The organism is Rhizobium sp. ARZ01 (assembly GCF_014851675.1).
In the GTDB taxonomy this organism is placed as follows: Bacteria; Pseudomonadota; Alphaproteobacteria; order Rhizobiales; family Rhizobiaceae; genus Mycoplana.
The window spans coordinates 2,575,790-2,688,895 of sequence record NZ_JACVAE010000001.1 but is presented as its reverse complement, the minus strand read 5'-3'; the positions used below and the strand labels follow the sequence as shown (position 1 = coordinate 2,688,895).

Annotated in this window: 108 protein-coding genes, 1 other RNA gene and 2 pseudogenes (2 of these 111 only partly in view); 58 read left to right on the top strand and 53 right to left on the bottom strand. The window is 61.1% G+C overall.

All coding sequences use genetic code 11. The features are described from left to right. Positions 1-7, bottom strand: the beginning of a protein-coding gene (locus IB238_RS12825) for an outer membrane beta-barrel protein (protein ID WP_192246760.1). Its footprint begins 1,490 nt before the window's first position; only the first 7 of its 1,497 coding nucleotides appear in the window; it begins with the start codon at positions 5-7; its stop codon lies off the left edge, out of view. 140 nt (positions 8-147) lie between these two features. Between IB238_RS12825 and IB238_RS12820 the strand changes: the two genes are divergently transcribed. After that, on the top strand, positions 148-1,143 hold the full coding sequence (locus tag IB238_RS12820; RefSeq protein WP_192246758.1) for a KpsF/GutQ family sugar-phosphate isomerase: 996 nt from the start codon (positions 148-150) through the stop codon (positions 1,141-1,143). 72 nt (positions 1,144-1,215) lie between these two features. Here IB238_RS12820 and IB238_RS12815 read toward each other — a convergent pair whose 3' ends face one another. The 4 genes from IB238_RS12815 to IB238_RS12800 form a co-directional block, all read right to left on the bottom strand. After that, entirely contained in the window at positions 1,216-1,674 is a 459-nt protein-coding gene (locus IB238_RS12815) for an NfeD family protein (RefSeq protein WP_192246756.1), read from the bottom strand. A 3-nt stretch (positions 1,675-1,677) separates the two neighbouring features. Continuing rightward, positions 1,678-2,685, bottom strand: coding sequence for an SPFH domain-containing protein (locus IB238_RS12810; protein WP_192247767.1), 1,008 nt, complete (start codon positions 2,683-2,685; stop codon positions 1,678-1,680). A gap of 186 nt (positions 2,686-2,871) precedes the next feature. After that, entirely contained in the window at positions 2,872-3,903 is a 1,032-nt protein-coding gene (gene hemH, locus IB238_RS12805) for a ferrochelatase (RefSeq protein ID WP_192246754.1), read from the bottom strand. A gap of 129 nt (positions 3,904-4,032) precedes the next feature. Continuing rightward, complete coding sequence (locus IB238_RS12800) at positions 4,033-5,874, bottom strand: 5'-nucleotidase C-terminal domain-containing protein (protein ID WP_192246752.1); 1,842 nt, start codon at positions 5,872-5,874, stop codon at positions 4,033-4,035. A 289-nt stretch (positions 5,875-6,163) separates the two neighbouring features. On the opposite strand from IB238_RS12800, the gene IB238_RS12795 reads away from it, so the two are divergent. Further along, complete coding sequence (locus IB238_RS12795; RefSeq protein WP_348648231.1) at positions 6,164-6,916, top strand: pseudouridine synthase; 753 nt, start codon at positions 6,164-6,166, stop codon at positions 6,914-6,916. A 52-nt stretch (positions 6,917-6,968) separates the two neighbouring features. After that, positions 6,969-7,514, top strand: coding sequence for a GNAT family protein (locus IB238_RS12790; RefSeq protein WP_192246750.1), 546 nt, complete (start codon positions 6,969-6,971; stop codon positions 7,512-7,514). Positions 7,515-7,556: 42 nt separating this feature from the next. Here IB238_RS12790 and IB238_RS12785 read toward each other — a convergent pair whose 3' ends face one another. From IB238_RS12785 to IB238_RS12760, 6 genes are all read right to left on the bottom strand, one after another. Further along, entirely contained in the window at positions 7,557-7,922 is a 366-nt protein-coding gene (locus tag IB238_RS12785) for a hypothetical protein (protein ID WP_192246748.1), read from the bottom strand. Between the two features lie 174 nt (positions 7,923-8,096). Beyond that, positions 8,097-9,548: a homospermidine synthase gene (locus IB238_RS12780; protein ID WP_192246746.1), complete on the bottom strand. Its 1,452-nt coding sequence runs from the start codon at positions 9,546-9,548 to the stop codon at positions 8,097-8,099. A 135-nt stretch (positions 9,549-9,683) separates the two neighbouring features. Then, the gene (locus IB238_RS12775; protein ID WP_192246744.1) at positions 9,684-10,580 is read right to left on the bottom strand and encodes a DUF3445 domain-containing protein; all 897 of its coding nucleotides are present in this window, start codon (positions 10,578-10,580) and stop codon (positions 9,684-9,686) included. After that, positions 10,577-11,227: an aminotransferase class IV family protein gene (locus IB238_RS12770; RefSeq protein WP_192246742.1), complete on the bottom strand. Its 651-nt coding sequence runs from the start codon at positions 11,225-11,227 to the stop codon at positions 10,577-10,579. The genes IB238_RS12775 and IB238_RS12770 overlap by 4 nt, the downstream gene beginning before the upstream one ends. Then, complete coding sequence (locus IB238_RS12765) at positions 11,212-12,369, bottom strand: aminodeoxychorismate synthase component I (protein WP_192246740.1); 1,158 nt, start codon at positions 12,367-12,369, stop codon at positions 11,212-11,214. Before IB238_RS12765 ends, IB238_RS12770 begins: the two co-directional genes overlap by 16 nt. A 23-nt stretch (positions 12,370-12,392) precedes the next feature. After that, the gene (locus IB238_RS12760; RefSeq protein WP_192246738.1) at positions 12,393-14,246 is read right to left on the bottom strand and encodes a M3 family oligoendopeptidase; all 1,854 of its coding nucleotides are present in this window, start codon (positions 14,244-14,246) and stop codon (positions 12,393-12,395) included. Positions 14,247-14,399: 153 nt separating this feature from the next. Here IB238_RS12760 and IB238_RS12755 point away from each other — a divergent pair, with 153 nt between their 5' ends. Both IB238_RS12755 and IB238_RS12750 read left to right on the top strand, forming a co-directional pair. Beyond that, entirely contained in the window at positions 14,400-15,938 is a 1,539-nt protein-coding gene (locus tag IB238_RS12755; protein ID WP_192246736.1) for a sigma-54 dependent transcriptional regulator, read from the top strand. Positions 15,939-16,139: 201 nt separating this feature from the next. Next, complete coding sequence (locus IB238_RS12750) at positions 16,140-17,993, top strand: DUF882 domain-containing protein (RefSeq protein ID WP_192247761.1); 1,854 nt, start codon at positions 16,140-16,142, stop codon at positions 17,991-17,993. 78 nt (positions 17,994-18,071) lie between these two features. Here IB238_RS12750 and IB238_RS12745 read toward each other — a convergent pair whose 3' ends face one another. The 3 genes from IB238_RS12745 to IB238_RS12735 form a co-directional block, all read right to left on the bottom strand. Further along, positions 18,072-18,338 (bottom strand): DUF2312 domain-containing protein, encoded by a 267-nt coding sequence (locus tag IB238_RS12745; RefSeq protein ID WP_117370542.1) that lies wholly within the window; start codon positions 18,336-18,338, stop codon positions 18,072-18,074. Between the two features lie 125 nt (positions 18,339-18,463). Beyond that, entirely contained in the window at positions 18,464-18,769 is a 306-nt protein-coding gene (locus tag IB238_RS12740) for a DUF1244 domain-containing protein (protein WP_192246734.1), read from the bottom strand. A 74-nt stretch (positions 18,770-18,843) separates the two neighbouring features. Then, positions 18,844-19,644: an N-formylglutamate amidohydrolase gene (locus tag IB238_RS12735; RefSeq protein ID WP_192246732.1), complete on the bottom strand. Its 801-nt coding sequence runs from the start codon at positions 19,642-19,644 to the stop codon at positions 18,844-18,846. A 256-nt stretch (positions 19,645-19,900) separates the two neighbouring features. Between IB238_RS12735 and IB238_RS12730 the strand changes: the two genes are divergently transcribed. Both IB238_RS12730 and pyk read left to right on the top strand, forming a co-directional pair. Beyond that, positions 19,901-20,323 (top strand): DUF1036 domain-containing protein, encoded by a 423-nt coding sequence (locus IB238_RS12730; protein WP_192246730.1) that lies wholly within the window; start codon positions 19,901-19,903, stop codon positions 20,321-20,323. Then, positions 20,323-21,762: a pyruvate kinase gene (pyk, locus tag IB238_RS12725; protein WP_192246728.1), complete on the top strand. Its 1,440-nt coding sequence runs from the start codon at positions 20,323-20,325 to the stop codon at positions 21,760-21,762. Before IB238_RS12730 ends, pyk begins: the two co-directional genes overlap by 1 nt. 108 nt (positions 21,763-21,870) lie before the next feature. On the opposite strand, the gene IB238_RS12720 is transcribed toward pyk, so the two are convergent. The 5 genes from IB238_RS12720 to IB238_RS12700 all read right to left on the bottom strand — a co-directional run bounded on the left by IB238_RS12720 (position 21,871) and on the right by IB238_RS12700 (position 24,617). Beyond that, positions 21,871-22,464 (bottom strand): hypothetical protein, encoded by a 594-nt coding sequence (locus tag IB238_RS12720; RefSeq protein WP_192246726.1) that lies wholly within the window; start codon positions 22,462-22,464, stop codon positions 21,871-21,873. Positions 22,465-22,532: 68 nt separating this feature from the next. After that, positions 22,533-22,658 (bottom strand): type B 50S ribosomal protein L36, encoded by a 126-nt coding sequence (gene ykgO / locus IB238_RS12715; protein ID WP_034806120.1) that lies wholly within the window; start codon positions 22,656-22,658, stop codon positions 22,533-22,535. Between the two features lie 186 nt (positions 22,659-22,844). After that, entirely contained in the window at positions 22,845-23,900 is a 1,056-nt protein-coding gene (locus tag IB238_RS12710) for a 5-(carboxyamino)imidazole ribonucleotide synthase (RefSeq protein WP_192246724.1), read from the bottom strand. Continuing rightward, on the bottom strand, positions 23,897-24,364 hold the full coding sequence (gene purE, locus IB238_RS12705; RefSeq protein ID WP_192247757.1) for a 5-(carboxyamino)imidazole ribonucleotide mutase: 468 nt from the start codon (positions 24,362-24,364) through the stop codon (positions 23,897-23,899). The genes IB238_RS12710 and purE overlap by 4 nt, the downstream gene beginning before the upstream one ends. Positions 24,365-24,413: 49 nt before the next feature. Beyond that, a complete protein-coding gene (locus IB238_RS12700; protein ID WP_192246722.1) occupies positions 24,414-24,617 on the bottom strand; it encodes a YdcH family protein in 204 nt (67 codons plus the stop codon). Positions 24,618-24,834: 217 nt separating this feature from the next. Between IB238_RS12700 and IB238_RS12695 the strand changes: the two genes are divergently transcribed. Next, positions 24,835-25,008 (top strand): DUF465 domain-containing protein, encoded by a 174-nt coding sequence (locus IB238_RS12695; RefSeq protein WP_192246720.1) that lies wholly within the window; start codon positions 24,835-24,837, stop codon positions 25,006-25,008. 186 nt (positions 25,009-25,194) lie between these two features. On the opposite strand, the gene IB238_RS12690 is transcribed toward IB238_RS12695, so the two are convergent. Continuing rightward, positions 25,195-25,455, bottom strand: coding sequence for a metalloregulator ArsR/SmtB family transcription factor (locus tag IB238_RS12690; RefSeq protein ID WP_192246718.1), 261 nt, complete (start codon positions 25,453-25,455; stop codon positions 25,195-25,197). Between the two features lie 79 nt (positions 25,456-25,534). Then, a complete protein-coding gene (locus IB238_RS12685; protein ID WP_192246716.1) occupies positions 25,535-26,305 on the bottom strand; it encodes a sulfite exporter TauE/SafE family protein in 771 nt (256 codons plus the stop codon). A gap of 102 nt (positions 26,306-26,407) precedes the next feature. Between IB238_RS12685 and IB238_RS12680 the strand changes: the two genes are divergently transcribed. From IB238_RS12680 to IB238_RS12650, 7 genes are all read left to right on the top strand, one after another. Continuing rightward, complete coding sequence (locus IB238_RS12680) at positions 26,408-27,061, top strand: thiamine phosphate synthase (protein WP_192246714.1); 654 nt, start codon at positions 26,408-26,410, stop codon at positions 27,059-27,061. Between the two features lie 10 nt (positions 27,062-27,071). Next, complete coding sequence (locus IB238_RS12675) at positions 27,072-28,418, top strand: tetratricopeptide repeat protein (RefSeq protein WP_192246712.1); 1,347 nt, start codon at positions 27,072-27,074, stop codon at positions 28,416-28,418. Between the two features lie 143 nt (positions 28,419-28,561). Beyond that, the gene (efp, locus tag IB238_RS12670; protein WP_192246709.1) at positions 28,562-29,125 is read left to right on the top strand and encodes an elongation factor P; all 564 of its coding nucleotides are present in this window, start codon (positions 28,562-28,564) and stop codon (positions 29,123-29,125) included. Between the two features lie 70 nt (positions 29,126-29,195). Continuing rightward, positions 29,196-29,996, top strand: coding sequence for an inositol monophosphatase family protein (locus IB238_RS12665; protein WP_192246707.1), 801 nt, complete (start codon positions 29,196-29,198; stop codon positions 29,994-29,996). Between the two features lie 208 nt (positions 29,997-30,204). Further along, positions 30,205-31,293 carry a MotA/TolQ/ExbB proton channel family protein gene (locus tag IB238_RS12660; RefSeq protein WP_192246705.1) on the top strand — a complete coding sequence of 363 codons (1,089 nt, stop codon included), beginning with the start codon at positions 30,205-30,207 and terminating at the stop codon, positions 31,291-31,293. A gap of 3 nt (positions 31,294-31,296) precedes the next feature. After that, positions 31,297-32,328, top strand: coding sequence for a peptidoglycan -binding protein (locus tag IB238_RS12655; RefSeq protein WP_192246703.1), 1,032 nt, complete (start codon positions 31,297-31,299; stop codon positions 32,326-32,328). A 204-nt stretch (positions 32,329-32,532) separates the two neighbouring features. Further along, positions 32,533-34,176, top strand: coding sequence for an FAD-binding dehydrogenase (locus IB238_RS12650; protein ID WP_192246701.1), 1,644 nt, complete (start codon positions 32,533-32,535; stop codon positions 34,174-34,176). A gap of 7 nt (positions 34,177-34,183) precedes the next feature. Here the strand turns inward: IB238_RS12650 and IB238_RS12645 are convergent, their stop codons facing one another. Beyond that, entirely contained in the window at positions 34,184-35,995 is a 1,812-nt protein-coding gene (locus IB238_RS12645) for an ABC transporter transmembrane domain-containing protein (protein ID WP_192246699.1), read from the bottom strand. A 194-nt stretch (positions 35,996-36,189) separates the two neighbouring features. Here IB238_RS12645 and rpmE point away from each other — a divergent pair, with 194 nt between their 5' ends. Next, positions 36,190-36,411, top strand: a complete 222-nt coding sequence (gene rpmE, locus IB238_RS12640) for a 50S ribosomal protein L31 (RefSeq protein ID WP_192246697.1) — start codon at positions 36,190-36,192, stop codon at positions 36,409-36,411. A gap of 146 nt (positions 36,412-36,557) precedes the next feature. On the opposite strand, the gene IB238_RS12635 is transcribed toward rpmE, so the two are convergent. From IB238_RS12635 to IB238_RS12625, 3 genes are all read right to left on the bottom strand, one after another. Then, entirely contained in the window at positions 36,558-37,076 is a 519-nt protein-coding gene (locus IB238_RS12635; RefSeq protein WP_192246695.1) for a DUF1465 family protein, read from the bottom strand. A 325-nt stretch (positions 37,077-37,401) separates the two neighbouring features. Beyond that, complete coding sequence (locus IB238_RS12630; protein ID WP_192246693.1) at positions 37,402-37,590, bottom strand: DUF1192 domain-containing protein; 189 nt, start codon at positions 37,588-37,590, stop codon at positions 37,402-37,404. After that, positions 37,587-38,861, bottom strand: coding sequence for an MFS transporter (locus IB238_RS12625; RefSeq protein ID WP_192246691.1), 1,275 nt, complete (start codon positions 38,859-38,861; stop codon positions 37,587-37,589). Before IB238_RS12625 ends, IB238_RS12630 begins: the two co-directional genes overlap by 4 nt. A gap of 167 nt (positions 38,862-39,028) precedes the next feature. Here IB238_RS12625 and IB238_RS12620 point away from each other — a divergent pair, with 167 nt between their 5' ends. Then, a complete protein-coding gene (locus IB238_RS12620) occupies positions 39,029-39,184 on the top strand; it encodes a hypothetical protein (protein ID WP_192246689.1) in 156 nt (51 codons plus the stop codon). 433 nt (positions 39,185-39,617) lie between these two features. Continuing rightward, positions 39,618-40,295 carry a peroxiredoxin-like family protein gene (locus IB238_RS12615; protein WP_192247754.1) on the top strand — a complete coding sequence of 226 codons (678 nt, stop codon included), beginning with the start codon at positions 39,618-39,620 and terminating at the stop codon, positions 40,293-40,295. Between the two features lie 53 nt (positions 40,296-40,348). Here IB238_RS12615 and IB238_RS24580 read toward each other — a convergent pair. Then, positions 40,349-40,565 (bottom strand): annotated as a pseudogene (locus tag IB238_RS24580) (1,4-butanediol diacrylate esterase); the annotation flags it as partial. 326 nt (positions 40,566-40,891) lie between these two features. Here IB238_RS24580 and IB238_RS12610 point away from each other — a divergent pair. Together IB238_RS12610 and IB238_RS12605 are read left to right on the top strand one after the other, a co-directional pair. Then, entirely contained in the window at positions 40,892-41,761 is an 870-nt protein-coding gene (locus tag IB238_RS12610) for an alpha/beta hydrolase (protein WP_210333486.1), read from the top strand. A gap of 138 nt (positions 41,762-41,899) precedes the next feature. Continuing rightward, positions 41,900-42,709: a class I SAM-dependent methyltransferase gene (locus tag IB238_RS12605; protein WP_192247748.1), complete on the top strand. Its 810-nt coding sequence runs from the start codon at positions 41,900-41,902 to the stop codon at positions 42,707-42,709. Positions 42,710-43,025: 316 nt separating this feature from the next. On the opposite strand, the gene IB238_RS12600 is transcribed toward IB238_RS12605, so the two are convergent. From IB238_RS12600 to tkt, 4 genes are all read right to left on the bottom strand, one after another. After that, positions 43,026-44,051, bottom strand: coding sequence for a class I fructose-bisphosphate aldolase (locus IB238_RS12600; RefSeq protein ID WP_192246687.1), 1,026 nt, complete (start codon positions 44,049-44,051; stop codon positions 43,026-43,028). A gap of 386 nt (positions 44,052-44,437) precedes the next feature. Continuing rightward, the gene (locus IB238_RS12595) at positions 44,438-45,634 is read right to left on the bottom strand and encodes a phosphoglycerate kinase (protein WP_192246685.1); all 1,197 of its coding nucleotides are present in this window, start codon (positions 45,632-45,634) and stop codon (positions 44,438-44,440) included. Between the two features lie 202 nt (positions 45,635-45,836). Beyond that, positions 45,837-46,838 carry a type I glyceraldehyde-3-phosphate dehydrogenase gene (gap, locus tag IB238_RS12590; protein WP_192246683.1) on the bottom strand — a complete coding sequence of 334 codons (1,002 nt, stop codon included), beginning with the start codon at positions 46,836-46,838 and terminating at the stop codon, positions 45,837-45,839. Between the two features lie 71 nt (positions 46,839-46,909). Continuing rightward, entirely contained in the window at positions 46,910-48,892 is a 1,983-nt protein-coding gene (gene tkt, locus IB238_RS12585) for a transketolase (RefSeq protein ID WP_192246681.1), read from the bottom strand. A 333-nt stretch (positions 48,893-49,225) separates the two neighbouring features. On the opposite strand from tkt, the gene IB238_RS12580 reads away from it, so the two are divergent. From IB238_RS12580 to IB238_RS12565, 4 genes are all read left to right on the top strand, one after another. Continuing rightward, a complete protein-coding gene (locus IB238_RS12580) occupies positions 49,226-49,498 on the top strand; it encodes a DUF4164 domain-containing protein (protein WP_192246679.1) in 273 nt (90 codons plus the stop codon). A gap of 43 nt (positions 49,499-49,541) precedes the next feature. Beyond that, positions 49,542-49,913 (top strand): cell division protein ZapA, encoded by a 372-nt coding sequence (locus tag IB238_RS12575; RefSeq protein ID WP_192246677.1) that lies wholly within the window; start codon positions 49,542-49,544, stop codon positions 49,911-49,913. Positions 49,914-50,111: 198 nt separating this feature from the next. Next, positions 50,112-50,271: non-coding RNA, 6S RNA (gene ssrS, locus IB238_RS12570), on the top strand. Between the two features lie 89 nt (positions 50,272-50,360). After that, positions 50,361-52,244, top strand: a complete 1,884-nt coding sequence (locus IB238_RS12565) for a site-specific integrase (RefSeq protein ID WP_192246675.1) — start codon at positions 50,361-50,363, stop codon at positions 52,242-52,244. A gap of 58 nt (positions 52,245-52,302) precedes the next feature. Here IB238_RS12565 and IB238_RS12560 read toward each other — a convergent pair whose 3' ends face one another. From IB238_RS12560 to IB238_RS12550, 3 genes are all read right to left on the bottom strand, one after another. Then, positions 52,303-53,379 (bottom strand): XRE family transcriptional regulator, encoded by a 1,077-nt coding sequence (locus IB238_RS12560; protein ID WP_192246673.1) that lies wholly within the window; start codon positions 53,377-53,379, stop codon positions 52,303-52,305. 1 nt (position 53,380) lies between these two features. Beyond that, entirely contained in the window at positions 53,381-54,076 is a 696-nt protein-coding gene (locus IB238_RS12555; RefSeq protein WP_192246670.1) for a hypothetical protein, read from the bottom strand. Between the two features lie 99 nt (positions 54,077-54,175). Then, entirely contained in the window at positions 54,176-55,018 is an 843-nt protein-coding gene (locus IB238_RS12550; RefSeq protein ID WP_192246668.1) for a hypothetical protein, read from the bottom strand. A gap of 274 nt (positions 55,019-55,292) precedes the next feature. On the opposite strand from IB238_RS12550, the gene IB238_RS12545 reads away from it, so the two are divergent. After that, positions 55,293-55,916, top strand: a complete 624-nt coding sequence (locus IB238_RS12545; RefSeq protein WP_192246666.1) for a hypothetical protein — start codon at positions 55,293-55,295, stop codon at positions 55,914-55,916. Between the two features lie 5 nt (positions 55,917-55,921). Here the strand turns inward: IB238_RS12545 and IB238_RS12540 are convergent, their stop codons facing one another. Then, the gene (locus IB238_RS12540; RefSeq protein WP_192246664.1) at positions 55,922-56,233 is read right to left on the bottom strand and encodes a succinoglycan biosynthesis protein exoi; all 312 of its coding nucleotides are present in this window, start codon (positions 56,231-56,233) and stop codon (positions 55,922-55,924) included. Positions 56,234-56,541: 308 nt separating this feature from the next. On the opposite strand from IB238_RS12540, the gene IB238_RS12535 reads away from it, so the two are divergent. Then, the gene (locus tag IB238_RS12535) at positions 56,542-57,777 is read left to right on the top strand and encodes a hypothetical protein (protein ID WP_192246662.1); all 1,236 of its coding nucleotides are present in this window, start codon (positions 56,542-56,544) and stop codon (positions 57,775-57,777) included. A 566-nt stretch (positions 57,778-58,343) separates the two neighbouring features. On the opposite strand, the gene IB238_RS12530 is transcribed toward IB238_RS12535, so the two are convergent. Next, a complete protein-coding gene (locus IB238_RS12530) occupies positions 58,344-58,973 on the bottom strand; it encodes a recombinase family protein (RefSeq protein ID WP_192246660.1) in 630 nt (209 codons plus the stop codon). A 1,092-nt stretch (positions 58,974-60,065) separates the two neighbouring features. On the opposite strand from IB238_RS12530, the gene IB238_RS12525 reads away from it, so the two are divergent. Further along, a complete protein-coding gene (locus IB238_RS12525) occupies positions 60,066-62,402 on the top strand; it encodes a hypothetical protein (RefSeq protein ID WP_192246658.1) in 2,337 nt (778 codons plus the stop codon). A gap of 152 nt (positions 62,403-62,554) precedes the next feature. Next, the gene (locus IB238_RS12520; RefSeq protein WP_192246656.1) at positions 62,555-62,764 is read left to right on the top strand and encodes a hypothetical protein; all 210 of its coding nucleotides are present in this window, start codon (positions 62,555-62,557) and stop codon (positions 62,762-62,764) included. Positions 62,765-63,107: 343 nt separating this feature from the next. On the opposite strand, the gene IB238_RS12515 is transcribed toward IB238_RS12520, so the two are convergent. Both IB238_RS12515 and tal read right to left on the bottom strand, forming a co-directional pair. Beyond that, complete coding sequence (locus IB238_RS12515) at positions 63,108-63,521, bottom strand: hypothetical protein (RefSeq protein WP_192246654.1); 414 nt, start codon at positions 63,519-63,521, stop codon at positions 63,108-63,110. Between the two features lie 163 nt (positions 63,522-63,684). Next, positions 63,685-64,647 (bottom strand): transaldolase, encoded by a 963-nt coding sequence (gene tal, locus IB238_RS12510; protein ID WP_192246652.1) that lies wholly within the window; start codon positions 64,645-64,647, stop codon positions 63,685-63,687. A 255-nt stretch (positions 64,648-64,902) separates the two neighbouring features. On the opposite strand from tal, the gene IB238_RS12505 reads away from it, so the two are divergent. Continuing rightward, entirely contained in the window at positions 64,903-65,886 is a 984-nt protein-coding gene (locus tag IB238_RS12505; protein WP_192247745.1) for a sugar-binding transcriptional regulator, read from the top strand. Positions 65,887-65,898: 12 nt separating this feature from the next. Here IB238_RS12505 and IB238_RS12500 read toward each other — a convergent pair whose 3' ends face one another. Further along, the gene (locus IB238_RS12500) at positions 65,899-66,138 is read right to left on the bottom strand and encodes a transcriptional regulator (protein WP_246723539.1); all 240 of its coding nucleotides are present in this window, start codon (positions 66,136-66,138) and stop codon (positions 65,899-65,901) included. 297 nt (positions 66,139-66,435) lie between these two features. On the opposite strand from IB238_RS12500, the gene IB238_RS12495 reads away from it, so the two are divergent. Beyond that, positions 66,436-67,029, top strand: a complete 594-nt coding sequence (locus IB238_RS12495; RefSeq protein WP_192246650.1) for a 5-formyltetrahydrofolate cyclo-ligase — start codon at positions 66,436-66,438, stop codon at positions 67,027-67,029. Next, the gene (locus IB238_RS12490; RefSeq protein ID WP_192246648.1) at positions 67,029-67,853 is read left to right on the top strand and encodes a YmdB family metallophosphoesterase; all 825 of its coding nucleotides are present in this window, start codon (positions 67,029-67,031) and stop codon (positions 67,851-67,853) included. Before IB238_RS12495 ends, IB238_RS12490 begins: the two co-directional genes overlap by 1 nt. Before the next feature lie 33 nt (positions 67,854-67,886). Here the strand turns inward: IB238_RS12490 and IB238_RS12485 are convergent, their stop codons facing one another. Continuing rightward, complete coding sequence (locus IB238_RS12485; RefSeq protein WP_192246646.1) at positions 67,887-68,423, bottom strand: pyridoxamine 5'-phosphate oxidase family protein; 537 nt, start codon at positions 68,421-68,423, stop codon at positions 67,887-67,889. Between the two features lie 214 nt (positions 68,424-68,637). On the opposite strand from IB238_RS12485, the gene IB238_RS12480 reads away from it, so the two are divergent. Both IB238_RS12480 and IB238_RS12475 read left to right on the top strand, forming a co-directional pair. Then, a complete protein-coding gene (locus IB238_RS12480; protein ID WP_246723652.1) occupies positions 68,638-69,426 on the top strand; it encodes an MBL fold metallo-hydrolase in 789 nt (262 codons plus the stop codon). 207 nt (positions 69,427-69,633) lie between these two features. Continuing rightward, complete coding sequence (locus tag IB238_RS12475; protein WP_192246642.1) at positions 69,634-70,380, top strand: YebC/PmpR family DNA-binding transcriptional regulator; 747 nt, start codon at positions 69,634-69,636, stop codon at positions 70,378-70,380. A gap of 66 nt (positions 70,381-70,446) precedes the next feature. Here the strand turns inward: IB238_RS12475 and IB238_RS12470 are convergent, their stop codons facing one another. After that, positions 70,447-71,448: an LLM class flavin-dependent oxidoreductase gene (locus IB238_RS12470; protein ID WP_192246640.1), complete on the bottom strand. Its 1,002-nt coding sequence runs from the start codon at positions 71,446-71,448 to the stop codon at positions 70,447-70,449. 157 nt (positions 71,449-71,605) lie between these two features. Here IB238_RS12470 and ruvC point away from each other — a divergent pair, with 157 nt between their 5' ends. The 6 genes from ruvC (at position 71,606) to IB238_RS12440 (ending at position 75,614) form a co-directional block, all read left to right on the top strand. Next, positions 71,606-72,118: a crossover junction endodeoxyribonuclease RuvC gene (gene ruvC / locus IB238_RS12465; RefSeq protein ID WP_192246638.1), complete on the top strand. Its 513-nt coding sequence runs from the start codon at positions 71,606-71,608 to the stop codon at positions 72,116-72,118. A gap of 57 nt (positions 72,119-72,175) precedes the next feature. Then, positions 72,176-72,442, top strand: coding sequence for an AbrB/MazE/SpoVT family DNA-binding domain-containing protein (locus IB238_RS12460; RefSeq protein ID WP_192246636.1), 267 nt, complete (start codon positions 72,176-72,178; stop codon positions 72,440-72,442). Next, positions 72,420-72,839: a type II toxin-antitoxin system VapC family toxin gene (locus IB238_RS12455; RefSeq protein WP_192246634.1), complete on the top strand. Its 420-nt coding sequence runs from the start codon at positions 72,420-72,422 to the stop codon at positions 72,837-72,839. Before IB238_RS12460 ends, IB238_RS12455 begins: the two co-directional genes overlap by 23 nt. Before the next feature lie 43 nt (positions 72,840-72,882). After that, complete coding sequence (ruvA, locus tag IB238_RS12450) at positions 72,883-73,500, top strand: Holliday junction branch migration protein RuvA (RefSeq protein WP_192246632.1); 618 nt, start codon at positions 72,883-72,885, stop codon at positions 73,498-73,500. A 172-nt stretch (positions 73,501-73,672) separates the two neighbouring features. Further along, on the top strand, positions 73,673-74,713 hold the full coding sequence (gene ruvB / locus IB238_RS12445; protein WP_192246630.1) for a Holliday junction branch migration DNA helicase RuvB: 1,041 nt from the start codon (positions 73,673-73,675) through the stop codon (positions 74,711-74,713). 1 nt (position 74,714) lies between these two features. Further along, positions 74,715-75,614, top strand: a complete 900-nt coding sequence (locus tag IB238_RS12440) for a metallophosphoesterase (protein WP_192246628.1) — start codon at positions 74,715-74,717, stop codon at positions 75,612-75,614. A gap of 220 nt (positions 75,615-75,834) precedes the next feature. Here the strand turns inward: IB238_RS12440 and IB238_RS12435 are convergent, their stop codons facing one another. From IB238_RS12435 to IB238_RS12425, 3 genes are read right to left on the bottom strand one after another with little or no spacing between them, the layout of a single operon-like run. Then, positions 75,835-76,737, bottom strand: coding sequence for an NAD(P)-dependent oxidoreductase (locus IB238_RS12435; RefSeq protein ID WP_192246627.1), 903 nt, complete (start codon positions 76,735-76,737; stop codon positions 75,835-75,837). Then, positions 76,734-77,615: a glycosyltransferase gene (locus IB238_RS12430; protein WP_246723651.1), complete on the bottom strand. Its 882-nt coding sequence runs from the start codon at positions 77,613-77,615 to the stop codon at positions 76,734-76,736. The genes IB238_RS12435 and IB238_RS12430 overlap by 4 nt, the downstream gene beginning before the upstream one ends. 8 nt (positions 77,616-77,623) lie before the next feature. Next, positions 77,624-78,844, bottom strand: a complete 1,221-nt coding sequence (locus IB238_RS12425) for an NAD-dependent epimerase/dehydratase family protein (RefSeq protein ID WP_192247740.1) — start codon at positions 78,842-78,844, stop codon at positions 77,624-77,626. A gap of 137 nt (positions 78,845-78,981) precedes the next feature. Between IB238_RS12425 and ybgC the strand changes: the two genes are divergently transcribed. Beyond that, the gene (gene ybgC, locus IB238_RS12420; RefSeq protein ID WP_192246623.1) at positions 78,982-79,446 is read left to right on the top strand and encodes a tol-pal system-associated acyl-CoA thioesterase; all 465 of its coding nucleotides are present in this window, start codon (positions 78,982-78,984) and stop codon (positions 79,444-79,446) included. 32 nt (positions 79,447-79,478) lie between these two features. On the opposite strand, the pseudogene ligD reads toward ybgC, so the two are convergent. Beyond that, positions 79,479-82,084 (bottom strand): annotated as a pseudogene (ligD, locus tag IB238_RS12415) (DNA ligase D). A 7-nt stretch (positions 82,085-82,091) separates the two neighbouring features. Next, complete coding sequence (locus tag IB238_RS12410; protein ID WP_192246621.1) at positions 82,092-82,934, bottom strand: Ku protein; 843 nt, start codon at positions 82,932-82,934, stop codon at positions 82,092-82,094. 33 nt (positions 82,935-82,967) lie between these two features. Between IB238_RS12410 and IB238_RS12405 the strand changes: the two genes are divergently transcribed. The 10 genes from IB238_RS12405 (at position 82,968) to glmM (ending at position 94,119) form a co-directional block, all read left to right on the top strand. Then, a complete protein-coding gene (locus tag IB238_RS12405; RefSeq protein WP_192246619.1) occupies positions 82,968-83,174 on the top strand; it encodes a hypothetical protein in 207 nt (68 codons plus the stop codon). 314 nt (positions 83,175-83,488) lie between these two features. Continuing rightward, positions 83,489-84,205, top strand: a complete 717-nt coding sequence (gene tolQ / locus IB238_RS12400) for a protein TolQ (protein WP_192246617.1) — start codon at positions 83,489-83,491, stop codon at positions 84,203-84,205. A gap of 29 nt (positions 84,206-84,234) precedes the next feature. Further along, positions 84,235-84,684 (top strand): protein TolR, encoded by a 450-nt coding sequence (tolR, locus tag IB238_RS12395; protein ID WP_192246615.1) that lies wholly within the window; start codon positions 84,235-84,237, stop codon positions 84,682-84,684. Positions 84,685-84,694: 10 nt separating this feature from the next. Continuing rightward, the gene (gene tolA / locus IB238_RS12390; protein WP_192246613.1) at positions 84,695-85,759 is read left to right on the top strand and encodes a cell envelope integrity protein TolA; all 1,065 of its coding nucleotides are present in this window, start codon (positions 84,695-84,697) and stop codon (positions 85,757-85,759) included. A 37-nt stretch (positions 85,760-85,796) separates the two neighbouring features. Beyond that, the gene (gene tolB, locus IB238_RS12385; protein WP_192246611.1) at positions 85,797-87,098 is read left to right on the top strand and encodes a Tol-Pal system beta propeller repeat protein TolB; all 1,302 of its coding nucleotides are present in this window, start codon (positions 85,797-85,799) and stop codon (positions 87,096-87,098) included. A gap of 233 nt (positions 87,099-87,331) precedes the next feature. After that, positions 87,332-87,856 carry a peptidoglycan-associated lipoprotein Pal gene (gene pal, locus IB238_RS12380; RefSeq protein WP_192246609.1) on the top strand — a complete coding sequence of 175 codons (525 nt, stop codon included), beginning with the start codon at positions 87,332-87,334 and terminating at the stop codon, positions 87,854-87,856. 213 nt (positions 87,857-88,069) lie between these two features. Further along, positions 88,070-89,047 carry a tol-pal system protein YbgF gene (gene ybgF, locus IB238_RS12375; RefSeq protein ID WP_192246607.1) on the top strand — a complete coding sequence of 326 codons (978 nt, stop codon included), beginning with the start codon at positions 88,070-88,072 and terminating at the stop codon, positions 89,045-89,047. A gap of 17 nt (positions 89,048-89,064) precedes the next feature. Further along, complete coding sequence (gene tilS / locus IB238_RS12370; protein ID WP_348648230.1) at positions 89,065-90,396, top strand: tRNA lysidine(34) synthetase TilS; 1,332 nt, start codon at positions 89,065-89,067, stop codon at positions 90,394-90,396. Between the two features lie 228 nt (positions 90,397-90,624). Beyond that, a complete protein-coding gene (ftsH, locus tag IB238_RS12365) occupies positions 90,625-92,547 on the top strand; it encodes an ATP-dependent zinc metalloprotease FtsH (protein ID WP_192246605.1) in 1,923 nt (640 codons plus the stop codon). A 219-nt stretch (positions 92,548-92,766) separates the two neighbouring features. Then, the gene (gene glmM / locus IB238_RS12360) at positions 92,767-94,119 is read left to right on the top strand and encodes a phosphoglucosamine mutase (RefSeq protein WP_192246603.1); all 1,353 of its coding nucleotides are present in this window, start codon (positions 92,767-92,769) and stop codon (positions 94,117-94,119) included. 171 nt (positions 94,120-94,290) lie between these two features. On the opposite strand, the gene IB238_RS12355 is transcribed toward glmM, so the two are convergent. Beyond that, complete coding sequence (locus IB238_RS12355) at positions 94,291-95,004, bottom strand: hypothetical protein (RefSeq protein WP_192246601.1); 714 nt, start codon at positions 95,002-95,004, stop codon at positions 94,291-94,293. A gap of 605 nt (positions 95,005-95,609) precedes the next feature. Here IB238_RS12355 and IB238_RS12350 point away from each other — a divergent pair. The 4 genes from IB238_RS12350 (at position 95,610) to serA (ending at position 100,586) form a co-directional block, all read left to right on the top strand. Continuing rightward, complete coding sequence (locus IB238_RS12350; protein WP_192246599.1) at positions 95,610-96,455, top strand: outer membrane protein; 846 nt, start codon at positions 95,610-95,612, stop codon at positions 96,453-96,455. A gap of 290 nt (positions 96,456-96,745) precedes the next feature. Continuing rightward, the gene (locus IB238_RS12345) at positions 96,746-97,555 is read left to right on the top strand and encodes an outer membrane protein (protein ID WP_192246597.1); all 810 of its coding nucleotides are present in this window, start codon (positions 96,746-96,748) and stop codon (positions 97,553-97,555) included. Between the two features lie 177 nt (positions 97,556-97,732). Further along, positions 97,733-98,914 (top strand): phosphoserine transaminase, encoded by a 1,182-nt coding sequence (locus IB238_RS12340; RefSeq protein ID WP_192246595.1) that lies wholly within the window; start codon positions 97,733-97,735, stop codon positions 98,912-98,914. Positions 98,915-98,990: 76 nt separating this feature from the next. After that, positions 98,991-100,586 carry a phosphoglycerate dehydrogenase gene (gene serA, locus IB238_RS12335; protein WP_192246593.1) on the top strand — a complete coding sequence of 532 codons (1,596 nt, stop codon included), beginning with the start codon at positions 98,991-98,993 and terminating at the stop codon, positions 100,584-100,586. A 101-nt stretch (positions 100,587-100,687) separates the two neighbouring features. Here serA and IB238_RS12330 read toward each other — a convergent pair whose 3' ends face one another. From IB238_RS12330 to IB238_RS12315, 4 genes are all read right to left on the bottom strand, one after another. After that, a complete protein-coding gene (locus tag IB238_RS12330) occupies positions 100,688-101,638 on the bottom strand; it encodes an ELM1/GtrOC1 family putative glycosyltransferase (protein ID WP_192246591.1) in 951 nt (316 codons plus the stop codon). A 147-nt stretch (positions 101,639-101,785) separates the two neighbouring features. Further along, entirely contained in the window at positions 101,786-103,603 is a 1,818-nt protein-coding gene (locus IB238_RS12325; protein WP_192246589.1) for a methyl-accepting chemotaxis protein, read from the bottom strand. 280 nt (positions 103,604-103,883) lie between these two features. Continuing rightward, the gene (locus IB238_RS12320; RefSeq protein WP_192246587.1) at positions 103,884-104,303 is read right to left on the bottom strand and encodes a heme-binding protein; all 420 of its coding nucleotides are present in this window, start codon (positions 104,301-104,303) and stop codon (positions 103,884-103,886) included. Positions 104,304-104,434: 131 nt separating this feature from the next. Beyond that, complete coding sequence (locus IB238_RS12315) at positions 104,435-105,322, bottom strand: DMT family transporter (protein ID WP_192246585.1); 888 nt, start codon at positions 105,320-105,322, stop codon at positions 104,435-104,437. A gap of 194 nt (positions 105,323-105,516) precedes the next feature. Here IB238_RS12315 and IB238_RS12310 point away from each other — a divergent pair, with 194 nt between their 5' ends. Further along, positions 105,517-106,821, top strand: a complete 1,305-nt coding sequence (locus IB238_RS12310; protein WP_192246583.1) for an adenylosuccinate synthase — start codon at positions 105,517-105,519, stop codon at positions 106,819-106,821. Positions 106,822-106,890: 69 nt separating this feature from the next. Next, entirely contained in the window at positions 106,891-109,101 is a 2,211-nt protein-coding gene (locus IB238_RS12305) for a hypothetical protein (protein WP_192246581.1), read from the top strand. Between the two features lie 73 nt (positions 109,102-109,174). Here the strand turns inward: IB238_RS12305 and rpoH are convergent, their stop codons facing one another. After that, positions 109,175-110,080: an RNA polymerase sigma factor RpoH gene (gene rpoH / locus IB238_RS12300; RefSeq protein ID WP_192246579.1), complete on the bottom strand. Its 906-nt coding sequence runs from the start codon at positions 110,078-110,080 to the stop codon at positions 109,175-109,177. A gap of 269 nt (positions 110,081-110,349) precedes the next feature. Beyond that, the gene (locus IB238_RS12295) at positions 110,350-111,378 is read right to left on the bottom strand and encodes an RluA family pseudouridine synthase (protein ID WP_192246577.1); all 1,029 of its coding nucleotides are present in this window, start codon (positions 111,376-111,378) and stop codon (positions 110,350-110,352) included. Between the two features lie 37 nt (positions 111,379-111,415). Between IB238_RS12295 and IB238_RS12290 the strand changes: the two genes are divergently transcribed. Continuing rightward, the gene (locus IB238_RS12290) at positions 111,416-111,802 is read left to right on the top strand and encodes a hypothetical protein (RefSeq protein ID WP_192246575.1); all 387 of its coding nucleotides are present in this window, start codon (positions 111,416-111,418) and stop codon (positions 111,800-111,802) included. 36 nt (positions 111,803-111,838) lie between these two features. Beyond that, the gene (locus tag IB238_RS12285) at positions 111,839-112,639 is read left to right on the top strand and encodes an RNA methyltransferase (RefSeq protein WP_192247734.1); all 801 of its coding nucleotides are present in this window, start codon (positions 111,839-111,841) and stop codon (positions 112,637-112,639) included. A gap of 24 nt (positions 112,640-112,663) precedes the next feature. Here IB238_RS12285 and IB238_RS12280 read toward each other — a convergent pair whose 3' ends face one another. Further along, positions 112,664-113,106: the 3' portion of a hypothetical protein gene (locus IB238_RS12280; RefSeq protein WP_192246573.1), read on the bottom strand. The gene runs 721 nt beyond the window's last position; only the last 443 of its 1,164 coding nucleotides appear in the window; its start codon lies off the right edge, out of view — the gene reads right to left on this strand; it ends in the stop codon at positions 112,664-112,666.

Below are 113,106 nucleotides of genomic sequence, written 5' to 3'. Positions count from 1 at the left end.
GTGGCATGACTTTCGCAGCATTCGTCGAATTCCTAACTGAACGTAAAGTCTCGTGGTTAACGTTTGGTTTCCGGCGCGGCAGCTAATTTACCGGGGCGGTTGTGACGGTGCATGGACATGGAAAAATAAAAGCGCTAACGAGACGCGATGAACAGAAAGCTAGCACTCGTTGAAAGCAGCGGCGCAATCGCGTCTGCAATTCGCACCGTTGAAACCGAACGCGCCGGCCTGGATGCCTTGTCGCGTGCGCTTTCCGGCCCATTGCACGACCCGTTTTGCGATGCCGTGCGTCTGGTCGGCGGCATTAAGGGGCGCGTGATCGTCACAGGCATTGGCAAGTCCGGACACATCGGTTCCAAGCTTGCAGCTTCCTTTGCGTCCACCGGAACGCCGGCCTTCTTCGTCCATCCTGTCGAAGCCAATCATGGCGATCTCGGCATGATCTCCTCGGACGACGTGGTTCTCGCCATGTCCTGGAGCGGTGAAAGTTCGGAATTGCAGGGGATCGTCTCCTACACCCGCCGTTTCTCGATCCCGCTTGTTTCGATTACGTCCGGCGAGCGATCCGCGCTGGCGCGCGAATCCGATATTGTCCTTTTGCTCCCCAAGGAGCAGGAAGCCTGCCCGCACGGGCTCGCTCCCACCACCTCGACGCTGATGCAACTCGCGATCGGCGATGCGCTTGCGGTGGCACTCCTGGAAGCGCGCGGCTTCACCGCCACCGACTTCAAAACCTTCCATCCGGGCGGCAAGCTGGGAGCCAGCCTCACCCATGTCGGCGACATCATGCACAGCGGCGAGAACATGCCGCTCGTACCGCTCGGCACATCCATGCCGGCTGCCGTGCTTTTGCTTTCGCAGAAGCACTACGGTTGCGTGGGCGTTGTCAACGATGACGGCAAGCTTGTCGGTATCGTTACCGACGGCGACATCGCCCGTAACCTGTCGCGCAATCTCGCCGAGCTGAACGTGGACGAGGTCATGACGCGCACGCCCAAGACGGTGCGCCCGACGACGCTGGCGACCGCTGCGCTTGGTCTATTGAATCAGCACAATATCTCGGCGCTGATCGTCACGGATGAGACGTCTGAGCCGGTAGGCATCGTCCACTTCCACGACTTGCTTCGTATCGGGGTGGCCTGAGCACGACGTATTCGGCGCTTCGACGTTGCTTCCTGATCCCGCCCGGCACGGGCCGCGGCGCGACTTTTTTGCCTATACCGGCTCGACGGTCAGGTCCCTTCCCGAACTCGCCACCACCCGCACGCGCGTCCCGATCGGGAGGTCCGGCCCCTGGACACTCCACATCGTATCGTCGAGGCGAATGCGTCCGCGCCCCTCCGAGATCGGCTGTTCGAGCGTGGCGGTGCGCCCGACGAGGCCCTGGGCGCGCTGATTGAGGAAAGGCTCATCGGTTCGTTGCGCATTCGAGAGCACGAGGCGCCGGCCGACGAGAACGGCCGCGACCGACAGTGCGGCAAAGACAAGCCACTGCACCTGCCAGGTCCACCAGCTGGCCTCCCACAACAGAAGTGAGAGCGCGCCGGTGATGACGGCTGCAACACCGATCCAGACGAGAAATACGCCAGGCATCAGCACTTCGAGGATCAGGAGCACGATGCCGAGCACCCACCAGGCCCAGGGTCCCAGTTCTGCTGCGATGCGGGCGATCATGGCTCAGCTTTCCCGCTGTGTCGTGTCGAACGGGTTGCGGGCGGTGCCGCCTGCAGCCGGCGTCGACTGGCGCGCTCGGGCCGGCGCCGGCGTCGGGCCATCGCCGAATACTTCCCGGGCGATCGCGCCGATGCCGCCGAGCGAGCCGATCAGTGAGGACGCCTCCATCGGCATCAGCACGACCTTTGAATTTGGAGCCGTACCGACACTCGCCAACGCTTCGGTATATTTCTGCGCGACGAAGTAGTTGACCGCCTGCACGTTTCCAGCGGCGATCGCCTCGGACACCATTTTCGTTGCCTTGGCCTCTGCCTCGGCAAGGCGTTCGCGCGCCTCGGCCTCGCGGAAGGCAGCCTCGCGCTGCCCCTCTGCCTGCAGGATCGCCGATTGCTTGGCGCCCTCGGCGCGGAGAATCTGGGCGTTGCGGGAGCCCTCGGCCTCCAGTACTTGCGCGCGCTTTTCGCGCTCCGCCTTCATCTGCCGCGCCATGGCGTCGACCAGGTCCTTGGGCGGGGCGATGTCCTTGATCTCCACGCGCGTAATCTTCACGCCCCACGGGCTTGCGGCTTCATCGACGACGTGCAGGAGCCTCTCGTTGATCTTGTCGCGATTGGATAGCAACTCGTCGAGGTCCATCGAGCCCATGACGGAGCGGATGTTGGTCATCGTCAGGTTCATGATCGCGTGTTCAAGCTGGGCGACCTGATAGGCTGCCTGGGCGGCGTTGAGCACCTGGTAGAAGGCGACGGCATCGGAGGCGACGCTGGCATTGTCGCGCGTGATCACCTCCTGCGTCGGCACTTCGAGCACCTGTTCCATCACATTCATTTTTGCGCCGATCTTGTCGAAGAACGGAATAATGAAATTGAGACCCGGCTCCAGCGTTCCGGTGTAGCGGCCGAAGCGCTCCACCGTGTAGCGATAGCCCTGCGGCACCGTCTTGATCCCGGCAAATATCAGCCAGATGACCAGGATCACCAGTGCGATTACGGCAACGTCCAACCCATCCAACGGCATGCAGCCCTCCACTCGCGGAAAATCCCGCCGAAGCGATTCTCCAGTCAGATCATCCGCAGATTCAATGTTTTATGGCGTCACTCTACGCAATCCGCCGGGCAAGGCCAGCGCAATTTGAGGCGCCCGGAAAGATTGTGCTGGCATCTCGCCGCACGCGACGCAGCCAGACCCGCCGACGGATCAGATCCAGCCGCCAAGCTCGCGGCGAACGACCTTCTCCAGCACCGCCATCCCTTCTGGGCTGTCGTTGAGGCAGGGGATGTGGGTGAATTTCTCACCGCCGTTGTGGAGGAAACTCTCCGCCGCCTCACCGGCAATTTCCTCGAGCGTTTCCAGACAGTCCGATACGAACCCCGGATTGATCACGGCGATGCGCTTCACGCCATCCTGCGCCAGCTTTTCGACCGTCTTGTCGGTGTAGGGCTGCAGCCATTCCTCCGGGCCGAAGCGTGACTGGAATGTAACCTGCAGCTTTTCCTTCGACCAGCCAAGCCTGTCGCGCAGGAGGCGCGCGGTCTTCTGGCACTGGCAGTAGTAGGGGTCGCCCTTGTCGAAGTAGCTCTTGGGAATGCCGTGGAAGGAGGTCAGAACCACCTCCGGCTCCCAGTCGAGGCCGGCGAGATGCCGGGTGATCGAGGTCGCGAGGGCTTCGATGTAGGCCGGATCGTCGTGATAGGGCGGTACCGTGCGAATGGCCGGCTGCCAGCGCATCTTCAGGAGCGCCTCGAAGGCCTTGTCGTTGACGGTGGCGGTCGTGGCTGCGGCGTACTGCGGATAGAGCGGGAAGACGAGGATGCGCTCACACCCCTCCTTCTGCAGATGCTCCATGCGCGAGGCGACGGAGGGCTGACCGTACCGCATGGCCCAATCCACAACGATCTGCGGATGATCGGCGAGGGACTGCGCCATGAGTTCAGCCTGATTGCGCGTGTAGGTACGCAGAAAACTCTCGTTCTTCTCCTTGTTCCAGATCAGCTCATAGGCCTTGCCGACCTTGCCGGGGCGGGTGTTGAGCACGATGCCGAACAGGATGGGATACCAGGCAATCTTCGGCCATTCGATCACGCGTTTGTCCGTCAAGAACTCCTTCAGGTAGCGCCGCATCGAGCGGTAGTCGGTTCCATCGGGGGTCCCGAGATTGACGAGCAGGACGCCAACTTTTCCGTGCTTTACGAACGGGTGGTCGGCGGGCTTTTCGGCGGCGGTTTGCATGTTCGGTCCTGTTCGGGCTCATTATCCGGATGGCCAAAATTGTCGACCATCAACTCTGCAAGCGTTCTAAAAAGAAATGCCGGTCCGGGAAAGCCCGAACCGGCGGATATGTGGAGACAAATTGTCCTTTTACTTGGCCGGGACCTGAAGCTCCGAGCCGATCACGAGCGCGCGCGGCTCCGGATTGCCATTGGCCTCGGAAATCTTCTTCCAGAGGTGGCCCTCGCCATAGGCCGACTTGGCGATGTCCCAAAGCGTATCGCCGCGGACGATGACGTGCTTGGTCGAGCCGCCACTCGCGCTGGTTTGGGTGCCGCCTGTGGAGGCGCTTCCGACGCCGGTGGGAGCCTCGGTCGACGCTGCGGTGCTCGCGACCGCTGTAATGCGGCCGTCGATGTAAGGCTTGTAAGGGCGATTGGCCGCGAGATAATCGGCCACGACCTGGTCGAGCGTCGGCCCGTAGTCATAGGCGTTCGACGCTCCGGTCGCGAAGATCTTGTAGCCGTCACCGCCGGCGCGCATGTAGTTGTTGGACGCGAGCGTATAGGTCTTGGCCGGATCGAGCGGTACGAAGGCGTCGCCTTCCTTCATCTCGACGGCGACGACGCGGCTGCCGGCGGGCTTCGACTTGTCGAAGGAGAACTTCATCCCAGCGACCTGCGGGAAGCGGCCGCCGCCCTCCTCGATCTGGCTCAGTCCGTTTTCAAGCGCTGTAACGAGATCAGCGCCCTTGAGTTGGAAGGTGGAGACCGTGTTCTGGAACGGCAGCACCGTCACCACTTCGCCCATTGACACCGGACCGCCATCGATCGACGCGCGCAAGCCACCGCCGTTGGTGATGGCGGCGGTTACGCCCTGGCTCTTCGTGCGATCCAGGAGGGCATCGGCAACGAGGTTGCCCATCTGGCATTCACCGGCGCGGCAGGTCTCGCGCGAACCATCGATCGGGCCGGCCGTCTCGGCGACGATCTTGGCCTTCAGTTCCTCGATCGGCCCCGCAAGCTCCTTGACGCGGGCGACGACCGCTTCGTCCGGCTTGAAGCTGGAATCGAGCAGGATCGGATCGCCCTTGGCTTCCTTGACGACGCCCTTGTCGTCGAACACGATCTTCAGATTGCCGAGATACTTCGTATAGGCGCCGGCCTGAACCACCGGGACCTTGTAGCCGCCCGGATTGTCAACCATCGTCGGGTAGGGCCCTTCGGCCTTCTCGTCGGTGTTGGAAAGAAGGCTGTGCGAGTGACCGCCGACGACCACGTCGACATCCGGGATCTTCGCTATGGCTGCGAGGTCGCGCGGGTAGCCGACATGGGTCAGCGCGATGATCTTGTCGACGCCCTGCTTCTTCACTTCGGCGACCGCCGCCGTGATGTCTGCCACGTCGTTGCCGATCAGCACGTTCGGGCCGGGCGAGGAGATCTCGTCTGTGTCGTTCGCAACCGCGCCGACAATGCCGATTTTCTGGCCGCCGACATCGAGCACGATGAACGGCTTCACCCGGTCGCCGAGCTTGGAGCTTGCGCCGGCTGCGACGTTCGCTGTCACCACAGGGAACTGGACCTTGTCGAGGAACGCGGCAAGCCCGTCCTCGCTGTCGTCGAACTCGTGGTTGCCGACGGTCATTAAGTCGAACTTCATCAGGTTCAGGAATTCTGCCTCGGCCGTGCCCTTGTAGGTCGTGTAGAAGAGTGATCCCTGAAAATTGTCACCGGCGTTCAGCAGCAGCACGTTCTTGCCGGAAAGTGCCTGGCGCTGCGCGTCGATCGCGGTCTTGAGGCGGGCAACGCCGCCGAAGCACTCGTTCTTGCCTTCCTCTTCCGCCGAGCAGGTGGAATCGAACTTGTTGATCGGTTCGATGCGGGAATGCAGGTCGTTGATGTGCAGGATGTCGAGTTCATAGTCTGCGAAAGCGGTTCCCCCGGAAAGGGCAAGCAGGGAAGCGGTCAGCAGACCGATGCGGACTGAATTCATGGACGTGTTCTCCTCGTCAGGCGGAATGACCGCTTCTCAACCCTTCATGGGTGGGCGGACTCGTCTTCTGCGCGAGCGATGCTTCCACTACATCCAGACAACTTCAAGAGGGAAAACCGCAAGCCGCGAAATGGACTTTGAAGACGGTTAAGGCGAGCGGCGGACGCAGCCGCCCGGGCGAGATGGACGGGCAGGGTGCGATCTGCTAGTCCGACGTCCGGCGGTAGCTGTCGCACCTCGTCCTTCGGCGCTGCCGACAGCGCCGATCGTCATAGCTGGAGCGACTGAAGTGCGCGGCAAGAGTCCCCGCAACACCGGAAATGTCACCTTGCAGCGCGCTTTCTCGAAGCTCGGTATCTGCTCGCGCACGCAGGCCGAGGCTTTCATCGCGGCTGGCCGCGCTCGCGTCAACGGGCGCAAGGTGGTTGATCCGAACACCTGGGTCGATCCCGCGCGGGACCGGATCGAGCTGGATGGCGAGGTGCTCGAGGCCAACGACAAGGTTTATCTGGCGCTGAACAAGCCCCGCGGCCTGGTCACGACGCGTACCGATCCGGAAGGGCGCCCGACAGTTTTCGATTGCCTGAAGGATTTGAACTTGCCCTTTGTTTCGCCCGTCGGGCGGCTGGACAAGGCGAGCGAAGGACTGCTTCTCTTTACCAACGATACGGCCTTCGCCCAGCGCCTGCTGGATCCGGACACACATGTTGGCAAGCTCTACCACGTGCAGGTTCGCGGCGCGCCGAGCGATGAGGATTTGCAGCGGATGATGTCCGGCGTGGTCCACGATGGCGAGATGCTGCAGGCATCCGCTGTCCGCGTGCTGCGCTCCGGTGACAAGAACTGCTGGCTGGAGGTGGAACTCGACGAGGGCAAGAACCGCCAGATCCGCCGGATTATCGAGGTGCTCGGTCTGGAAGTCCTGCGTCTGATCCGGGTGGCGATCGGCGATCTGCTCCTCGGTGACCTTCCCAAAGGCAACGCGCGGCATCTTACGGCCGCGGAAGTCCTTGCGTTGCAGTCACAGACCGGGATGAAATAAAGACACATCAACCAGAATAGGCAACGCCACACATTTATTCCTGCGAGGAACAATGACCGTTCTGATCCGCCCCTACGCACCTGGCGATTTCGATGTGATCTGCACCTGGTTCCCGGACGAGGCATCGGCGGTCCAATGGGGCGGGCCTGATGTCCGTTATCCACTCGATCCGGCACAATTCGCCGCGATGCAGCAGGAGACCGAGGGCGACACGCCCGGGCGATGGATGTTTACGGGTGTTGCGGGGGAGGCGGTGGCAGCCCATGCGCAAGTCGTACTCGATTGGCGTCATGGCATTGGACGGCTTGCCCGGGTGGCGGTGAGCCCCGCCTTTCGCGGCAAGGGCTTGGCCCTGCCGTTTCTGCGCCAGGTCGTCGGCCGCGTGTTCGAGCAGGCCGCGATGGAGCGGCTGGAACTGTATGTCTACACGTTCAACGCTGCCGCGATCGCGACTTACAGGCGGCTCGGCTTCGTTGAGGAGGGTGTGCGGCGATCGTCGGTCAAGGTCGGCGCAGAGCGGTGGGATACGGCGATCTTTGCCCTGCTGCGCGAAGAATCTGACGCTCGCGCATTGAACGCGGGCGCCCCGAGCCGTTGAGCATCAAGCGAAACCACGATGCTTCGCTTCATTGGTGGAGGCTCAACCCTGCCGGCTGAGCGTGAACTGGGCACCCGAACCTGAGGTGCAGTTCAGCTGGCGCGGCGTAACGAGCGAGCAGTTCGCCTTCGAGGCCGTCTTGGAAATGTTGGAGTAGAGGCTGATCTCGATCAGGCCGCCGGGCTGGGTAACGTAAGTGCCGGTTGCCATCGTCGTGTTGGTGTCCGTCGTCTTCGTTGCAAACTGGCCGGCGTTGAAGGTTGAAACCAGACCGTTTGTGTCAATCCATGATCCTTCCACGCCCTGCGGCGCTTGAGCCACCGGTGCTGAGGCCGGCGCGCGCGACGACTGGCAGGCGGCGAGCGTCGCAGCCGCTGCCAGAAGGGTAGCAAAGATCAAGGGTTTCATAGAGGTCTCCGTAGCCTTGCCCAATGATACGGCGTTGAAAATATTGCCAGACCATGCCGTGATCGGCCGGTGAATGCAAGAGAAAGGCCCCGCTGGCGAAACGTTATCCGTCCCAAAACGAGACGCCCGCGGCTTGCCGCGGGCGTTCCAGATAGTGGCTTGTTACACTGAGAATCAGCGAAACAGGATGTTGCGGAACTGCCAAGGATCCTTCGTGTCGAGATCCTCGGGGAAGAGGCCCGGGCGGCCGTCGAGCGGGGTCCAGTCGGTGTAGTGACCTTCGATCGGGCCGAGATAGGGGCGCTGGACTTCCAGGCAACGCTGGTAGTCCATCTCGTCGGTTTCGACGATGCCGGCCCTCGGATTCTCAAGCGCCCAGGCCATGCCGGCGAGAACTGCGGAAGTCACCTGCATACCCGTCGCGTTCTGGTAGGGGGCGATGCGGCGGGTTTCCTCCAGCGACAGGCGCGAGCCGTACCAGTAGGCATTCTTGTCGTGGCCGTAGAGCAGCACGCCGAGTTCATCGAGACCGTCAACAAGTTCATCCTCGTCGAGGACGTGGTGCACCGGCTGCGCATTGCCGCCGTTGCCGAACATTTCGTGCAGCGAGAGCACGGCATCGTTGGAGGGGTGGTAGGCGTAGTGGCAGGTCGGACGGTAGACGACTTCGCCGTCCTTGCCGCGAACGGTGAAGAAGTCGGCGATCGAAATCGACTCGTTATGGGTGACGAGGAAACCGTATTGCGGGCCCGGTGTCGGGCACCAGGTGCGCACGCGCGTGTTGGCGCCGGGCTGCTCCAGGTAGATCGCAGCCTTGCAGCCCTTCTTTTGCTTTCTGGCGTTCTTCGGCATCCAGTTCTCGTGGGTGCCCCAGCCGAGTTCGGCCGGCTGGAGGCCTTCGGAGATGAAGCCTTCCACCGACCAGGTGTTCCAGAAAGTGTCCAGCGGCTTCGGCCGCTTGGTACGCTGGGTGTCGCGTTCAGCGATATGGATGCCCTTGACGCCGACCTTCTTCATCAGCTTGGCCCAGCCTTCGCGGTCGTCCTGCGCAGGCACGTCATGCTTGATACCGAGATCGCCTGCGAGGTTGACCAGCGCTTCCTTGACGAACCAGGAGACCATGCCCGGATTGGCGCCGCAGGTGGAGACGGCCGTCGTGCCGCCCGGGTTCTTCGCCTTTTCCTTGCGCAGTGTCTCGCGAAGCGCGTAGTTGGTGCGGTCCGCATTCTTCATGTTCTTGTCGAAGTAGAAGCCGAGCCAGGGCTCAATGACGGTGTCGATGTAGAGCGTGTCGTGCTTGCGGCAGAACCTCATCAGGTCGACCGAACCGGTATCGACCGAGAGGTTGACGACGAAAGCCTGTCCGCCGCCTTCCTTGATCAGCGGCTTCAGCAGTTCCTTGTAGTTGTCCTTCGTCACGAACTCGGTGATATGGCGAACACCATGGCGGGCGTAGATCTCGTCGTCGGCTGCGTCCTTGCGCGGCTCGATGACGATCAGTCGGTTCTTGTCATACTTGAAGTGCCGTTCGATCAGCGGCAGCGTGCCGCGGCCGATAGAGCCGAAACCGATCATGACGATCGGACCTGTAATTTCGCCATGAATCGGGTATGTGGTGTCTGCCATTTTCCTTCGATCTCCTTCGGGAGTGCGCGCGTGATTCGCGAAAAGGAGGGCCAGCGGCCCTGTCTTCAGCATGAAAATGCCTAGAGCACAGAATTCGGTCACAATAAAGTGGGCACGAAGCGTCGCGTTTACTTGTCAACCGGTGCCGATCATCCGGAGCTGGTGTGCGAGTTCAGCGCGCTTGTCGACGAGCCCTTTATATTCGGCCTGAGGATCGGTCAGCTCCTCCAGTTGATCGGCGAAGGTCGCGGCGACCTCGGACGCATTGGGCAGGCTGCGAACCACAGCAAGCGGATCGTTGTAGATGCGGATGGTGAACAGGATGTCGCCGGAGACGGGCAATCGCCGCAGCGTCTGACGCTCGTCGCGGGCAAAGGTTCTTTCCAGCGACAGATCATGACCGGCGGGCAGGGCGCCGTGGGCCTTGGAGGCCGGGTAGTACAAGTCCGCATCCGGATTGATCGACCAGTTGAAGCGGAATACGGGCCTATCGGCCTGCAGGTTGTCGAACATGCGGTTGATCAGGCCTGCATTTCGGGTCCCATCACCGAAACCGGGCACGGGCGCGTGAATATCCTCCATGCGCCGGCCGAATTTCTCCGGCAGCGACCAGGAGGAGGGGAAGGCGACATAGCCCGCAACGAGGTGCCAGCCGCTGTCGCGGCGGCGCATAATGACGAGATCGTCCTGAACAAGCGAACCGGCCGTCAGAAGCGGGGGTTGGTTGGCATCGTCAAGTCGAATCCGGCGTCCTGAAACCGAGACTGTACCGCCATCCTGCTGATAATGCTCAGGGTGCCGTCGCAGGACGAAGTCGGAGACTAGCGCTAGCACCTCGGCCTGCGCCGCCTGCGTATCGCTCTCCGCGACGAAGACGTTGGGGCGATGAAGTCCGAGGACGCGGTCCTTTTCCGTCAGATAGCGCTCGATCTCGCCGTCGGGTTCGATCCAGCGATCCGGGTCGAGTGCGCCAAGACCGATGGTGAAGAGCCGGGCGGAACCGTCATAGGGGGTATAGAGCGGAAGGTTCATGCAAGTCTCGCAGGGATCAGGCCGCGCAGCGAATTGCCGACGTAAAAGGGATGGCGTCGCAAGTCCTCGACCTGCAGAGGTTGCTCCGTGGCGCGGCCGGTTTCGAGCAGTTCCTCGCGTAGCACGCCCGCCAGCAGACCGCAGGCCAGCGGCGGTGTCTTCATGATGCCGGTGCCGTCGTCGAGGAAGATCGAGGTGATCGTGCCTTCACAGGCTTCCCCGCGTTCGTTGAGGAGGACAACTTCGTCGGCATCGACTGCCGGGAACTCGGCGCGCGCGGCTTCGTAGGCGGCGCGGCGCGACGTCTTGTGGCGCAGCAGGGGATCGGTGGACGAAAGGCGTGTCGTCGCAACCTTCACGGTCCAGCGGGCGTCGGCGGCAAGCGGTTTGAACGGCGCTGTCGTCACCTCGATTCGGCCGTCGGCGAAGAGTTCGAGGCGGACGCGCAATGGCGAGGCTTCCACTTCCGGCGAGGGAGTGGGAAGGGGAGGCGCCGTGACCGCTTTCGTCAAAGCCCGTTCAGCCCCACCTGCGCCGACCATGCTCAATGCTTCGGCCGACCGCTGTAAGCGTGCCAGATGCCGGTCCAGCCGGACAAACCCGTCTCCTGGTTCCCAGCGCAGCGTCTCGATCAGCGAGATATCCATTGGTCCCCCACGGCGAAACGGGCCTTCAGCAGGCACTCCTCGTACTCCGCCTCGGCCGTTGAGTCGAAAACGATGCCGCCGCCAACATTGAAGATGGCCTCGCCGCCGTCGAACAGCGACAGCGTGCGGATCGCTACGTTGAATTGCATCGTCCCGTCGGGTGCGATCATGCCGATTGCGCCGCAATAGGCGTCGCGCGGGCCGGCTTCGAGGTCGTGCAGGATCTCCATCGCCCGCATTTTCGGCGCGCCGGTGATCGAGCCGCAGGGGAAGAGGGCGGCAAAGATGTCGCGGATCGAGATGTCCGGCACGAGCTTTGCCCGCACGTGGCTGACCATCTGGTGCACGGTCGGGTAGGTCTCGATGGCAAAGAGCTTCGGTACTTCCAGCGTGCCGACCTCCGTGACCCGCGAGATGTCGTTGCGCAAGAGATCGACGATCATCCGGTTTTCCGCCTGCGACTTGGGATCGGCCAGCATCGCAGCGACGATCTCCGCGTCCTCGGCTGCGTTGGCCCCCCGTGGTGCGGTCCCCTTCATCGGATGTGTCTCGATCCAGCCGTCCTTGTCGACGCGGAAGAACAGCTCCGGCGAGCGCGACAACAGGATCGGCCCGTCGAGCGAGACGAGGGCACCGTACTTGACCGGTTGGCGCTCGATCAGCGACCAGAAGGCGGCGACAGAATCGCCGTTCCAACGAGCACGGATCGGCATCGTCAGGTTCGCCTGGTAGCAGTCGCCTTCGCGCAGGTGGCGATGCAGCCGGTCGAAGCGCCGGCGATAGGCTTCGAGATCCCACTCGGCCCTCGGCTCGGTGACGAAGGGCTCGTTCTCGACGCGTTGCTTCGGCAACGCCAGTGGATGGTTGTCGGCAGGCGCGTCGAAGATGCCGAAGCTCATCAGCGGCGTTTCGCGACCGTCGATCGTATAGGGTGCAAGCTTCGGTTCGAAAAGATGGCCGGCCTCGTAGCTGATGAAGCCGGCGATCCACTTGCCTTGGTCGTGCGCCGCCTGCAGCGCGCGGAACGCCGGCTCGAATTCCGATCGCTGCCGCACGGTGACCATGAGGGAGGGCCTGGCGAAGACCGTCGTCCGGTCCTTGCGGTCGTCCCGAAGGAGCACAAAGCGTTCGCGATCGGTCATCTCATCGGTTCTCGGCAGGTGAATCAGGGCGCCTTATCAAGCGCTTCCAACTCATCGATGAGCCCTTCGATCATCGACAGGCCCTTGCTCCAGAACGACGGATCGGCGGCATTGAGGCCGAACGGCTGCAAGAGGTCGGAATGGTGCTTGGTTCCGCCGGCCTTGAGCATCTCGAAATACTTCTCCTGGAAGCCGCTTTCGGCCTGCTGATAGACGGCATAGAGCGAGTTCACCAGGCAATCGCCAAAGGCATAGGCGTAGACGTAGAAGGGCGAATGGATGAAGTGGGGAATATAGGCCCAATAGGTCTCGTATCCCTCCGAGATGCGGATCGCCGGGCCGAGGCTTGCGGACTGCACCGACAGCCACAGCTCACCGATCTGGTCGGCAGTCAGTTCGCCCTCCTTGCGGGCGGTGTGTACCTTGCGCTCGAACTCGTAGAAGGCGATCTGGCGCACGACCGTGTTGATCATGTCCTCGACCTTCTGGGCCAGCATCGCCTTGCGCTCGCGTTTGTCCTTCGTCTGGTCGAGAAGGCTGCGGAAGGTCAGCATTTCGCCGAAGACCGATGCCGTCTCTGCCAGTGTCAGCGGCGTGGAGGCCATCAGCGCACCCTGGCTGCCGGCCAGCACCTGGTGGACGCCGTGGCCGAGTTCGTGGGCCAGCGTCATCACGTCGCGCGGCTTGCCCATGTAGTTGACCAGCACGTAGGGGTGCGCGGAGGGAACGGTCGGGTGGGCGAATGCGCCGGGTGCCTTACCGGGACGCACCGGTGCGTCGATCCAGTTTTCATCGAAGAAGCGGCCGGCGATCGCCGCCATTTCCGGCGCGAAGGCACGGTAGGCCGAAAGCACGGTGTCCTTCGCGTCGCTCCAGGGGATCAGCGCGTTCGGCGTCTCCGGCAGCGGCGCGTTGCGGTCCCAAAATTCCATCTGTTCCATTCCGAGCCATTTCGCCTTCATGGAGTAGTAGCGGTGCGAAAGGCGCGGATAGGCATCGCGCACTGCCGCGGCCAGTGCGTCGACCACCTCGCGCTCGACGCGATTGGCTAGGTGCCGGCTGTCGGCGATATCCTCGAAACTCCGCCAGCGGTCGGAGATCTCCTTGTCCTTGGCGAGCGTGTTGGTGATCAGCGCGAAAGTGCGGATGTTTTCCTTGAAGGTCTTGGCCAGCGCCATCGCGGCTTTCTTGCGGGTCTCGCCATCCACGTCCTGCAGCAGGTTGAGCGCGACTTCCAGCGGCATTTCCTCGCCGTCGATCGTGTAGCGTAGCGACGCCATTGTCTCATCGAACAGGCGGTTCCAGGCGGCCGCGCCTGTCATGGATTTTTCCAGGAAGAGTTGTTCGGTGCGATCGTCAAGTTGGTGCGGCTTGTCCTTGCGCAGGTCCTCGATCCAGGGGCGGTAATGTGCGGCGAGTGTGTCACGTTCCAGGCTTTCGGCGAGGCGTGCGTCTTCTATCCTGTTCATTTCCAAGGAGAAAAACAGGAGATGGGCGGAGATGTCGGTGATCTTCGCCTGCACGTCGCCGTAGAGCTTGCCGTTTGCCGGGTCGGTCGTGTTGGAGAAGTAGGTCAGGCCGGCGTAGGAAGCGACACGGCCCAGAAGGTCTTCCAGCCCCTCGAATTCCTTCACCGCCGCGCCGATGCCTTCCGCTCCGGTCTTGCCTGCGGCCTGTTCGAGCTTACCCTTCCACCGAGCCTCGAAAGCGATCGCGTCGGTCATGCCCCGTTCCAGGTCGGCGAGGAACTCCTGTGCCGTCGGCGAGGCATAGAGATCGGCCAGGTTCCAGTTCGGCAGGTCGCCGAGGTCACCGGTGATCGCGCCGGCCGTGGCCGTTGCGTGGTGGATTGCGGGCGAAACGTTCAAAGCGGACATCGGAAGCCTCGTCTGTGATTGCAGCGCACTTGCTTGCGTCGCCATTGGTTAAAATGCAAGCCTTTCTCAAAACGGCATGTTCAACCCTTCGTGCGAAGGTCCAACTGTATAGTTGTGCCAACACTGCGCATGACGCGCGGCGAGGAGGTTCCAATGACGGCCCACATTCTTGTTGTCGATGATGATCCTGTCCAGCGCAGGCTTCTAAAGAACATGATCGAGCGCAACGGCCATGTGGCGCACATGGCCGAGAACGGCCGCGTCGGCCTGGAAGTGCTCGACCGCAAGGGCGGCCTGATCAGTGTGATCCTGCTCGACCTGATGATGCCGGAAATGAACGGATCGGCCTTTCTCGACGCGCTCGCTGAACGCGAGAGCACGATTCCGGTGATCGTGCAGACGGGGCAGGGCGGGCTGGAGACCGTCGTAATCGCCATGCGTGCCGGTGCGTTCGATTTCGTCGTCAAGCCGGTCTCGCCTGAGCGCCTCGGTGTCGCGATCGACAACGCGCTGAAGCTGGAGCAGCGGGATCATCGCGGCCGGCCGAGCCGTCGCAATCGCAGCGAAGCCGTCCAGTTCGAGGACATCGTATCGGCAAGCCAGGAAATGCTGCGCGTCATCGACCTCGCCCGCCGGGCCGCGCAGTCCAACATTCCCGTCGTCATCGAAGGTGAGTCCGGTGTCGGCAAGGAAATGGTGGCGCGCGCCATCCAGGCGGCAAGCGACCGCGCGCACAAGCCCTTCGTCACCGTCAACTGCGGAGCGATCCCGCACAATCTCGTCGAAAGCATCCTGTTCGGCCATGAGAAGGGCGCCTTCACCGGCGCGACGGAGCGGCATATCGGCAAATTTGCCGAGGCCGATGGCGGAACGATCTTCCTCGACGAGATCGGCGACCTGCCGCTCGAAGTCCAGGTCAAGCTGTTGCGTGCCGTCCAGCAGGGCGAGATCGAAACGGTGGGCGCCCGCACTCCACAGAAGGTCAATGTCCGGCTGATCTCGGCCACCAACAAGGACCTGATCACGGAGGTGAAGGAAGGGCGGTTCCGCGAGGACCTCTACTATCGCCTGAACGTCTTCCCTATAACCATTCCCGCACTTCGCAAGCGTAAGGAGGACATTCCAGTCCTCGTCCGCTCCTTCGTCGAACGCTTCGCCGGCGAACAGAAGCTTGCCACGCCGCTGACGCTATCTTCGGCCGCCATGGCATTGCTGACCGCCTTCGATTGGCCGGGCAACATACGGCAGTTGGAGAACGCGATTTTCCGCGCGGTTGTCCTGGCACAGGGGCCTGAACTGCAGGCGTCCGATTTCCCGCAGATCGCGACGCAGGTGCCGGGCTACACGCTGACTGAAGCTGGCACCGTGTCCTGGGAGGCCGCAACTGCGCCGATGTCCGTCAAGGCCGTGGAAAGCGAGCTGCCTTCTGTCTATCCCGACTTTCGCCCACGCGAGACGGCCGAATCACTGCCGCCGGCCGCAAGCGAAAACACGATTGCGAGCGTGGATCGCGGCGGGCAGGTGCGCCGGTTGGCCGATGTCGAGGAAGAACTCATCCGTTTTGCCTTGAAGTTTTACCATGGCCAGATGAGTCAGGTTGCTCGGAAACTAGGCATTGGTCGGTCGACGCTTTATCGAAAGCTGAAAGATTATGGTATCGATCCTGAAAACCCATTGAAGGAAGCCGCCTGATTTCGGTTGATTTCTCAGGCTTCTCGTGTTTTTCCCGTTGCCGTTCACCCCTTATTAGTGGATCGTTCACTATGTTTGGGGCGTATTGGAGACTGTGGCGAATTTGCCATGCTGTTACCGCAATTGGTGGTCATCTGAGAATTCAGGGACACACCTATTGTCTGTAAGACGGGGATAGAGTTGGCAGACATTATTGGATCGATGACGCTCCGGGGAGCCAGCGCTCTTGCCATGTGCAAAGCGGCGCTCGCGAAGGCCCCCAGGATTTTGACCATCGCTGCGATGACCGTTTCGCTCGTCGTCCCCGCCATGGTTCCCTCCGCGACAGATGCTGCCTCCGGAACGCGTTCGCTGAAACTCTATTACGTCCACACCAATGAAAAGGCGGAGATCACCTTCAAGCGCAACGGTCGCTATGATCAGAAGGGCCTCCAGCAGCTGAACCGTTTCCTTCGTGACTGGCGCCGCAACGAGCCGACGAAGATGGACCCGCGCCTTTTCGATCTCGTCTGGGAAGTCTACCAGAAGAGTGGTTCGCGCGGTTATATCAACGTCGTCTCCGCCTACCGTTCACCGGCCACCAACTCGATGCTGCGCTCGCGCTCCAAGGGTGTTGCGAAGAAGAGCCAGCACATGCTCGGCAAGGCGATGGACTTCTACATTCCCGACGTGAAGCTGAAGAAAGTGCGCGAGATCGGCATGAAGTTCCAGGTAGGCGGTGTCGGCTACTACCCTAATTCCGGTTCGCCCTTCGTTCACATGGACGTCGGCAGCGTCCGTGCCTGGCCGCGCATGAGCCGGCAGGAACTCGTAGGCCTGTTCCCGGACGGCAAGACCATGCACGTGCCTTCGGACGGCAAGCCGCTGCCTGGCTTCCAGCAGGCGGTCGCCGACTACAAGCGTCGCGTCGGTGCCGATGTGGTGCAGGTTGCGGGCGGCGGATCGCCCGACCAGGCAGGTTCCGGCAAGAAGAGGAACTTCCTGGCGGCTCTCTTTGGCGGAGGCGGCGACGAGGACGAAGAACCCACTGCAATCGCCAGCGCCGAACCGCTGGAAGAGGCCAAGCCTGCCGCGCGCGCCTCGGCAAGCGAGGAAGCCGGCGAGCTGCCCGGTGTTGCCGCCAGCCAGCCGAGCGACGTGACACCTGAAGCAAGACCGGTGATCACGGAAACGGAGATTGCCGAGCTGAACGCGCCAGTACCGCTGGTCCGCCCTGCCTTCAAGGAGAACGGCGCACCGGGCGCAACCGAGCTGGCCCTTGTTTCCCCGGCCGCGAACAATACTGCTGCACTCGACGCGGCGCTTTCGCCGGCGGGCGAACAGCAGAACAATCAGTTCGCCGATCTTGGCGGCTACAAGATCCCCGTGCCGGCGCTTCTGGGTAAGCGCCAGCTCCCCGGTGAAGCTGACGAGGGCTTGATGACGGCTTCCGCCGGTGCGCTCGAAGAAGCAGATTTTGGCCTTGTCCCGGTTCCTGGCTCTCGTCCCGGTGATGACGCGGCGCTCCTGGCCGTTGCCGCGGCAGATGTCGGCATTCCGGATCAGCAAGGGGCTGCCAGCATAGCTGCGGTTGCCGAAGCAGAGCGTGAGGATGGCCTCTCCGCCGAGGCCGCGACAAGGGTGGCACTCGCTGACCCAAGCGAAGAAATGGTTGAAGACGAGCCTGTCGAGCTTGCAGCACTCGTACCGCACCCCGCCAGCGCGAACCGTTCGCAGAATGGGTTGACCGCATTCGACGTCCAGCCGAGCGACGTTCCCACCAAGGGCGGTCGTCCGAAGAAGAAAGACGCCGAAGCGGCCGCACGCGGTGCCATCCGCACCGAGCCCAAGCTGAACGACAATATTATCTCGCAGTGGGCACTGGCGCAGGGACGCGTCGAGACGCTGTCGAAGCCGGTCAAGGCGCCGCGGTTCGTTAGCCGTACGCTGCGGGCGGCTCCGACGACCGTCTACATGGCCGGTTTCCAGCAGGAATCGGCTGCGATCGATCCGGGTCGTTTCAGCGGGAACGCCGTCAATTTCATGGAAGTGCGCAAGTTCTCCGAAACGAACTGACCATTTGGCGTCGGCAGTCAAAAGAAAACCCGCGAAACTTGGTTTCGCGGGTTTTTCGTTAGTAGAATTTGTTGTGCCTTACTCGGCGTCCGGCGGCAGATCGATCATGCCGAGTGCCTGGAGATAGGTGTCCAGGATTGCTTCCTGTTCCATGCGCTCGTCCTTGTCCTGCTTGCGGATCTGGATGACCTTGCGCAGGATCTTGGTGTCGAAGCCGGTACCCTTGGCTTCGCCGTAGACATCCTTGATATCGTCGGCGATCGTCTTCTTTTCTTCTTCCAGGCGCTCGATCCGCTCGATGAAGGCACGAAGCTGGTCGCGGGCGACGCCGTGAGCATCGGACATAGTCTTCTCCTCGTTGGGGGAATGAAATTTAAATAGGTGGCTGTGATCTGCCGCGAAGTTCGGGCGAGATCAAGACCCGCGGGACGTGGGACAGTGATTTTTGCCGCTTATACCAGTTTCCCCCACTATTCCTTCGGCTTGTTGATTTCGAAGGCCGCCATCTGGTCGGCGCTGGCTTCCTTCTGATGCAGCGTGCGCCAGGTGTCGTAGGGCATTCCGTAGACGATTTCCCGCGACTGTTCCTTGTCCATGGCCACGCCGGCCTCGTTTGCGGCATCTCGATACCAGTTGGAAAGGCAGTTGCGGCAGAAGCCGGCGAGGTTCATCAGGTCGATGTTCTGCACGTCGCTGCGCTCGCGCAGATGTGCGACCAGCCGCCGGAAGGCCGCAGCCTCGAAGGCCGTGCGCTGTTCATCGCTCAGTTCCATCATTGTCGTCTCCTCTCCGGCACGCGATGCGTATCGAGACGCAAGTCGGACCGGTCTAATGTGCGCTCTCGTTCCGGTCAGTAAGGTCCGGTGCGGGATGCGAATGTCTGATAGGTGTGCAGGCGGTCGTCGGCGTTCAAGTCGGAAAGGATCGGGGCAAGCCGAGAAGCCCATAGCGCGATGCCGGCCCCGTCTGCGATCTCGTCCTGCCGCACCTCGATCAGCGCATGCGGGATGCCTGCGGTCATGCAATGCCGGTACATCGTGTCGCCGCGCAACGCCCCGTCATAGGGCTCGTTGTCGGCGGTGGCGACACCGGGAATCCCGCCGAGGGCGGAAAGCAGCGGGTGTACCGCGCGGTGGTCGCTGTCCCAAAGCACGGTTATGTGCCACGGGCGCGGCACTCCCTTCCAAGCTGGCGTGAACGAATGCAGCGAGATGACGAGAGGTGCCTTACCCGACGCAGCGGCCACGTTCCCGATCACCTGCGACACCGCGCTGTGATAGGGACGATGATAGGCCTCCAGTCTATGCTGCCATTCATCTTCCGATATCGGATGGTTGCCGGGAATGATTGCCCCGTCGGAGATCCTCATGATGAGCGTCGGGTCGTCCTCGCCGCGATTGGGATCAATCAGCAGGCGCGAGAACCTGCTCATCACTGCAGGCACGCCAAGGTGGGCGGCGAGCTGACGTGTCAGCTCCTCGATGCCGATGTCGTAGGAGATGTGACGGGCAAACGCGCTTTCCGGCAGACCAAGCCGCCCGTATTTCACCGGCAAGCGATTTGTCGCATGATCAGCGAGGAGGACGAGGCCGATGCTCGAATCGCCGGCGATGATTTCAAAGGGGCTGTCGTGCGGCTGCTCGGGCTGCATGCAAACTCGCGGGGCGCGTGGAATGTTCCTGGTTTGATGGCATGCCGGCCAGGCAATCGCAAGACGCCGCGCGCCACAACGCTACCGGGAGCAGGGGAGGACGGGGTTCGGGGCGGTGTAATCGATTAGAGTTGCGTTGACATTCGTTCTCCGCCGTCGCAAGAAAGCGCGTGACCAAATCAACGGAGTTCCATTGGAAGCCGTGTCAATTCAAGCTCGCCCCCATCCCCTTCGCCTGGGATCCGGCCTTTCCTTTTTGGGCCTTCTAGCCGCCGCTGCCTTTTTTTCACTGGCAGCGCCCGGCTCCGCTCGGGCAGACTTCCGCGTGTGCAACGGCACCCAGAACCTCGTCGGCGTCGCGATCGGCTATCGCGCCTCGGAGGGCTGGATCACGGAAGGCTGGTGGCAGGTTCCGGCAACGACTTGCGCCACGCTGATCGAAGGCGAGCTGCAGTCGCGCTACTACTACCTTTATGCCGAGGATGCCGCGCGCGGCGGCCGCTGGACCGGTGAGGTCAACATGTGCGTCGCCGAGAACGAATTCAAGATCACCGGCGTTGACGATTGTTTCGCCCGCGGCTTCCAGCGGATGGGATTCAAGGAGTACGACACCGGCCGTCAGGGAAGCTGGATGGTCCAGCTCTCCGATACACCAGGGACGCAAGAAAGCCAGAATTGATGAAGCGGAATAGAAGAGTAAAGATCCTCGCGACGCTCGGACCGGCTTCCGCCGAGGAAGAGATGATCCAGAAGCTGCATGAGGCCGGGGCAGATCTTTTCCGCATCAACATGAGCCATGCCAGCCACGACCTGATGCGCACACTGATCAGCCGCATTCGCTCCGTGGAAGCGCGTTGCGGCCGTCCTATCGGCATTCTCGCAGATCTCCAGGGCCCGAAGCTGCGCGTCGGTAAGTTCAAGGACGGCAAGGCCGATCTCGTCGCAGGCCAGACCTTCACGCTCGACAGCAACGAGGAGCTTGGCGATAGCAAGCGGGTCTTCCTGCCGCATCCGGAAATCCTCCAGGCCGTCAAGCCGGGCCATCGCCTGCTGATCGACGACGGCAAGCTGCATCTGCGGGCCGAGCAGACGGACGGCAAGAAGATCGTCTGCACGGTGATCGCCGGTACGAAAATCTCCGACCGCAAGGGCGTCAGCCTGCCCGATACGCTGTTGCCTGTCGGTGCCCTGACCGAGAAGGACCGGGCGGACCTCGATGCGGTTCTGTCGACCGGCAGCGTCGACTGGGTGGCGCTCTCCTTCATCCAGCGGCCGGAGGACTTGGCCGAGGTGCGCAAGGTCGCGCGGGGTCGTGTGGGCCTCATGTCGAAGATCGAAAAGCCGCAGGCCATCGAACGCATCGACGAGATCATCGAGCTGTCCGATGCGCTGATGGTCGCCCGCGGTGACCTCGGCGTGGAAATGCCGCTGGAGGCTGTGCCCGGCCTGCAGAAGCAGTTGACCCGTGCCTGCCGGCGCGCCGGCAAGCCGGTGGTCGTTGCCACGCAGATGCTGGAATCGATGATCTCCTCGCCGGTGCCGACCCGTGCGGAGGTGTCCGACGTCGCGACGGCCGTGTTTGAAGGCGCCGACGCCATCATGCTGTCTGCCGAATCCGCGTCGGGCGAGTATCCTGTCGAAGCGGTCTCGACCATGGCGTCCATCGCGAGCAAGGTCGAGCGCGATCCGCACTATCCGGGCATCATCAACGCCCAGCGCACCCCGCCGGAGGCGACGGGCGCGGATGCGATCTCACTCGCCGCGCGACAGATCGCCGAAACGCTGAACCTGTCGGCCATCATCTGCTACACCTCGTCCGGCACCACCGGCTTGCGTGCTGCCCGTGAGCGGCCCGAAGTGCCCGTTCTGGCTCTGTCGCCGATCATCGAGACGGCGCGCCGCCTTTCCGTCGTCTGGGGCCTGCATTGCGTCGTCACCGGCGACGCCACCGATCTCGACGACATGGTCAATCGCGCCTGCCGTGTCACCGTGTCGGAAGGCTTCGGCAAGCCGGGCGACCGCATCATCATATCCGCGGGCGTCCCGCTGGGAACGCCCGGCGCAACAAACATGCTGCGTATTGCCTATATTGGCTCGGACGGCGCCAGCGGCGTCTAAGCAGGGTCGCTCTGTGATGATTTTTTGCTAGGCGGGCTTAGGCCCGCCATTCGATTTTTCCGGCCCCGCACCATTACGCAATATGTTGCGAGACCTTCACACTGCGACTCAGGTGCGGCTTCCCGCCAGCTTCTCGGCGATGTCGCCCAGCGCTTTCTGTGCCCTTCGCTCGGAGGGGTAGATGTCCAGAAAACGCTCCCAGGCCTCGAGCGCCAGCTCGTCGCGGCCATAGCTCGTGAGAATCATCGCCATGCCCGCGATGGCGCCGAAATGGCGCGGTTCGATGGCAAGCACGCGGTTGATGTCAGACATCGACTTCCGGTAGTTGCCGAGCTTGTAGTGCAGTGTGGCGCGCTGGTTCCAGCCTTCGACATAGCCCGGGGAAAGCTGGATGACTTCGTCAAGATAGTCGAATGCGGCGGTGTCCTTGTTGTCCGCCATCGCCTTGTCTGCCTGCTGCATCAGCAGGTTGACTGTAGCGCTGCCGGAATCGCGCCACTCCGCCCTTATGCTGTCGGAGATCAGCTTTGCCTTGTCCGGGTCACCTTCGTGCTTCAATTCGGCAAAAAGCGTGTTCAGCCGCTCCGCAGGGGTCGTGAAAACCGGTTGGTTCTCTGGCGTTGCGACGGCTTGCGAATCCTGGGCGAAGGCCGTGCTGGGCACAAGCATCGACAAGATGGCGTAGAAAACGAAAAAGCGCATGCGGTTATGCTAAACCGCATGCGCTTGAAAGCAAACTGCTATCTTTCGACAGGCAGAAAAGCCTGCGCTCAACCCTGGCGGGCCTTGAAGCGCGGGTTCGACTTGTTGATGATGTAGATGCGGCCCTTGCGGCGAACCAGACGGTTTTCGCGATGACGGGTCTTGAGCGACTTGAGCGAATTCTTGATCTTCATTTCTTTGATCCGCGATGCTGGGGACGAAAAGAATCCGCCCGAAATCTTGTCAATTAAAAACGCGCCATTTAGGGCGCGCTCTCAGGTTGGCGTTCGTGTAACTGCTCATCCGGTTCCTGTCAACCGTTTGGCGGGCGTTTTGGCGTCCGCGCCCCGCGATTTCCACGGCGCGCCGTAGCGTATTTCTCAGCGCAGTTCCGTCACATGGCCCATCTTGCGGCCGGGGCGCGACTCACTCTTGCCGTAGAGGTGCACGAGCACATCCGGTGTCTTGAGCCAGGCCGGTACGTTTGCAATGTCATCGCCAATCAGGTTCTGCATTACGCAGTCTGAATGGCGGCGGCCGTCGCCGAGCGGCAGGCCTGCAACGGCGCGCATGTGCTGTTCGAACTGCGAGATGACGCAGGCTGCTTCCGTCCAGTGACCGGAATTGTGCACCCGCGGCGCCATTTCGTTTGCCACCAGTTGGCCGTCGCCGAGCACGAAGAACTCGACGCCGATGACGCCGGCGTAACCCAGTCGGTCGAGAATGGCGCGCGCGGCCCGCCTTGCCTGATCCGCAGTCGCCTCGTGGATGGCGGCCGGCACCGTGGAGGTGTGCAATATACCGTCGCGATGGACGTTCTCGGCCGGGTCGTAACAAACGATCGTCCCGTCCTGCGCGCGGGCGGCAATGATCGAGATCTCCCGTTCGAAGGCGATCAATCCCTCAAGGATGAGCGGCACGGAACCGAGCGCTTCGAAAGCGCCGCTCCTGTCTTCGACCGGCGAACGGAACATCCGTTGACCCTTGCCGTCATAGCCCAGACGCCGGGTCTTCACGACGCCAATGCCTCCGAAAGAGTCCAGCCCTGTTTCCAGATCCGCCTGGCTGTCGACGGCGGCAAACGGGGCGGTCGCGATCCCGCATTCGTTGAGGAACTGCTTTTCCACTAAGCGGTCCTGCGAAACCTCCAGCGCCTTGGGCGGAGGGAACACCGGCACCGACTGCACCAGTCGCTCGGCGGCGACAACCGGGACGTTTTCAAATTCGTAAGTGACGACGTCGCAGCGCTCCGCCAGCTCCTCGAGCGCAGCCGGATCGTCATAGGCCGCGACGATCTGGGCATTGGCCACTTGCGCCGCCGGGCAATCGGCCTGCGGCTCAAGAATGATGGTGCGGATGCCCAGTCGTGCGGCCGCGATGGCAAGCATGCGGCCAAGCTGTCCGCCGCCGATGATTCCGATCGTACCGACGCTCATAGCGGGCCATCCACCGGGTAGTCGGCCACCGATGCGCTCTGGTTCTCACGCCATTCGTCGAGCCGAAGCGCGAGTTCCGGATCGGAGAGGGCGAGGACGGCTGTCGCAAGCAGAGCGGCGTTGACGGCGCCCGCCTTGCCGATGGCGAGCGTGCCAACTGGGATGCCGGCTGGCATCTGCACGATCGAAAGCAGGCTGTCCTGGCCGGAAAGAGCCTTGGACTGGACGGGGACGCCGAAGACCGGCAGCGACGTCATTGCGGCGATCATGCCCGGCAGATGCGCAGCGCCACCGGCGCCTGCGATGATGACCTTGAAACCCTCCGAGCGAGCGTTCTTGGCAAATTGGTACAGCCGATCCGGGGTGCGGTGGGCGGAGACGATTCGCGCCTCGTAGTCCACTTCCAGTGCATCCAGCGTATCGGCGGCGTTCTTCATCGTCTCCCAGTCGGATTGGCTACCCATGACAATGGCGACGGGGGGCGTTTGCGGTGTCTTCACTGCGCTTTCCGTTTCAGGCGATGATATCGGGAATGATCTGGTCCTCGATCTTGGAGATCCGGTCCTTGATCACGAGCTTCTTCTTCTTCATGCGCTGCACTCGCAAGGCGTCGCAGCCTACCTGGATCATGGCATTGATGGCAGCGTCGTAATCCTCGTGTTCCTGGCGCAGCCGGGCCATTGCCAATCGCAGTTCCGCCTGTTCCTGGTCTGCCATGCTTTCATTCCCCATCCCTAACGATGGCGCGCTATGTCCGCCATTCGCATTCAGTAAGAACGCTGCTCCTATCACGAAATGAGGGTCTACGGGAAGTTATACTCCGCGACGTTTTCACCTTCGACAAATGAAAAATGGCATGGCAAACTCCGCCTGTTGCAGCCTGGACACCAGACGCGAAAGCGTCCGGGTGCGAACAAATGGAAGGAACTGTCACATGTCGATTGAGGCTCACCTTGCCACGCTTGAAAAGAAGCACTTCGCCCTTGAAGAAGAGCTTCACGAAGCGATGACCCGCCCGTCTTCGGAGGACGAGATTATCGCCGACATCAAGCGACGGAAGCTGCGCATCAAGGACGAGATCGAGAGACTGCGCTCGTCAACGAATTGATTGGACAGGAGTTTTTCCAAAGAGCAGTTGAATTGGGGTGCCGCGCCCCGTCGTGGTAAGACATGACAAAGGCGAGCTGAAAGGCTTCCAAAGCCAACTTTATGTCCCGGTTGCCGCGAGGCCACCGGGATATTTTGTTTGATGTGGCTGATGTTGGCTGAGGGCAGTTGGGTTGTGTCGGACTGCTCAGCTCCAAAATTGATCGAGCCAGAAATTGAGCCGGTTGAACCCTGCCGAATTGATCGCGTAGACACGGCGCGTGCCCTTGGAGGTCACGCTGACGAGATTGCAATCCAGGAGGGCCTTCAGGTGTTGTGAAACGGCAGGGCGGCTGATCGGCAAACCCTGCGACAGCTCGTTGACCGTCTTCGGCGCGCGCCGCAATTCCTCCAGCAAAAACCGGCGGTTCGGGTCGGCAATCGCAGCGAAAGGATCCGGGGTCACCATGGAAAAAAGCTACGGCATGGCGGAACGAACGACAAGCGTTTTGTGCGCTGCCGCATGAAATGTGGGCGGTGCACCCGGCCTACACCAGTGACGCAATCCCGTCATAGGCAAGCTTAAGGCCGGCCATGAGCGCCATCGTATACATGAACGGGTAGAACACTTCGGGCTTCATACGCTTGACCAGATAGCCGCCGATTGCGGTGGCCGCCATGGCGAGGGGGGCAAGCGTTGCGGAGATCGTCAGGTTGGTCGTGTCGAGTTGTCCCAGTGCGAAATAAGGGGCGAGCTTGACCGCGTTCAGGATGGCGAAGTAGCGCACCGCCGCCCCGGTATAGTCGCGCGGCGGGAGCTTCAGCGGCAGGGCGTAGACCTGAAACGGCGCGCCGCCGGCATGGGCGACGAAGCTGCCGTACCCGGCAAGCGTGCCGAAAAAGGCTGCCGGGCCGACCCGCTGGTGCTTCGGGGCAGCGACGATGCCGCGCCGGATGCGCCATTGGATGTAGAAGTAACGTAGCGCGAAGAAGATGGTGATTGCGCCGATGATCAGGCGCAGCGCGTCGCGCTGAACATAGGCCGAGGTCGCCCAGCCGAGCGCGATGCCGAGGATGCCGCCGGGCAACAGGAATTGAAGCGTGCGCCGGTCGTTGTGCTTGCGCCAGATCCAGAGCGAGACCACATCGCTTGCCACGAGAATCGGCAACAGTATCGCGGCGGCTTGCACGGGGGGAACCGCCATGGCAAGGATGGGCACGCCCATCAGCGCCAGCGCCTCGCCCAACCCGCCCTTGGTGAGCCCTACTAGGATGACGGCGGGGACAGCGGCGAAGTAGATGCTGGGGTCGATGGACATGCGGGCGATTGATCCGTTTGTGCAACCGGTCTATCGGCTTTGGCAGGACATTGCGAGTGGGCCCACGCCTTCCGCAGAGAATTCAGACGAAATGGAAGTTCGATGACTGGAACCGAGAACCGCTGCCGCCTCATGTTGATCTTGCCTGAGGGCAATGACATCGCCGCGCGCCAGACGATGCTGGAAGATGCGCTGCGCGGCGGGGACGTCGCATCGGTGGTGCTGCCCCAATACGGGCTTGAGGATGGCCTCTTCCAGAAGCATGCCGAAGCGCTGGTGCCGGTGGTCCAGAAAGCCGGTGCCGCAGCCCTGATCGAAGGGGACACGCGTGTCGCCGGACGCGCCAAGGCCGACGGCATTCATATTGCCGGCGGTTTCGATGCGTTGGCGGAGGCGATGGAGAAACATTCGCCGAAGCTCATTGTCGGCGGCGGAAACGCCAAGGACCGACATGGGGCGCTGGGAATGGGCGACCTTGCACCGGACTATATCTTCTTCGGCAAGGTCGGCGGCGACATCAAGCCAGAGGCGCATCCGAAAAACCTCGCGCTGGCCGAATGGTGGGCGTCCATGGTGGAGGTTCCGTGCGTGGTCATGGGCGGCACCGATCCGCAATCCGCGCTCGCCGTGGCGGAAACTGGAGCCGAGTTTGTCGCGCTTTGCCAGGCTGTGTTTGCCGAACCCCAGAATGCCGCGCAGGTGGTCGCCACAGTCAATGCGCTGCTTGACGAAAAAGCGCCACGGTTCGAGGATTAAAGGCGAACGCATGACGAGGGCTTCCGATCTTTGGCCGTTGCGGCTGTCTACATTTCTGTGCTGCGCGCTTTGCGCCGGTGTGCCGCTGGCGCACGCGGAGGAAGCGCCGAAGCAGAACGTTACCCAGCAACTGCCGGCCGGCGCAGCCGAGAACGGCAAGGCCAGCGCATCGGACGCCGATAAGGCAAACGCCACCAGCGGTGAAGCCGACAAGGCGGCGCCGGCCACCCCGCCCGGCGTCACGCCTCAGACCGGATCAGCGCCTGTCGAGGCTCCGAAGGCTTCCGCGCCACCGATGGGCGGTGATGACAACGCTGATGCTCTCGACGAGCCGGCTCCCGATGAACGCACATCCCGTCTCCTTGCGCCGGTCGATGGTGCCAGTTCGGCGAACCGCATCTCCGCCAAGGGCGCAAATGATGCGGGCAAGGAGAAGGGTTTGCAGGCGCCTTCGGAGGGGCTGACCGTTCTCGATCGTATGGGGGCTCCCCTGCCTGATCTGCCTTCGGAAAAGGCTTATACCGGCAAGGTGGATGAAGCCTATGGCGCCTACCAGCGCGGCTTCTATCTGACCGCGATGGAACTCGCTCTGCCGCGTGCGCAGGCCGGCGATGCCGCCGCCCAGACTTTGGTGGCCCAGCTTTTCGACCAGGGACTCGGCGTCAAGCGCGACCGCAAGGAGGCGACTTTCTGGTACGGGGAGGCGGCAAAAGGCGGTGACCCGGCAGGCATGTTCAAGTATGCGCTGTTGTTGATCGAGGGGCGGAGCGTTCCGCGTGACCGCAAGAAGGCCGACGAATACATGAAGAAGGCGGCGGACGCCGGAAACCCTTCGGCACAGTTCAACTACGGCCAGATCCTCGTCGCCGACACGCCCGGCGAGAAGGGGCTTCGCGCCGCGATACCCTACTATGAGAAGGCGGCCGAGCAGGGTATTGCGGATGCGCAATATGCTCTGTCGCAGATCTACACCAATCTCGAGGGCTTGCCGCCGGAGAAGATGAAGCGCGCGCGCGAATGGCTGCTACGTGCAGCACGTGCCGGATATGACACCGCCCAGCTCGATCTTGGCATCTGGCTCGTCAACGGCGTTGCCGGCGAAAAGGACTATGAGGCGGGCTTCAACTGGCTGAAGCGGGCGGCAGACGCGGGCAACGTCGTGGCGCAGAACCGGCTGGCCTATCTCTACATCAATGCGCTCGGAACAAAATCGGACCCCATCGAGGCGGGGAAGTGGTTCGTCCTGTCGCGCCGCGCCGGACTGAACGACGATGGGCTGGAGGACTTTTATCTCGGCCTGACCGACGAGCAGCAGAAGGCGGCTATCGCTGCCGCCAACAAGTTCCGCCGGCACTGACCAGCAGAGCCCTGCGCCCGGCGAATGGCTGGACACCTCTTGCTAGACTTGAACTTTGAAGGGATTTGTGGTCTTGAGGCCGCTCATTCCGGTTCCCGATCCTGTCGATTGCGCGGAGCCGGAAAACTCTCTACGGAACTCTCATGAAAATCAGCGGCAGCGAAATCAAGCCGGGCAATTTGATCGAACACAATGGCGGTCTATGGGCGGCGGTAAAGTGCAACACCGTCAAGCCCGGCAAGGGCGGGGCCTTCAACCAGGTCGAGTTGAAGAACCTGATCGACGGCACCAAGCTCAACGAGCGGTTCCGCTCGTCGGAGACAGTCGAGCGCGTCGAACTCGAGAAGAAGGACTTCCAGTTCCTGTTCGAGCAGGGCGAGGGGCTCGTCTTCATGGATGTCGACACCTATGACCAGCTCGAACTGCAGAAGGAATTCGTCGGCGACCGCGCCGCCTTCCTGCAGGACGGGATGATGGTCACGGTCCAGCTCTACGACGACAAGCCGATCGGCGTCTCATTGCCCGACCAGGTGGTACTTGCGGTCGCTGAAGCCGATCCGGTGGTGAAGGGACAGACGGCGGCGTCGTCCTACAAGCCGGCCATCCTGGAAAACGGCGTACGTGTGCTCGTTCCGCCTTTCATCGAGGCGGGCGAACGCGTTCTCGTCGATACCAACGAAATCACCTATCTTCGCCGCGCCGATTGACACCGATATCCGCCGGTCGAGGCAACCGAGACGTGGTTGCCCGCCGGACATCTGACAAGGACAAGCCCCGATGGCTCGCTCAGCTCTTCTCAACGTGATGGTTCAAGCCGCCTTCAAGGCCGGCAAGTCACTCGCCCGTGATTTTGGCGAGGTGCAGAACCTGCAGGTCTCGCTGAAGGGGCCGGGCGACTATGTTTCCCAGGCGGACCGCAAGGCCGAGAAGCTGATCCGCGAGGAGCTCCTCAAGGCGCGGCCGACTTATGGTTTCCTTGGCGAAGAGAGCGAGGAGATCAAGGGTACCGACGGCGCGCACCGCTGGATCGTGGACCCGCTCGACGGTACGACCAACTTCCTGCACGGTATTCCCTGCTTCGCCTCGTCGATCGCGCTGGAACGCAATGGCGAGATCGTCGCTGCCGTCGTGCTCAATCCGGCGACCGACGAGCTTTATACCGCTGAAAAGGGCGGCGGCGCCTTCCTCAACGACCGTCGCCTGCGCGTGGCTGCGCGCAAGGAGCTGTCGGACTGCGTGATCGGCTGCGGTGTGCCGCACCTGGGGCGCGGCAATCACGGCAAGTTCCTGGTCGAGCTGCGTCACACCATGGGCGAAGCAGCTGGTATCCGACGGATGGGAGCTGCTGCCCTCGATCTCGCCTTTGTCGCCGCCGGCCGCTTCGACGGCTTCTGGGAGCGCGACCTTTCGGCATGGGACATCGCAGCTGGAATTCTCCTGATCCGCGAGGCCGGTGGCTTCGTCAGCGATCTCAATGGCGGCAACGCCATGCTCGAAACGGGCACCGTCGTGGCCGGCAACGAGCACATCCACAGGGCGCTTTCCGAAGTCCTGCACCGTCCGGTCCCGACGCGATAGGGCAAGATCGACCGCCCCCAGCGGGCGGTGCGTTATAGCATTTGCGGTGCCGTTGGCGTGCGGCGCCGCCCGGGTGGCCTCGGGCGGCGGAAACCGCTGCGCCGAGGATTGCTGTGCACTGTGCAGCGTAAGGTGACGGGCAACCTCTTCAATTCGGCGCAATCTTCCTCTAGGCTTTCATCGTCGTGAAGCAGGAGATGCGGGGATTATGGCAAAGCTGGCGCTGTCGGGTTGGGAGGGGCCGGCCGAGATCGGGGAAGACTATCCCCACAAACTGTCGAGTCCGATGCCGTTCTTCTGGACCATGGTGATCTTCCTGATCATCGTCGGTTTCGTGGCGGCAATTCTGTTTCGTCAGGCACATTCCGCCTTTGTCAGCAACCCCGGCCTCAACGGCCTGATAATCGGCGTTTTGCTGATCGGCATCCTGCTCGTTTTCAGTCATGTGCTTTCGCTCCGGCCGGAGGTGCGTTGGTTCAACTCGTTCCGTGCCGCCGGCAGCGCCGAGAAGGTCGGTCGCGATCCCGTCCTGCTTGCGCCGATGCGTGCGCTGATCGGCAAGCATCATTCGGTCGCGATCTCGACGACAGCACTGCGCTCGATCCTTGATTCGATCGCGACTCGCCTGGATGAATCGCGCGACACCTCGCGCTATCTCATCGGTTTGCTGGTCTTCCTCGGCCTGCTCGGCACCTTCTGGGGGCTGCTCGGCACGATCGGCTCGATCAACACCGTCATCCAGTCGCTCGACGCCGGTGCCGGAACGGCAAACGACGTGCTTACCGCCCTGAAAGACGGATTGTCCGCGCCGCTTTCCGGCATGGGGACCGCCTTTTCTACCTCGCTGTTCGGTCTCTCCGGCTCGTTGATTCTCGGCTTCCTAGATCTCCAGGCCGGGCGCGCGCAGAACCGCTTTTACATGGAGCTTGAAAACTGGCTGTCGTCCGTTACGGACGTTTCCTCGGAGCTTTCACCGGTTCTGGCGGTAGACAGCGGCGACGCGGCGGATGTCAAGGCACTCGCCGACCAGATCCTGAAGCTTGCTCAGGATGGTGGGCACAGCCGCTCTACGGCAGCCATGGCGAGCCTTGCGGAAGGTATTCAGGGGCTCGTCAAGAACATGCGCAGCGAACAGCAGATGCTGCGCGACTGGATCGAGGCGCAACAGGACGAGGCCAAGGCCCTGCGCCGTACGCTCGACCGGCTGGCGGCGCGGACAAGCGATCTCAAGGGCGAACGGTCTTCCGACAGGGGGCATGACAAAGAGCGCCTGAACGACCAGGCCGGGGGCGAGTGACCCATGGCGCTTGCACGCAACCGTCGTTCGCACCGGGTCGTCGACTACTGGCCGGGCTTCGTCGATGCGCTTTCGACGCTGCTGCTCGCGATCATGTTCCTGCTTTGCGTCTTCGTGCTCGCGCAATTTTTCCTGAGCCGTGAGATCACTGGCAAGGACGAGGTGCTCGATCGACTGACGAGTCAGGTCAACGAGCTGACACAGCTTCTGGCGCTGGAGAAGAGCGGCAAGCAGGATCTCGAGGATACGCTGGTCAACCTTCAGGCCTCGCTTGCCGAGTCGGAGGGAGAGCGGTCGCGGTTGCAGCAAATGCTGACCCAGGGTGCCGGCGCCTCGGAAGCCGCCAACACACAGATTTCCTCTCTCAACGAATCGCTTGACGCAGAGAAGCAGGTGAGCGCCCGCGCGATGAGCCAGATCGAGCTGCTCAACCAGCAAATTGCGGCCCTTCGAAGCCAGATCGCCGCGGTCGAAGGCGCGCTGCAAGCCTCTGAAGCCAAAGACCAGGCATCGCAGGCCAAGATCACCGATCTCGGTCGGCGTCTCAACGTCGCGCTTGCCCAGCGCGTTCAGGAACTGAACCGCTATCGGTCCGACTTCTTCGGACGCCTGCGGGAAATCCTGTCGGACCGTGAAAACATCCGAATTGTCGGCGACCGCTTCGTGTTCCAGTCGGAAGTACTCTTTCCCTCCGGCAGCAGCGAACTGAACCCCGATGGCCAGACGGAAATGGCCAAGCTTGCGACCGCACTGCTTGATCTCGCCAAGGAGATCCCGCCGGAGATCAACTGGGTGCTGCGGGTCGACGGCCACACCGACAACGTTCCCCTTTCGGGAACGGGGCGATATGCTGATAACTGGGAGCTCTCCTCGGCGCGTGCGACATCCGTCGTCAAGTTTCTGATTTCGCAAGGCGTACCCGCCGATCGCCTCGTCGCCGCCGGCTTCGGCGAATTCCAGCCACTGACCCCGAGCGACAGCGACCAGGCCCGCGCCACGAACAGGCGCATCGAGCTGAAGCTGACGGAGAAGTAACAAGGCGGCTGGGCTGCGGGGGCCAGTTGTTCTTTCGGCCGCACACATTTCTTTGTGCGGCCAACGCCATCTGAAAACGAACCATGACTCCCTTGGGCGGGACAAGCGGGCACCGATGTGATTCCGCCAGCACCGTATTTCCGCATTGCCCTTACGCTGACGTATGCGTAACTTCACGCTGGGGAAGTGCTTGGGAGGGCATGGATGGATTGCGATGTGCTGGTGATCGGCGCGGGGCTGGCAGGCCTCGTTGCCGCGGCGGAGGCGGTGGAACGGGGCCTGCGGGTAACGGTTGTCGATCAGGAGGGAGAGCAGAACCTCGGCGGGCAGGCGTTCTGGTCGCTGGGCGGGCTGTTCTTCGTAGACAGTCCCGAACAGAGGCGCATGCGTATTCGCGACAGCCGCGAGCTTGCTCACCAGGATTGGCACGGGTCGGCCCAATTCGATCGCCCTGAGGACCATTGGCCGCGGCTTTGGGCGGAGGCCTATCTCGATTTCGCTGCCGGTGAAAAGCGCGCCTGGCTGCATGCGCAGGGCATGCGCTGGTTTCCTGTGGTCGGCTGGGCGGAACGCGGCGGCAGCCTTGCATCCGGGCATGGCAATTCCGTTCCGCGGTTCCACGTGACCTGGGGAACCGGACCCGCGGTGCTTGCACCCTTCATCCGCCGGGTGCGGGAGGCGGAGGCCAAGGGTCGGCTTTCCTTCCGCTTTCGCCATCAGGTCGACCGGCTCATGACGAAGAACGGCGCCGTCGTCGGAGCGGAGGGGTCCGTCCTTACGGCGGATCCCGTCGAGCGCGGCCAGAAGAGTTCGCGGGAGGCTGTTGGTTCCTTTTCCATCTCGGCGGATGCCGTCGTCGTGACATCAGGCGGGATCGGCGGCAACCATGAACTGGTGCGACGGAACTGGCCGGTGGAGCGGCTTGGCGTGCCGCCGACCACGATGGTCAGTGGCGTGCCGCATCATGTCGACGGACGGATGCTTGCGATTGCCCAGGAGGCCAACGGCTCGGTCATCAACAGCGACCGCATGTGGCATTACGCCGAAGGCTTGCGCAACTGGGATCCCATCTGGCCGAACCACGGCATCCGCATTCTTCCGGGGCCGTCTTCGCTCTGGTTCGATGCGGATGGCAACCGTTTTGCTGCGCCCGCCATGCCGGGCTTCGACACGCTCGGGACGCTGAAGGCGATCAAGGCGACGGGACACGACTACAGCTGGTTCATCCTGACGAAGGCGATCATCAAGAAGGAGTTCGCGCTGTCAGGCTCGGAACAAAACCCGGATCTGACCGGCAAGAATATCCGCCTGCTCCTGAAGCGGCTCGGCAAGAACCCGCCCGGCCCGGTGCAATCGTTCATGGACAAGGGCGAGGATTTCGTCGTCCGCGACAACCTCGATGATCTGGTGGCGGCCATGAACGGGCTCACGGGAGAAGCGCGGCTCGACGCAGCCCACATTCGCGCCCAGATCGAGGCGCGTGACCGGGAGGTGGAGAACGCCTTCTCCAAGGACGCGCAGGTGACGGCCATTCGCGGAGCGCGCGGCTATCTCGGCGATCGGCTGATGCGTACCGCCAAGCCACACCGCATCCTCGACCCGAAGGCGGGACCGCTGATCGCCGTGCGCCTCAACCTTTTGACGCGCAAGACGCTCGGCGGCTTGCAGACCGATCTGTCTGCGCGCGTGCTGGAAACCTCAGGCAAGCCGGTGCCGGGTCTCTATGCCGCCGGTGAGGTGGCAGGTTTCGGCGGCGGCGGGCTGCACGGCTACAACGCGCTCGAGGGAACCTTCCTCGGCGGCTGCATCTTTTCCGGGCGTGTCGCCGGCCGCAGCGCCTGTGCCTAGAGGCTAGCTACTGCCCGGCAGCGGAAAACTCCTCCGCACCGTGGTCGAACTGCAGCCGCGCAAGCTTGGCATAGAGCCCACCCTGGCGGATGAGCGACTGGTGCGTGCCTTCCTCGACGATGCGGCCGTGATCCATGACCAGGATGCGATCGGCTTTCAGCACGGTCGCGAGCCGGTGGGCGATGACGATTGTGGTGCGATGGCCCATCAGCCCGTCCAGCGCCTTCTGCACGAGCTTCTCGCTTTCGGCGTCGAGCGCCGACGTCGCTTCGTCGAGCAGAAGCAGCGGGGCGTCCTTCAGGATCGCCCGCGCGATCGCGATGCGCTGCCGCTGGCCGCCTGAAAGCGTGATGCCGCGCTCGCCGACCATGGTGTCAAAGCCGTTGTCCAGTCGGTTGATGAACTCTTCCGCCTGTGCAGCCTTTGCGGCGGCGCGTACTTTCTCGGGCGATGCGCCCGGCATGCCGAAGGCGATGTTGTCAGCGACGGTGGAGGCGAAGATCGTCACGTCCTGCGGCACGATGGCGATGCGGCTGCGGATTTCTTCCGGATCGGCCGCGCAGAGATCGACGCCATCCAGCTTCACTACGCCGCTGACCGGATCGTAGAAGCGTAGGATCAGCGACAGGATCGTGCTCTTGCCGGCGCCGGAGGGGCCGACGACGGCGACCGTCTCGCCGGGCTTGATGGAGAACGTCAGGCCATTGAGGCTGCGATAGCCGGGGCGCGAGGGATAGGCGAAATGAACGTCGGAAAAGTCGAGCGCGCCGCGGGCTGGCACGGGGAGGGCAACCGGGTGCGCGGGTGCTGTGATCGCCGGCTTCTCGTCCAGGAGCTCCGTCAGGCGCTCCGCAGCGCCTGCTGCCTGCGACAGCTCGCCCCAGACTTCCGAGAGCGAGCCGAGGCTGCCTGCGGCAAAGACCGAGTAGAGTAGGAACTGGCCGAGCGTGCCGGCCGAGATGTGGCCGGAAAGCACGTCCTGCGCGCCGAACCACAGGACCGCCACGACACTGCCAAACACCATGGCGATGGCAAAGCCGGTCAGCAGCGAGCGGGCGAGGATCGCAGAGCGGGCCGCGCAGAAGGCGGCTTCCACGGCGTTGCCGAAACGGTCGCGTGCGGATTGTTCGGCATTAAAGGCCTGAACGGTGCGCGCTGCTCCGATCGCCTCGCCGGCATAGGCGGAGGCGGAGGCAAGCGTGTCCTGCGCCTGCCGTGAGCGGCGACGCACCGAGCGACCGAAGGCGACGAGGGGGAAGACAATGATCGGGATCGCTGCAAGGACGAGGCTCGAGAGCTTGGGGCTCGTATAGATCATCATCACGATGGCGCCGAGACACAGGATCAGGTTGCGCAGCGCAACCGACGCCGTCGCTCCGACGGCGGATTTAATTTGCGTCGTATCCGCCGTCAGCCGCGAGACGATCTCGCCGGACTGGTTCTGGTCAAAGAACGCCGGGGACAGGCGGGTCACGTGGTCGAACACTTCGCGGCGCAGATCCGAGACGATCCGCTCTCCGAGCGTGATGACGAAGAAATAGCGGAACGCACTGGCAAGGGCGAGGAGGATTGCCAGCGCCGCAAGCATCATGAAATAGGTATCGATGAAGCCGGCGTCGGACTCGGAAAAGCCGTGGTCGATCATGCGGCGCACGGCCATCGGGAGCGCCAGCGTCGTGACCGCTGCTGCGACGAGCGCGACGAGCGCGCCGGCGACGAGGCCGCGATAGCGGGCAAGATAGGGGAGAAGCGCTGCAAGCGGCCGGAGGGACTTGCGTTCGGTCTTGCGCTCCGCGCCGGCTTGGGTCTTTTTGCTCACGTCTACCTCATTTTCCGGTACGTTGCGGCACGAATTATCTTTCGGCTCTTGTTATCCCGCCGGCCTTCATGTATAGGCTCGCCATCGAATTGGGAAGCCGCTGGCCTAATCGGTCGCGGCTTCATTTACGTCTTTGACCCGGTTGCCGCAACCGATTGCGACAAATGGTCTCCGGAACATGCAGGAAGATTGTCATGAAGGCTGATATCCATCCCGACTACCACACCATCAAGGTCGTCATGACCGACGGTACCGAGTACGAGACCCGTTCGACCTGGGGTTCGGAAGGCGCGGTCATGAACCTCGAAATCGACCCGAAGTCGCACCCGGCCTGGACCGGCGGCAACCAGCAGCTCATGGACCGCGCCGGCCGCGTTTCCAAGTTCAAGAAGCGCTTCGAAGGCCTCGGCCTCTAAGCCGATCCGCTGTCGCGATTTTCGAAGCCCGGGCTGTCCCGGGCTTTTTTGTTGCCTGCAAGTGAATCAGAAATTACCGAGACGTGCTTAGCAACAAAAAACCCGGCCTGGGGGCCGGGTCATGATGTGTGCGCCGAAATGTACCTTCAGTTGTTGCCAAAGGCTGTCTGCAGCAAGTTGATCTGTGCTTGGACGCTATTCTGATTGTCCGGCACGAAGGTCTGGACATCCTGCGGGCGATACATTTCGCGGTCGAGCAGGGCGACGCGGTTCTGCAGGCGCAGCGAGCGTTCGATGAGGTCGCGGAAGGATTCCGGCAGCTCGTTCCAGCCGGGGGCTGCACGATCGACGTTGAAGCCGTCGAGGCGCACCTTGCTCTTTTCCGAAAGCACCTGGTCGCGCGTCATCTCGCCATTGTTGACGGCGCGCTGCAGCAGCAGCCAGGAGGCCATCTGCATCAGCCGGGTCGTCAGGCGCATCGATTCGGCGGCGTAGAGGACGGAGGCCATGCGCGGCAGGACCTTGGCGGCCTGGCGGCCCTGGCCGTCTAGATAGCTCGCCGTCTCCTCGACCAGTCCCATGCCCTCTGCGTAGAGGTTCTTGAACTGCGACGACGTTGCGACGTGGCCAGCGAAGCTGACGGTGTTCAATCCTCTTTCCGACATGGCCCCATTTTCCTGTTTAACGCGATCACAATTCTCGTGCAGGCAGAATGATCTGATAGCCCATTCCGCGCAAGAACGATCTTAAGGAAAGGTTAATCTCCACAATTCTGTACAACACCGTGAGGCGGGTGGATAGGAGACAAAAAAAGAGCCGCGGATAGCGGCTCTCAAGGTAAAACAGGGAGAAAATCAGACCCATTCCCCAAGCGGCGAAAATGTCTGAATCCGGAAAAGTCCGGATATGCGATTAATAGCTGATGACGCTTAATGGCCGGTTAACTGTATCGCCGAACTCGTGTCAATTGCTTCAGCCGAAGCAGAATTCTTAACGAAACAGACTCTCTGCCGCCGAGCGGCTGGCGCCTTTTCGGGTCTTTTCCTCCTCCAAGCGTGCGATCTCTTCTTTCAGGAGCGTGATGCGGCTTGCCAGTTCGTCCACCGAAAGCAGCGACAGATCGCAGCCGATCTCGTGTGCCACCTTTCTGATCGGCCTGTCGTCGTCAGAGATGCTCATCTTCCATCCTCCGTCGTCGGGTGCGAACCCGTATCGTGACCGTTATGGCTCGCGCGCGGGGAGAGGCGCAGGCTTTCCGGCGTCGTCAGCGTGCCGGGATTTGTATAGGCCTCGCGCGCGCTGGCGGGAAGGGCGGCGCGGCGGCGGCTGCGGAAAATCGCGTAGAGCGTGATCAAAAGGTGCGCGGCAAAGGTTACGAGGAAGAGGGCATACGGGCCGGTCGTCGACATGACAGGGCCGCCGAGCGTCGGGCCGATGATCGTGCCGATGCCGTAAAGCAGCAGCAGGCCGCCGGAGACTTTGACGAAGTCTTCCGGGCTTGCGAAGTCGTTCGCATGGCTGACGGCGATCGGGTAGAGAGCATTCGCCGCTGCGCCATAAAGGGCGATGACGATCAAAAGCGGAGTGACCGAGGCGGGCTGCAGCAGGAACATGAAAAGCCCGGAGACGGCTGCGACGGCTGAGAGCGCGGCCAGCACGTAGCGGCGGTCGACCCGGTCGGACACTCGGCCGGCCGGCAACTGCATGACGGCGCCGGCAAAGATGGTGACGCTCATCATCAGCGCGATCGTGCTTGCGGTCAGTCCGGCTTCGGCGCCAAAGACGGCACCGAGCGTGCCGAAGGCGCCATTGGCGATCCCGATCAGCACGATACCGACACAGGCCACCGGCGAGGTGCGAAACAGGGCGGGAATGTCGAGCCGGACTTGCTTCAGGGGTTGGGGGGAGGCGGCCGTCGAGAGTGTCGTCGGCAACATGGCCAGGCAATATAGGATGCCCGCGACCATGAAGAGGATGGGGGTTCCGATATCGCCGAGTGGCACCATCATCTGGCCGCCGACGACGCCGAACAGGGTGATGGCGATGTAGAGCGAGAAGATCGCGCCGCGGCTTTCATTCGTCGCCCGCTCGTTCAGCCAACTCTCAATGATCATCGAGGTGCCGGCGATCGAGAAGCCGGTGACGGCGCGCAGCGCCACCCACCAGATCGGATCGACGAGGATGCCGGTCAGAAGCGCGATGATGGCGATCAGTGAGGCAAAGCCGGAAAAGGCCCGTACATGGCCGATTCGCTTGACGACCTTGGGCGCCAGCAGGCAGCCAAGGACGAAGCCGCTCGCCCAGGATGTGCCGAGTAGGCCGAGAAGTGTGGTCGCATAGCCCTCGAGGGCGCCACGTACCGGTAGCAGCAGGCCGTGAAGGCCATTTCCGAGGAAGAGGAACAGGGTGCCGAGGAGAAGCGCGAAGACGGAGAGAAGGTTTTTTCGCATCGAATATCCCTGAAGCCTGCGACCGGAACGACTATGCCGACAAGCGCATGACTTCCAAAGCCAAATCTTGAAAAGAATCAAGTCTGAGCGTCGCGCCGTCGCAATGCCAACCCACGACTTGGAAAAGTGTCCGCGTTGTGACAGGAAGCGACAAAAGGGAACAGATCATGTCGAAAGTTCTTCCGCTCCTTCTCCTGGCTGTCATGGCGCTCCATCTGCTGCGCCCGATCGGGCTGCCCGGCCTGCGCCGCCGCCGGGACTTCTGGAAGATCGCCGTCGGCGCAATCGCGCTGATGATGCTGACAGTGCTGATCCGCCCCTGAGAGACCAGTGGCAATATCAAGGCCATCCGAGGAAGTCCGCCGCGCCATTTCGCCGGACAGGCGATGACGCCGCGGTTGATCTAGGCCCGGACGATGTCGGCGAACCCTTATCGTGGGCAAATGGCCAGGGGACTAACAGTTTCCCTCATCGTCATCGTCGCAAAATCGCAGAAGAGACAGCCGGCGAACAGCGTCGTGTCAACCATCTTTACTGCTTGCTCATAGTCCGACGTGGGTTCATTCTCAGGCTGATCCAGCCAGTGTGCCAAGACGAGAGGTCAGGCACTGCAACGCTCAGTCTCAAGCTCGGCAGCATCGGAAAGGCCGAGCACGATTTGCCCCTGGAACTGGGCATGCCGCCCAACGTAGGCCCGATATCCAAGGACTTGTGCTGCTGCTTTTCCTGACCTCCCTGCAGCGAGGAGGGGTGCCTATGACTGTGCACTATGTCGACCGTCCGCTACGACCGGGTGACCGCGCTCCGAATTTCGTGCTTGATGCGATCTCAAGTGAGGGGAAGATCGCTCTTGATGATTTCCGCGGCCGCAGCCCGCTTCTCATCGGTTTGTTTCGAGGCCTGCACTGTCCATTCTGCCGGCGCTATGTCGCAGCGATGGCGCAGCTCACTCCGACCTTGCGCGAGAAAGGTATCGAGTCGCTGGCTGTGGTAAACACCCCGGTCGAACGCGCGCGACTCTATTTTCGTTACCAGCCGATACCCGAGCTTCTTGCTGCGTCCGATCCGGAGCGGGTTTCGAATCGCGCCTTCGGCCTGCCCATCCTCGAGTTCACACAGGATGAGACCGATTGGCCACATAAGGTCGGAATGGACGTAGTCACGGCAATGCGGGTCGATCGGCCAGAATTGCCCGAACCGATGAACCCGCCCGCGGCAGGTGACTTTCTCAATGAGAAGGACCGCTACGAATTCACAAGCGCCGATCAACAGGTGAGCTTGTCCGGCCACATGCAGCTTGTCGGTCATTTCCTGCTCGATCGCGATGGCGTGGTGCGCTGGAGCTTCACGGAAGCCGACGACCAAGGTCGGAATGTTTGCCGGCCGTTGAGCCCCGAGGAGTTGATGTCGGCAGCGTCCCAAGTCGCACAGTGACAACGAAAGAGCCCCTGACCACTACCGCGTGGGTACCCACCGTGGTCTCGGCCATCACCGAAGGGAAATATCTGCGTTGCCCAGAGCCGCCGATGCCGCACTTCCGATCGACCAGTAGAAGCTGTTGGCGAGGCCGGCCCAGTCGATAGCGCCAGCGGGGCGCCCGGCCGGTGCATCCTCATTGTTCACCATGAACGTATAGCACTAGGACTTCTTCCGGCCGGGGAAGAAATTGGCGTCGTTCGAAAGTGAAGGGATGACGTCCGGAAGCTTCACTTGCTGACGCGGCTGCAACCCGTTCGTCACTCTTCCGCCCCAAGTTTTGGTGTGTCCATCTGATTTCCGAGGCAACGTTTGAGATGACCTGCCCGCTATTCGGCAACCTTTACAGGTTTATCGCCTGATGCTACACGCAGTGAGGGCGCGACCGCGCCTGCGCCAGATTAGGGACCATCTCATGCGTCTGATCCGTTAGCGAAGCTCATCGATGAAGTGATGTGCATCGACACGCCGGCTTACCGGCCGCCTTGTTGCGTCCTTCTCAAATGCAATCGCAACGGAACAAGCGCCGCAAGGCGCAGAGATGGAGTAATCCTATGATGAATTCTTTTGACGCCGGCAAAGCGGAGCGCGGTGCCTTTTCTGTCGACGGCTTCGACCTGCAGTATCGGATCGAGGGCCAAGGTCCGCCGCTGCTCGTGGTTGGCAGCGCGGTTTACTATCCTCGAACCTTTTCGGCCGCTCTGCGCGATCATTTTCGCCTGATCTTCTTCGACCACCGCGGCTTTGCCAGATGCCACCGTGAGGTGACTCCGGCAGACGCCGAACTGTCTCGGATCGTGCAAGATGTCGATCGGTTTCGGGCTTATCTCGGCCTGGATCGGGTCGATATACTCGGGCACTCCGGCCACGGTTACATGGCGCTCGAATATGCGCGCGCCTACCCCGAGAGGGTCGGGCGGACGGTTGCGGTTGCAACCGGGCCGAGCCACGCGCCGCATCACATGGCGGTGGCCGAGCAACTGTGGCAGGAACTGGCCGCGCCCGAACGCAAGCGCATCTTCGATGCCGACATGGCGCAATTGCCTGCAGATATCGCGGCAGATCCGCAGGGACGCTTCATCCACATGTGCATCCGGTTGGGCGCGCGGAGCTGGTTCGATCCGCGGTTCGATGCTCGACCGCTCTGGGAGGGCGTTCACGTCAACATGCCGATCTTCGACAGGTTGTGGGGCGAGACCTTCCGCGATCTGGATACGGAAGCCTTGCTGGCGGGGATCAGTGCACCGGTGCTCCTGGCACTCGGACGCTTCGACTATCTCGTCGCCCCCGCAGAAACATGGAACGCCCATCGGGATTTTGCGCGTGACTTGACGGTGCGGCTCTTCGAAAGAAGCGCGCACACACCGCAACTGGAGGAGAGCACTGAGTTCGATCGGGTGCTCGTGGAATTCCTGGCCCGGTAGCCGGGGATTGCCGTGGCGGGAAATGGTCTCGCCACGGCGCTTTGCTTTGATTTCGATAGAAGCCGCAGCCAGCGCGTGTCGCTTGGCAACGTATCTGGCGTGGCCTACAATCTGAACTTCGCTGGAGACAAGACTGCGATGCCGTCGAGTTTCAACGTCAACAGTGCGGACGGCTATGAGAAGCTGATGGGGCGCTGGAGCAAGAAGCTCGCGCCGCTACTGATTGACTTTGCAGGGTTGGCGGACGGAGAGCGGGTGCTTGATGTTGGCTGCGGGACAGGAAGCCTGACGTTTGCCCTTGCGAAGGCAGCGGACCTCGAGGAGATCGTAGCCGTCGACTACTCGCCGGTCTTCGTCGAAGAGGCGAAACGGCGCAACACGAATTCCCGGATCACCGTTCAGCAGGCAGACGCCTGCGCGCTTCCATTCCCGGATCGGTACTTTGATCGGGCGATGGCGCTGCTTGTTCTTCATTTCGTGCCCGAGGCCGATAGGGCTCTTGCCGAGATGTGCAGGGTCGTGCGGCCGGGCGGGGTGGTGGCTGCGACCGTATGGGATCACTTTGGCGGCATGCCGGGCATGCGGCTGATGTGGGATACGTTGGCAATGCTGGACGAGACGGCGCAACTGTTGCGACGCCAGTATTGCTTTCAGCCGATGATGCGGCCCGGTGAAATGAAACACAGCTTCATCGCGCACGGACTCGCGGACGTGGAGGAAACTTCACTGCTGATCCGGATGGAATATCAGTCTTTCGAAGACTATTGGGACCCTATCGCTGCCGGCGAAGGTCCGCTCGGAAAGTACGTTGCTGCACTCGACGGGGCGCGGCGGACATTGGTTGACGCTGCCGTAAGGGCCGCCTACGAGGCGGGCGAGAGCGACGGCCCGAGGTCATTTTCTGCCGTGGCTTGGGCATGTCGTGGCATCTTACCGGCCACAGCGTGACGCGCCGTCGAGTCGGCGAAATGGTTCAGACTGTCCCACAGGAATCAAAGAGGGCCACCCTTCGGCGGCCCTCCATGAGGTTTGGCCCTGTGATAGGCCCGGACCGATGGGTCCGAGGAAGGTGAGGACTTCAGAACGAGGGCTGCCTCGTTGCTGCCACCACAATTCCCATTGCCGTCACGAGGTCCGAAATCTCATTAGACATTGGATCACCTTCCTTTCTGTTCGTTGACGATAACAGAGATGTAGGTCGAAGAAACAGAAGCGCAAGGGTCGGCTTACGCATCTCGCCAGTTTGACGACGGGCCTGTCGAAATCACGCTGCCTGTTCCAGTTCCTTCTTCCACTCGCCTTTTGCCGCGAGGCTGCACATCTTCGCACGGTGGATGAAGGCGCGCTGCCCGGCGGCGACGTTCTCCGGCTTGCCGCTCCAGGCGGCGAGCGCCTCGGCCTGCAGCGCGCGGCCATAGGAGAAAGTGACGCGCCAGGGCAGGCTGCCGATGGCGTTGATGGCCGAAAGATGCGCGGTCGCCTCTTCCGTCGACTGCCCGCCGGAAAGGAAGGCAATGCCGGGCACGGCGGCGGGGACGGTGCGTTTCAGCACGCGGACGGTTCGCTCCGCGACTTCCTGGACGGACGCCTTGCGAGCCTTCTTGCCGTCGATGACCATGGAGGGCTTCAGGATCATGCCTTCGAGACGGACGCGCTGGTCGGCCAGTTCCTCGAACGTGATGCGCAGGGTTTCCTCGGTCACTTCCTGCGAACGTTCGATCGTATGCGTGCCCGGTTCGCCGTCCATCAGCACCTCCGGCTCGACGATCGGCACGATGCCGGCCTCCTGGCAGAGGGCGGCGTAGCGGGCGAGCGCCTGAGAATTGGCCTTGATCGCGCCGTAGCTCGGCAGCGTATCGGAGATGGCGACGACGGCGCGCCATTTGGCAAAGCGTGCACCAGCCTCATAGTATTTTGCCAGCCGGTCGCGCAGACCATCAAGACCCTCGGTGATCGTTTCCCCGGGGAAGTTCGCCATGGGCTTCGCGCCGGCATCAACCTTGATGCCGGGAACCGCGCCTGCGGCCCTGATAATCTCGACAAGCGGCCGGCCGTCGTCGGTCTTCTGGAACAAGGTTTCCTCGTAGAGGATGACGCCAGAGATGTAGGAACGCATCGCCTCGTCGGCGGTAAACAGCATCTGGCGATAGTCCCGGCGGGAGGTCTCGGTGGATTCCACCCCAATGCTGTCGAGGCGCTTCTTGATGGTGGCGGTGGATTCGTCGGCGGCGAGCAGCCCCTTGCCGGGTGCGACCATGGCGGCGGCAATGTCTTCCAGTCTTTCCTTCATGCCTTCCTCCCGAAGTGTGCGCTTTTTGCTTCTTTTCTCCTCAAGGGCAGCAAGTGCCCTTACTACTGTTTTGGACATTTTCAGGCAGGCAATCGGCCGCGTCAACGACAATGGCCCACTCCATTGGGTGGAGGGGGCAGAGAGAGGTGCTTGTTTAAGGGCGATGCGAGGCAGGCGTTAGCGAGAGGCTTCGGCCTTTCCTCCGTCATGCCGGACGCGATCCGGCATCCAGCGCACTCAAGTCGTTGAGTGCGAAAGAGTCCTTCGCGCCGCAGATGCGGCGCGGGCTGGAACCCGGCTCAAGGCCGGATGACGGAGACAGGAGCTTCCGTCCTCGGGTTTGTTCCGAGGACGGAATGACGGAACTGTTGAGAGCGAGCCGAAACCTACTTCTGCTGCAGGACGTCGACGCCCGGTAGTGGCTTTCCTTCCATCCATTCGAGGAAGGCGCCGCCGGCGGTCGAAACATAGGTGAAGTCGTCGGCAACGCCGGCGTGGTTGAGGGCTGCTACCGTGTCGCCGCCGCCGGCAACCGAGATCAGCACGCCTTCCTTCGTGCGGGCCGCTGCGTGCTTGGCAGCGGCAACTGTCGCCGCGTCGAAGGGGGCGATTTCGAAGGCGCCGAGCGGGCCGTTCCACACGAGCGTCGAGGCGCGCGAAATCCAGGCGTTCACCGCCTCGACCGACTTCGGGCCGACATCCAACACCATGGCGTCGGCGGGGATTGCATCGATCGCAACGGTCTCGTTGTCGGCACCCGCCTTGAACTCCCGAGCGATGACGCCGTCTTCCGGCAGGATGATGGCGCAGCCGGCGGTAGCAGCCTCGATCATGATCTGCTTGGCGGTGTCGGCGAGGTCGTGTTCGCAGAGCGACTTGCCGACATTGGTGCCGCGGGCGGCAAGGAAGGTGTTGGCCATACCGCCGCCGATGACGAGCGCATCGACCTTCTTCACCAGATTCATCAGGAGGTCGATCTTGGTGGAAACCTTGGCGCCGCCGACGATGGCCACAACTGGGCGCTTCGGATTGCCGAGGCCCTTTTCCAGCGCCTCAAGCTCGGCCTGCATGGTGCGGCCGGCATAGGCCGGAAGCAGGTGGGCAAGGCCTTCGGTGGAGGCGTGCGCACGGTGGGCGGCGGAGAAGGCGTCGTTGACGTAGATGTCGCCGTTGGCGGCGAGCGCCTTGGTGAACGCGGGATCGTTCTTTTCCTCACCCTTGTGGAAGCGGGTGTTTTCCAGAAGCAGGATGCCGCCGTCCTTCAGCGCGTCGATGGCAGCCTTCGCCTTGTCGCCGATGCAGTCTACACCGACGGCGACCGGCTGGCCGAGCACGTCCTTGACGGCCGGGACGATCTGGGCGAGCGACTGGTCTGCGACCACTTCACCCTTCGGGCGACCGAAATGGGCGAGCAGGACGACCTTTGCACCCTTCTTCGACAGTTCGAGGATGGTGGGAGCGACGCGCTCGATGCGGGTGGCGTCGGTGACCTTGCCGTCCTTGACGGGAACATTGAGGTCGACGCGGACGAGAACGCGCTTGCCCGTGATGTCGTTGAGGTCGTCTAGGGTCTTGAAGGTCATGGCACCGCTCCTCGAATTCTGGGCCTGAAGCGCCGCGCGCCGAACGCGCAAGGTCTGCGCTCATAAATATGAATTTTGCATATCCTGCCTTCAATCCAAACGGCAGGACATTCGGGGTGACGGGAGGATAGGTTGCGCCTCCGTACCGAGCGTTTTTGTCATCGACACCCGGACATCGCTGCCCGGGTGCCCTTTGTCGTGCCTAGATCAGCTTGCCGAGCGCGACAGCCGTGTCCGACATGCGGTTCGAGAAGCCCCACTCGTTGTCGTACCAGGAGAGGACGCGGACGAGGTTGCCGTCCAGCACCTTGGTCTGGTCGGCGGCGAAGCTCGACGAATGGCTGTCGTGGTTAAAGTCGATCGAGACGAGCGGGCCGGTGACGTAGTCGAGGATGCCCTTCAGCTCGCCTTCGGCGGCGGCCTTGATGGCAGCATTGACTTCGTCAGCCGTGACGTTGCGCTTCGGCACGAACTTCAGGTCGACGACCGAGACGTTCGGGGTCGGCACGCGGATCGCCGAACCGTCGAGCTTGCCTTTCAGTTGCGGCAGTACGAGACCGACGGCCTTGGCCGCACCGGTGGAGGTCGGGATCATCGACAGCGCTGCGGCGCGGGCCCGGTAGAGGTCCTTGTGCATGGTGTCGAGGGTCGGCTGGTCACCCGTGTAGGAATGAACCGTCGTCATGTAGCCCTTCTCGATGCCGAAGGCCTTGTCGAGCACGTAGGCAACCGGCGCCAGGCAGTTCGTCGTGCAGGACGCGTTGGAGATGACCAGATCGTCCTTGGTCAGCGTGTTGTGGTTGACGCCGTAGACGATCGTCTTGTCAGCGTTGTCGCACGGAGCCGAGACGATGACGCGCTTGGAGCCATTGGCAAGGTGAGCGGATGCCTTTTCCTTGGTCGTGAAGAGGCCGGTGCATTCCAGCGCGATGTCCACGTCGCCCCAGGGCAGTTCCTTCGGGTCGCGGATGGCGGTGACGCGGATCGGGCCGCGGCCGACGTTGATGGTGTCGCCATCGACGGTGACGGTGTGTGGGAACTTGCCGTGGACCGAGTCGTAGCGGAGCAGGTGAGCGTTGGTCTCGACCGGGCCGAGGTCGTTCAGCGCGACGACTTCGATGTCGGTGCGGCCGGATTCGATGATGGCGCGAAGCACGTTGCGGCCGATGCGGCCGAAGCCATTGATGGCAACTTTTACGGTCATTTCAGGTCTCTCCCTGTCAAACGTTGGTATGCAAAAAGGCCGGCGCGCAGGTTATGCGCGCCGGCCGAAGATCAGGCCAGCTTGGCTTCCGCTGCGGCGACCACCGCTTCGGGCGTGATGCCGAAATGCTTGTAGAGTTCCTTGTAGGGACCGGAGGCGCCGAAGGTGCTCATGCCGATGAAGGTGCCGTCAGAGCCGATGATGTGGTCCCAGCCCTGGCGGATACCGGCCTCGACGGCGATCTTGACCGGCGAATTGCCGATGATCGCCTTCTGGTACTCTTCCGGCTGCTCGTAGAACAACTCGAAGCAGGGGACGGATACGACCCGGGTGGAGATGCCCTGGGCTGTCAACGTCTCGCAGGCCTTAACGGCGATCTCGACCTCAGAGCCAGTGGCGAAGATCGTCACCTTGGCGTCGGCGGCGGAGATCAGGTCGTAGGCCCCCTTGGCGCAGAGGTTCTGCTCCTCGAACTCGGTGCGCACGGCCATCAGGTTCTGGCGCGTCAGCGCCAGGCCGGACGGACGGTGCTTGTTTTCAAGCGCCAGCTGCCAGCACTCGGCCGTCTCGGTGGCGTCGGCCGGGCGGAACATCAACAGGTTCGGGATGGCGCGAAGTGCTGCCATGTGCTCGACCGGCTGGTGCGTCGGGCCGTCTTCGCCAAGACCGATCGAGTCATGGGTCAGGACGTGGATGACGCGGATGCCCATCAGCGCGGCCAGACGGATCGACGGACGGCAGTAGTCCGAGAAGATCAGGAAGCCGCCGGAATACGGGATCAGGCCGCCGTGCAGCGCCATGCCGTTCATCGCAGCCGCCATGCCGTGCTCGCGCACGCCCCAGTGGATGTAGCGGCCGGAGAAGTCGTCAGGCGTGATCGAGGCGGTCTGGCTGGTCTTGGTGTTGTTGGAACCGGTCAGGTCGGCCGAGCCGCCGATCGTTTCCTTCAAGACGCCGTTGATGACTTCGAGCGCATCCTCGGAGGCCTTGCGAGTTGCTGGCGAAGGCTTGGTTTCGGCCAGCTTCTTCTTATAGTCGAGAATCGCCGAATTCAGGCCGCTTTCGAGCTTGCCGGCGAAGCGGCGGGTGAACTGCGCCTTCTTCTCGGCCTCGGTGCTTTCCAGGCGGGCTTCCCACTCCTTATGCGCCTTGGTGGAGCGCAGGCCGGCGAGACGCCACGCGTCCAGCACGTCGGAGGGAACGACGAAGGCTTCGGATTCCCAGTTCAGCGCCTTACGGGTGGCGGCGATCTCGTCGGCGCCGAGCGGCGAGCCGTGAACCTTGTGGGTGCCGGCCTTGTTGGGCGCGCCGAAACCGATCGTCGTCTTGCAGGCGATCATGGTCGGCTTGTCGGACTTCTGCGCCTGTTCGATGGCGGCCGCGATTGCGTCCGGATCATGGCCGTCGACGGCGATGGTGTTCCAGCCGGAGGCACGGAAGCGGGCGTGCTGGTCGGTGCTGTCGGCGATCGAGATCGGGCCGTCGATCGAGATGTTGTTGTCGTCCCAGAAGACGATGAGCTTGTTCAGCTTCAGGTGACCGGCGAGCGAGATCGCTTCCTGGCTGATGCCTTCCATGAGGCAGCCGTCGCCGGCGAGCACATAGGTGTAGTGCTCCATCAGGTCGGAACCGAATTCGTCACGCAGTTTGCGCTCGGCGATCGCCATGCCGACGGCGTTGGCAATGCCCTGGCCGAGCGGACCGGTCGTCGTCTCGATGCCGGCGGCGTGGCCGTACTCAGGATGGCCGGCGGTCTTGGCGCCCAGCTGACGGAAGTTCTTGATCTCGTCGATCGTGATGTCCTCATAGCCGGTGAGGTAGAGGAGCGAATAGAGCAGCATCGAGCCGTGGCCGGCCGACAGCACGAAACGGTCGCGGTTCGGCCAGGACGGCGCCTTCGGATCGAAGGTCATGAAGCGGGTGAAAAGGACCGTTGCGATGTCCGCAGCACCCATCGGCAGGCCGGGGTGGCCGGAATTTGCCTTCTCCACGGCATCCATGGAGAGGAAGCGAATAGCGTTCGCCATCCGGTCGTGTTTTTCGCGAGAGATCATGACTGTTCCAAATCAATCGGGGTGTCGGGGCCGGCGCCATTTCGGTCACCGGGCAGAGAGCGGCTGACACATAGCAGGTGCGGTGCGGGAGTCAACGAATTGAGCCGCTATCGCCGCCTTTTGCGGCAATTTTGCCGGCAGAAAAGGCAGGGCCGGAAGGCTGGGTCGCGACCGATCTGTTGCATTGCAAAAACCTCATCCACAGCCGAACCTACGCCCCGCTTTGTCGCGCGGTTGACGGTGGCGCTCAGTGTTGAATAGTGTCAAGAACTTGAAGCAGGCGGCATGCACAGCGATTCGCCCCTTACACTTTAACGTGCCGGTGAAGGCGTTATGGCGGCAGGAGAGACAGTCAAAACGGCGATCGAACAGTTGCGTAAGGCTTTGACGAGCCTCGACAACGCGCTGGAGATGCGCTTCGACCGTGAGCGGGATCACGGCGAAATCGAGAACGAGGTTCGCCGCGTCAATACCGACCGCTCCCGTCTGGCTCAGGAACTGGATCAGTCGGAATTCCGGGCGAACCGCCTCGAGGAGGTCAATCGCGAGGTCTCCCGCCGGCTGGTGACTGCTATGGAAACGATCAGGGCGGTGCTCGACCGCTGACGGCCGCGCGCAACGATACCCTCCAGAAATACGGGAATCCCCGATGGCGCAAGTAACGGTATTGATTGACGGCAAGGCCTATCGGATGGCCTGCGAGGAGGGGCAGGAAGATCACCTGACCGACCTTGCCTCGGGCTTCGATCGCTATGTGGGGCATCTCAAGAGCCAGTTCGGCGAGATCGGTGACCTGCGCCTCACCGTCATGGCTGGCATCATGGTGATGGACGAACTCAGTGAAATCACGCGGCGGCTAGGGGCGCTGGAGGTCGAGGCCGAGGAATTGCGGCGAGGCCGGGAAAGCGTCATGGCGGGCGTGTCGCGCGACGAGGAGGCCATCGCCCAGGCGCTCGGCGAACTGACGAACCAGATTCAGGGGATGACGGCGAAGCTTACGGGCCGGCCGGCAGTCAATTAAGCGGGCCGGCCGTAGTGGTTTTGTTGTTCGGGCGCTTCTTGCTTCGCAGTCACGCCAACTGGCGGGTCTGTGTCGCCTCGGGCCGCCGACGCGGAATTCGCAAGGCACCGGCTGCATAGAATGATTATCCAGGCAATATAGCCGCGAACCGATCGAAATCGCGCTGGCGGATGGCCGACTTTCGTCCTATATCTAAGATGCGGTCTGCGCTTCCCGACAGGTAATCACAATCCCCGGGGCCATACACGATCTCAAGGGAGCTGTCCCTGACTGGACCCGTGGGTCTGGATATACGGCGCCCACCTACTTTGTAGGCACCCGGGATCGTACACACGCCATCGGTCGTCGTGGATCGCGCTTCAATTCCTTTGATTTCAATGTTTTCGGCTCGTATCGAAACTTTTGACACCGATTTTCACACCGGTGTCAAAATTGACCGGTCGAGACATGTCAATTCAATACCGCCTTTATCTGCACTCGAACGGCTACTTTTACCACCGGGTTAAAGTCCCCGCTGACATCCGACAATTGTATGGCAGGCAAATTGCGCAAAGGTCGTTGGGCACGCGAGACTTGCGCGAAGCGGTGCGTCGGTTGCCTGCCATCATCGTGGAAGTTGATGGAGTGTTCGCCACGCTCCGGCGAGAGCATGCGGAACGTCTGAAGAATGGCGCAATGACCGCGATGGCGGGCGCAGGGTCAAAGCCGAGCAGGATTGACGTCAAGAGAGTTGCGTCTGAGTTCGCCAAAGACGTTGAGGCGGAAGAGTTCGCGGTGAGGACAGGGGCTTTCAAGGCGGCGCATGCGGACTTGCGGGCTTATCTGCACGGTCTCGACACTTGCGACGTTGACCGCCCGCATCTCGACCGCCTCGCAGCGGAAGGCGATGTGCTGGCGATCCTCGACATTGTCCATCGCCAACGAACCAAGCAACGTCTCGCTGCGATCAGGCTGGCAAGGGCGGTGGGGAATTTCGCAAGCTATGACGCTACCGCCTCACGTCTCGCGCCAGACATCAGCGCTCCAGATCGCGCCGCCTTGATCAAGGTTATGATTGCCGCCGAAATGAAGGCTCTGGAGGCTTGGCAGCAGGAGCCCGCACCTATTCCCTCGCCGAATACGCTTAAGGTCGCGGAGCCCGCTGTGGAGCCTTCTATGGCGGTCGCTCCTGCCGTAGCTCATGGGTTCGGAGTGAATGGTCTGCCTCTCATGTCCAATATCGCCAAAGAGTGTTTTGCCGATGTCGGAAAGGAAAAAGGATGGACAGCCAAAACCGAGATCGCACGCTACGCTCAAATTCGGCAGTTCGTGGAAATCATCGGCGACAAGCCCTTGAACGCCTACTCACAAAGCGACATGCGCTTCCTGAAGCAAACGCTTTCAGCCTTGCCACCGAACGCGCGCGTCAAGAGGGAATTCGAGAACCTGAACAAGGTTGAGATCGCCAAACGGGCTAGATCGATGGGGATGCCGGGGCTCTCGGTTGAGAGCGTCCGCCAAATTATGACCGCCGCGTCCATCGTGTACGAGTGGGCAATAGCCCACTACGATGCGAGCTTGTCAAACGTCGTGCAGCCTTTGATTCCTCCCCCCTCGGCGGGAGGTGATAAGCGATCGAAGAGGCTGAACCTCAACATTGCTGATCTACGGAGGCTGTTTCAGCAGCCCGTATTCACTGGCGTAAAGTGTGAAAACGAATGGCTTAAGCCGGGGCCGGTCGCCATGCACCATACCGGACGCTTTTGGGTGCCGTTATTGGCGATTTTCTCTGGCGCAAGGCTGATGGAAGCAGTCCAGCTTTACCGCGAGGACGTTGGCTGTGAGCGCGACATCTGGTTTATCGACATCAACAATGACAACGAAGAGCGTACTGGCAAACGAGTAAAGAACGAAGCTTCCGTCCGTCGCATTCCGGTTCATCCGAGCCTTATAAGCCTTGGGTTCTTGGAATTTGTCGCGACCGTCGCCGAGCGGGAAAGGCTATTTCCGGACATCGAAATTGGACCTGCCATTCAGCGACATCGGCACGCGTCCAAAATGTTCAACAGGTTGCTGAATGTTGCCGGTATCAAGGGAAAAAAGAAAGTTTGGCACTCACTCAGGCATTCGTTTGAACAAGCTTGCCGCGACAGCCGAGTTGACAGTGCAATCATGGATCAGCTCCAGGGGCATGCGCAAAAGGGAAGTCGTGGTGTGTACGGAGAGGGATACGGACTTTCAGCATTGAACGACGGAATACGGTCCATCCGTTATGAGGGCCTCGATCTCACAACCATTCAGCCTTTCAAGAAATGGCATAAATCAGTCGAGCAGCGCACCCGACAGGATTAGTTATCCATTTAATGTAAACACGGACAGCGACTATGCTATATTGCGTTCACCATCGCGATTACCCTGAAACAAGCTTCAGAGTACTGCGTTGCGTCGGTATGGCAGCCAGCGGTTGGTTGACGATACCAAACACTAGAGTGTCAATCTCCTCAACGGGCACATCTAGTTCTCGTGCAATATCGAACTGTGTGACCTTCTCCGCCCACAGTGATCGCATGACTCTGCGCCACACCACAGATTGTTCTCTTTCAATGCCGTCTGGCTCTGATCGTTTAAATCGGGTTGCGATTTGAATGCAGAAATCCCGATATTTCCAGTCTGAAATATATCCGAGCTTGTGGATTCGATAGCTCAGTGCCGCGACCGACACCTTCCACCTTTTTTTAGCGGTGATAAGCTGGTTCAAGGAAGATATAGTACGCATCCCGTGGGCTAGGAGATCAGCGCGAGGCATGAGGAGCGCCGATGCAAACTGGTTAGCCTCCTCCTCCGCCTTTCGCCCGGTGGTCTTTCCATCCTGATGCAGGACTAGGTGTCCCAGTTCGTGGGCAGCATCAAATCGACTGCTCTCCGCAGTTTTCATCGTATTTAGGAACACATACGGCTTTTCGTCGCGCCACAACGAAAATGCATTCACGCGTGTGGAATTTTCGGCGAGCGAAAACACGCGAACACCATTTGATTCAAGAAGGTGGATCATATTGGAAATTGGTTGTTCCCCGATGGACCACTGCTGGCGTAACATTATCGCGGCAGTTTCGGGGTCCAATGCGGACAGGTCCGGTACGTGAATTTCTGACAGTTCAAATCGTTGATCAACCCAATCTGAAATCAAAAATCCAATAGACCCCGCCGCAAGGGCGGCGTCTCTTACCGCTGCAGTCATCGCCTTTTGGCTTCGGAAACTAACTAACTCTGGGCTGGCAATGCCTAAATCTGCCCCATAGAAAAAGGTTTCGGGAAAACCTAAAGCCTTTGAAAAAGCTGTAATGTTTTCAGCAGTTGGAATAACGGCTCCAAGTTCCCAACGAGTCACGGTTTGTGCCGTAACACCAATCAGGTCCGCGAATCCTTTTTTGTTCAGCAATCGCCTTTGTCGGGCGATGCTAAGCCGAGTGGCATTGAATGGCTTCATCTCATTTTCTCTTGACGGTTATCGGATAGTCCGAACCATCGTCATTGTCGTCTTTCTTTCGACGCACAGGTAGGGGTGGCTCTGCCTCTCCTCCTAGAATAAATATCCGCTCGCTGAAATGCTCAAAATACCCACTGTTCACGGAAGAGGGGCAAGAGAGTTCAGCCCGGATGTCATCACCGTCAGCAAATACGCAAAGATAATAGGTAACGATGGGCGGAGGCGATTTCCGCTTCGACGCTATCGCAACAACATTCTCAGAAACCGACGCTTCCAGAATATCTAGAAAGGAGCCTTGGTTGCCACTGACCGCACGATCTGTTGCTGCCCCTTTTTTTGACCGATTTTGGGGGCCACTGCGTGAAGGATCATCTACGCAAGTACCGTCGTCGGTATTACAGACAATGATCCGAAGACCGATCTCGCGATTTACAATCGATGGGACCTGATCTGCGTCATCCTTCACCCAACCATCCAAGCCGACGTGCATCTCGCGGCATCGACGCGTGCCCATCTGCCAGCCGCGCCATCCTGGCGTTCCATAAGGATCATAGTCTGTGCTATCGGCTCGTGCCGCAACAACGGCGTCAACCACCTCCAAAAGCGCCTCTCTAGAAGTTCGCTTCACTTCCAGTCGGCTTACCATCTCGGGAAAAGTCTTCACAACGACAGCCACGCGAATCGACCCCATGTTCATTTTTCATCCCTCAATTGTGGGAAAAAAAATGAACATGTCAACGGTCGGCATGTAGCGGCGCGAATTTGGAAGAGTTAGTCCACACTCACGTGGCGTGCACTAAAGAGAATGCGCGGGACCCAACGAACCTGGTTTCCGGCACGAGGATAAAATGAATCGCTTGATTACTCCCCTCGCGGAGCGCACGGGCTTCACTTGAAACTCTAGCAGCCCCGGAAGCCTATTGTTGGCGTCATCAAGAGACTTACTAAGCAAAAGTACCGACGATCCGTTTAGTGTCTCTCCTCGCTTAAATGGAATAGTTCTATTTTCTGTTTTGTCGAACATCCTACCGTTGTGGGAAAGAATATTGAAGCGCGTTACGGTCCCGAGTCTGAAAGCCGAAGCTTCATCCTCTTCTCGTGTTTTCACCCAATCCAATGTTTCATGGTCAAAGGTTAATAACGTTGAGCGGGGCCGATCAATAGAAACAGTACCGCCGGACTCTTCGATTGTACGGTGAGCTTCTCTTAGCGGTCCCTCTAAGACATCAGCTAACTCATCGAAAAATGGTTCATCCTTCTCAAGGCGCCGTTTGACGGTGGGGGTTTCTGGTTCGAATACCAAACCCGCTGCACGCCCCAAGGCTATTTTGAGGAAGTCATAAAATGCGTTTGTCACGACGCCAGTACCAACACCAGCCATAAATGTTGGGTCAGAAATCACAGCCTGAATCGGTTCTATGAATGACCCCGCCGCTGGGGGCTGCATATAGATTCTTGCCCCCTTCATTGACGGTGCGGTCTTTGCAATGGACTCTTTCACAAAGGCATGGGTTGCAATCTGTAAGGCTTTAGCGAAGCCAAATATAGAGTCCGCTCCATCATAGAGGTCGAGGCGTCCCTTATCCGCGTCTCCGCCACGATACACAAGCTTCAATGAAATTGAGATTTCTCTCGCCATACAATCGCTCCCCCTAGTACTCAGACCGTATGCCTTCTTAGGTTGAGTTGGTAAAATTTGAGCAAACGCTACGAGTGTTGCCTCTGCCATACGGAAACTCAAAAACGTATGCAATTTGCAAGGATCGACGTCGTGCGCCTGCCAATTGTTGCCGCGCTTCTGGCGTTGCTCGTGACCGGGCTATTCGTCTTTCAGGTCGGATGATGTCCGGTAAGCTCTTCTCATTCGTTCCCGTTCGGATAGAGTGCCGATCTCCTATGCAGCGGGGAGATGTATGGAAACGAAACCGAGTCCAAAAAGCCAATGGATTAGTCCGAACTACACGGCTCAACATTGGCAAAACCTGAACCTCGATCCGGACAAGCCCGATGAAAAGCAATGGACGAAAGCGGCTGACATTCTCAAAGACCGGATTGAAGGGCGCTTTCTGGAACCGGCTAAATCGCTGATAGAGGCAGAAGAAGGCAAATCCCGGCGCACATACGGTTTTGCGATCCTCGCGTTGGATTTCCTTGTGATTGAGACAATTGAAGGATTCCGCAAAGGTCTCCCCGATCACAATGGGGAAAGCAAAAAACTCTTTCGAAGCTTTCTACCCGCATGGAAGCCATTTCAAGACAGCGTGCCGGTAGAGGCTGATAGAGAAGCCCAATCCACCAAGCTTTATGAAAATGGACGGTGCGCCCTGCATCACAGCGGTAGCACAGACTTCATTGCGGTTGGCATTTCCGGCAAGGTGTTGGAATTCTCCGAAGGTCTAATCCGAATCAATCGGAATGCGTTTCATCAAGGGCTTGTCGAAGAGTTCAACCGCTTCATTGATGCTATCAAAACCCCGGGCAATCCGGACCTGCGACGCAACGTCAAAACGAAAATGGACGCCATTTGCCAGAAATGAAGTCCCTAATTCCTCGCCTTCCGCCAGCCGGCAGCAACGGCTTCAGCTTCGGTGCAGAACCACCGTTCCCCGTATTGCAGGCTGATCCTCGTCGCCGCGTAGTCTTCCTGTCCCGGCATATGATAAATGCGTGCGCCGCCATTCAGGCTGATATTGCCCTTGACGTCGCAACCTTTGGCAAGCGCACCAACAGATGACATCATACCGGTGTCAGCCGAATAAACTGCCCCGGCTACAGCAAGCCCACCTAAAACGAATATGCCGGGTGCCTGCCTGATCAATGAACGCTGCTGCTGGCGAAACTTTCGATAGCGCATCGAGCATCCTCCAATTTCGCGCCAAAATAGCGCAATGGTGTTGATACTCGCTTTTGAACATTAGTAGATTTTGATTGAATGACTGATGCGAAAGGACAATCGAAGCGTCCCTTTTCTTTTGTCGAGCAACGGCAACTCAATTTATATTGCCCCTCGCAACACCCTAAAAATCGATGAAAATGGAGGTTTTGAACCTATCGCCTGCATCTCGGCAAACTATGAAGAGTTCAAGCCCGACACGTTTCGCACTTGCTGATAGCTGCATTAATGCTAATGTAGCTATTATTAATAATATGAGGGAGGGTTAGATGCATCCAAGTAGGCTGCAAGCAAAACTATTCGTCCTTATATTCTCCACTTTCTTTTTTAGCTTTCCTGTCATCTCCCATGCGATCTCAATTGGATTAGACAAAGGGACGAAAGAGTTATTGGATCAACTGCCGGAAGATGTTTCAAAGGCTCTTTTGGAAACGCTCAAGCAAGCGCAACCACTTATCGACCAGAGCGTATTATTATATCTCCAAACAGTAAATAAAATATTATCTGATAATATTTCGTCTGGAGCTACAGCGATTCAATGTTCCGCTGTTGGATCAGCCGCTATAATTGGAGAGGAGGTAAAGACAAGCTTATCAAACCTTCTTTATACAGCGGGCAGGTCTGGACTTAATGAAGCCCATATTGGAGACTACACGCAAAATTTTTCGGACTCGATAGACGCAATGCGCGGTAATATTAACACGGAGATAAAATCAACGGATGTACTTGTAGCCTATAGCGATCTGCTAATAAGAGCTGCAATTATAAAATGTGCAGCCAATATCAATCCGCAGCTGACCCAAAATGAAATCGAGGCCCAAATCCGAAGAATTAGCGTACCGAGCATGGAATGGCACCTTTTGGTGGGGGATAGGGACCGCCCATACTGCGAAACGATTCACCAATGCATAGTGAAGAGACGCGAAGAGATCGAAGCATATTTAAAGCAGTCAGACAAAAGAGATGTTGCGAAAGCAGACGCTGAAAATATGTTTAAATCCATCCCCCCAACTCCTCAACTGCCCAACGCTGGCGTCATTTTCGACAGGCGACCTCACATACAGATTCTGGACTACGAATTCGTATTAACGTCGATTAGACAAGTAGAAAGGGCGGTTGAAGCCGCAAAATCTCTTCGCGAGAAAAAGGCGAAAGAACTATTTGATCAAGCAGCGAAAGCAAAAGACGTCGCAATCACATTCGTGGCTGGCAATCAGGGAAATATTAATAGCCCAACCGACAAGTATCAGGACAATAGGAACGCTATAGATCGAACACCAGAAATGAAAAAGCTATCGCAAGACGTGATAAATTTGGCTACCGAGGCAAAACTACTTGACAGCAATTTAGGAAAAGATGCCGATGCCATAATAGCGAGAATGCAAGAAAATATGCAACAAGCGCAGAATATACACGATAGTGCCGTGGCTACTTTAGACGAACTTGAGAAAGAAGGACGGGAGGCAGAACGAATTCAACGGATGATGGATGAAGCGCCAAAATGAAACCGAACACTTTTATAGCTTTATCATCTGGAATTCTGATCGGAACCTCATTGGCTGCGCAAGCATTGGCTGTTGAGACTGTTCCAGTGAAGACATTGGTTTATTTGGGTGAAAATAGAGTCGTCTGGGGAAACCTATGTAGTGGCTTTTACTGCTCCTACGGTGTATGTTTTGACCTAAAAAAAAGAGATGATTCCCCTGCTTCTGCCAAAATATCGAAGAGAGTAACTTGGAGAGGCACAAAGAGCGACAATGCTACCGGGCACTATTGTGTCGATAGTGGAGCAATGACGTTTCTTATGCGCGTCGACGTATTCGTGGAGCCGATAGACTCTGACCTATATGTCACCTACGAGGCATTCAAGGAATGATTGGCATCGACGGTAGGCATTCTTGCGATTGATCTTGCCATTGTGACGTTTTGCACCTCGGCGCTCACACTGCCCCGGAAATTCCACCCAAACAGTGTTGGATTTTTGCAACAGAACAGAACCCGAGCATTGGGCATGAAAAAGGGGCGGCACCTTTCGGCGCTGCCCCGTTGATATGGCTCGATACAGGCAGGTTCAGGCGGCTTCTGTAGCGCGATCCTTCATCCGCTTGGCAATCTTCGCCACGGTCGCCCGGGAAGCCTTCGTAACGTCCTGTATTTGGGTGTAGGACTTGCCTTCCTTCAGCATGTCTTCAATGCCCTTGTTCCGCTTCACGTCTTCCTGCTTACCCTTGTATCGCCCTTCGGCTTTAGCGCGTGCCTGCCCTTGTGCCTGTCGCCGTCTACGGTCATCGTAGTCCTTGCGGGCGACGGCAGCGAGCACGTCAAGAAGCATGCCGTTGATGGCTTTGAACATGCGCCCGGTGAATGCGTCCGTTGGGCTGGCGAGCATCCACGATGTAGGCAGATCGCCAGCGACAATGCGAACTTCCTTGGTCTCGATTTCCGCAAGAAGCTTTTGCCAGTCGGCTTCGGTCAACCTCGACAGGCGGTCAACCTGTTCGATCAGCAGGACATCGCCCGGGCGGCTATCGGACAGAAGGCGGAACAGTTCCGGGCGCTGCAACTTCGCCCCGCTTTCGTTCTCGATATAGGTCGCGACAATCGTCAAGCCGCGTTCGGCTGCAAAGTCTTCAAGTTCCTGTCGTGCTCGCGTTGCGTCCTGTTCGTCGGTCGATGCTCTAAGATACATCCTTGCCAGCATGTGAAATCCCTTTCGGTTTAGTTCAGATCGGTTTACTTGAAATCAGATGTAAACCATCCTTGCTGAACCGTCAATGCTGCTGGAATACCGGGCGATGCCGATTGATGTCGAGTGGTTCAGGGGAAGTGTGCTCATAATGAACCGGCAATCGAGACGCCATAACCGGGCGACATCGAGCGGCAATGACAGGGGACAGGATCGGCAGTGGTTCGATTAGGGATTAACTGCCAATGGTCACAATGCGCTTCGCGCATGGGCTTCGCCCATTTAACTGGATTTAACAAGTTGATTGGATAGACAACGATGACCATTACCGATGGCGGGGCGGCTGGTCTAAGAACAGGATATTTCCCTTGTCACATTACTCTATAAGATTCCTATAGGGAGTCGTGACATCGCAAATTAAAGACGAGAACATCCCGTCTCATACCAGCAGGAAGGGTTGCGATTCGCCAGTTCTCATACCAGCCGACACCGAGTCGAAGACGAAAGGAAGCCTACTCGATGGGCGAAGCCCACTCGCGAAGCGAGGCTTGACCATCCATAACCATGCCGCCGTTGTTCAATCAATCCAGCGGCGATGTCGGCAGACATTTTGCGCCTGACCTCCCGGGATTTGCACCCCTACGCCCCTTTTTGGTTCCACAAATTATCAAGTCACCCGGCAGGTTTTTAGATTTTGCAGAAAGTTTGGGTTCCCGGCTCGCCTTCCATTGAGCACTTGCCACCATGGAATTCGTTTTAATTTCAAGTTATTTTTCAGTAACTTACGCCTCATGTCCATTGACGAAGCCCCGGGGTTCGTCTACAATACGCGCACTCCCGAAAATCGTGATATCCGCCAACGGCAGGCGTTCTCGCGTCTCTAATTGCGTCGAATTGCCTGCCTCGGATGTCGGATTACTAAATACAATTCAAGGAAAAGGAACCGGTTGGACGCTTGGTTTTCTCTTCCAGAAGGTCAAACAACTGGTTCCGTTCCGCTACTTTCTGCCTCGACTAATCGAAAAAGGTCAAAGGTCTTCAGCGCAATGTCCAACCGGTCGCTGAAGACCTTTTTTCGTTTTAGTCACTCAAGAGCAGAAAGGACCAATGTTTTTCAATTCCCCATTCCCCTACCAGCCGACACCCCGCAATTTCTTCTACGCCGACCCTGCCATTGGTGGCGGCAAGACGCATTCGCTGGAACACCATGTAGCGCATCCCTTCAGTGGAAAAAGCATCATCGGAATCCAGTCGATTAAGCTCGCCCAAGAGATTGAAACCAATCTGATCAATAAGGGCATTTCCGTTCTTCGCATCGACACTGATGCCTTCCCATATGACGAAGAAAAGCCGACAGTGACATGCACTTCTATCATGAATGACGCCATTGAATCCGGGAAGTATCAGGTCATCATCGGCAATCAGACGGTTGTCACTCGTGTCACGTCAGAGCGGGTTGGTGAGTACAACCTTTTCATGGATGAAATCCCGACGATTCATGAACGAATTTTCCTTTCCGGGGCGGTCACATCACGCGCTTCTCTCGCCTCGTACATGACATCGCAGCCGACGCCGGTAGACGGCTATCTTCAAATCCGGATCACCGATGAAGGCGAAAAATTCCTTGAAATGCACTATGGCGAAAAGCTCGCACGTCTCAATGAAACGGCTGTTGATGCTATTGATAAAATCAATCGGCATCAGCATTTCGATGTGTTCGCTGAAACCACGATTTACCGCAAATTCAAGGACGAATTTGACCAATCCCTGACCCTGCATGTCATGATGAAGCCTGCCATCTTCGACCGTTTCGCGTCGGTGACGATCCTTGGTGCCAATTTCCTTTCGTCGCTGATGAATCTGATTTGGTCGGGTTTTTATGGCGTTGAATTCTCGCTGCACCGCCAGATTATGACCATCGGTGACGAAGGCATTCGGTATCGCGACCTGAAGCACAAGGCAGCGACGACGACGGTCTATTTCCACACGAACAAGAACTGTTCGAAGACGACCTATAATCAGATTGACTATCAGCCTACGTTTGATGGTTCGTGCGCTGCTGTTGGGAAGCTTCTTGCTGATTTGGGATATGCCGAAGATACCAAGAGTCTTGTGTTTCTGAACAATCCGCCGAAAGGCGTGAAGAAGTTCCAGTGGAACGACCCGAATGCAATGATTCTTTCGTCGGCGGCTCGCGGATGGGATTCCTACAAAGAAGTTGATGTGGCGATTTTCCTTGCCGCCTGCAATGAGCACAAAGAGACGTATACGTTCCTGAAGGCGTTCTTTGGTCTGGATAAGAAGGCAGTTGACCGGGCAACGTGCTTGGAGCGCGCCTATCAGGCTGTTGGGCGTTCGTCGTTCCGCGATATGGATTCAAAGCGCCCGGTACATCTGATCTTCTTCGACTACCGCGCCGCCAAGTTCGTTGCCGATCTGATCCCCGGTTGCAGTGAACCCGTCTTTCTCGACACCGGCATTGATGCCTTGGCACCGAAGCAAGCCAAGACTGCCGCTGAACGAAAGGGTAAGTCCCGTCATGGCGCTGGTGTGAATGCGGTTTCGGAACTGGTTGACTATGAAGGGTTCCGCCGCCGCAAGTGGATGGATCGTTACGACACCAAGAAGCATTGGGATGATGTCCTTAGCTCTTGGGCTGATTGGGTTGCGGACAATCGCGACTTCGCCATGACGGACACCCCGCCCAAGAAGGAACTGTCGGTCTTGTACCGCGAAGGCGTCTATAAGTCGGCGACCGACCACAAGACCAAGGGTAACATTGAAGCGACCAAGGTCATTACCCTTGATTTTGACGATGTGACCCGCGATCCGGCTGAACTATCCGCATGGTTGCCGTTCTCGCACGTCATCACTCATTCATGGAGTTCGAAGCCCGGGGAATGGCGTTTCCGCTTGGATGTGGCTCTTCGTCAGCCGGTGACCGCCTACGGCTATAATCACATTGTTTCGCATCTCCTGAAGGACATTCGCGACCGGTTCGGCGATGCCTTCACTGCCGACAAGACCAAGCTGACCATGATGACGCGCTTTCACATGCCGTCCGTCTCGATCTATGGCTGCGACCTATTCATTGACGGGACGGTAATGTCTGGCGAACAGCCGGTCTTCCTTGATGTCATGGCGTACATGGAGCGTGACCCGATCACCGAAGAGAAGCCCCTGAAGGAACCCCCTCCGGTCGCTGATGTCGTCGGGACCGTAAGCGTTGAATCGATCATGAACCGTTGGGCGGTTCCGGTAGGCTTTGGGAAGGGTTCGATAAACTACACCAATGCTGGCGTCGACCTGTTGTTCAAGGCTGGATTGAGTCCTGAAGAAACAAAAGAAGTCATGCATACCAATCGGCACATGTTCGGAAACGGCGATGATCGTGACGCGGAATACACCGTTGATTGGATTCTGAAGAGCAAAGAGGGAGCGTGAGAGGGAGACGGTACGTCTCTTGCTAAGCGCTGCCCCACAATTTGAAATCATTTGGAATTCTACGCAGAATTTCCTAATGAAAACAAAGGCGAAACAGAGGCAGTTTGTTGGAAGCCCATTTAAACATTGAGAGAACAAGCACCGGCATCCGTGTGGCGATGACGGGAGACCAGATTGAACCCTTCACCGTCGCCACGCAGTATGTCCCGCCTCCGAATATCGGCAAGTATGTGGTCGATACCCTGCTCGATACAGTCTACCTGAAGCGCTACAGGATCATCATTAACGGTGCTGTCGCCTTCGAGAGTTTTGATGCCGAGTGCGACTATGAGGACTTCATAAGGATCATCGAGGACGCGTAGCCAGAGCGGGGTAAGGCGCGATGATCAGCGCGATTTAGCGGTTGAAATTGTGACACCGCTTGCGATACTGCGCGGACCAACAGAGTCGGAAATCAACGAAGTTGTAGGGACAAAAGCGTGCGGCGTTTTCAAAAGAGAGGGTAAATTTCTCTTTTAAAACAACCGTATACCATACACGATCTCAAGGGAGCTGTCCCTGTTCGGACCCGTGGGTTCGGACACACGGCGCCCACCTACTTTGTAGGCACCCGGGATCGTACACACGCCATCGGTCGTCGTGGATCGCGCTTCGTTTTTCAATTTCAATGATCTCGGCTGGGGGCAGCAGCGGACAGGCTCGACCTTATATGCCATTCTGTCGAATTCTCTGGAATATGCCCCTGATGGTTCGTGCCGCCCCCGTGCCGGGCCTCACGTGCATGGTCATGTGAAGGTTCTCGTCGTTCCGGACAAGGAGAAGTTCGAAGCTTTTACCCGCGTAGGTCTTGTTCGTATCGCTCCTCCAGGACCCCGCGCCGCGAGCCAGATCAGGGTTTCCCTGATCGCCTGCCTCTGCTGTCGCCATCCAGCCGTTGTTCGCGTCGATGATCAGTGTTGATCCGGCCTGTTGCACTGAAATCCGACATGTGGGGCATTGCCCCGCATTGGAATGGATCTGCCTCCATTCGCCGGCAAAGCCCAAATCTTCAGCGTACAGGGACCCCGCCGGGAGCAGAACCGCCAGTAGAGCGGCAAGTTGGATGAGGCGGCTGATCATGCGTGCTCCGAAAAAAAATGGCGATCCGCCGCAAGCTACAATCAGTGTTTGCAATTTGCGAGTGTGGTGCGCGCGTTTGGTCGTGCCATCCGGCCGGAAGGTTAAAAAATGAAGCGGCCGCCCGGAGGCGGCCGCTTCGTAAGGTTGGCGAGGAATTGCGGTCCTACGCCGCCGCCTTCATCTCCTTGTTGATCATCGCGCGCAGCGCGCCGAGGTCCTTGGCGAAGGCGCGGATGCCTTCGGAAAGCTTCTCGGTCGCCATGGCGTCCTCGTTCAGCATCCAGCGGAACGTCTTTTCGTCAATCTTGATAGGGGCGACGCGAGTGACAGTTTCCGGCGAGAGCCTACGCTCCAGCTTGCCTTCGGCCTTTTCAAGTTCTTCCAGCAACTGCGGGCTGATCGTCAGGCGGTCGCAGCCGGCCAGTGCCTCTATCTCGCCGGTGTTGCGGAAGGAGGCGCCCATGACGATCGTCTTGATGCCGTTGGACTTGTAGTAGTCGTAGATGGCGCGGACCGAGAGTACGCCCGGATCCTCTTCGGCCGTGAACGTCTTGCCAGCGGCCTTGACATGCCAGTCGAGGATGCGGCCAACGAAGGGTGAGATCAGAAAGGCGCCGGCGTCGGCGCAGGCAATCGCCTGGGCCTTGTTGAACAGCAGCGTCAGATTGCAGTCGATGCCTTCCTTCTGCAACACTTCGGCGGCGCGAATGCCTTCCCAGGTAGAGGCCAGCTTGATCAGGATGTGCTCGCGGCCGATGCCGCGCGCCTCATAGGCCTTGATGATGGCGCGAGCCTTTTCGATCGAAGCCGCCGTGTCGAAGGAAAGGTCGGCGTCCACTTCTGTCGAGACACGACCGGGCACGAGCTCGGCAAGTGCGGCGCCGACGGAAATCGCCAAGCGATCCGCAACTGCGCCAATCACGCCTTCGCGGCTGCCGCCTTGAGACTGGCCCCAGCGCAGCGCCTCGGCGACGGTGTCGGCGAACATCGGAGTTCCGAGCGCCTTGAGGACAATGGTTGGATTGGTCGTGCAGTCGACGGGCTTCAGGCGCGCTACGGCCTCGATGTCGCCGGTGTCCGCCACAACGGTCGTCATCGCACGCAGTTGTTCAAGCTTGGAGGTCATGTTCGAAATCCCGTTTGGTGATGTCCGTATAGTGCGCCGTCCTTACGGGCGAAGCCTCCTTCGCCGCTGCATCAGCGCGCGCATTGCCCGCGAACCTATCAGCGCGCGGAACATGGGGCGACTATCGTCACCGGGTGGCGCCGATGTCAAGCACTTTTGTTTACCTAGATAATCATATGTCGCATTTGTTTGGTTCCGTGCTAAGAGGTATCGCCGTACCCGACGAGGGCAGGGAAATGAGAATGGGGAATGCAAGTGGTCAAACTGCGGCGTGACAAGCACATGGCAATTTCCGAAAGCGCGTCGCTGCGCCTTCGCGCGGCCTGGCTCTATTATAACCAGCGCATGACGCAGAAGGACGTCGCCGAGAAGCTCGGCATTAGTCGCACCACGGTGATCCGCATGCTGGACGAGGCGCTCAAGCGCGGCGAGGTACAGATCTGGATCGACGAGGGCGTCGGCGACTGCGTGGAGTTGGCGACGCGGCTGGAAAAGGAATACGGGCTGGACGAGGCAATCGTCGTTCCCGCGGCGGAAACGGCAGAGGGGACGGCTAAGGGCGTCGGGTTGGCGCTCGGGCAGTTCCTCACCGAAGTCATCCGCGATGATTGCACGGTCGGTGTCGGCTGGGGGCGGACGCTGACGGCCTCGCTCGCGAGCTTTCGTCCCGCCCGGCGCGAGCGCGTGAAAGTGGTGTCGCTGCTCGGCGGCGTGGTCGAGGCGCACCACATCAATCCGATCGAATACAGCTGGCAGATCGCCAGCCAGCTTGGCGCGGAGTGCTATCTCTTTCTGGCACCGCTTCTGGTCGATAGTGCGGATACCAAGCGCCGACTGATCGAGAAATGCGGGCTGAAGCCGCTGTTTGATCTCGCCGAGAACATGGACATCGCCGTCGTTAGTTGCGGCGACATCGGACCTCATTCTACTTCGCTCTCGCGTGGCTTTCTGCCACCGGCGGTGCTGAACGAACTGGTTGCCGCCGGCTGCGTCTGCGACACGATGTGCAATTTCCTTGACGCCGAAGGACGGACGATCGACCATCCGATCCGTGACCGCGTCATGTCGATCGACCTCGACACGGTGAAGAAGGCGAACCACATCGTGCTCGTCTCAGGCGGCGCGCATCGGGCGCCGGCCATTCGGGCGACGATCCACCGTATCGGCTGCAACACGCTGATCACCGACGAGGGGGCGGCAGTTGCGATGCTGCGCCTGGCGGAGGCGCAGGCGGCCTGACGGCCACTGGTACTAGATGAGTTTTAGCAGGGCGGCGCGCGATATGGCGCAGGTGATGTTGCGCGCATCCAGCTTTTCCGTCGCAGCCGTCAGCGCCTCGGCGACACGCGGAAGTGGCAGGTCGGTCTCAAGTACGATTTGTTCCGGCGTCCTCCCCTCGGCGGCGAGAGCCAGGCAACGCAGCTCGATGGCCGAAAGGTCGGTCGTTGCCTGCCAGAGCGGGCCGGAAGATTGCGAATCGAGTGTGGACATGGCGGCGGTGATAGAGAGGCTTTCTCCCCCAGCCCAGCCGAACCTCAGGGAATGCTTTATTAAACCTTATCAAGGATTTGTGCTATTTTGCCGCTTGTTGCCGGGGTTTCAGGCGGTTGACGCTGTCTCGATCGCCGAAACTGGATGTTGCAAAACGAAACACATTCAGAAATTGTATTCATTTTATTTTGCACCTATTTGGTGGTGAGCAAAGAACCGAGTGTCACTGCGAGCGGTTGCGTGCAGGGCCTTTCCGGCGCTATGGGATGAGATCGATCAGGAAACGGGAAAGACCGTGTGACGCCGAAGGAAACGAAAGCAGCGCTCCGCAACGAGAAACTGGCGCTTCGCGACAAGATGCCGGTGGATGAGCGTATCGAGGGCAGCCTTGCCATGGCAGAGCATGCCGGCGAGGTGATAGATTTCGATCCCGGCGCCGTCATCTCAGGTTTTTGGCCGATCCGGTCTGAGGCCGACATCCGCCCGCTGATGTCGCGGCTTGCCGAACGCGGCGCACGGCTATCCCTTCCCGTCGTGCTCGACCGCGAGACGATCGTTTTCCGAGAGCTCGTGCGTGGTGCGCCGCTGGTTCATACCGGCTTCGGCACCACCGGGCCGGGACCCGAGGCGATCCTCCTCGATCCGGACATCCTGCTTGTCCCGCTTTCGGCCTTCGACGCGGGCGGACATCGGATTGGTTACGGTGCCGGCCACTACGACAGGGCGATTGATCGGCTGCGCGCAAAGGGGCGCTCGCCCCGGTTGATCGGCGTGGCGTTCGATTGCCAGGAAGTGGCTTCGGTGCCAGCCGAACCGCACGACGTGGCGCTTGATGCGGTTTTGACCGAGAGCGGTTTTCGCAAATTCAACGGATATGATGGACAGGACTGATGCGCTTTCTCTTTCTGGGCGACATGGTGGGCAAGACCGGCAGGACCGCGGTGTGGGAGCGATTGCCGGGCCTGATCTCCGACCTCAAGCTCGATTTCGTCGTCGTCAACGGTGAGAACGCCGCCGGCGGCTTCGGCATCACCGAAGATATCTTCCAGGAGACGATCAATGCCGGCGCCGACGTGGTGACGACCGGAAACCATGTCTGGGATCAGAAGGAGGCGGTCACCTTTGCCGGCCGGCACGACCAGTTCCTGCGGCCCGCCAATTATCCGGCCGGAACACCCGGTCGCGGATCGAACCTGTTCTTTGCCCGCAACGGTGCCCGCGTGCTCGTCGCCAACATCATGGGCCGCGTCTTCATGCACCCGGAACTGGATGACCCCTTTACGGCCGGCGAGGCGATCCTTGCTTCCTGCCCGCTGGGCGAACAGGCCGATGCGATCATCTTCGATTTCCACGCCGAGGCGACGAGCGAGAAGCAGTGCTTCGGCCATTTCGTCGACGGCCGCGCGAGCCTTGTGGTCGGGACCCATACCCATGTGCCGACCGCAGACTGCCAGATCCTGAACGGAGGGACGGGCTACATGTCGGACGCCGGCATGTGCGGCGACTATGATTCATCGCTCGGCATGGACAAGGAAGAGCCGCTCAATCGCTTTATCTCGAAGATGCCGAAGGGCCGCTTCGAAGCGGCATCGGGCCCTGCCACCATATGCGGCGTCGGGGTGGAGATTTCCGATCGCACGGGGTTGGCCGAAAAGATCGCGCCACTCAGACTGGGGCCGCGCCTTTCGGAGACAATACCGGAGTTTTGGGCTTGATCCGTCCCCTCAAAACGGGGTGTGGCCCGTGCGTCAGCTCAGCCATTGGCGCTGCTCATCCGCTGTTTTTTCAAACACCACATGGGTGCGCACGCCGACGTCCGGTTCTTCGCCGGCACTGAAATTCGCCTTGGCGATCTCCCAGCCGAATTTCAACGTGTTGCCCGTGGAGGCCCAGATTGCGGCGTCGTCCAGACGCATCGCCAGCATGGTCAACGTCGGGTCGTCCTTGCCGTGGTCGAACCAGGCTTCCACGACGGAGTTCCAGTATTCGTCGATCTTGGTGTGGTCCTTGTCCACCGCTATGGGACCGGCAAGGCAGGCGTGGTAGTCGTGGTCCTTGCCAACGACGCAGAAGTGGGCACGGGCGCCTTCGCCGATCGCGTCGGCAAGATCGGTGTCGCTCTTGGTGAAAAACCAGATCGTGTTCGTCTCGCGGTCGAGATGCGGCGCCATCGGCTGCATGTGCATGCGGATGGTCTCGAGGCCGAGCATGCCGGCGTCGATCCTGTCGATTTCGTCGAAGAGCTGTTCCTTGGGATTCTGGCGGGCTTTCGAGAGACTTGCCATCGAGATTTTCCTTTCCTTCTTCGTTCCATGCAGGCCGGAACGTGTCTTGGTTGGCATTGTTCCGGGGATCGTGGCAGCTGCTGACGGGATCGTGATCGCATCGGCAATGGGCTCATCTCGACGTGGCGGGTGAGCATAGGCATAGTTTCCTTGGACCATACTGGGAGCGGCGATGATGTTCTTCCGGCCCATCCTGCACGTCACTGTGCTACTTATGTCGACGTTGATCGTATCGTTTGCGAACACACAGGACGCCACAAAGCCCGCCAGTCAGTGCCAGATGATTGCACAGGCGCCGCTCCGGGCGGTTTTCGCCGGCCTATCGGGAGCGGATACGGCACAGGCGCACATCGAAGGCACGGTGAAGATCACCTATATCGGGCACTCGACCTTTTTTATCGAGACGCCAGGCGGGGTGAGGATCGCCACCGACTTCAACGGCTGGTACGAACCGCCGTCGCTGCCGACTGTTGTGACGATGAACAAGGCCCATTCCAGTCACTACACGCTGTCTCCCGACCCCGATATCGCCCATGTGCTGCACGGTTGGCGAGAAGATGGCGGGCCGGCCGGCCATGATCTGGTCGTCGGCGATACCTATGTCCGCAACGTGTCGACGGACATTCGCGGCTGGGGCGGAGCGATGGAAGAGAATGGCAACTCCATCTTCATCTTCGAGGTTGCGGGGCTCTGCATCGGCCATCTCGGTCACCTGCATCACGAATTGACCGACAAACAGTATGCGGAGATCGGTCGACTCGACGTGCTGATGGTGCCGGTCGACGGCGGGCTGACGATGGGGCCGCAGAGCATGAGCCATGTCGTGGAGCGGCTGCGCTCGGCCCTGATCCTACCGATGCATCGTCGCGGGCCGCCGATTGCCCAGTTCCTGTCCATGTTCGACGATGGCTTCGACGTCTCGCTCTCGGAGGTCGCGTCGGTCGACGTGTCCGTCGCTACCCTACCGCAACGTCCGCTGATCCTGGTGCTGAAGGGGGTCTAAACGGTGGGAAACGCCACGCCGACCCACTGCCTGGCTTCAGGTTTTTGACGCCCCTGCTGGACGGAACGCGCCAATGAAACTATAAGGCGCCATTTTCCAAAATCGGAGCCGCCGGGCCGGACTGGACGCGGATGGGTGCGCTCCCGAACCGAACGCAGCGCATGGTCGCCTCTTCGACGGCCCGCGCCAAACAGCTCAAGGGGTGCCATGGCAGGCCATTCACAGTTCAAGAACATCATGCATCGCAAGGGTCGCCAGGATTCGGTGCGCTCGAAGATGTTCTCCAAGCTCGCACGCGAAATCACCGTTGCTGCAAAGGCGGGCATGCCCGATCCGGCGATGAACCCACGCCTGCGTCTGGCGATCCAGAACGCCAAGGCGCAGTCGATGCCGAAGGACAACATCGAGCGCGCGATCAAGAAGGCTTCCGGCGGGGATGCGGAGAACTACGAGGAAGTCCGTTACGAGGGCTACGGCCCGGGCGGCGTTGCCGTCATCGTCGAGGCGCTGACCGACAACCGCAACCGCACCGCATCGTCCGTCCGCTCGACCTTCACCAAGGCCGGCGGCGCGCTCGGCGAAACCGGCTCGGTCTCCTTCTCCTTCGACCGCGTCGGCGAAATCACCTACAAGCTCTCCGCCGGCGACGCCGACAGGGTGATGGAAGCGGCGATCGAGGCAGGTGCTGACGACGTCGAGACCGACGAGGAAGAGCACACCATTTACTGTGCCTTCGAGAGCATCGGCGACGTCTCCAAGGCGCTCGAAGCGACGCTCGGCGAGGCCGAGACCGTCAAGGCCATCTGGAAAGCACAGAACACCGTGCCGGTCGACGAGGAGAAGGCGCAGTCGCTGATGAAGCTCATCGACACGCTGGAAGACGACGACGACGTGCAGAACGTCTATTCCAACTTCGAGGTTTCCGACGAAGTGCTAGCCAAGCTTTCGGCCTGAGCCCGAACCAGAGTTTCAAATCGACAATGGCCCGGTCTTCACGAAACGAAGGCCGGGCTATTTGATTCAAGCAGCATTGGCCAGCGCCCGCTGCGCTTCGGCAAACAGACGCAGCGACTTTAGCCGCGCGTCCATGTCGAACACCGGCATGGAAATGATCAGTTCATCAGCCTTGGTGAGGTCGAGGAAGCGGGCGATCTGATCGCGGATCGTCTGCGGACCGCCGACGACCGCATATTGCAGCGTGTGCTCGACCATCATCTTTTCCTGCTCGCTCCAAAGGCCGTCCATGCTCTCGACCGGGGGCGGGAAGGTGCTGGGCGCGCCGCGGCGCAAGCGCACGAACGACTGCTGCATGGAGGTGAAGTGGTAAGCTGCTTCGGCATCCGCATCGGCGGCCGTCCCCATAACCCCGACCATCACATGGGGGCTATCCAGGTATTTCGAGGGCGTGAAGCGCTCGCGATAGATCTCCAGGGCCGAGAACAGCATGTCGGGGGCAAAATGCGAGGCAAAGGCGAAGGGCAGGCCAAGCATGCCGGCGAGGTGGGCGGAATAGTGGCTTGAGCCGAGCAGCCAGACGGGAACGTTGCTGTCGGCCCCGGGCACGGCGACGATCTTCTGGTTTGGCTGCACGGGACCCATAAGCCCCATCAGGTCGACCACGTCCTGCGGAAAATTCTCGGCTGATGTTTCCAAATTTCGCCGCAGCGCGTGGGCGGTCAGCATGTCGGTGCCGGGCGCGCGGCCGAGTCCTAAATCGATGCGCCCGGGAAACAGGGCCTCCAGCGTGCCGAACTGTTCGGCTATCACGAGCGGCGAATGGTTGGGCAGCATGATGCCACCGGAGCCGACACGGATGCTGTTCGTGCCCGCCGCCACGTGCTGGATGACCAGGGAGGTTGCGGCGCTGGCGATACCGCGCATGCCGTGATGTTCGGCCAGCCAGAAACGCTTGTAGCCTTCCTCCTCGGCAGCTTGCGCCAGCCGCCTCGAATTGGCGAGCGACTGGGCGACAGTGCCGCCTTCGATGACCGGGGACAGGTCGAGGATCGAGAAAGGGACCATGGCGGGCTCGCTATGAATGGATTTGAAGTTTATCCCATGTAGGTTCAATTTCCTGAAATCCAAGCCGGGCGCGCACGTCTCCCTGAACCCTTGTGGATGTTTTTGTTTTGTTCACATTTCGCTGGCAGGGTCGCGCCATGTTCATTAGGGTTCGACCATGCAGGGCACGATTCGCATCATCGGCATCGATCCGGGGCTTCGCCGCACCGGCTGGGGCATCATCGAGACGCTCGGCAACTCGCTGCGCTTCGTCGCATCGGGCACGGTGACATCGGACGGCGAAATGGATCTCGCCTCCCGGCTCTGCCAACTGCACGACGGGCTGGCGGAGATCGTGCATGCCTACCAGCCCGACGAGGCGGCCGTCGAGCAGACCTTCGTCAACAAGGACGCGACGGCGACGCTGAAGCTGGGGCAGGCGCGCGGGATTGCCATGCTGGTGCCGGCACGCGCCGGCTTGCGGGTGGCTGAATATGCGCCGAACGCGGTGAAGAAGGCGGTCATTGGGGTCGGCCACGGCGAGAAACAGCAGATCCACATGATGCTGAAGGTGCTGATGCCGAAGGCGGAATTCAAGGGCAACGACGCGGCTGACGCGCTCGCCATCGCCATCTGTCACGCCCACAACCGCCAAAGCTTGACCGGCAGGCTGGCGGCGTTGGCGGGATAGGGCATGTTCTTGACTTGTTCTCGGTTTGGCTCTAAGTAATACCTGTGAGGTATTACAATGCGCGTTACTGAAAAAGGTCAGGTTACAATTCCCAAGGAAATACGAGATAGGCTCGGAATTGTGCCAGGTTCCGAAGTCGAGTTCGTGCCTTCGCGCGACGGTGCCTTGCTGGTGCGCGTGGACAGGGCCAAGACGGAAGACGCAATTCGCAGCTTCGAGGATTGGGCCGAAAGAGTTTGTGGCACGTTGGACCTCGGCGGCATGACTACGGACGAATACATGGAATGGCTGCGAGGGCCGCGTGACGATCTCGACCCTCGTTGATACCAACGTATTCGTTGATGTTCTCGGCCCCGCGACGCCTTCGCGAGGATGGTCAGTCCGTGCGCTGAAAAGCTGCATCGGAAATGGCCCCCTCGTTGTCAATCCCATTGTCTGGTCTGAACTGAGTGCTTCGCCGTTGTCCGAACCGGAACTTCTATCGGCACTTTCATGGCTCGAACTGCGGCGAGAGCAACTCCCGTTCGAGGCTGCGCACAAGGCGGGCAAGGCACATAGAGCCTACCGTCTGGCTGGGGGCATGAGAGAGAGGACGCTTCCCGATTTCCTCATCGGCGCTCATGCCGAGTGGCGCAGACACAGGCTGTTGACCCGCGATCCAGCCCGCTATCAATCCTACTTTCCCACCGTCGAACTGATCACCCCGGAGACCCATCCATGACGCGGCCACCCATGACGAGGCCCCCGATAATGAGGAATGCACGATGATCGGCAAGCTGAAGGGGACGATCGATGAGATCGGCGATGACCATGTGGTGCTGGACGTGCACGGGGTCGGCTACGTTGCCTTCTGCTCGGCGCGGACGCTTGCGAAGCTGGGTTCGGCCGGGGAGGCGGCGGTGCTCTTCATCGAGACCTATGTCCGCGAGGATCAGTTGAAGCTGTTCGGCTTCCTGTCCGCTCTGGAACGCGAGTGGTTCCGGCTCTTGCAGAGCGTTCAGGGCGTCGGCTCGAAGGTGGCGCTGGCGGTGCTGTCCACGCTGACGCCGGGCGAGCTTGCCAACGCGATTGCGCTGCAGGACAAGACGTCCGTCTCGCGCGCGCCGGGCGTCGGTCCGAAGGTGGCCGTACGCATCGTCACCGAACTGAAGAACAAGGCGCCCGCCTTCGCTGGCGACGCCGGTCAGGCCATCGGCCTGAAGCAGGAGATTGGCGAGGGCATGGCGCCGGCTCCGGTCACCGATGCGGTCTCGGCGTTGACCAATCTCGGCTATTCGCGCGACCAGGCCGCGAACGCCGTGGCGGCGGCCCTGAAGAATGGCGGTGAGGGAGCCGACAGCGCCAAGCTGATCCGCCTCGGGTTGAAGGAGCTGGCGCGGTGATTCCTTGTTTTGACGACGAGCACAGCGTGGAAGTGGCGCTCGCAGATTTGACACGTTCGAATGCAGGATGCGCGGATGCCGTCGTTGCCCTCCGCAACCGCACAGGCTGTATTGCTATAAGGGTTTCTAATGCCAAGGCGGCAAGGCGCATTCCCGGAATGGAACTTCTGACATGACCGAAGCCGCACGGCTCATTTCTTCCGAACGGCGCGGCGAAGACGTCGACGCCGCGCTGCGCCCGCAGACGCTGGACGACTTTACCGGCCAGGCGGAAGCCCGCGCCAACCTGAAGATCTTCATCGAGGCGGCGAAGAACCGCGGCGAGGCGCTGGACCATGTGCTGTTCGTCGGCCCGCCCGGCCTCGGGAAGACGACGCTGGCGCAGATCATGGCCAAGGAGCTGGGGGTCAATTTCCGCTCCACCTCCGGCCCGGTGATCGCCAAGGCGGGAGACCTCGCAGCCCTTCTGACCAACCTGGAAGAGCGCGACGTGCTCTTCATCGACGAGATCCACCGGCTCAATCCGGCGGTCGAGGAAATCCTCTACCCGGCGATGGAGGATTTCCAGCTCGACCTGATCATTGGCGAGGGGCCCGCGGCGCGCTCGGTGAAGATCGACCTGTCGAAATTTACGCTCGTGGCGGCGACGACGCGGCTCGGGCTTTTGACGACGCCGCTCCGCGACCGCTTCGGCATTCCGGTGCGACTGAATTTCTACACCGTCGAGGAACTGGAATCGATCGTGCGGCGCGGGGCGCGGCTGATGGGACTTGGCATGACCGACGAAGGCGCGCGGGAGATTGCGCGCCGCGCCCGCGGCACGCCGCGTATCGCCGGTCGGCTCTTGCGGCGTGTTCGCGACTTTGCCGAAGTGGCGAAGGCTGAGGCGGTAACGAAGGCAATCGCCGACGAGGCCCTGACCCGGCTCTTGGTCGACAACATGGGGCTCGACCAGCTCGACCGGCGCTATCTCTCGATGATCGCGCATAATTTCGCCGGCGGGCCGGTCGGCATCGAGACGATCGCGGCCGGCTTGTCCGAGCCACGCGACGCGATCGAGGACATCATCGAGCCCTATATGATCCAGCAGGGCTTCATCCAACGCACGCCGCGCGGCCGCGTGCTGACGGCAAACGCCTGGAAACACCTCGGCCTGCAGCCGCCGAAGGATCTGGAGGCCTCGCAGTTCCGGCTGTTTTCCGAGGAGGATTGAGGTGATAACCCGGCGCGGTCTGCTGAAGGCCCTGGGTGGCCTCGTCTTCACCGGTTTCGCAACCAGCAGCTACGCCTTCGGCATCGAGCCGATGCTCAGGCTTCGCACCGCTGAATACCGGCTGCGCCCTGCAAACTGGCCGAAGGGGTTGAAGCGTATCGTCGCGCTCGCCGACATCCACGCCTGCGAGCCATGGATGAGTGCCCGGCGCATCGGTCGGATCTGCGAAGCGGCTAACGCGCTCGAAGGCGAACTGATCGTGCTTCTGGGTGATTACGCCGCCGGCATGAACCTGGTGACCGGCTATGTTCACTCCGAAGACTGGTCGAAGGCGATGTCGATCCTGCGCGCGCCACTCGGTGTCCATGCGATCATGGGCAACCATGACTGGTGGGAGGACCTGACGGCACAGCGAGCCGGGGGTGGTGACACATTCGGCCATCGCGCGCTGAGGGATGTCGGCGTCGAGGTGCATGCAAACGCGGCGAGGCGGTTGGAAAGGGATGGCCATGCCTTCTGGCTGGCCGGACTTGAGGACCAGCTCGCTCTGCGGCCCGGTAAGCGACGGGGCCGCAAATCCTTCGTCGGGCTCGACGACCTTGACGGCACGCTGGCGCAGGTGACGGACGATGCCCCGGTGATCCTGCTCGCGAACGAACCGGACATCTTTCCGCGTGTGCCGTCGCGCGTCTGCCTGACGCTGTCCGGCCATACCCATGGTGGCCAGGTCCGGTTCCTGGGCTATGCACCCGTCGTGCCTTCGGCCCACGGCAACCGCTATGCCTACGGGCACGTGGTTGAGCAGGGGCGCGACATCATCATCTCCGGAGGGCTCGGCTGCTCGATTGCGCCAATCCGCTTCGGCTCGCCGCCGGAACTCACGGTCATCGAGCTCGGCTGAGCCGTTGGCATGTGCCGTCCGGCCACCTCGTGGCAAAGCCGCGAGCTGCCGAGGCCCGTCCGTCAGTCGTGCGCACCCACAGGCAAGGTATCATCCCTGCGGTTGCGGGGCGCGGAGGGCAGGACGCCCGCTAGGCCATACTGCTCACGCTGCCGGGGCGACGCGTTCGCAGCCATCGCACCCTGCTCCAGCAGGAAGTGCAGCTTGGGTAATTCGGCGATCATGAAGCAGCGAGGCCGGTCACAATTGCACGGAGCCGCGCCATGCCGCCGGGTGTCCAGCCGAGCGACCTGATTTTATCGGTCGCCATAGCATTGAAGGTCGTGAGGGGTACCGGCGGCGGCAAGGAGTGCGGACAGGCGGTCGCATCCTGCACGATCGACAGGATGTCGTGCGTGTCGACGAGGACGTCGGAGACGTTGAAGACCTTGCCAGCGACGCGCGCCGGTTCGCCCTCCAGCATCAGCCGGACCGCGCCTGCCACGTCGTCGCCGTGGACCTCGGTTCCGGCGCGAACAACAACGAGACGGCCTGCGCGATAGTCATCGAACAGCGATTGCCACTTGTGTTGACGGCCTGGACCGGCAGGGCCGTAGACACCGGTCACCCGCAGGCTGGCGCCAATGAAGCTGTGGGTACACAACGCCTGCAGGCTTTGCTCGGTGTCGAGTTTCAGCTGGCCGTAGAGCGTGTCCGGTTTCGGTTGCAAATCCTCCGTGTCCTCCGTGAGCTCCGTTCCCGGTGACTGCGCGCCGTAGACGGCGCGGCTGGAAAGAAACACGCAGCGGCGCACGCCGGCGTCCCTTGCCGCCTCGAACAGGCGCACCGAACCATCGATATTGGCGCGCCGGAAGCCCTGCGGATCGTCGCCCTCGCCGCCCCGGTATTTGCCCGGCACATGCGAGAATGCGGCATGGACGAAGTAGTAGACGCTCTCGAAAGCGTCGATCTGGTCGAGGTCAGGATCTAGGGTGAGGGGAACGAAAGGCACGTCCTTCGAGAAGAAGCCGGGCGGCGGTGGGCTCCTTCCGCCGACCGTCACCTTGTAGCCATGCGCGAGCAGATGCTCGACGATGAACCGGCCGACATAGCCGGTGCCGCCGGACACGAGAACCCGCGTCATCCGCCGACCGGGACGGTGACAGACGCCGTCGGAGCGACGGGATTTGGAAAGCTGGCGATATCGGGTATCGTCGCGCCAACGTGAAAGGCATGCCACAGCTCGATCAACGGCTTCAACGCCTCCGCCTTTGGATGGTTTGCCTCCCAGGGCTTTTCGTACTGGTAGTGCAGCACGTGAACGCTCTTCCAGTCCCACAGTTCCGGCAGGGTGAACCAGACATACTGCAGCATGTTCATGAAGACCGGCAGGCCGTGCCAATCCGGGAAGAAAGTCTGCAGGAAGGACTGGTCTGTGCGCGGCCAGAAGGCGTCAGCTACATCAAGACGGGACAGCATCGCGGCAAAGGTCGTCTCACTGGGGCGTGCGACGAACACACCCGAGTTCAGGCGATGGAAGTCGCGCAGGCTCCCATAGACATTCGGCGCGGCGGAGAATTCGGGATAGGCGAACAGCCGGTCGATGTTTCTGAGAACGATCGCATCCGCATCGATGAAGACGCAGGTCTCGTATTCCGTCAGCTGCCACAGGCGCAGCTTCACGAAGTTGTCGAGCGGTGTGTGGAAATCCGGCTTTCGACCCTTCGTGAAGGGCGCGGCGGTGTGCAACGCACGCCGGGCGTGGCGTTCATTGAATTGCTCGGAGAGCGGCAGGAGATCGGCTTCGACCAGGCGACACCCGAAGCCTTCGAGAACCTGACGGTCGACATCGCCCAATGCCGGGGTGTGCAGGACGACGATGTTGGCTTGCGTGCCCGTCCGCCGCAGGGATCGCGTGAGGGCGACGGCACCCTTGGCATAGTCGGCATTCGTCACAAGCGTCACATAGGCTTGGTGCGCGCCGGCCGGAGCGCTTCGCCTGATGCCGCCTTCGTCATGCATTCCTGCCGTCATGAAACCGATTTGAGCCTCCGGCCTTCGGGATCGTGGTTGAGGGTCGCGGCAATGTCGCGCGTCCAGGCGGATACGGCCGGCACGCGCGAGCGGTCGACCCGGTAGGCGAACTTTTTCGCCACATCGACGATCTCCGACAGCAGACCGTTCTCGAGCGTGATCGGTTCGAGGCCGAGGGCGAGAAACTTGGCGTTGTCCACGACGAGATCGTTTTCAGCCGCTTCCTTGCGCGGGTTCGGCAGCCAGGCGATCTCGCTACCGGTGAGGCTCGCCACCATTTGCGCCAGGTCACGCACGCGATGAGTTTCCGTCATCTGGTTGAAGACCTCGACACGCGTGCTGCGGGCGGGCGGGTTCTCCAGTGCGAGTTCGATGCAGCGAACCGAATCCTGGATGTGGATGAAGGCGCGGGTCTGGCCGCCAGTGCCGTGCACCGTCAGCGGATAGCCGATCGCCGCCTGGATGAGGAAGCGGTTCAAGACCGTGCCGTAATCGCCATCATAGTCGAAGCGGTTGACGAGCTGCGGATGTAGCTGCGTCTCTCGGGTGTGGGTGCCCCAGACAATGCCCTGATGCAGGTCGGTGATCCTGAGCCCGTCGTTTTTTGCATAGAACTGGAACAGCAACTGATCCAGGCACTTGGTCATGTGATAGATCGAGCCGGGATTGGATGGGTAGAGGATCTCCTGGCTGACGGTGCGACCGTTCATCGTCTCGATGCCCACCGGCAGGTAGCCTTCCGGAATGGCGGCACCGACGGTGGAATAGCCGTAGACGCCCATGGTACCGAGGTGGACGAGATGGGCATCCACCCCGGTCTCGACAAGCGCGTTGAGGAGGTTGTGCGTGGCGGAGACGTTGTTGTTGACCGTGTAGTTCTTGTGGCGGTCGCTCTTCATCGAATAGGGCGCGGCGCGCTGCTCGGCGAAGTGGATCACGGCGTCCGGCCGCTCTTCACGTAGCCAGTTCTTCAAAAGTTCATAATCACGGGCAAGGTCGATCAGGTGGAAATGGATGCGGCGCCCCGTTTCTGCATGCCAGACACGGGTGCGCTCCTGTATCGAATCCATCGGCGTAAGAGACTGCACACCGAGTTCGGTGTCGATCCAGCGGCGTGAGAGATTGTCGAGAATATGAATCTCGTGACCGGTGTTCGAGAGGTGCAAGGACGTGGGCCAGCCCACGAAACCATCTCCGCCGAGAACCGCAATCTTCATCGCCGATGCCATGGGAATCCCCCTGCGCGTTGAGACTGTCCCGGTCATAGTGACGGAATATGACAGGAGTGCAATCCTTGCTTTTGTCCTCCTCTTCCTCCACAAGACCGTGCAAATCTCCCACTTCGGATTGGACCATGACGAACTTCGATCACGCCCTGTCGGGTGAACTGACCGCCGAAGGGCATCGGCTGGTCCAGCGCGTCTACTATGAAGACACGGATTTTTCCGGCTTCGTCTATCATGCGCGTTACCTGCATTTCATGGAGCGCGCCCGGACCGACTACCTGCGCTGCCTCGGCGTGGAGCAGGGGGCGCTGTCGATCGAGGGCGACACCGAAGGGCTGATGTTCGTCGTTCACCGGATGGAAATCGACTTCAAGGCCCCGGCAAAGATGGACGACATCCTGACGATCCTCACCCGCACGGAGAAGGCGGGCGGCGCGAAAATGGTGCTCCAGCAGGAAGTGCGCCGGGGAGACCAGCCCTTGATCGCGGCGAAGGTGATCATCGCCGTCATCAATGCCAAGGGCCGGCCGCGGCGGCTGCCGGAGGGACTGGCAGTGCAGTTCCTCGAAACTGCAGGCGCCGTCCAAGACTGACCCGAAACCGGTCCGCACTTTCGGGAGACATGCTAACCGACCACTGCAGCGACCATGCGGTCAGTCAGCGCCTGCTTCCACTTGCGCGTTTCCGACCACGGGTCGGGCTCTGTCAGGCGGAGCATTACGACGGGGATCGTGAAGGCGTTCGCGGCTTCGAGAGCGGACAACTCCTCCCAGCTTACGGGGGTGGCCACTGGTCCGCCTTTCCGGGCCCGGGTCGAGTAGGGCGCGACGGCGGTTGCGCCGCGCTCGTTGCGCAGCCAGTCGATGAAGATCTTGCCCTTGCGCTTGGCCTTGGACATGGTGGTGACATAACGCTCGGGTCGCGCATCGGCGAGCCGCTGCGACAGCGCCTTGGCGAAGGTCTTGACGTCGTCCCAGTCCGCCTTTGGTGCAAGCGGTACGATGACGTGCACGCCCTTGCCGCCGGTCACCATCGGAACAGCCTTTAACCCGACCGCATCCAGAACGTCGCGAAGTTCGAACGCGGCGTCTTTGACAGTCTCGAAGCCGAGGCTTTCGTCCGGATCGAGGTCGAAGATCATCCGGTCCGGCTGTTCCAGCTTGTCGGCGGCCGCACCCCAGATGTGGAACTCCATCGTGCCCATCTGCACGGCGGCGGCGAGGCTCTTCCCATCGGTGATCGTCATGTAACTCTCGGTCTCGCCGGATGATTCCCGGATCGGTATCTGTTTGATCTCGTTCGGAAAGCCGTCGCCGGCATGCTTCTGGAAGAAGCAATGAGCAATGTCGCCGCTGGGGCAACGCAGCAGCGAAACCGGATGATCGGCCGCGTACTGCAGCATCCTTGGGGCGACTGCCTCGTAGTATCGGGCCAGATCGAGCTTGGTAATATCGTCCTCCTTGAAGAGGATGCGCTCGGGATGGCTGATCGTGATGCCGGCGACGATATTGCCTTCTTCCCCTGACTTTGACGGCGTACGCGTCTTCGGCGCGGCGCGCCCGGTCGGAGAGGTGGGCTGTTTAGCGTCGTTGTCGGTGCTCTTCTTCGGTTGTTCCAGAACCACGGTTCGTGCCTCCTTGTCCCTGCGCAATCCTTCGAACGATCCGTGCCGGACATGGCCGTCATCTGTGAACTCGGCGAAGTCGATTTCCGCGACGAGATCCGGTTCGAGCCACACCGCGCCTCGGCTGTATTCGACCGGCACCGATGCAAACGGCGAAGCCTTGCGCACCCGCTTTGCAAACAACGCCGCAAGCTCGGCCATTGTTTCGTCGCTGAATCCGGTGCCGACGCGGCCACGGTAGTCGAGGCGGTCGTTCTCGTATGTTCCGAGCAGGATCGAAGCGAAGGGGCGGCCGCGCTTGTCCGATGGCGCGTAGCCGCCGATGACGAACTCCTGCCGGCGCGTGCATTTGATCTTCAGCCAGCTGCCGACCCGGCCCGATCGGTAAGAGGCGTCGGCCAGCTTGGAGACGATGCCCTCCTGTCCTGCGCCGCACATGCTGCGGTAGACCTCTCTCGCATGGCCGCGCACGTGCTCACTGAACTTCAGGATCCGGCCGTCGGAGCCTGCCAGCAGCGACTTCAGCAACGCCTTGCGCTCGATGAGCGGCATCTTGCCGATGTCCTTGCCGTCCAGATGGAGGAGGTCGAAGGCGTAGAACACGGTGTCTCCACCGTGCTTCAAAGCCTTCTGCAAAGCGGAAAACTGGGAGCCCTCACCATTGGCGGCAACGGCCTCGCCGTCGACGAGCGCGCTGTCGCATTCGAGTTCTGAGAGCGCTGCGGCGATACCGGGAAACTTCTCCGTCCAGTCGAGGCCAGTGCGGGTATAGCAGGTGACCAGGCCGCCGCCGATGGAAGCCATCAAGCGGTATCCATCGAACTTCACTTCGTTCAGCCAATCATCACCCTCGGGCGCGGAGGTGCTGAGCGTCGCGAGTTGCGGGGCGCGGAAGGCGGGCTGTCCGGCGGCCTTGGAGTTCAGTTTTTTTTTACGCGGCCGGGCAGGGGGGCGAGCGCTCCCTTGCGAACGTTCTCCGAGACGGGTTCGTCCGAATGCCAGACATGCCGCTTCGTCTCGTCTTTGCCGGCGGCGATTTCCGCCATCGTTCGCCGGGTGACGACGCTTGTGTCGTTTTCCGCCAGCAAGCTCTCACCGTCGTTGGAGGCCTCCGCGTCGCGCTCCTTGATGAGCAGCCAGTTTTCGTGCTTCTCGCCCGGGCGCGGCTTCATGCGGACGAGCGTCCAGCTGCCGGTGAGGCGGCGGCCGTAGAGGCGGAATTTCAGCTTGCCCTCCTTCAAGCCTTCGTCCGGGTCTTCCAGTGGCTCCCAATGGCCGACGTCCCAGAGCATGACCGTGCCGCCACCATACTCGCCCTTTGGGATCGTCCCCTCGAAGTCGCCATAGGCCATCGGATGATCCTCGGTGCGCACGGCGAGGCGCTTGTCCTCCGGATCGAGGCTTGGCCCGCGCGTCACAGCCCAGCTTTTCAGCACGCCGTCCAATTCGAGTCGGAAGTCGTAGTGCAGTCGTGTCGCGGCGTGCTTCTGGATGAGGTAGCTGAGACCGCTCTTCGACCTGCGCGCAACCTCGCCCCTTGGTTCCGTGGTCTTCGAAAAATCGCGCTTGCGGTTGTACTCCTTGAGGCTTTCGTGAGGCGTCGCCATGCCGACCTCACGCCGATTTGGGCGGGCGGCTGGCGGCCGGCTTGGCTTTCTTTGCCGGGCCGCCGCTGCCTTCGAGGCTCTTCTTTAGCGCGGCCATCAGGTCGACGACATTGCCGCCGGTGGCGGCGCGGCGCTCCGCGGCCTCATCCAGGGTGATCGCCTTGCCTTTCATCTTGCGCTGCACAAGTTCCTTGAGCGCATCCTCGTAGTGGTCCTTGAAGGCGGACGGATCGAAGGGAGCGGTCTTGCGTTCGATCAACTGGGTGGCGACATCAAGAAGATCCTTATCGGCTTTCTTCTTCGGTATTCCGGCAAAGAGCGGATCGGATTTCTGCAGTTCGTTGGCGTAGTGGAGCGTTTCGAGCAGCAGGCCGTCCTCGTAGGGGCGAACCGCGACGAGGTATTCCCGTCCGCGCATCGTCAACTGACCGATGCCCGTCTTGCCGGATTTGCGCAGCGCATCGCGCACGACCTGATAGGCGTCGTCGGCGAGATCGTCTGCTGGAATGAGATAATAGGGCTTGTCGAAATACATCGGCCCGATCTCGTCGGCGCCTACGAACTGTACCAGTTCCAGCGTCTTTTTCGTGTCGAGCTTGATTGCGTCGATTTCCTTCGGCTGCAGAAGGACATACTTGCCGTCGTCGAGCTCGTAGCCCTTGACGATGTCGTCCTCCTTCACCGCACCCAGCCCCTCGACCACCTTCTCGTAGTGGATCGGCTTGCCCGTCGGCTTGTGGATCTGCCGGAACGAGGTGCGTCCGCCGGACTTGGTGGCGCTGTAGAGTTCGACGGGGATCGATACAAGCGACAACCGAAGCTGTCCTTTCCACATTGCCCGAGAAACCATGTCGTCGTCTCCTGATGGAGCGGAGGTCGCCGGATGCTGCACCTCCTGCGTGAGGCCAGGCATTTCGAAAAAAACTATAGCCCGAAACTGCATTTCCTCAAACGGTGGGTGATTCGCACCGGTTCATCGCGTGACGTCGACGGACCGGCGGTGAGGGCCACGGCGGGGAAAATGCGCCGGCGAAGGTTAGGTTCCATGCGCATGAAACTGCCGGAGCAAGATTTCGGTTACGCCCGGTAATACTCCCTTAACCATAATGATGTCTTACTCGAAGCACTGGATTTTGTGCACTGCACGTCATCCTTTAACCAAAATTGACGGCAAGAAGGCAGTTGAAGGCGTTAGATCGGCGTGGCAGCCGGTGACATCAACCGGACATTCTTGACGGAAACGCGGAGCGGTTGCGGACACATTCGACCCGCCAGCTCCAAAGGTTTGCGAAGAGCCGGCTCGGCAGATCCGAAACTCCCATCGGATGCCGGCCCGGCAAGGATGAAGACCCGGTGCGATGGCCATGGCCCGTGCCGGGTGTTTGGATTCGGGGACAGAAGTCTATGGAACAGGTAGGTTTGGCAGCAACGGCTGATGTGAGCCTCTGGTCGCTCTTCATGCAGGCCGGCTTTGTCGTGAAACTGGTCATGATCGGGCTGATCGCGGCATCGGTCTGGACCTGGGCGATCGTCGTCGACAAGACGTTGGCGTTCGGCAGAGCCCGCCGGCAGCTCGACAGCTTCGAGCAGGTGTTCTGGTCCGGGCAGTCGCTCGAAGAGCTCTACCGCACTCTTTCCGACCGGCAGACCTCCGGCATGAGCGCGATGTTCGTCGCCGCCATGCGCGAATGGAAGAAGAGCTTCGAGCGCGGAGCGCGTTCGCCGATCGGCCTGCAGATGCGCATCGACCGGGCGATGGACGTGACGCTGGCGCGCGAATCCGAAGCGCTGGAGGCCCGTCTCGGCTCGCTTGCGACCATCGGCTCCGCCGGCCCGTTCATCGGTCTCTTCGGTACGGTCGTCGGCATCATGACCTCGTTCCAGGCGATCGCCGGATCGAAGTCGACGAACCTTGCGGTCGTGGCGCCCGGTATCGCCGAGGCGCTGCTTGCCACCGCGATCGGCCTTCTGGCCGCTATCCCGGCCGTTATCGCCTACAACAAGTTCATGGCCGACGCCGGCAAGCTGACCGGGCGCATGGAAGGTTTCGCCGACGAATTCTCCGCCATCCTTTCGCGCCAGATCGACGAGAAGCTGCAGCCGCGCCAGGCGGCACAGTGATCGACCGAGCCTAAGCAGGAGACGAAGCCATGGGCATGTCAGTCGGTGGAGGAAAGGGCGGCGGTGGACGTCGCAGGCGCGGCGGTCGCAAGGGCGTCATGAGCGAGATCAACGTGACGCCGTTCGTCGACGTCATGCTCGTGCTCCTCATCATCTTCATGGTGGCCGCTCCGATGATGACCGTCGGCGTGCCGCTCGACCTGCCGAAGACGTCTGCCAAGGCGCTCAACGCCGAAACCCAACCCATCACCGTATCGGTGAAGGCTGACGGCGCTGTGTTCCTGCAGGAAACGGCGATCCCGGTCGAGGAGATCGCGGCCAAGCTCGAAGCAGTGGCCACGACCGGCTACACAGAGCGCATCTTCGTTCGCGGTGATGGAGCAGCCCCTTACGGCGTAATCGCGGACGTGATGTCGCGTATCCAGCAGGCGGGCTTCACGAATATCGGCCTCGTCACCGAGCAGAAACCGGATAATTGATCAGACCGCGATGAAGGGCAGCCTCGCCACATCCGCCGCATTGCATGTACTGGTGCTCACCTTGGCACTGGTCTCGATTGGCAGTCCGGAAAGTTTCGACGTCGCAGACGTCGAGGCGATGCCGGTCGACATCGTGCCGATCGAGGAACTGACGCAGATCCAGCAGGGCGACAAGAAGGCGCCTATGGCGGAGAAGTCGGCCCCGGTGCCGACAAAGCGCCAGGATGTCGTCGAAAATGCCGAAAATGCCGGCGACAACGATATCGACATGAAGACGCCGCCGACGCCGGACAAGAAGCCGCAGAACGCCGAGACGGCGGCCGCTCCCCCGAAATCCGAAAAGGCCATTCCGACCCCCGAGCCGGCGAAGGAGCCGGTGGAAGAGGTGCAGAAGACCGAGCCTGCGACGACGCCTGCCACGGAAGTGGCGAAGGCCGAGCCGAAGCAGGATGTGAAGCCCGACGCCAAGCCGGAAGAAAAGCCGACCGAAGAGGCGCCGGCTGAGGTCGCGGAAGCCGAAGCGTTGCCGGAAACCGGCCCCGTTCCCGAAGTGAAGCCGAAGCCCGCTCAAGCGCAGACAGCCAAGACCGAGGATCGCAAGAACGAGGAAAAGAAGAAGGAGCAGAAGAAGTCCGCTTCCGCCAAGGAGAGCGACTTCAACGCCGACGAGGTGGCTGCCCTTCTCAACAAGACCGAAAGCAAGGGCGGCGGCGCGAAGCGCTCGGCGGAAACCGCCGCGCTCGGCGGCAAGAAGACGACCGGCGGCTCGAAGCTGTCGATGAGCGAGATGGATGCGCTGCGCGGCCTGATCCAGAACAACTGGTCGATCATCCCCGGCATGGCGGACGCGACCGAAGTTCGGATCAAGGTGACCATGCAGCTCGATCAGGACGGCAATATCATCGGCGAGCCGGACGTCGTTGCGACCGGCGGTTCGGAACCGGCACGCCGGGCGCTTGCTGGCGGTGCGCGCCGCGCGATCCTAAAGTCGGCACCCTTCGATAAGCTGCCGAAAGACAAATACGATGCCTGGAGCGAAGTCGTGGTGAACTTCGATCCGAGCGAAATGATGTGATGCCGGAAGGCATGAACCCTAGGAAGGCCTAGAAAGCATGTTGAGACGCACTTTTCTCCATTCTGCCGCCGGGTTGACCGGCCTTGCCGCGACCGTGTCGCCGGCCATGGCGCTCGTCGAAATCAATGTCAACAAGGGCAATGTCGAGCCACTGCCGATCGCGGTGACCGATTTTATCGCCGGTGGCGATCTCGGCCAGAAGATCACCGACGTGATCGCGGCCGACCTGAAGCGCTCCGGCCTGTTCGCCCCGGTCAGCAAGCAGGCCTTCATCGAGAAGATCTCCAATCCCGATCAGCCGCCGCGCTTCGAGGACTGGAAGGTCATCAACGCGCAGGCGCTCGTCACGGGCCGTGTGGCGCAGGAAGGCAGCCGCCTTCGCGCCGAGTTCCGCCTGTGGGACACGTTTGCCGGCCAGCAGATGACCGGCCAGCAGTTCTACACCCAGCCGGAGAACTGGCGGCGTGTCGCCCATATCATCGCGGACGCGATCTATGAGCGCATCACCGGTGAGAAGGGCTACTTCGACACCCGCGTCGTCTATGTCGCCGAGAGCGGCCCGAAGAACGCGCGCAAGCGCCAGCTCGCCATCATGGACCAGGACGGCGCCAATGCGCGTGCGCTGACCAACTCCAACGAGCTTGTCCTGACGCCGCGCTTCTCGCCGAGCCGCCAGGAAATCACCTACATGTCCTTCGAGGGCCAGCAGCCGCGGGTCTACCTGCTGCAACTCGAGACCGGGCAGCGCGAAGTCGTCGGTAACTTCCCCGGCATGACCTTTGCCCCGCGCTTTTCGCCGGACGGCCAGCGGGTGATCATGAGCCTCCAGCAGGAGGGCAACGCCAACATCTACACCATGGACCTGCGCTCGCGCACGACCACCCGCCTGACGTCGACGGCTGCGATCGACACCGGCCCCTCCTATTCGCCGGACGGGAACCAGATCGTCTTCGAAAGCGACCGCGGCGGGCGCCAGCAGCTCTATGTGATGAGCGCCGACGGTTCAGGCCAGAACCGAATTTCCTTCGGCGACGGTTCGTACTCGACGCCGGTCTGGTCGCCGCGCGGCGATCTCATCGCCTTCACCAAGCAATCAGGCGGCAAATTCTCGATTGGCGTGATGAAGACCGACGGTTCGGGCGAGCGCATCCTGACATCGGGCTTCCACAACGAAGGCCCGACCTGGGCACCAAACGGCCGCGTGCTGATGTTCTTCCGCCAGAATGCCGGCGGCGGCGGACCGCAGCTCTTTTCGATCGACCTGACCGGCTACAACGAGCAGCAGATCCCGACGAACGGCTTCGCTTCCGACCCTGCCTGGTCGCCGCTTCTGGAGTAGTTGCCCCGAAATTGTGACCGCGCCGCCGCTTTCTCGCCTCAAAGTCCTGTAAACCAGGCATCGAACGGCGAGGGATTCGGCGGCGTCTGTCGTTCTAGGTCGGGGATACGAGGATCATTGCGAAAGCATTTGTTAACCATAGTCGTTGAAAGCCGATTAACCGCGTGCGGTTACAGTCTGGCAACCCTGATTGAAACCCAAGCCTTATCGAACTGATGCAAGGAGACCGGCTCATGAGCCGCATTGAAATCCCGGCCGCTGGCCGCATGCAGAATCTCGCTCGCAACCCCGCTATGCTTGCCCTGTTCATGGGTCTTGCTCTCGCTGGCTGCGCCAACAAGAAGAACCTGCCCAACAGCGCCGGCGACCTCGGCCTGAACAATGCCACCCCCGGCTCAACGCAGGATTTTACCGTCAATGTCGGCGACCGCATCTTCTTCGACACCGACTCCACTTCGGTTCGCGCCGACGCGGCTGCGACCCTCGACAAGCAGGCGCAGTGGCTGCAGAAGTATCCGAACTACGCAATCACGATCGAAGGCCATGCCGACGAACGCGGCACGCGCGAATACAACCTCGCGCTCGGCGCCCGCCGCGCGACGTCTACCAAGCAGTATCTCGTCAGCCGCGGTGTTCCGGCCAACCGGATGAAGACGATCTCCTACGGCAAGGAAAAGCCGGTCGCCGTCTGCGACGACATCTCCTGCTGGTCGCAGAACCGCCGCGCTGTTACCGTTCTCGGCGGCGCCGGAATGTAATCAGCGCAGGTCGGCTGAAGACAGTTACCCGGAAGGCCTGCCAGCGATGGCGGGCCTTCTGCTTTGAAGGGGTGCGGCCGAAAACGAATGATTGCTCCGACGGCCGCAGTTTTTTATCACACTTTGGCCGAACTCCGTTGCTTTTTGGGAGCATTTGGAAAAACCTGCGGCAGCGCGCAAATGCGCGGATTTGGACGAACAGGACAAAGTCATATGAAGAAAATCGTCGCGGCAAGCCTGATTGGCTTGGCAGCCATCGCCGGGCCAGTGGACGCGCTGCACGCGTCTCCGCTCTCGGCGCTGGTGAATGGCCTGACGCCGGGTACCGGCAAGGCGAACAAGGAAGTCGTGCTGGCGCAGGCCAACGAAGCCATGCGCATCGGCGAACTCGAAGAACAGATCCGTTCGCTGAATGGCCGGATCGAAGAGATGAGCTTCCAGTTGCTGCAGATGCAGGAGCAACTGCGCAAGACCCAGGAAGACAACGAATTCCGCTTCCAGGACCTGGAGAGCGGCAAGGGTTCCGGCAAGAGCGGCGCCCTGCAAAAGCCACTCGGCCAGGCTTCCGACACCAGCCAGACGGCAGAAACGCAGCTCCCGGCGGATCCTTCCGCCGCGGGCACGACCGACACGGCCTCCGCCGGCAGTCTGGCCCCGCAGGAGCAGAACCTCGGCTCGATCCGCTTCGACGAGCAGGGCAACCAGATCGGGGCAGACGTGAACGAGAGCGCCTCGATCGGCAGCGGGGCGCTTCCGGACGTCGACAGCGGCCTGCCGACGGCCGGCGGACAGGCAAGTGCTTCGCTCGACAATCCGGACGACATCTACAAGGCTGGTTACGGCCACGTCCTTTCGGGTGATTACGCGCTCGCCGAGAAGGAGTTCCGCGACTATCTCGACATCTTCCCCGAGGGCGACAAGGCAGCGGACGCGAGCTTTTGGCTCGGCGAAGCACAGTATTCGCAGGGAAATTTCAACGAGTCCGCCAAGACGTTCCTGAACGCGCACCAGACCTACAGCAAGTCGAAGAAGGCGCCGGAAATGCTTCTGAAGCTCGGCATGTCGCTTGCCGCGCTCGACAACCGCGAAACCGCCTGCGCGACGCTGCGTGAGGTTGGCAAGCGCTACCCGAACGCCTCTAAGGCCGTGAAGACCAAAGTGACGAGCGAGCAGAGCCGGCTCGGCTGCTGATACGACGGAGCGACGTCGTGAACGGCCCCAATAGCCAGGGCATCGACGAAACGGTCGCCCATTTTCTCAAAAGTTTCCAAAAGCCCGCAAGGTTGCTCGTTGCCGTTTCCGGTGGCGGCGATTCCGTTGGCCTGCTGCTCGCGCTGGACGACGCGCTGAAGACGGGCGGCTTTTCCGGGTTTTCTCTCATTGCCTGTACCGTCGATCATGCGCTGCGCGCAGGGTCCGCCGATGAAGCGCTCTGGGTCGCAGCGCTTTGCGCGCGCCGGGGCATTCTGCATGTGGTGCGTCGCTGGGATGGCCCGAAGCCTGAGGCAGGTATCCAGGCGCGCGCCCGGGAGGCGCGTCATGCGCTGCTGGCAGAAGCCGCGCGTAGCCACGATGCGGATGCGATCGTCACAGCGCACAATCTCGACGACCAGCGCGAGACAATCGCGATGCGCAAGGCGCGCCGGAGCGATGGCGTGGGCCTTGCCGGCATCGCGCCCGCGACACTCCTTTTCGGCACCCATTGGGTGCTGCGACCGCTCCTTGGTACGTCGCGGGCTAACATTCGCGGCTATCTGAAAGGGATTGGTCAGGACTGGCTCGAGGATCCGAGCAACGTCAATCGCAACTTCGAGCGTGTCCGCATCCGGGTGGAGGGGGCTTCTGAACCTACGCTGCGGGGCGAGGCAGCCGAGGGCGCGGGACAAGCGGCAGCCGAGGTGCGAGCCCGGATGGCGCGGGAAGGGGCGGCGTTTCTCTCGCGCGAGTTCAGGGCCGTCGGTGCCGACCTTGCGTGGCTGCCTGTTCGGGCGATCATGTCGGCGATGGACGATGAGGCGCATTGGCGCGCCCTGCTGGCCGTGATCGCGGTGCTCGGTGGCCGCGCGCACCTGCTGGAGGCCGATGCCGGAGACCGGTTGAAGGTCTTTCTCGCAAGCGGGAGGCTGTCGCGGATGACCGCGGGCAGGGTGGTGTTCGACCGTCGCCGCGAGGGGTTGTATCTCTACCGGGAGCATCGCGGCATTGCTCCCGCAACCGTCGCGCCGTTCGACCAAACCGTCTGGGATGGTCGCTGGCGGGTGCAGAACCTTAGCGGCACAGAGCTTCTGGTGCGGTCCGCAATGGATGAGGCGGCCTTGGGATCCGGGGAGGGCGATGTCCCAATGGGTGTCGTCAGGCGCGCGGCGCGCAGCAGCCCGCTCGTTCTGGCGGGTGATACACAGGCGGGTGACGAACACTTCGCGCTCGAGCCGGTGCTCGCGCCCTACGACCGGTACCTTCCGGTGTTCGATCTGCCGCTTGCGCAAGCGATCGCCGGGCTGTTCGGGCGGGCGCCCTATCCGGCCCCGCCAATTCCGTAGGGGTGCGACGACTGGCGCCGTGGCAAAAGCGGGCCAGATGGTTCATAAGGCGGGCAACGTACCCGCGAATTTCCGCCGGAACCGCAAAACCGCCATAGCTGTCAACGATAATTCCAGAAACGGCCGGGCGCCGTTCGGTTTGCCTTGGCAAGGCGGCAGTGCGACCCTATGTTAGGTGCAAATGAGACGGCGCAACCCCTGTAGCCGAGAAAGTGCCCGGAAAGCCCGATGAATCCAAATTTCCGCAATGTCGCCCTGTGGGCCATCATAGCGCTCCTGCTGATCGCTCTCTTCAGCATGTTCCAGACGAGCCCGGCGCAGACCGGCTCGCGGGACATTCCCTACTCGCAGTTCCTCAAAGAGGTTGACGCCAGTCGGGTGAAGGAAGTTGTGATTACCGGCAACAAGGTTGTCGGCAGCTATGTGGAAACCGGCACGACGTTCCAGACCTACGCGCCAAGCATCGACGATGCTCTGATGGAGCGGATGGAAGCAAAGAACGTCGTGATCAATGCGCGCCCGGAAACCGACGGGTCCAACAGCTTCTTGAGCTATATCGGCACGCTTCTGCCGATGCTCCTGATCCTCGGTGTCTGGCTGTTCTTCATGCGCCAGATGCAGGGCGGCTCGCGCGGCGCGATGGGCTTCGGCAAGTCCAAGGCCAAGCTTCTGACGGAGGCGCATGGCCGCGTGACCTTCGCTGACGTCGCCGGCGTCGACGAGGCCAAGCAGGACCTGGAAGAGATCGTCGAATTTTTGCGCGATCCGCAAAAGTTCCAGCGTCTCGGTGGACGCATCCCGCGCGGCGTGTTGCTGGTCGGCCCTCCGGGTACTGGTAAGACGTTGCTGGCACGCTCGGTTGCTGGCGAGGCGAACGTGCCGTTCTTCACCATTTCCGGTTCCGACTTCGTCGAGATGTTCGTCGGTGTGGGCGCTTCGCGCGTCCGTGACATGTTCGAGCAGGCGAAGAAGAACGCGCCCTGCATCATCTTCATCGACGAAATCGACGCCGTCGGTCGTCACCGTGGTGCTGGCCTTGGCGGCGGCAACGACGAGCGCGAACAGACGTTGAACCAGTTGCTTGTCGAGATGGACGGCTTCGAGGCGAATGAGGGCATCATCCTGATCGCCGCGACGAACCGCCCAGACGTTCTCGACCCGGCACTGCTGCGCCCCGGCCGTTTCGACCGTCAGGTCGTCGTGCCGAACCCGGACATCGTGGGCCGCGAGCGCATCCTCAAGGTACACGTCCGCAACGTGCCGCTGGCGCCAAACGTCGACCTCAAGGTACTTGCGCGCGGGACGCCCGGCTTCTCGGGCGCAGACCTGATGAACCTCGTCAACGAGTCGGCCCTGATGGCAGCACGGCGCAACAAGCGTCTAGTCACCATGCAGGAGTTCGAAGACGCCAAGGACAAGATCATGATGGGCGCGGAACGCCGCTCGTCCGCCATGACGGAGGCCGAGAAGAAGTTGACGGCCTATCACGAGGCGGGCCATGCGATCCTGGCGCTGAACGTGCCGATGGCCGATCCGCTGCACAAGGCGACCATCATCCCGCGCGGCCGTGCGCTCGGCATGGTCATGCAGTTGCCCGAGGGTGACCGCTATTCGATGAGCTACAAGTGGATGGTCTCGCGGCTTGCCATCATGATGGGTGGCCGTGTTGCCGAGGAAATCACCTTCGGCAAGGAGAACATCACCTCCGGCGCGTCCTCCGACATCGAGCAGGCGACGAAGCTGGCCCGTGCGATGGTGACGCAGTGGGGCTTCTCCGACCAGCTCGGCCAGGTGGCTTACGGCGAGAACCAGCAGGAGGTCTTTCTCGGCCACTCCGTGGCGCAGTCGAAGAACGTGTCGGAGTCCACCGCCCAGAAGATCGACAACGAGATCCGCCGCCTGATCGACGAGGCCTATGCGGAAGCCAAGCGCATCCTCACCGAGAAGCACCACGAGTTCGTGGCGCTGGCCGAAGGCCTGCTCGAATACGAGACGCTGACCGGCGATGAGATCAAGGCGCTGATACGCGGCGAAAAGCCGGCGCGCGACCTTGGCGACGACAGCCCGCCGCATCGCGGCTCGGCGGTGCCGAAGGCCGGCCAGAAGAAGGGCGGCGAAGCGGAAGGCGGGCTCGAACCGCAACCGCAGTAATTTCGCCAAACAAAGATCTAGAATGGGACCGGCCGCAGAATGCGGCCGGTCTTGTTTTATGACGTGCTGGTAACGGGCTGTAACGACATCAGATTCAATTTCAGATGCTCTCGTGCTCATTCTGTGGCAAAAGGCGCACAAAATGGATATGGCGCGAAGTGAGGCGAGCCCATGGCCCCGGCGGGAGCGATATCTGACTATGAGATTTTAGGAGAAGAGATGAAGCGTCGCTATTTCGGCACGGACGGCATCCGCGGCCAGTCCAACGTTTTTCCCATGACGCCCGACCTTGCGATGCGGGTTGGCATCGCGGTGGGCACTATCTTCCGCCGCGGCACCCATCGCAATCGGGTCGTCATCGGCAAGGACACGCGCCTTTCGGGCTACATGCTCGAGAACGCGATGGTGGCGGGCTTTACCGCCGCCGGTGTCGATGCCTTCGTCCTCGGGCCGATCCCGACGCCGGCCGTCGCCATGCTGACCCGCTCGCTGCGCGCCGATATCGGCGTCATGATCTCGGCCTCGCACAATCCCTTCCAGGACAATGGGATCAAGCTTTTCGGCCCGGATGGCTACAAGCTTTCCGACCAGCTGGAAATGCAGATCGAAGCGCTTCTGGAAAACGACGCCGTGCCGCAGCTCGCCAAGGCGGACGAGATCGGTCGGGCAAAGCGCATCGACGGTGTGCAGGACCGCTACATCGAGCACGCTAAGCGCACCCTGCCACGCGATGTGACGCTGCATGGCCTGCGGGTCGTGATCGACTGCGCCAACGGTGCGGCCTATCGCGTGGCGCCAGCGGCCCTGTGGGAGCTTGGCGCCGAAGTGGTCACGATCGGGGCAGAGCCGAACGGAACCAACATCAACCTCGATTGCGGCTCGACGCATCCGGATGCCTTGCGGCGCAAGGTGGACGAAGTGCGCGCCGACATCGGCATTGCGCTCGATGGCGACGCGGACCGCGTGCAGATCGTCGACGAGAACGGCAGGCTGATCGATGGCGACCAGTTGATGGCCGTGATTGCCGAGACCTGGGCTGCCGACGGCATGCTCAAGGGTGGCGGGCTTGTTGCGACCGTGATGTCCAATCTTGGACTGGAGCGTTTTCTGAAGAGCAAGAAGCTCGGCTTGCAGCGCACGCAGGTCGGTGATCGCTACGTGGTCGAGCATATGCGCCAGCACGATTATAACGTCGGCGGCGAGCAGTCCGGGCATATCGTTCTTTCGGATTTCGGCACCACGGGCGACGGGCTCGTGGCTGCGCTGCAGGTGCTGGCCTGCGTCAAGCGCAGCGGCAAGCCGGTCAGCGAGGTTTGCCACCGCTTCGATCCGGTGCCGCAGATCCTGAAGAACGTGCGCATTTCCGGCGGCAAGCCGCTGGAGGACGCAACAGTGCTGGCCGCGATCGCGGATGCGGAAAACGCGCTTGCCAAGAACGGCCGACTGCTGATCCGGCCGTCGGGAACCGAGCCGCTGATCCGCGTGATGGCGGAAGGTGATGACCGGTCAAAGGTCGAGCGCATCGTCGACGAGCTGGTCGGGGTGATCGGTGCGGCGCGCAGCGCCGCCTGAGGCCGCAATCGCCCGTCGGGTGGAAATCGCCGAGTCAATTCAAGAGGGCCGGGGTCTCAGACCGCGGCCCTCTTGTTTAGTAAGTCTTGCAGTTTTGCGATGCGGTGGCAGGTATTGGCGGGATGATCGTGTCGGACCGACAAGCGCAGGCGTTGCAGATCGACTTGTTATTTATGCCGCTTCGGTTTCGAAGCTGACGCCAATGAACTCGTTGTCGGCGGTGCGGCGCGCGCGCAGCTGCCTTCCAGGAGTGCGCAACGCATGGTCATGCACATGCAGGCCATAGATGTGTTCGATCCATTTAGCGTTCTTGCAAATCCGCCGTGAGCGCAACATGTTCCACGGCGCCATCTTTCGCATCGGGTTCTCGGCATTGAACTCGTTGACCGCAAGCCATTCGCCGACCCAAGGATTGACGGTGATGTCGCCGATATCATCGAGATAAATCGGCACAAGCGGCAAGTATTTTTCCGGATCACCAGTGAAGGCGGCCAGAGAGTCCTTGGCGGAAGAATAGTAATCGACGTCGACCGACGCGAATCCGATCGGCGCGGACGCATCGACCGTGCTCAGGAATTCCGGCAGCGTTTCCGTGATCGGACCGAGGATGAGTTCGCAATTGGGCGGCAGGCTGGCGCGCAGACGATCCGCATCCATCGGGAAGTCGCCGGCGGCGTAGGCTTCCGGCAGGTCGCGGTAGTCAATCGGCTCGGGCATTCCTGTACCGGTATCGAAACCCACCACCCGGAATTCGATACCAGTTACTTTCGTAACCTCCGCGGCGATGCGGCAGATGTTGAGAAGTCCGGCGCCGGCAGCCACGCCGAACTCCAGCAGTGTCAAACGCTTGTAACCCCATTCTTTAGCGAGGTCGGCCGCGCGCAAGATTGGAAAGGCGTATTGTGGGCGGATCACCAGATCGAAATCGACCTTCCGCCGGAAGCCCCCAAACACGGCCACGAAGAGAGATGCGACGTTGATGTGCAGCGGCTCCGTCAGGCGCTCCACGGCAACGCGTGCGAGCTTGTCCTTCCGAAGTATTCTCTTGAAGAGGGGGTTCATGATCCTATGGCTCCTACGCAGTAATAAATTGAGTACATTGTATTTGGTGGATATAACGTTTCTGAACTCTGGCCAGAATAAATAACAGTGGCTGATCTGATGTTTGATAGGAAAACGAAATTATAGTTAGCTCACTTGGTAAACCAGCCGGGGCCGTCGGCCAAGAACGCGGTTATAGGTCCAAGGATTTGCGTAAGAAGCTGATGCTGTGGACGTGTAGTCGAGGATAGTTGGTTCAAGCCACGGAATATCGTTGTGGACGATGATCGACGTCTCCCGGCGCACACTCCTTACCTGAAAGTTAATACCTAGGGTAAAGCTTCGTAGTTAATTGCAACTTAACCTTTCCCGCCCATTATCCATGACGATCGATGAATTTGGTCCTGCGGTCGCCGCAGCACCGGATAATCAGTTTATGGAGTTGGGCCATGAAAATGTTATTGAGTACCGCCCTTGCAGCTCTGATTGCGAGCTCTTCGGCGTTTGCGGCTGACCTCTACGCACCGGAGCCAGCCCCGATTACCCCGGCTGCACCGGTGGCCGTATCGACCAGCGGGTGGTACCTGCGCGGCGACGTGGGCTACGCCTGGAACCACCTGCGCGGCGCCAGTTATTGGCAGGGCGGTCCTGGCGGCTTCAATGCAGACTTCGATGACGCCGATGTCGATGACAGCTGGGTGATCGGCGGCGGTGTCGGTTATCAGTGGAATGACTACTTCCGCACCGATGTGACGCTCGACTACATGTTCGATTCGGACTTCGAGGGTTCGACCAGCGGCAGCTGCGGCGTTGCGGCGGACTGCGTCTCGACTGACCGCGCCTCCTGGAACGCGCTGAGCCTCCTTGCAAACGCCTATGTCGACCTTGGCACCTATGGCGGGGTCGCCGGTGGCTTTGGCGGCATCACCCCTTACGTCGGTGCCGGTATCGGTGCCACACGGGTCAACTGGGGCAGCCTGCGCAACACCTCCTGCGACGTCAATGATCCCAGCAACTGCGATGGTTCGGTCGAGCATGACGGCGAGGACAGCTGGCGCTTCACCTATGCGCTGATGGCCGGTGCGTCCGTCGACCTGACCTGCAACTGGGCAGCCGACGCGGGCTACCGCTTCCGCCAGATCGCCGGCGGCGACATGTTCGGCTATGCCATGAACGGCGGCCCGGGCGATGACGACGGCTTCTACGTCCACGAGGCCCGCCTCGGCCTGCGCTACACCTTCAACAGCTGCGAAGCGCCTTACGTTCCGCCGGCGGAGCCCGTCGTCTACAAGTAAGCTGTCACGAGCTTTCGCATTAGAAGCCGTCCGGCATCAGTCGGGCGGCTTTTGTCATTTGGCAGCGACTGCTGGCCGGCTGTGGCCGTTCGAGCAGATCCGGACTGATCTCTAGTGCAGCAGCATCCATCGCCCGATACGGCATTGTTCCCCCTCCGCTGCCTAGCCAACTGCGTTTGCTAGCCGGTGGGCGTGGTTAACAAACATGCTTAACCACGCCTTAACACTTCCCTGAAATACTCGCTTTCACTTAACCGGCCCGACTTGTGGCCGTCGCGTGGGGGCGAGACATGATCGTGCGAAAGACAATTCTCGGTGCCGCTTTGGTCGCCGGCCTGTCGGCAACTGGCGCTCAAGCGGGCGGTGAGCTTTATCCGGTGGTCCAGGCACCGGAAGTCGATATGGGAACGATCGCCGTTGCTCAGGGCTGGTACATCCGCGGCGACCTTGGCTATTCCGGCTGGATCGACGGCGGCGAGCCGCGGTACCACTACTTCGACTCATTCGATGACCTGCAGTCGAACAGCGTCGATGACACGGACTTTTCCGACACCTTTTCCTATGGCTTCGGCATGGGTTACCAGTTCAACAACTACTTACGCACCGACCTGACAGTGGATTTCTTCAACTCAAGCGTCGAAGGCGAGTCGCAGATCGACAGCAACTGCCCGGTCGGTGGAGGAAGCTGCGATCTCACCCATGATACCGGGTTCGACGCCATCAGCGTGATGGCGAATGGCTATGTCGACCTAGGCACCTATGCCGGCTTCACGCCATATGTCGGTGCAGGCGTCGGTTCGACCAATATTCAGTGGGACGACGCGAAAACGGTGACGTGCGACGATGTCAGTTGCGTCACGACACGCAACCCGGGCGAAGAGAGCTGGCGCTTTACCTACGCGCTTATGGCCGGCGCCTCCTATGACCTGACAAACCGCATCAAGCTCGACGTCGGCTATCGTTACTCGGATGTCGATGGCGGCAAGATGTTCGGCTACAACGGCACTGAAAAGGATCTGGGCGCGTCGGGCACGGACGCCCATGACGAGGGCTTCCAGCGGCACGAGATCCGCGCCGGTATCCGCGTCACGACCTGGTAACGCCAATCTAAACCGATGATTGCGCGGCGCGGGATGGTTCTCGCGCCGCTTCCATTTGCGGCGAGAATTTTCCTTCGCGCGACATTATCGGCTTGACTTGGATAGCACCCTCCCATATTTCCGGCGGCGGGACACCCTTCCCCAACGAAGGGCTTTCTATCTGAGAGGATAGCCATCATGACGAAGACCGTCACACCGCCGGACATCCGTCCGAACAATACCCATTTTTCTTCTGGCCCCTGCTCGAAGCGCCCCGGTTGGTCGCTCGAAGCGCTCGCTGATGCTCCGCTCGGTCGTTCGCACCGCGCAAAGGTCGGCAAAACGAAACTTAAGCAGGCCATCGATCTCACCCGCGAAGTTCTGGAAGTTCCGGCCGATTACCGCATCGGCATCGTGCCCGCATCCGACACCGGCGCCGTCGAAATGGCTTTGTGGTCGCTGCTCGGGGCGCGCGGCGTCGACATGCTCGCCTGGGAAAGCTTCGGCGCCGGCTGGGTCACCGATGTGGTCAAGCAGCTCAAGCTCGCCGACGTCCGCAAATTCGAAGCCGCCTATGGCGAACTTCCCGACCTTTCCGCCGTCGATTTCGACCGCGATGTGGTCTTCACCTGGAACGGCACGACGTCTGGCGTGCGCGTGCCAAATGCCGACTTCATCCCGGCTGATCGCCAGGGCCTGACGATCTGCGATGCGACTTCGGCTGCGTTCGCCCAGAACCTCGATTTCGCCAAGCTCGACGTTGTCACCTTCTCCTGGCAGAAGGTGCTGGGAGGCGAGGGCGCGCATGGCGTTCTGATCCTTTCTCCGCGTGCCGTCGAGCGTCTGGAATCCTACGTTCCTGCCTGGCCGCTGCCAAAAATCTTCCGCATGACCAAGGGCGGCAAGCTGATCGAGGGCATCTTCCAGGGCGAGACGATCAACACGCCGTCGATGCTTTGCGTCGAAGACTATATCGATGCGCTTCTCTGGGCTAAGCAGATTGGCGGCCTCAAGGCGCTGATGGCGCGGGCCGATGCCAACGCCGAGGCGATCTTCGACTTCGTCGAGAACAACGACTGGATCGCCAACCTTGCCAAGGTACCGGAAACCCGTTCCAACACCTCCGTCTGCCTGACGATTGCCGACAAGGACGTGCTGGCACTCGACGCCGACGCGCAGGCCGCGTTTGCCAAGGGCATCGTAGCTCTCCTCGAGAAGGAAGGCGTTGCCTATGATATCGGCGCCTATCGCGATGCGCCCTCCGGCCTTCGCATCTGGGCGGGTGCCACGATCGACACCGCCGACATCCAGGCACTTCTGCCCTGGCTGACTTGGGCCTACGAGACCCAGAAGGCATCGCTTTCCAAGGCTGCGGCCTGATTGCGCGACCGGCCCCGCCTTCGGGCGAGGTCACCCCGATCTCAAAATCCTATTGCACGAATGAAGGAGGCCTTTCATGGCACCTCGCGTACTCGTATCCGATGAACTGTCGGAAACCGCCGTCCAGATCTTCCGCGACCGCGGCGTCGAAGTCGATTTCCAGCCACAGCTTGGCAAGGACAAGGAAAAGCTCGCCGAGATCATCGGCAACTATGACGGTCTCGCCATCCGCTCCGCCACCAAGGCGACGGAAAAGCTGATCGCGGCGGCGACCAACCTCAAGGTCATCGGCCGCGCCGGCATCGGCGTCGACAACGTCGACATCCCGGCCGCCTCGCGCCGCGGCATCATCGTCATGAACACGCCGTTCGGCAACTCGATCACGACAGCCGAGCACGCGATCGCCCTGATGTTCGCCGTTGCCCGCCAGCTACCGGCCGCCGATGTTTCCACGCAGGCCGGCAAGTGGGAAAAGTCGAAGTTCATGGGTGTCGAGATCACCGGCAAGACGCTCGGCGTCATCGGTGCCGGCAATATCGGCGGCATCGTCTGCAAGAAGGCGATCGGCCTCGGCATGCACGTTCTGGCCTTTGACCCGTTCCTGTCGAAGGAGCGCGCCGAGGAGATGGGCGTCACCAAGGTCGACCTCGACGAACTGCTCGCAAAGGCGGATTTCATCACGCTGCACGTACCGATGACCGACAAGACGCGCGGCATTCTCGGCAAGGAAAACCTGGCGAAGACCAAGAAGGGCGTGCGCATCATCAACTGCGCCCGTGGCGGACTGGTTGATGAGGCAGCACTCGCCGAGGCCATCAAGTCCGGTCATGTCGCCGGCGCCGGCTTCGACGTATTCGCGGTCGAGCCTGCCACCGAGAGCCCGCTGTTCGGTCTGCCGAACGTCGTCTGCACGCCGCACCTCGGCGCTTCGACGACGGAAGCCCAGGAGAACGTCGCTCTCCAGGTGGCCGAGCAGATGTCGGACTACCTCGTCAAGGGTGCGGTCTCCAACGCGATCAACATGCCCTCGATCACTGCCGAGGAAGCCCCGATCCTGAAGCCGTTCATCCGCCTTGCGGACGTGCTTGGCGCCTTCGTCGGCCAGGTCACCGAAAGCGCGATCAAGGAAATCGAGATCCTCTATGATGGCCAGACCGCGACGATGAACACCAAGGCGCTGACCAGCGCTGTGCTCGCCGGCCTGATCCGTCCGCAGGTCGCCGATGTCAACATGGTCTCGGCGCCGATCATGATCAAGGAGAAGGGGATCATCCTCTCCGAGGTCAAGCGCGACAAGTCGGGCGTCTTCGACGGTTACATCAAGCTGACGGTGAAGACGGCCAACCAGACGCGCTCGATCGCCGGCACCGTCTTCTCCGACGGCAAGCCGCGCTTCATACAGATCAAGGGCATCAACCTCGACGCCGATGTCGGCACCCACATGGTCTACATCACCAACACCGACGTTCCCGGCATGATCGGCTTCATCGGCACGACGCTAGGCGACGCCAAGGTCAACATCGCCAACTTCCAGCTCGGCCGCGAGAAGGAAGGCGGCGACGCGATTGCGCTTCTCTATGTCGACGGCGAAATCGGCGACGATGTGCTTGCCAAGCTCACCGCCCATCCGGCGATCCGCCAGGCCAAGCAGCTGACCTTCAACGTCGACTGATATCGTCTCCTCCCAAGCATGACGAGAAGAGGGCCTGCCCGGGAAACCGGGCGGGCCTCTTTTTTGTCTGGTGAGCGTGAATGGGGTGGCGGCCGACCGCGCTACAGCGCTTCGACGTGTGTGGGCTGAAGGTGTGCCTTGACGATGCCCGCTATCCGCTCGGTCTCGCAAGGCGGGGTGTATTCATATGGCGTCACGTCGCCTCTAAACGGCCGAGTCAATTGCAGGGTTTCCTGCAGGTCACGGTGATACCATTCGAACTTCTCGAGCCGCTCCCCAGGCGTCGGGGTGAGATCGAGCGCAAAGACGGGGCGACCGGTGGAGAGTGCCTCGCATGGCATCGTGATCGAATCCTTCGCGATCAGAAATGCATCTGCAGCGGACACGAAATCCAGGTAGGGATTTGGGCTAACCCTGTCCCAAACGACCACGCTTTTCGAACGAAGCCTGTTGACCGCCTGCAAGGTCTCATCGCTGGAACGGCGTGACACGGATATCAGCACCTTCCAGCCGTGGCGTACCAGCTCGCTTACAGCCGCTCCGATTGAAGCGTGCGATGCCGCATCGTACTCATAGGCGCCATTCGACCCGCCAACGAACACGGCAACCACTTTTTCGCCATCGGGTGCATACGCCTGTCGTGCTGCCTGTCGCCGTTCCTGCCAGAACTCTGCGGTAAAGCGGTGCGGTACGCCAAGCATTTGAAAGTAGTCATGTCGTCCGTCAAATTCGGGCTTCCAGTCGTGGCGTGACACAAAAACCATGCCGTAGCCATCGAGTATTGGCTCCTGGAGGTGAACCGTAAGCGGCCTGCCGCGATAGGCTGCCTTCATCTTCATGACCCGCTTCTCGGAACGAAATCCGCATGAGATGATGAGGCTCGGCTCGCGTTCCGAACGCCGAAAGAGCGGAGGATCGAATATCCTGCGAAAGCCTCTCCCGGCGATGAACGTCTTTTCGATCGGGTTCTGATCGAAGTGGCGAGCGACGGCGACGCATTGCGACAAGGTACCGATCTTCGGTTCGCTGACAACCCAGGCTGTCAAATTCATGCTCGCTCACCATCTGCTGCTTTGTTTGGCAGAATGGCGCAACATCGCGGGAAATGGAACTGGCGGCCATCGAGGCGCATTGGCGCATCAAAAGCAAAGCCCGCCCGGCGGTGCCGGACGGGCTCGTTTGCGAGGTGCGGATCTACTTTAAGCGGCGCGACGGACGGCATAGCTCTGCTGTTGACCGTTTTCCAGCTGGAACTGGGCAATGCGGGTCGCGAGTTGGGCACTCTCGCCGGCAAGCGTCTGACTGGCTGCGGAGGTTTCCTCCACCATCGCCGCGTTCTGCTGGGTCATCTGGTCCATCTGGTTGATGGCGGTGTTGATCTCGCGAAGGCCGACGGACTGTTCCTGGGCGGCAGTCGCAATTGCGACGATGCGATCATTGATCTCGTTGACGCGGCGCTCGATATCGGACAGTGCGGTGCCGGTCGCTTCCACAAGATCGACGCCTGCGGAGACCTCGGTGGTGGAGGTGTTGATCAAAGCCTTGATCTCCTTTGCGGCGTTGGCCGAGCGCTGGGCGAGTTCGCGCACTTCCTGTGCAACGACGGCGAACCCCTTGCCCGCATCGCCGGCGCGCGCCGCCTCGACGCCCGCATTGAGCGCCAGCAGGTTCGTCTGGAAGGCGATGTCGTCGATCACGCCGATGATCTCGCCGATCTTGGAGGACGAACTCTCGATCCGGCCCATGGCGTCGATTGCATTGCGGACGACCTCGCTCGAGGCGGATGCGCCCTTGCGGGCCTCAGCGACCATTCGCTTGGCTTCCTCGGCGCGGACCGTCGAGTTCTGCACCGCGGACGTGATCTCGTCGAGGGCAGCGGCGGTTTCTTCCAGCGAGGCGGCTTGCTGCTCGGTGCGCTGCGACAATTGGCTGCCGGCCTTGTTGATTTCGGCAGCGCTGCTGTTGACGACGCTGGTGGAGTCGGCAATAGCGGTGATCGTCGACTTCAGGGCATCTACTGCGCCATTGAAGTCGCGGCGGAGCTTTTCGTATTCGGGCCCAAGATCGCCGACGTGGAAGGTCAGATCGCCACTGGCGAGCTTTTCAAGGGCTGTGCCGATCTGGCCGACGACATGAGCCTGGCTGCGGGATACGGCGGCCTGATGCTCGGCAGAGGCAGTGCGCTCGTCATCGATAACCTGCTGCTGCTGGCGCTGGCTGATTTCGAGCTGGTTGCGTTCGATGACGGAGTTGCGCAGCATCACCAGCGCTTCGGCCATGTCGCCGATTTCATCCTTGCGTCCGGTGTCCGGTACCTCGGAGCGGGTCTCGTTCTTGGAAACCTCGAGCATCACATCCTTCAGCCGGTTGATCGGCAGGCTGATCGAGCGGCCGATGGCAAGAGCCGCCGCCAGTGTTGCCAGTCCGGCCAGCACGGTGATGGTGACGGTGACGATCAGAGTCGATTGTGCCTGCGCTGCCAAGTCGTCTGCATAGACGCCCGTGCCCACACCCCAGCCCCAAGGCTTGAAACCCTGAATGTAGGAGAACTTTTCGACCGGTTCGGACTGGCCGGGCTTGTCCCAGTAGTAGTCGACAAAGCCGCGGCCGGGGTTCTGGGCGAGCTGGATCAGTTCGGTGTTGAAGGCCTTGCCGTTATAGTCCTTCAGACCCGTAATGTCGGTTCCTACCAGAGCCTTGTTCAGCGGGTGGCCGACCATGATGCCGTCGAAGCTATTGATAAAGAAATAGCCGCCTTCGCCGAAGCGCATGGCCATGACGTTGGCGATGGCATATTTCTGGGCTTCCTCGCGCGTGAGTTCGCCCCTTTTTTCCTGTTCTTCGTAGCCGGCGATGACGGAGATCGCCATCGCGGTCACGTTCTGCAGCATGGCGCGGCGCTCTTCGGAGATTTCCTCATTGGCGTCCATCGTCTTGTAGGTCATCGCCGCGGCCATGAAGAAGAGCGCCAAGGCGGTCAGCAGGTAGATGCGTGTCGATATCTTGAGGTTTTTCAAGTTTCAGCCCTCGCGGAAAGCAGCGTGTGCATTCCCGAAGGCCGCATCTGGCTTTCGGGGTGGCATTGCGCGCAAAATCAAGATTTTTAGAGCTGCCTTCGCACGTCTACATCGACGCATAGCACTCCAAGGAACAGTGCGTAATGACCAGCAAAAGTCTAAGTTTTGCTTAAACGCAAACTCCCTAATTTGCGGATTAGCAAGAAGAAGCCCGTTAGCAATGCGGTCGTGCGCCGCCTGGGGCTCCCCGGCGACGGTCAGTCGACGGGGAGTTTGAAGATCAGACGGGGTCGGCGCCAACGGCGCTGAGGGCCGCGCGGGCGACCTCGAAATCCTGGTCGCCGGTGCCTGATCCGACGCCGATTGCGCCCGCGAGTTTGCCGCTAAAGCGAATCGGCAGTCCGCCGGGGAGGTGGGTGACGCCGCCCTGCGACGCGATACCGGCGGCGACGCCGAACTCGACTGGCATAGCGCCGGTGGGGTTGTTGATGGAGGCGGCGGTGCGGGCCTTGGACCGGGCGGTGTGCATGCTCAGATACTTCGCGCCGTCCATCCTGATGCTGGCGATTGTCTCGCCGCTGGCGTCGACCAGGAAGATGCATTGCGGCACAGCGATCTTCTCGGCGTGGCTCACGGCCGCCGACAGCATCGCCATCGCACCCTTGTGGCTGAGCGCAATCGTTTCGCGGTAGTTCGTCATGGGAGGTCTCCTTTGTCCGCCGCGTAGTCTAGCGCGCGAGGGACCATGACGGCATGCCGCAGATCGGGGAATGAGTTTTGCTGCAGCGGCAAAGGTCGGATGTCAGAGGTCACCACCGATCGCAAGCGTCGTCAGTTCTGCTTCGGCCGACCCCATTCCGCGATGGCAATGCCGCCGAGCACGAGGAACATCGCCACGAGATGGAACATCTGCATGGTCTCGCCGATGAGCAGGACGGAAAGAAGCGTGCCGAAGACGGGGATCGCGTTGATGAACAGGCCGGCGCGGTTCGGGCCGATCATTTCGACGCCGCGCACCCACAGAACTTGCGACATCAGCGAGGGAAAGATCGCGGCATAGAGAACGATGATCCAGCCTGTCGTATCAGGCACGATCATCTGCCCGATGCTGGCCTCCCACCACAGCAATGGTAGCGAGCTGACCAGCGCGCCGAACACGGGGGCGGCGATGAAGCTCTGCCAGTGCATCACCGGTTTCCAGCGCAGCGATACGGTGTAGGCGGCGTAGACGATGCAGGCAAACATCATGAGCATGTCGCCAAAATTGAACTCCAGCTCCATCAGGGAGGTCAAGTCGCCGTGCGCTGCAGTCACCAGCACGCCGATCAGCGTGACGGAGAAGCCGACGATCTGGGCGGGTAAGGCGGGTATGCGAAAGAGGACGAAATTGAAGACGAAGATGAGCATGGGTATGCCCGCCTGCTCGATCACGGCATTGATGGCGCTCGTATGTTTCAGCGCCGAGTAGAGAAGGGCGTTGAACAGTGTGAAGCCGAATGCGCCATAGAGTAAAAGCTGAAGCCAGTGCGCCTTGATTTTCTGCCAGTCGCGCCTGACCTGCGGCATCATGAACGCAAGAATGACGCAAAGAGCGATTAACCAGCGGAGTGTCGTCAGCATCATGGGACTGACATGGCCGACCGCGAGCTTGCCGGCGACGGAATTGGCGCCCCAGAAGAGCGCGGTTACGCAGAGATAGAGATAGGCTTTGCTGGTCAAGGCGTTTTCCGAGGAGCTCGTCGCAGTTGTGGATGGTAAGGCGGGCGCAGAGATAGGTCCTATTTGCCGATTCCGCCACGCAAAAAGCAGGTTGCATCCGCATAACAGGGTCGCTTTCGGAAAAACTACACAGTATAGATGCGCGGGTTTGTAAAGTGCGTGCGAGCAAGCGCGCAAGAAGCAGGAAAGACGAAATGACCAATGTCGTGGTGATCGGGTCCCAATGGGGCGATGAAGGCAAGGGCAAGATTGTCGATTGGCTCTCGGAGCGCGCCGATATCGTCGTGCGTTTCCAGGGCGGTCACAATGCCGGCCATACCCTGGTCATTGACGGGACCAGCTACAAGCTTTCGCTGCTGCCTTCGGGCGTCGTGCGCCCCGGCAAGATGGCCGTGATCGGCAACGGCGTCGTCATCGATCCGCATGCCCTTTGCGCCGAAATCGACAAGCTGGCCGGCCAGGGCGTCACGATTACGCCCGACAACCTGCGCATTGCTGACAACGCGACGCTGATCCTCTCGCTGCACCGCGAACTCGACGGCATCCGTGAGGACGCGGCCGCCAACAGCAACGGCGGCATCAAGATTGGCACGACGCGTCGCGGTATCGGCCCGGCCTATGAGGACAAGGTTGGCCGCCGCGCGATCCGCGTTATGGATCTCGCCGATCTCGAAACGCTTTCGGCCAAGGTCGAGCGACTGCTGACGCACCACAACGCTCTTCGCCGCGGTCTCGGCGAGCAGGAGATCAGCCACGAGACGATCATGCAGGAACTGACCTCGGTCGCCGATCGCGTGCTGCCCTTCCGCGACACCGTCTGGCTGATGCTGGACAAGGAGCGCCGCAGCGGCGCGCGTATTCTGTTCGAAGGCGCACAGGGCTCGCTCCTTGATATCGACCACGGCACCTATCCCTATGTCACCTCCTCCAACACGGTTGCAGGACAGGCCGCTGCCGGCTCTGGCATGGGGCCGGGCGCGCTCGGCTATATCCTCGGCATCACCAAGGCCTACACGACCCGTGTCGGCGAAGGTCCGTTCCCGACCGAGTTGACCGACGAGATCGGTCAGTTCCTCGGCGAGAAGGGGCGCGAATTCGGCACTGTCACCGGCCGCAAGCGCCGCTGCGGCTGGTTCGACGCGGCACTCGTGCGCCAGTCGGTCGCCACCAACGGCATCACCGGCATCGCGCTCACCAAGCTCGATGTGCTCGACGGCCTGGACGAACTGAAAATCTGCGTCGGTTACACGCTTGATGGCCAGGAGATCGACCATCTGCCGGCGAGCCAGGGCCAGCAGGCACGCGTCGTACCGAAGTACATCACGCTGGAGGGCTGGAAGGAATCGACCGTCGGCGCTCGCAAATGGGCCGACCTCCCGGCACAGGCGATCAAGTATGTCCGCCAGGTCGAAGAACTGATCGGGGCGCCGGTAGCGTTGCTTTCGACCAGCCCCGAGCGCGAAGACACCATACTTGTGACCGATCCCTTCGAGGACTAAGATTTGATTTGACACCTGTTCCGGACTGGATTCGCACAACGAAAGGCCGGAGATCACGAGAAAGTTCTTATGGCGGATTTTGTAGCAGTCATTCGTAGGGCCGTTGATGGCCTCACGGACAATTCTCCGGATATGCGGGTCAAGGTCTATGACAAGGCTCGCGGCGCCGTGCGTCGGCAACTCGAGGCGATGAACCCGCGTCCGTCGGACGAACTGGTGCAGCGTCAGCTCGACAAGCTCGAAAACGCCATCTCCGAAGTCGAGGGCGAGCATGCCGAGGCGCTGCCGGCAGAGAAAGTTTCCGTCGAGGAAAGCGCTCCGGCCGTGGTCAAGACGCCCCCGGTTCCCGAACCGGTTCAGGTACTCGAACCGCCACCGGAGCATGTTACTGCATCCGAGGTTCCCGAAAGGGAGGTGATGCAGGAGCCCACGGCTGTTCCAGAGCCGGTTCAGGACGTCATCGAGTCCGCGCCGGTGGCGTCTGAGCCGACAGAGCCCGAGCCAGAGGTGCAGCAGCATTGGACACCGGAGGCGGCGGAACTGCCTCCTGCTGTTGCTCCCGCGCATGACGAAACGGCCCATCCGGACGCGGCGGCTGCTGCCGATCACGACCAGGGGCCGTCTTACATTGGCCTGGAGCCAGTCGAGGATCCTGCCAACGATCACACGGCCTTTGCCGAGCAGGCTACCGCATCCCACTACGGTGAGCCTGCCGCGGCCCACGATGTTCACGCTATTGAGAGTGTGACCCCGCCCGAAGCTGCCGCTGAGGCGCCGGCGACGGCGAAGGCGATGCCGTGGGAATGGAGCGACGAACCGGCGGACGCCGAGCCGGACGAAGTGACAGCCCATGAGGTGATCGCCCGAGAAGAGCAAACGCGGGATGTCGCGCCGCATGAGGTTGCCGCGGAGACCGCACCGGAATGGAGCTGGCCTGAGGAGGCAACGACCGGCGCGCCGGCGCCAGAGCAGAAGAAGGCAAAGGACAACGCCTGGAGCGATCTCGAGGACCTGATCGGGTACCAGCCGAGTTCGAATGCTGCTGCGACACCGGCGGCATCGGCTGATGCACTAGGGGCCGCCGGCGCGACCGAGACGGCAGTGCGTAACGGACAGCGGCCGTTCCGGGCCGAGCCGCGCAAGCGCAAAATCAGCTTTGCCAAGATCGGCGCAACGGTAGCGGCACTCGCCGTCATCGGCGGCGCGGGAGCTGCCTATTGGCTCAACCGCGATACCGTCGACGGGATGATCGCCGATCTTGTCGCTCCCGCAGCAACCCCTGCCGGTGATACGGGCGGCACGAACGGCGATGCCGGTGCAGTTGCTACGGGCAACGGTCAAGGCGAGGCGGCGGGGACGCGGGTTGCTTCGGCCGAGAGCGGCAAGACAAAGTTCACGCAGCGCCTGCTTCCCGACGGTACGGAGTCAGACGATGGCCCGGCTGTCGTGGCGGGCGATGCCACGGCGGAGGAAGGGAAGTCCGTGGCAGAGCAGACGACCGAGGTAGCGTCTGCCGAAACGATCGGCACGGCAACCGGTATTCCGGCTGCGGGCGGAACTGCAACGGCGACTGACGGCGCTGCGAATGTCGGAACGCCCGTCACGGGCGCAACAACCGAAGCTGCGGCCGGCCAGGCTACGGCTGGTGCTGCGGCTGGGGTGGCGCCAACCGGAACGGCGCAGACTACGACTACCGCCGAACAGCCGCCGGTCGGCGTTTCGCAGAAGATGTTCCTTTATGAAGAGCGGCTCGGCCAGTCCGCGCCGACGGCAATCGATGGGACCGTGGTCTGGTCGAAGGCTGAGGAGTCGCCCGGCGGCGATGCCAAGCCGGAGCCTGTGATCCGTGCGCAAGTCAACGCTCCCTCGAACGGCTTGACGGCACAGCTGACCATCCGGCGCAATGCCGACAAGTCTCTTCCGGCGAGCCACCTCGTCGAGATCGTCTTTGCGCTGCCGCCGAATTTCGAGGGCGGTAACATCGACAGCGTCCAGCGCGTGGCCATGAAGCAGACGGAGCAGGATCGCGGTGATCCTCTGATCGCGGTTCCCGCCAAGATCACCGAGGATTTCCACATGATCGCGCTGAACGATTTCCCGGATGCGATCACACGCAATGCGGAGCTCCTGAAGAGCCGCGACTGGATCGATATCCCGATCACCTACCGCAACGGCCGGCGCGCCCTGATCACGCTGGAGAAGGGGACGACGGGGGCGGAGGTGTTCAACTCTGTGATGAGCGCGTGGGCGACTCTGGCACCAACAGCAAACAGCCAGTGATGGTATGCGACAGAAACAGAAAAGCCCGGACCTGCGCCGGGCTTTTTCGTTTTTCGTTATCGAGGAGAGACGCCTAAGCATCCTCAATCGTGCGGACGGACTTGGCTTGTTCGACGGCAAGCTTCTGAACGGCTTCCTGCACCTTCTCAAAGGCACGGACCTCGATCTGGCGCACACGCTCGCGGCTGATGTCGAACTCGGTTGACAGTTCCTCGAGGGTGACCGGATCCTCGGCGAGGCGGCGGGCCTCGAAGATGCGGCGCTCGCGCTCGTTGAGAACGCCCATGGCGCGCGCCAGCATGGCGCGGCGGGTCTCCAGTTCGTCCTGCTCGATCAGCGTCTCTTCCTGGCTGTCACGGTCATCCACAAGCCAGTCCTGCCACTGTCCGGAGTCACCTTCGCTGGCCTTGATCGGCGCGTTCAGCGAGGCGTCGCCGGAGAGGCGGCGGTTCATCGACACGACTTCCTCTTCGGAAACCTGCAACTTGGTGGCGATTTCCGCCACCTGGTCGGGCCGCAGGTCGCCGTCGTCGATCGCCTGGATCTTGCCCTTCATCCGGCGCAAGTTGAAGAAGAGCCGTTTCTGGTTGGCAGTCGTTCCCATCTTCACCAACGACCAGGAGCGCAGGATGTATTCCTGGATCGATGCCTTGATCCACCACATGGCATAGGTGGCCAGGCGGAAACCGCGCTCGGGATCGAATTTCTTCACCGCCTGCATCAGGCCGACATTGCCTTCGGAGATGACTTCGCCGATCGGCAGGCCATAGCCGCGATAGCCCATGGCAATCTTCGCCACGAGGCGCAGATGGCTCGTCACCAGCTGATGGGCGGCGTTGCGATCGTCATGTTCCTGGTAACGCTTGGCGAGCATGTATTCCTGCTGCGGCTCAAGCATCGGAAATTTGCGGATTTCGTCGAGATAGCGGTTAAGACCGCCTTCGCCGGCCGTGACGGACGGCAATGTGTTGCGGGCCATCGAGCACCCCTTTCCTTGGTACGGCTTCCTCTCTAGGCAAGCCTTGAGCGGAGCCTGATCCGGACCGGATCCCCGTTCGTGATCATGCTCCGGGGCGGGACTTGGCGACCCCGCCAGAGTGTAAGATAGGTGTGGCGAAACAATGGTTCAAGCACCGGTCGTTTCACGAAGCGGTGAAAACCGGAATGATTGTGCGGCTTGTGCGGTCAACACAATATTTCGTGCTGACGGACCGGAATTTCAAGGGCAGCGCTGTCGGCGTGCCAGCCTCAGCCCATCGTTCGCAGCGCCTCCAGCAGCGTCTCCAGGTCCGCTGGCGCAGGGGCCTCGAAGCGCATGACTTCGCCTGTCGTCGGATGCTCGAATTGCAGCATGAAGGCGTGCAGCGCCTGGCGGTGAAACCCGTTCACCACCGCGCGTGCCTGCTCGGGCAACAGGTTCGCCTTGGTCTTGAAGGCGGCGCCGTATTCGGGGTCGCCAATCAGCGGATGGCCGATATGGGCCATGTGGACACGGATCTGGTGCGTGCGGCCGGTTTCCAGCTCGCACTCGACCAGCGAGGCGAGGCAGGTCGCGTCCGGCTTTTCGCCATAGCGTTCGACCACCTCGTAATGGGTGATAGCCTCGCGCGCATCATCGCTTTCCTCGCGCTTCACCGCGCGCTTTGTACGGTCGCCGGCGCGGCCAAGCGGCGCGTCGATCGTGCCGCGTAGCTGCTTCGGGCGGCCCCAGACGACAGCCTGGTAGGCGCGCTCCAGCGGGCCGCTGCGACCGTGGTCGGCGAACTGCTCCGAGAGATGGCGGTGGGCTGTGTCGTTCTTGGCGGCGACCATGACGCCGCTCGTTTCCTTGTCGAGCCGATGCACGATGCCAGGCCGGCGCACGCCGCCGATGCCGGACAGGCTGGTGCCGCAGTGGTGGATCAGGGCGTTGACGAGCGTCCCGGTCCAGTTGCCGGCGCCCGGATGCACGACAAGACCCGCGGGCTTGACGACGACGATCAGGTCGTCGTCCTCGTAGAGTACTTCCAGCGGAATGTCCTCACCCTTCGGCTGGGGATCCTCCGGCTCGGGCAAACCGATCTCGACGACGTCCTTGGGGTGCACCTTGCGCTTGGGCTCGGTCGCGGCGGCACCGTTGACCAGGACGGCGCCCTGTTCGATCAGCGCCTTGATCCGGCTGCGCGAGAATTCGCCGCCGAGCGCTTCTGCGAGCCAGGCGTCGATGCGCCCTGCGGCATCCTCGCCGGCCGTCAGGACTTTCCTTGTGTCGTCGGCTTGTTTAAAGGGGTCGCTCATTCAAAGATTGTCCTGCCTGTCGGAGACGCTACCGCTCATGTCGAATATCGAGATCGATGAACAAGAAGAAAAGCCGCTCGATCCGGCCATGGAGAACGTCCGTCGCAAGATGGTTCGCCTGCAGCTCGTTTCGGGCGGCATCATGCTCGTCATGTTCATGGCGGTGCTCGCGGCCATTGTCTACAAGGTGACGCGGACGGATGGCAAGCCCGAAAGCGGCGTTTCCGCTGGTCTGGAAGTGCCGAGCGACGGGCCGCTGACGGGCGCGGTCGCATTGCCGGATGGCTTCACCGTCTCGTCGGTTTCCCAGTCGGACGGACAGATCCTGTTCTATGGCGCATTCGCCGATGGCGCCCGCAAGGCGATCCTGTTCGACATCGCGGCCGGCCGGATCGTGGCCGACATCGACGTGACCGGCAGGTAATGCATCGTGGCGGGCGAACCGATCCGCATTCCCGACATGGACGATCCACGGATCGCGGTCTTCCGCGCGATCCGCGAGCGTGACCTGGTCGGGCGGGAAGGGCGGTTCGTCGCCGAAGGCACCGTTGTGCTGCGCATGTTGGCTGCTGCCCATGCCAAGCAAGGCGACTTTCGGGCGGAAGCAATCTTGCTGCTTGAGAACAGGCTTGGCGGGGTCGCAGAAATTCTGGCGGCTTTTCCGCCGGAGGTTCCCGTCTATGTGGCAGACCGCTCCGTCTTCAATGCGATCGCCGGTTTCGACATGCATCGGGGCGTTCTTGCGATAGGGCGGCGAGTGGGCACGTCAGATCCGACCGCGCTGATCGCCTCGCTTCCCCCGGAAAGCCTGGTGCTCGCCGCTTGCGGCATCTCCAATCATGACAATATGGGGTCGCTCTTTCGCAATGCCGCCGCGTTTGGGGCGGACGCGGTGCTGCTCGACGAAACCTGCTGCGATCCGTTGTATCGAAAGGCGATCCGCGTTTCCGTTGGCGCCGCCTTGAGCGTTCCATTCGCCCGCGGCGGCGGCGCGCAATCTCTGCTGGGAAGCCTTGCTGACGCCGGCTTTGCAATCTGGGCGCTGTCGCCTCGGGGGGAGGCATCGATTGCGGAGATCGCGGCTTCGCCTCGACTGGCGCTGGTCGCCGGGACGGAAGGCGAGGGCCTTCCTGAAGCCATCCTGTCGCGCTTCCACACGGCCCGCATTCCACAAAGGCCAGGCCTCGACAGCCTGAACGTTGCCACCGCAAGCGGGATTGCACTCTATCAGATGGCGCTTCTCAGCGGTCGCGTGCGATAGGCTTCGGTGCCGCGAGGCTGCGCGCTACTCTTGTGGCGGCAGCATGTCCTTGGTGCGTTTCGCCAGGCTGAGCCGGTTGGGATCGACGGATGGGCCGCTCTGATCCAGCAGACTGCGAATCGGCGAAGCGGTTCCGTCGCGGGCATCCGTCAAAACGATCATCTTTGCTGCGATGTCGGCGATCTCTTCGCGCAACGCTGCGTCCCCTTCTGGCGACGGAGGCTGGGCCAGGTGCTGCGCAATGGCGGCACTACGATCGCGCACGTCCGCCTCAAGTGAAGGGATGTCCATGCCGTTCGTCCCGTTTGCTGGTGTTGTTCCGTTGGTGAATTCGATGAGCGGTGTGGCAGGGGGGGCGGCAAGCAGGGGTTTCATCTCCTGGGTACGGGCGATCCGAGCCGGTCCCTTTGCATCGGCCACGATACCCCTCAATTTGTCGCGCAGACGGGTAATTTCGGCGTCGCGGC

Excerpts from the sequence above, each read along its gene's own strand:
- IB238_RS12735 (WP_192246732.1), bottom strand. The coding sequence starts at position 19,644 with ATGCAGCCCGAGCAGCCGCACGACAGCCCCTTTGAAATCATCGCCGGC.
- efp (WP_192246709.1), top strand. The coding sequence starts at position 28,562 with ATGAAAATCAGCGGCAGCGAAATCAAGCCGGGCAATTTGATCGAACAC.
- IB238_RS12700 (WP_192246722.1), bottom strand. The coding sequence starts at position 24,617 with ATGGCAGACCAGGAACAGGCGGAACTGCGATTGGCAATGGCCCGGCTG.
- IB238_RS12755 (WP_192246736.1), top strand. The coding sequence starts at position 14,400 with ATGACGGCCCACATTCTTGTTGTCGATGATGATCCTGTCCAGCGCAGG.
- IB238_RS12660 (WP_192246705.1), top strand. The coding sequence starts at position 30,205 with ATGGCAAAGCTGGCGCTGTCGGGTTGGGAGGGGCCGGCCGAGATCGGG.
- IB238_RS12565 (WP_192246675.1), top strand. The coding sequence starts at position 50,361 with ATGTCAATTCAATACCGCCTTTATCTGCACTCGAACGGCTACTTTTAC.
- IB238_RS12290 (WP_192246575.1), top strand. The coding sequence starts at position 111,416 with ATGTCGAATATCGAGATCGATGAACAAGAAGAAAAGCCGCTCGATCCG.
- IB238_RS12535 (WP_192246662.1), top strand. The coding sequence starts at position 56,542 with ATGCATCCAAGTAGGCTGCAAGCAAAACTATTCGTCCTTATATTCTCC.
- IB238_RS12595 (WP_192246685.1), bottom strand. The coding sequence starts at position 45,634 with ATGACCTTCAAGACCCTAGACGACCTCAACGACATCACGGGCAAGCGC.
- IB238_RS12630 (WP_192246693.1), bottom strand. The coding sequence starts at position 37,590 with ATGAGCATCTCTGACGACGACAGGCCGATCAGAAAGGTGGCACACGAG.
- IB238_RS12470 (WP_192246640.1), bottom strand. The coding sequence starts at position 71,448 with ATGGTCCCTTTCTCGATCCTCGACCTGTCCCCGGTCATCGAAGGCGGC.
- IB238_RS12480 (WP_246723652.1), top strand. The coding sequence starts at position 68,638 with ATGTCGACGTTGATCGTATCGTTTGCGAACACACAGGACGCCACAAAG.
- IB238_RS12305 (WP_192246581.1), top strand. The coding sequence starts at position 106,891 with ATGGCGGATTTTGTAGCAGTCATTCGTAGGGCCGTTGATGGCCTCACG.
- ybgC (WP_192246623.1), top strand. The coding sequence starts at position 78,982 with ATGACGAACTTCGATCACGCCCTGTCGGGTGAACTGACCGCCGAAGGG.
- IB238_RS12295 (WP_192246577.1), bottom strand. The coding sequence starts at position 111,378 with ATGAGCGACCCCTTTAAACAAGCCGACGACACAAGGAAAGTCCTGACG.
- IB238_RS12320 (WP_192246587.1), bottom strand. The coding sequence starts at position 104,303 with ATGACGAACTACCGCGAAACGATTGCGCTCAGCCACAAGGGTGCGATG.
- IB238_RS12690 (WP_192246718.1), bottom strand. The coding sequence starts at position 25,455 with ATGGTGACCCCGGATCCTTTCGCTGCGATTGCCGACCCGAACCGCCGG.
- IB238_RS12790 (WP_192246750.1), top strand. The coding sequence starts at position 6,969 with ATGACCGTTCTGATCCGCCCCTACGCACCTGGCGATTTCGATGTGATC.
- IB238_RS12785 (WP_192246748.1), bottom strand. The coding sequence starts at position 7,922 with ATGAAACCCTTGATCTTTGCTACCCTTCTGGCAGCGGCTGCGACGCTC.
- IB238_RS12650 (WP_192246701.1), top strand. The coding sequence starts at position 32,533 with ATGGATTGCGATGTGCTGGTGATCGGCGCGGGGCTGGCAGGCCTCGTT.
- IB238_RS12740 (WP_192246734.1), bottom strand. The coding sequence starts at position 18,769 with ATGATGGAACTGAGCGATGAACAGCGCACGGCCTTCGAGGCTGCGGCC.
- IB238_RS12525 (WP_192246658.1), top strand. The coding sequence starts at position 60,066 with ATGTTTTTCAATTCCCCATTCCCCTACCAGCCGACACCCCGCAATTTC.
- IB238_RS12685 (WP_192246716.1), bottom strand. The coding sequence starts at position 26,305 with ATGTCCATCGACCCCAGCATCTACTTCGCCGCTGTCCCCGCCGTCATC.
- ftsH (WP_192246605.1), top strand. The coding sequence starts at position 90,625 with ATGAATCCAAATTTCCGCAATGTCGCCCTGTGGGCCATCATAGCGCTC.
- IB238_RS12500 (WP_246723539.1), bottom strand. The coding sequence starts at position 66,138 with ATGTCCACACTCGATTCGCAATCTTCCGGCCCGCTCTGGCAGGCAACG.
- IB238_RS12310 (WP_192246583.1), top strand. The coding sequence starts at position 105,517 with ATGACCAATGTCGTGGTGATCGGGTCCCAATGGGGCGATGAAGGCAAG.
- ruvB (WP_192246630.1), top strand. The coding sequence starts at position 73,673 with ATGACCGAAGCCGCACGGCTCATTTCTTCCGAACGGCGCGGCGAAGAC.
- IB238_RS12600 (WP_192246687.1), bottom strand. The coding sequence starts at position 44,051 with ATGAAGGAAAGACTGGAAGACATTGCCGCCGCCATGGTCGCACCCGGC.
- glmM (WP_192246603.1), top strand. The coding sequence starts at position 92,767 with ATGAAGCGTCGCTATTTCGGCACGGACGGCATCCGCGGCCAGTCCAAC.
- IB238_RS12410 (WP_192246621.1), bottom strand. The coding sequence starts at position 82,934 with ATGGTTTCTCGGGCAATGTGGAAAGGACAGCTTCGGTTGTCGCTTGTA.
- IB238_RS12610 (WP_210333486.1), top strand. The coding sequence starts at position 40,892 with ATGATGAATTCTTTTGACGCCGGCAAAGCGGAGCGCGGTGCCTTTTCT.
- IB238_RS12435 (WP_192246627.1), bottom strand. The coding sequence starts at position 76,737 with ATGACGCGGGTTCTCGTGTCCGGCGGCACCGGCTATGTCGGCCGGTTC.
- IB238_RS12665 (WP_192246707.1), top strand. The coding sequence starts at position 29,196 with ATGGCTCGCTCAGCTCTTCTCAACGTGATGGTTCAAGCCGCCTTCAAG.
- IB238_RS12460 (WP_192246636.1), top strand. The coding sequence starts at position 72,176 with ATGCGCGTTACTGAAAAAGGTCAGGTTACAATTCCCAAGGAAATACGA.
- IB238_RS12745 (WP_117370542.1), bottom strand. The coding sequence starts at position 18,338 with ATGTCCGATGCTCACGGCGTCGCCCGCGACCAGCTTCGTGCCTTCATC.
- tolQ (WP_192246617.1), top strand. The coding sequence starts at position 83,489 with ATGGAACAGGTAGGTTTGGCAGCAACGGCTGATGTGAGCCTCTGGTCG.
- IB238_RS12350 (WP_192246599.1), top strand. The coding sequence starts at position 95,610 with ATGAAAATGTTATTGAGTACCGCCCTTGCAGCTCTGATTGCGAGCTCT.
- IB238_RS12605 (WP_192247748.1), top strand. The coding sequence starts at position 41,900 with ATGCCGTCGAGTTTCAACGTCAACAGTGCGGACGGCTATGAGAAGCTG.
- tolB (WP_192246611.1), top strand. The coding sequence starts at position 85,797 with ATGTTGAGACGCACTTTTCTCCATTCTGCCGCCGGGTTGACCGGCCTT.
- ruvC (WP_192246638.1), top strand. The coding sequence starts at position 71,606 with ATGCAGGGCACGATTCGCATCATCGGCATCGATCCGGGGCTTCGCCGC.
- IB238_RS12285 (WP_192247734.1), top strand. The coding sequence starts at position 111,839 with ATGGACGATCCACGGATCGCGGTCTTCCGCGCGATCCGCGAGCGTGAC.
- IB238_RS12815 (WP_192246756.1), bottom strand. The coding sequence starts at position 1,674 with ATGATCGCCCGCATCGCAGCAGAACTGGGACCCTGGGCCTGGTGGGTG.
- IB238_RS12330 (WP_192246591.1), bottom strand. The coding sequence starts at position 101,638 with ATGAATTTGACAGCCTGGGTTGTCAGCGAACCGAAGATCGGTACCTTG.
- tolR (WP_192246615.1), top strand. The coding sequence starts at position 84,235 with ATGGGCATGTCAGTCGGTGGAGGAAAGGGCGGCGGTGGACGTCGCAGG.
- serA (WP_192246593.1), top strand. The coding sequence starts at position 98,991 with ATGGCACCTCGCGTACTCGTATCCGATGAACTGTCGGAAACCGCCGTC.
- IB238_RS12770 (WP_192246742.1), bottom strand. The coding sequence starts at position 11,227 with ATGGATATCTCGCTGATCGAGACGCTGCGCTGGGAACCAGGAGACGGG.
- IB238_RS12695 (WP_192246720.1), top strand. The coding sequence starts at position 24,835 with ATGTCGATTGAGGCTCACCTTGCCACGCTTGAAAAGAAGCACTTCGCC.
- IB238_RS12615 (WP_192247754.1), top strand. The coding sequence starts at position 39,618 with ATGACTGTGCACTATGTCGACCGTCCGCTACGACCGGGTGACCGCGCT.
- IB238_RS12575 (WP_192246677.1), top strand. The coding sequence starts at position 49,542 with ATGGCGCAAGTAACGGTATTGATTGACGGCAAGGCCTATCGGATGGCC.
- IB238_RS12750 (WP_192247761.1), top strand. The coding sequence starts at position 16,140 with ATGACGCTCCGGGGAGCCAGCGCTCTTGCCATGTGCAAAGCGGCGCTC.
- IB238_RS12800 (WP_192246752.1), bottom strand. The coding sequence starts at position 5,874 with ATGAATTCAGTCCGCATCGGTCTGCTGACCGCTTCCCTGCTTGCCCTT.
- IB238_RS12820 (WP_192246758.1), top strand. The coding sequence starts at position 148 with ATGAACAGAAAGCTAGCACTCGTTGAAAGCAGCGGCGCAATCGCGTCT.
- IB238_RS12540 (WP_192246664.1), bottom strand. The coding sequence starts at position 56,233 with ATGCGCTATCGAAAGTTTCGCCAGCAGCAGCGTTCATTGATCAGGCAG.
- rpmE (WP_192246697.1), top strand. The coding sequence starts at position 36,190 with ATGAAGGCTGATATCCATCCCGACTACCACACCATCAAGGTCGTCATG.
- IB238_RS12545 (WP_192246666.1), top strand. The coding sequence starts at position 55,293 with ATGGAAACGAAACCGAGTCCAAAAAGCCAATGGATTAGTCCGAACTAC.
- pal (WP_192246609.1), top strand. The coding sequence starts at position 87,332 with ATGAGCCGCATTGAAATCCCGGCCGCTGGCCGCATGCAGAATCTCGCT.
- IB238_RS12555 (WP_192246670.1), bottom strand. The coding sequence starts at position 54,076 with ATGAACATGGGGTCGATTCGCGTGGCTGTCGTTGTGAAGACTTTTCCC.
- hemH (WP_192246754.1), bottom strand. The coding sequence starts at position 3,903 with ATGCAAACCGCCGCCGAAAAGCCCGCCGACCACCCGTTCGTAAAGCAC.
- IB238_RS12635 (WP_192246695.1), bottom strand. The coding sequence starts at position 37,076 with ATGTCGGAAAGAGGATTGAACACCGTCAGCTTCGCTGGCCACGTCGCA.
- IB238_RS12340 (WP_192246595.1), top strand. The coding sequence starts at position 97,733 with ATGACGAAGACCGTCACACCGCCGGACATCCGTCCGAACAATACCCAT.
- IB238_RS12620 (WP_192246689.1), top strand. The coding sequence starts at position 39,029 with ATGTCGAAAGTTCTTCCGCTCCTTCTCCTGGCTGTCATGGCGCTCCAT.
- purE (WP_192247757.1), bottom strand. The coding sequence starts at position 24,364 with ATGGGTAGCCAATCCGACTGGGAGACGATGAAGAACGCCGCCGATACG.
- IB238_RS12515 (WP_192246654.1), bottom strand. The coding sequence starts at position 63,521 with ATGATCAGCCGCCTCATCCAACTTGCCGCTCTACTGGCGGTTCTGCTC.
- IB238_RS12430 (WP_246723651.1), bottom strand. The coding sequence starts at position 77,615 with ATGCATGACGAAGGCGGCATCAGGCGAAGCGCTCCGGCCGGCGCGCAC.
- ruvA (WP_192246632.1), top strand. The coding sequence starts at position 72,883 with ATGATCGGCAAGCTGAAGGGGACGATCGATGAGATCGGCGATGACCAT.
- IB238_RS12580 (WP_192246679.1), top strand. The coding sequence starts at position 49,226 with ATGGCGGCAGGAGAGACAGTCAAAACGGCGATCGAACAGTTGCGTAAG.
- IB238_RS12775 (WP_192246744.1), bottom strand. The coding sequence starts at position 10,580 with ATGAACCTTCCGCTCTATACCCCCTATGACGGTTCCGCCCGGCTCTTC.
- tolA (WP_192246613.1), top strand. The coding sequence starts at position 84,695 with ATGAAGGGCAGCCTCGCCACATCCGCCGCATTGCATGTACTGGTGCTC.
- IB238_RS12675 (WP_192246712.1), top strand. The coding sequence starts at position 27,072 with ATGACGAGGGCTTCCGATCTTTGGCCGTTGCGGCTGTCTACATTTCTG.
- IB238_RS12780 (WP_192246746.1), bottom strand. The coding sequence starts at position 9,548 with ATGGCAGACACCACATACCCGATTCATGGCGAAATTACAGGTCCGATC.
- IB238_RS12765 (WP_192246740.1), bottom strand. The coding sequence starts at position 12,369 with ATGACCGATCGCGAACGCTTTGTGCTCCTTCGGGACGACCGCAAGGAC.
- IB238_RS12710 (WP_192246724.1), bottom strand. The coding sequence starts at position 23,900 with ATGAGCGTCGGTACGATCGGAATCATCGGCGGCGGACAGCTTGGCCGC.
- IB238_RS12560 (WP_192246673.1), bottom strand. The coding sequence starts at position 53,379 with ATGAAGCCATTCAATGCCACTCGGCTTAGCATCGCCCGACAAAGGCGA.
- IB238_RS12760 (WP_192246738.1), bottom strand. The coding sequence starts at position 14,246 with ATGTCCGCTTTGAACGTTTCGCCCGCAATCCACCACGCAACGGCCACG.
- gap (WP_192246683.1), bottom strand. The coding sequence starts at position 46,838 with ATGACCGTAAAAGTTGCCATCAATGGCTTCGGCCGCATCGGCCGCAAC.
- IB238_RS12680 (WP_192246714.1), top strand. The coding sequence starts at position 26,408 with ATGACTGGAACCGAGAACCGCTGCCGCCTCATGTTGATCTTGCCTGAG.
- IB238_RS12720 (WP_192246726.1), bottom strand. The coding sequence starts at position 22,464 with ATGCGCTTTTTCGTTTTCTACGCCATCTTGTCGATGCTTGTGCCCAGC.
- IB238_RS12655 (WP_192246703.1), top strand. The coding sequence starts at position 31,297 with ATGGCGCTTGCACGCAACCGTCGTTCGCACCGGGTCGTCGACTACTGG.
- ykgO (WP_034806120.1), bottom strand. The coding sequence starts at position 22,658 with ATGAAGATCAAGAATTCGCTCAAGTCGCTCAAGACCCGTCATCGCGAA.
- IB238_RS12530 (WP_192246660.1), bottom strand. The coding sequence starts at position 58,973 with ATGCTGGCAAGGATGTATCTTAGAGCATCGACCGACGAACAGGACGCA.
- IB238_RS12485 (WP_192246646.1), bottom strand. The coding sequence starts at position 68,423 with ATGGCAAGTCTCTCGAAAGCCCGCCAGAATCCCAAGGAACAGCTCTTC.
- IB238_RS12345 (WP_192246597.1), top strand. The coding sequence starts at position 96,746 with ATGATCGTGCGAAAGACAATTCTCGGTGCCGCTTTGGTCGCCGGCCTG.
- IB238_RS12625 (WP_192246691.1), bottom strand. The coding sequence starts at position 38,861 with ATGCGAAAAAACCTTCTCTCCGTCTTCGCGCTTCTCCTCGGCACCCTG.
- pyk (WP_192246728.1), top strand. The coding sequence starts at position 20,323 with ATGAAGCGGAATAGAAGAGTAAAGATCCTCGCGACGCTCGGACCGGCT.
- ybgF (WP_192246607.1), top strand. The coding sequence starts at position 88,070 with ATGAAGAAAATCGTCGCGGCAAGCCTGATTGGCTTGGCAGCCATCGCC.
- IB238_RS12425 (WP_192247740.1), bottom strand. The coding sequence starts at position 78,844 with ATGAAGATTGCGGTTCTCGGCGGAGATGGTTTCGTGGGCTGGCCCACG.
- rpoH (WP_192246579.1), bottom strand. The coding sequence starts at position 110,080 with ATGGCCCGCAACACATTGCCGTCCGTCACGGCCGGCGAAGGCGGTCTT.
- tal (WP_192246652.1), bottom strand. The coding sequence starts at position 64,647 with ATGACCTCCAAGCTTGAACAACTGCGTGCGATGACGACCGTTGTGGCG.
- IB238_RS12405 (WP_192246619.1), top strand. The coding sequence starts at position 82,968 with ATGCTGCACCTCCTGCGTGAGGCCAGGCATTTCGAAAAAAACTATAGC.
- IB238_RS12475 (WP_192246642.1), top strand. The coding sequence starts at position 69,634 with ATGGCAGGCCATTCACAGTTCAAGAACATCATGCATCGCAAGGGTCGC.
- IB238_RS12550 (WP_192246668.1), bottom strand. The coding sequence starts at position 55,018 with ATGGCGAGAGAAATCTCAATTTCATTGAAGCTTGTGTATCGTGGCGGA.
- IB238_RS12490 (WP_192246648.1), top strand. The coding sequence starts at position 67,029 with ATGCGCTTTCTCTTTCTGGGCGACATGGTGGGCAAGACCGGCAGGACC.
- tkt (WP_192246681.1), bottom strand. The coding sequence starts at position 48,892 with ATGATCTCTCGCGAAAAACACGACCGGATGGCGAACGCTATTCGCTTC.